Below are 115343 nucleotides of genomic sequence, written 5' to 3' on the forward strand. Positions count from 1 at the left end.
GGCACGATCAATACGATCGAAGAAGTTCTCGCGGCCACCATTGTCGGTGGCACACTAAACGCTGTTACCGTCATCGGCGGCACTATCAACACTGTTCAACAAATCCTTGCCGCTACCATCACCGGTGGCACGCTTAATGCTGTAACCATCATTGGCGGCACCATCAACACGGTCGAAGAAGTTCTCGCCGCCACCATCGTCGGCGGCACGCTCACTGCCGTCACCATCATCGGCGGTACCATCAACACTGTCGAAGAAGTTCTCGCGGCCACCATAGTTGGCGGCACACTTAACGCTGTTACGGTCATCGGCGGCACCGTCAACACTGTCGAAGAAGTTCTTGCCGCCACCATCGTCGGCGGCACGCTCACTGCCGTCACCATCATCGGCGGTACCATCAACATTGTCGAAGAAGTTCTTGCCGCCACCATTGTCGGTGGCACACTAAACGCTGTTACCGTCATCGGCGGCACTATCAACACTGTTCAACAAATCCTTGCCGCTACCATCGCCGGTGGCACGCTTAATGCTGTAACCATCATTGGCGGCACCATCAACACCATCGAGGAAGTTCTCGCCGCTACTATTGTCGGTGGCACCATCAATACAATCGAAGAAGTTCTTGCCGCCACCATCGTCGGCGGTACCATCAACACGGTCGAAGAAGTTCTCGCCGCTACTATTGTCGGCGGCACCATCAATACAATCGAAGAAGTTCTCGCGGCTACCATAGTTGGCGGCACACTAAACGCTGTTACCGTCATCGGTGGTACCATCAACACTGTGCAACAAGTCCTTGCCGCCACCATCGTCGGCGGCACGCTCAATGCCGTCACCATCATCGGTGGGACGATCAACACTGTCGAAGAAGTTCTCGCCGCTACTATTGTCGGTGGCACGATCAATACGATCGAAGAAGTTCTCGCGGCCACCATTGTCGGCGGCACACTAAACGCTGTTACCGTCATCGGCGGCACCATCAACACGGTCGAAGAAGTTCTCGCCGCCACCATCGTCGGCGGCACGCTCACTGCCGTCACCATCATCGGCGGTACCATCAACACTGTCGAAGAAGTTCTCGCGGCCACCATAGTTGGCGGCACACTTAACGCTGTTACGGTCATCGGCGGCACCGTCAACACTGTCGAAGAAGTTCTTGCCGCCACCATCGTCGGCGGTACCATCAACACTGTCGAAGAAGTTCTCGCCGCTACTATTGTCGGTGGCACCATCAATACAATCGAAGAAGTTCTCGCCGCCACCATCGTCGGCGGTACGCTCAATGCCGTCACTATCGTCGGCGGCACCATCAACACTGTGCAACAAGTCCTTGCCGCCACCATCGTCGGCGGTACGCTCAATGCCGTCACTATCGTCGGCGGCACCATCAACACTGTGCAACAACTCCTAGCTGCCACCATCGTTGGCGGCACGCTCAATGCCGTCACCGTCATCGGCGGGACGATCAACACTGTGCAACAACTCCTAGCTGCCACCATCGTTGGCGGCACGCTAAATGCTGTCACCATCATCGGCGGCACCATTAACACTATCTCACAGGTCCTCGCAGCGACGATCGTCGGCGGTACGCTAACCGCCATTTCACAAAACAATTTTATCGAGCAGTCCTTCCTGAATGTGGGAGTAGGGACGGTTCTGACCCTCACTCCGCTTACGGCCATCACCACTTCCGTTCTTGAAACCTACTCTTTCTTCATTTATAACCAGAGTGCCTCCGGCGCCGTGGTTGACGCATTCGTGGAAGTTAGCGCGGACGGTACGAACTGGTTTCGGGATGTTGAGGGGGTAAATATTACAAGCGGTACTGTGAGCGTCCTTGTTCCTCAAAGATTCCTGAAATACACACGAGTTAGCTACCGGTCAGCGACAACACTCGTTGCATCAACGATTAACGTCATATTTAACGCCCAAGGATCATAAATTAGGAACATTTTACGGACACGTTCCATTTCGTATACACCGGAGGAACAAACTATGACCGATGCCTTGTTGAGCATTCAATTGATTGTTCGCAATGAAGAAACGCTTTTGCCCTTCTGCCTTGATAGCGTAAAAACGATTGCCGACGAAATCGTCGTCGTGGATACCGGATCGACGGATCGTTCCGTCGAAATCGCCCGTTCCTACGGCGCCAAAGTTATCGTATCAAAATGGAACGATGACTTTTCATACGCCCGGAACCAGGGATTGGCCCATACGCAAGCGCAGTGGATCTTCTACATCGATGCGGATGAAGTGCTTACGGAAGGAAAAGAATCGTTGCGGGAGCGGCTCACTGCTACAAATGCGGAAGCATTCTGGGTGAATATCGAAAACGTCTTGGGACGACTTCCCGAGGAGCGGCTTCAGCATCGAATGATTCGGCTGTTCCGTAATAATCCCTCCTATCGCTTCCGAGAGCGTATCCACGAACAGATCATTCCTTCCATTCTCGAGCGATGTACGCCTGATCGGCTTGAGCTGTCCAACTTGAAGCTGACTCATCTAGGCTATTTCGCTGAAATCAAAAATCAGTCGGAAAAACGCGAACGGAACGAGCGCATTCTTGCTTCAATGCTGAGCGAATCGAATCAAGACCCATTTGTGCTTTACAATCTCGCCATCGCAAAGGAGCAGCGCGGCGATACGCAGGAAGCGCTTAAGGATCTGCTTTCCGCCAAAGCCAGCGCGCCGGCCGCGGCAGCCTACCGTCCCGTTCTTATCCGGGATATCGCCAAGCTGTACTTAACGATCGAAAGACCAGACGAAGCCGCCCGTATGCTGAATGAAGAATGCGGCAATTATCAGGATTATCCCGATCTCTATTTCCTGCTAGGCCGATCTTATCGGCTTCAAGGATTATATCCGGAAGCTTTGCAGGCTTTCCAAAAGGCGGCCGGCTGCCAACCGTCTTCGGCTCCGTATGCAATCGAAACAGGTACGGCGACTTTCCGGGCCTACACGGAGCTGGGAGAACTGCTGGCCAAGCTCGGTCAATACGAATCGGCCAAAACTTGCTATGAGAAAGCGATGGAATTCCATGCCGGATACATGCCCGCACTCCTTGGTTGGACTGCAGCTCTGGATGCGCTTAACGTCTCGATCGACACCATCACTGCTGGCCTGCAGCAGCTTCTCGCGAAACTTCCTGATCGCGCTAAGAAATATGCGGAAGCTATGATTTATTTAGGCCGATTTGAAGAACTGATCGGCACCCATAACGACGAACGGGATCCCGCAGAACCGGAGCTTGAATATTTTACAGCTTTGGCGCATCTCCACCTCAAACAGTACGACCAGGCTATTTTGATCTTGCAGAATCTATCTGCGACCGTACTGCCCGATCGACGCACAGATATCTCACAAATGCTGGCACTCGCGACATGGAGTCGGGGTTCGGCATTGGGATATGAATTTTATTGGGAGCTGGATGCCGACGTCAGACGCCTGTATCGTTCGCTGGAACGCAGATTGTGGAAGCGCCCGAAGGAAGCGATGGATCCGGCAATGCTCCAGATGGCCAGGGAGATGATCGGGAAGGCCGTTCAAACCGGTCTGTTGGATACGGCATCAGAGTTAGCAGGCTCAGACCCCGCGCTCCTCATGCATGCGGCCAAATGTTTATATCGCAGCGGATACGTACAGCTAGCGGCTGATCTTTTTATCCACCTGCTCGAAGGGGATTCATTGGATGCTGAAGCGACTGTCTGCCTGGCTGAAATTTTATACGATCGTGCGCATTACGGCGAAGCGGCCGCTTTATTCGAGCAAGCGGTTCCCGAAATCGGGGATGCCGCCCGTATCGGAGCGGTGCTCAGCTATTTGCAAACCTCTCGAAGCTTGCTGCAGCAAGCTTTGGAATTTACTCCCGATTCTTCTCTGCTGAAGGGAGAATTGCAGAAGACGGCTACAGGTATCGAACTGCTTAATAAAATCGGTTGGCGCACGGAATGGACGCCAGCCCAAAGGAGGAGTGCGGGTGTCGTCACCCCTGATTTCCTTATGCATGATCGTGAAAGATGAAGCCGATGTCATCGCAAGATGCTTGGAAAGCGCAGCGAAAGCCGTCGATGAAATCATCGTCGTGGATACGGGATCGATCGACAGCACGGCTGAAATTGCCCGGAGCCTGGGAGCGATTGTAATCAATAGCGAATGGCGCAACGATTTTGCCTACGCCCGCAACGCCGGCTTGCAGCATGCCTCCGGAAAATGGATCTTGGTTCTTGACGCGGACGAGGAGCTGGATATGGCCGCCGGCGACAAATTGCGTCAATACGTCGTCCAAGACGGTGCGGACGGTTACTTCGTACATATTTATAATTTCGCCGGCGAACGAAACGATGGACCTGCCGTCATTAATCCGACCATCCGGATGTTTCGCAACCATCCCCGGCACCGCTTCGAAGGACGCATCCATGAACAGATCACGCCGAGCATCCAAGCCAGCAACCCGAACGCCGTTTTCATGTTAACGGATGTCCGGGTGAACCATTACGGCTATCAAAATGAGGTGATTCAGCGTAAAAACAAAACCGAACGCAACCTGCTTCTTCTGCAAGAAACGTTAAAGGAGAAGCCGGACGACCCCTTTCATCTCTATAATATTTCCGTGGAATGGCTGCGTTTGGGCAAAGTAAGAGAAGCATTGGAAGGCTTTCGAAAATCGCGTATGCTGACAAATCCGAAAACAAGTTATGCCCACCTGCTCTACAAATGCGAAGCCAAATGCCACATGGCCTTAGGGCAATCCATATCAGGTTTGGACGTTTGCGCGGAAGGACTGCTGAAATACCCTCAATACTCGGACCTGTATCATTATCAAGGCCTGTTTCATTTAAATATGTCGGATATCGGCAAGGCGAAGGAAGCCTTCTCCAAAGCAGTGGAGACCGGTCCGCCCTCGTCCGGCTACCATACGGAAGAAGGTATGGGCTCTTATATATCCGCTTACCAGCTCGGCTTGCTGCACGAAGCATCCCTGGAGATCGAAGCGGCCGCCGAAAGTTACCTGCGTGCTGTGCAAAGCTTCTCCACTTTTGTGCCTCCGCTTTACCGGTTATTTCATCTCCTTCGCATTTCCGGCCGGGAAGCGGATATTGTTCCCCTCCTCCTAGAGCGTATTTCTATAGACGAGCCGGAACAGGCAGTAAACATCTTGAAGGTCATGGAAGACACCGGATGCAGCCATGCCGCTCTCCGGTTCATCGAGCGCTATCGACATCTGCTTTCTCCAGTGGACGCAACCGTCTATACGGCCGCTCATGCGCTGCTTATCGGAGACCTGATTAAGGCCCGAATATTGGTTCAGCAGCTGCAGGTTTCGAATCCGGAGCATCAGGGCCTGCTTCGTATGAACGTGCTGCTCTGCAGCCTCGGCGACGAGCTTGAGGAGGCGCAGCGTCATTGGAACCGGCTTACAGAACTATACCCGGAACAGCAAAGCAGTGTTCTGGCCTATTTGATCGGCGACCTTGCACCTGCCGGACTTCTCCTTGATCAGGAAGGACTGCATGATATGAGAATGGCCATAAAGTCGGCTTTCTCGAACAGCCGTCCCATTGCAGTGAACCGGATTGCCAGCGCTTGGGGTGAAGCTGTAACCGTCCAGGACAGTCCAAATCGAGCAAATGCTACGGCTGCATTGGTCCGTACGCTGGCTGAATTTGCCGAACGGCACTTGGAACGATTGACGGAAACTCCACGACTAAGGGAATTGTCAAACGCATGCCGGCTTGTCCTCCCCTTCGAGGACGGCTCGCTGCGTTGAAAGAGGCCGTATGAAGAGCGATATCACGTTATCTATGATCGTAAAAGATGAAGAAGAACGATTGGAAGCCTGCTTGGCTTCGGTTGCTGAATATGTTGATGAGATCATTGTCGTCGATACGGGCTCGACAGACAATACTGTGTGGATCGCCCGTCAATTCGGAGCCCGAATCATTCAAGTCCCATGGGAGAACGATTTCGCGAAGGCGCGTAATGTTGGTCTCGAGCAGGCAACGAAACGATGGGTGCTATGCCTGGATGCCGACGAACGGCTCATGCCCGTTCCCTCCGGCTATCTTTCCTATTTAATTACCCAGGAGGATGTTCACGGCTACTATGTTCGTATTAAAAGCTTTATCGGCCAATCGTCAGACGGTGAGTACATGACAGACGAAACCTGCCGATTGTTCAGGAACGACCGCCCATTCGCTTCACACGCCCGATTCACGAGCAGGTTGTCCCCTCCCTGCTTGCAATTCCCGGCGCAGCTCTGCTCCGTTCGAAGCTGACCGTTCTTCATGAAGGCTATTTGGATCCTGTAATTGAAGAAAAGAACAAAAACGGGCGCAACATGGCAATCCTACAAGCCGCGCTGCACCGTCATCCGGACGACCCGGAATACCGCTACGCCTATGGAACGGAATTGTATCAGCAGCAAAAGTATGACGAGGCGCTCGATTTCTTTCTTCCGCTCCTCGATTTGCACGGAGAACGCCTCCGATTAGATCCAGGCCCCGGACAGACAGCCGATCTGACCATAAAAGCTGCTTATGCCCTGAGCCGGACCGGACGAACTGAAACGTCCATTCAACTGCTGAGAAAAGGACTGGAACGGTATCCCGATCATCCCGAGATGCTCGAGCTGCTGGCGGGATTGTACCTGGAGAACCGCCGTCCCGCAGACGCGCTATCACAGCTGGAACCGGCGTTGGGTGCCGGAAGCAGTTCTGCTTTTTATACGACTCTGTCCGGTTCGGGATCATACCGTAGTATGCATCTGGCCGGTTTGGCCCTCGAAGGGCTATGGATGTTCGGGGAGGCTGCTGCCCGTTATTCTGCGGTCTTGTCCATCCGTCCGAATTATGCGCCGTCCTGGTCCCGCCTTCCTCAGCTGGCCATGATAACGGGTCAGGAGGAGCAGCTCGCAAACCTGCTCGCCGATCTTCGTAACCGCGTTCCGCCGGATGTATGGGTAAGCATTCTGCACGAAACGATTTATTTTCGCAAGGACGATTTTGCGGGAAAAGTATGGGAGCTCGCCCCTGACACCATACGTAACCGGTATTACCCGCTGTGGGAAGCAATTATTTTGGCCCGGGAAGATGCCGATGCCGCCTCCCGTCGATTCAAGCGTCTCGGCAGCAGCGTTGAGGCGGAGTGGTATTTATGGGCTATCAGCGTCAAAACGGAATCGGAAAATGAGACGGACTTGCGGCTGCCGCCAAACTTCCATGAACCGATGACGGAAGCGCTGTATCGGCGGTGTCAAGACGTTTTGCTGCAGGTCTGCGCTTGGGAGGGCGTGCTTCGCTGGATGGATCGTTTCCCGGCCAACCTCGCTTGCCCGCAGCTGCCAGTTCATCGGTATTACGCTTATCTGAGCAGCCCGGAGGCTGCGATTGAAGCACTGCTGGATACGGCGAGACAAAGGCGCGAAACCCTCACCGCGAGAGACGGGCTTGCGCTCGGCGGGCTTGCCTTCCATGCCGGCAAGCTTCCGGATTCGCTTGACTGGTTCCGTTATGCCGGACAGTTCGAGCCTGCCCGTATCGAACAGCCCGCAGCGCTCGCTTATGTTAATCTGCTGATGGCCCGAAAGCGGCTTCCCTCCCGATTGTCCGACGTGTTCGCAGCTCCCGACCAGGATCAGTTCAGCAGGGTGATTCGGAGCTTCATGATCCTGTCCGGCTGAAGTGATGACAAGAAAGGATGGTAACGTTATGATAGGTCCGATCCTGTACCTGCCCTGCTTTGATTTTCATCCCCATCGCCAGCGTCCGCAGCATCTGCTCTACCAGCTGAGCCTGCTCGGTTTTGATGTAATCTATTGCAATGTCACTCAAAACAAAGAGCAGCCGTTCGTCCGGTTGAACGACCGCTTTGTCATCTGCCAGGACATAGAAGCGATTCCTCGGCAACGGTATATCATGTGGGTTTCCCACGGTCCATATTTGGATGAGCTTCACCGGTTCGACCGTTCCATGCTCATTACCGATATCGCGGATGCATCGGTAGGACCTTTTTCCGTTTTCGCTCCTTGGCACGAGCGAAAAATCAAAGAAGCGGACCTGGTCCTATGCGCCTCTCAACCGTTGTTCGAAGAAGCGAAATCACTGAGCGAATATGCGATGCTCGTTCGTAACGGCGCAGAGACGGAGTGCTTTACGCCGGCCTCGAACAAGAACGGTCCCCCGCTGCACAAGGAGCAGGAAGCAGCCTTTCTGGCCGGCTCCACAGCTCCCGTCATCGGTTTCTGGGGAGCCGTCGCCGATTGGCTGGATTTCGAACTGATCGGTTATTTAGCCGAGATACGGCCATATTACCTGTTTGTATTCATCGGGACGATCAGCTGTACGATTCCGGATGCGCTGACCCGCCTCCCTAATATACGGTGGCTCGGCGATCAGGAGTACGAAGCGCTGCCCGCCTTCGCCCGACAGTTCGACGCAGCGATCATTCCGTTCATCAAAAATGATTTGACCGAGCACGCCAATCCGATCAAAATGTATGAGTATTTGGCGGCGGGCCTTCCCGTTGTATCCACCGATTTAGCGGAGATCCGGCCCTACAGCGATGTCGTTCGCGTCGTTCCCGCCGGCGACAAAGCCGCATTCGAAAGACAGCTTGACGAAGCCTTGTTGTCGGATCGTTCCGATGCACATATCGCAAGCCGGCAGCAAACCGCATCGTCGGAAAGCTGGAAGCAGCGGGCGCATGTTGTTGCGGAGACGATTCGCAAGCGCAGCTTTATCGAACGATAGAGCATCCAAATGCAATCAGGCATAAGATACAGAAAGGCGCCGCTAATGCGGCGCCTTCTTGGTCAATACAGCTTCCCTCCAAAGATTTATACTACCGTCCCTGAGGTAACAATCAAATACCCCGGGAACAAGCCCCTTTCCTTATCAGACAGCTCCTCATACCAATCTTTGAAGACCGCTTTCAAGGTCTGCTGCTCGGGCAGAAATTCCAAGAAATCGAACGCCGTGTCAATAGCGATATCGAATTCCTTTACATTGCTCAATCCAGCCTGTTCGAACTCCTCCTTCAGCGAATGCAGCGGTATTTCAAAGCCATAACCCCATGCTCCGGTTTTCTCCGCGTACGCTTTTCCAAGCCGGTAGGGCAAACAGCGTGCATTCGGCGCAAATGCGATGACACTGCCTCCCGCGCGGGTGACCCGTGCCATTTCGGTTATGATTTTTAAACGGTCATCGCGCTCATAATGCTCCAATACGCCCGCATTCCAGCATAAATCCACCTGCTTGCCTTCGAGTGAAAGGCTCCGAATATCCTCCTGCAGGAAAGCTGCGTTCCTCGCTTTGCGGCGATATGCCAGCCTGCTTTGCTTCAAAGCGTGCTCCGAGTAGTCTGCTAAAATCGTTTCCGCGCCGTCCATGGCCATACAAAGCGATATTTTGCCCGAGCCCGAACCGGCTTCCAATATACGTTTCCCTTTCAGCTCGCCGGCAAGCCGGCAAATCGTATCATAAATAGACATACTTAACGCATCCCAATGATAGGACGGTTCCGTTGACCAGATCCGGTCCCATACCTGCGTATCCGCTGAAGATTCCAATGGCAGCTTCCCCTTTACCTCATTGTTCGACCCAACTGACCGAAATGCTGAACGTGTTTGCCCCGGCATTATTTTGCAGCGAGACAATAAACCGATTACCCGGCGGGACAATAATCCTTCCTGCTGTTTCGTTGACAGGGGGACCGCCGACTTGTAGAACGGATGTGATTGTCACGCCGCCTGTAACCGGGTTCACTGCCGAAATGCTGAATGACGGAATCATCTGGCTCATATCCGGAAAGCCGAAATTTCCGTTAAATCCGCTTAACGTCACACCACCGTTCAGCGTACCGTTTCGGAGAAAAAACTGCGTCGCATTCGCTTGCCCTCCGGAAAACGCCCGCACGACGAGCGCCACCCGATTCGCTGTTGTCGGATTTGATAATTGAAAGGATAAAAATCCATTGGCAGCCACCGTTCGTGTACTGGTGGTTGAATAATATAAAACTCCGTTTCTAGAGCCATTTTCGGCGATGTCTGCGGTTACCAATGGATGGTTGATATTGCCGAACGCATCAAAGCCGGGCATTCTGCCACCTCGCTTTCCGCGGAAGTTCTTTTGTCATTGTTCGACCCAGCTGACCGAAATGGTGAGCGCGCTCACTCCCACGGCATTCTTTTGCAACAAGATAATAAACCGGCTGCTCGGCGGGATGATAAGCCTTCCTCCCTCCTCGTTCGCGATTGGACCGGTGGTCTGTATAATGGAGGCAAGTGTTACGCCATCTGTAACCGGGTTCACTGTTGAAATGCTGAATGACGGGATCATCTGGCTTCGATCCGGAAAGCCAAAGTTGCCGTTAAACCCGCTTAACGTTACCCCGCCGTTCAGCGTGCCATTCCGGATATAAAACTGCGTCGTGTTCACTTGCCCTCCGGCAAATACCCGGACAATGCGCGCTGCCTGATTCGCCGTTGTAGGATTAAATAGTTGAAAGGCCAGAAATGCGTTGGCGCCTACGGACTGGAGGTTTGTGGTAGAAAAATACAAAATTCCGTTGCGTGACGCATTCTGGCCGACTCCTGCGGTCACCACCGGGTGGTTAATGTTGCCAAATGCATTAAAGTTAGGCATTCAGCCACCTCGCTCTACGGGAAGTAGGTTAGGCTAAACCGTGACGAAGGACTGCTGAAGGAACGTTTCCAGAACCGTTTTCCATCTGGCTTTCCAGACGGATTGATCGAAAGCGAGCGCCGTTTCCCTCGCCCGGTCAGCCAGCCTCAGCCTCAGCTCCGGGAAGTCGATCAAACGGCTGATTGCGTCCGCCAGCTCGTTCTCCGAAGGAGGTATTTTCATACCGTTGTATTCGTTGATAATCAGGTCGTTTAAACCGCCGACATCGCTGGACACCACGGCAACACCGCAGCTTAACGCCTCCAGACACGAGAAAGAGGTCCCTTCAGAAAACGTACTCGGAATGACCGCAATATCCGCATTCCGGTATACCTCTACGACCTCTCCGAAAGAATAACTGCGATGAAGGATTCGGCTGCGGTCCGGATGGCGGTCCAGCCATATCCGGAAAGCGTTGCATAAATCATCGCCGCCGATCACCTCGCCGGCGAATTCGACCGACGCTTGCGGGTAAGCCTCCAGAATCCGGTCGGCAGCGACGATCATCGGTATGATGCCTCGTTCCGGACTGATACGGCGCGGAAACAAAATACGAATGCCTGTTCCTTCCTTCGGGCGGTCTACGGGTGTGAATAGGGTAGTATCCACCGCGTTCGGAATCAATTTCACCTTATCGACATCCCAATATTGGCAGGCGGAACGGCAGTATGTCAGAAAATGCGAGTCGACCGTAACGATCCTCTCCAGTGAATCGAGCGCATGTTGTATCGCACCGCGGATATCGTTCTTCTGTGCCGTATCCAGATGCGGTTGATCCCAATTGATTCCGTGGCAGATCCCCATGCTTCCTTTGCGGTAATGCAGCGGGGTCCAAATATGGCTCGAATAAATGAGTTTCCCCTCCGCCTGTTCACTCATCAGGTTAAACGTGTCCTTGATCCGGCCCATGTCGGTGCAGGGGTAACCGAATACCCGAATGCCTTCCACCTGCCGGTCGAAAGAGCCCTGGAATGACAGCTGATGCACCTCCGGTTCTGCTCCCATTTCCCGAATAACGCCGCATAGATTATAAATATACCGCTCCAGCCCCCCTCCGAAAATACGGTCCAGGCGCCCGTTGTAGGCATCGACGAAGCTGTGCGTCAAAATCCCGATCTTGCTCACGGGCAGTCCTCCTTCCACTCCACCAGGCGCGGATGCGGATCGAGTATCGATTGGTACTGCAATTCATTTCCCCATTGACCCTTGGGATCGTGTTCGCGGTATCGCAAATATTTGCAGCGGCGCTCCTCCTCGTTTCCCGCCCAGCCGTAATGTTTGATGCGGATATCCGACAGATGGCCAGGCAGCGCGTTGTAGGAAAGTGGAACGCGGGGAACATGATGGTTCATGGACGGATAAAAATAATAATATCCCGGAAGGTACCGCACCAAAGCGGTCGTGTGCCGTTTATGCAGCTGCCAGAGATCGTCTTCGCGGTAATGGGTCGTGCTGCCCCAAAAATCGTACATCCGGAAAGCGGCCCAGTCGTATCGGTCCTGATCGACCAAGGATCGGATTTCCTGCTTCATCCGATCCTCGAACAATTCATCGGCATCTACTGCGAGCAGCCAATCCGGCTGGTCTTCGCAGGCTGCCTTCCAGAGCAGCACTTTCAGCTCCGCTTCTCTTCCGAAGTGCGATTCCGTCAACTCTACCAGGCGCTTCACTTTCGGAAACGAGCGGCACAGCTTCACCGTTCCATCCGTGCTCGCGTCGTCGACGATCACGATATCGTCAACGTATTCCGATAAATCCCGAAGCACCGTTTCCAAATAACGGTCCGCTTCGTTGCGCACCTGCATATAGGCGGTAACCCGATTGCCTCCCGATTTGCGAATCGCCTTCACTCCGTTCCCTCCTATCAAGACCAAAAGCAGTCATACCGGCAGCAGCGCAGCTGAGCATTGACTTTCAAGCGTTCGGTCAATCGTTTTTAATTCGAACAGCTCCCCGAACGAGTGGGAATTTGCCGAAGCCCTCCAAAAAAATCGCATCGCCAATCGCCGCTCCCCTTGCATCAGATGAAATAAACCCTGCAGCTTATCGTTCATCATACGGTCAATAATCTGCTGCTTGCCCTTGTCTGCGCTGGTGACGGACAAGGATAGTGCACGTTTCACATCTCCTACTTGGATGGCGATGGACCGTAACAGAGAAGCTGCCCTTTCGTCCTTGATCTTTGCAAGCAAACGTGAAGACGTCCGCATATCACCGATTCGAAATAGCAGTTCGCCCAGTGCAATTAGAATTGCTCCTTGCTCGAACAAATGACACATTCGATCATAATGCGCCCGTTCCTCACCGGTTATGCATGTAATGCCATATGTATGGAGCGCCTGTTCCGTTTCTCCGTTTAATGCGTGGATCGCCGCCAAAAAACGAAAACGGGTGCTCAAAACGTCCTTCACGCCCGTAAGAACGCATGCGGCAAACGAGCGCTGCAGGCATGACGCCGCTTCCACTCCTTCGCCAAGCAGATAATAATAGAATGATTGAAGATACCAAACCAGCTCGTTCATTTCGTCTATCTGCGAAAGCTGCTTATAATGCTGAATCTGCTCATCCCATTGACGCTGTTTGATAAAATCGATGGATCTTCCATTGATAACGAGACCGAGAGCTTCGAAGAAGGTTTGCCGGTCGCGTTCGACCTGATCCGCTGCAAGCGACAGCTGCGGCGAAGCGATCAGCAGTACAGGATCGTATTTAAACAGCAGATCCGTATAGGCGCTTTCGGAGTCGCTTACAATCAATTCGGAAGTAGAGGCAAGCAGCTTCGAATACTTATTCCATAGTTCCGGATTTTCGCCTTGGGGTGTCTCCGGAAGCAGCGCAACAACCGCCCGAAACAGATGGATGTTCATGACCGTCGGAATAAAGATTTGCGAGATAAGCAGAACGCTTTCCTCCGGAGGCAGTTCCGCCGCTTGAGCGACACTGATCACTCTGACATTACCGTCCGCCTCAGCAGGAAGTTCCGAATAGGCGGCGAATACATTTCCGCTTGATTGCAGCAGTTCTGCCAGATGCCGATAAGGAAAGTCGTACCATGGGACATGGGGAAAGAAGATATAATTCATGACAGCCACCAGGCTTTCTATGCATGATCCAAAGCGTGGAACATTTTCTGTTATTAATATATCTTCAGAGGGTAGAAAACATGACTGGGCGGGCTTTTAGCTTAGTGTTAAGTCGATCTTTTTAACTAAAAAAACTGACTCCGGTCATTAACCGAAATCAGCTTTTATTTTACACACATGTAATCACGCCAACTTTTAAAGTTACTTGATTAATTTACTTTAGCCGCTATTTTTTCTAAGGGCTTTGCATTCCCATAGACTGGACGATTGCGATCTACCGGCTGTGCCCAATTCACGGCATTCACAATGACTCGTTGAATGGCTTTGTTATGATACGTTGGATAGGTTTCATGCCCCGGCCGGAAATAAAACACCTTGCCGTTTCCGCGTATAAATGTGCATCCGCTGCGGAACACTTCTCCTCCTTCGAACCAGCTTGTAAAGATAAGCTCGTCCGGTGCAGGGATATCAAAATGCTCGCCATACATTTCTTCTTTTTCCAGTTCGATATATTCCCCAATTCCTTCTGCGATCGGATGGCTTGGCGCCAAGACCCAAAGACGTTCTTTCTCATCAGCTTCACGCCATTTCAAATCGCAGCTTGTACCCATTAAGGTTTTAAAGATTTTTGAGAAATGACCCGAGTGAAGTACAATCAAACCCATTCCGTCAAGCACTCGCTGCTGTACTTTTTGGACAACTTCATCCTTTACTTCTCCGTGCGCAAGATGTCCCCACCAAATTAATACATCCGTATTGTTTAATACGTCGTCTGTTAAACCATGTTCTGGCTCATCCAATGTAGCCGTCCCCGCTTCAAATCCTGCTTCCGTTAAAAAACCTGCAATCGCACCATGGATGCCATCCGGATATATTTCACCTACAAGCGGGTTCTTTTTCTCATGACGATTTTCATTCCATACCGTTACCTTAACCATTTTTCGAACACTCCTTCTTGTTTTCATTACTCTCAGTATAAAAAATCCGAATCGCTAGAGAAATGCTAAATCATGCTGCTTTTATATTCAAAAGTGTTATACTCCAAAAAGGAGGTAACGCTCATGCCCTTATTAGAAACCAATATTGATACGCATTCCGAAGCGCTCAATGAAGAGGTCATCTATCAGAATCCGCTGCTTTTTCTAAAAATATGGGAGATCTCCCTAGAGGCTTACCATTGCAGCATTGTGGAGAAACACCCATGGCACTATCATAAAGAAGTAGAGTTTCTTGCTATCATAGAAGGTCACTTAGGCGTACAAAGCAAGCACGATTACGTAGTCCTCGGGCCTGGTGACGTTATGGTTTTGGGGGCCTCCCAGCCGCACCGTTCCCATAAGCCTCTTACAGATGCACTGCACTATGTGGTGTTTCAGATCGATCTTGGCAAACATTTTGACCAGAGCACCATGCCGTATCTGTACTGCTTCTCGGAACTGACCGAGCCGCTGGATAAACTAAACTATATTTTTGACATAAATGAGTCGGCAAAACGGGAAACGTATGCTTTCATTATGGAAATCTTCAAAGAATCGCAAACACGAATGAGAGGCTACGAAATGGCCATCAGCTCTACAATCAAGAGACTGATGCTGTTACTATTAAGAAGCGATAGCCGCAACGTACTGAACTACACGGAGGAAACCGAGTTAAATAGATTAAGACCGGTTCTTGATTATATAAACGCCCATTTGAACGATAAGCTCTGCGTCGAGGACGCTTGTTCTTTGCTTAATTTGAGCTATCATTATTTTATAAAATATTTCAAGAAAACGATGGGCGTTTCTTTCGTGGAATACGTCAACTATAAACGGATCAAGCTCTCCGAGCTATTATTGCTGACGACTGAGCTTAGTATTATGGATGTGAGCTTCGAGGTCGGCATCACTAACATGGCCCAATTCTATAAGCTTTTCAAGCGGCATAATCAGTGCTCGCCCAGGGAATTCAAACTGCGCATGCGAAGCAGATCTGAAGGGGAGGATTAACATAAGCAGGAGAATTAAAGTTCTCGGCATACTAATCGGCAGCATACTCGTTATTGTAGGGTTATCTTACTTCTATACATTTATCAATTGGACAAAGGTTGATCCCTGGATACATAAAGCAATGGAACTGCATAAGAAAGGAACTAACGCTTACTTTGGTTTTTTCTTCACCAGCATCATTGTATACCTCTTTTATTCCATTTATCAGTTTCGTAAAGATGCTGAAAAATTTAGTGATGACATCTGGCGTATCCGAAAGGTTTTCTATGTTCTTTTTCTAACTTTAACGGGTATTGGTGTTGTTGCAGGCTACGTAGATTTCCGTGATTGGAAAATTCTATTACAATTAACAGCCTTCGTTGTGTTTATTGATTTGGCGGTATTTCAAACTCCAAGTATTACAAAAATATGGAGTGCTGAGTTTCAACACCGCGCTAAAATCGAGAAAACGATTGAAGTAAACGTTGATTTCATTAACTCTACCGCAATAAAGCTCCAGGCGTTCTCGGATGTAATCAAACAAACGGCAGATTACTTTGAACCTAAGACGGATATCCCTCAGAATTGGAACGCTTACCAAAGAGAATTAAAACAATTTCTATCCTTGTATACCAGTCAATTTCGATTTCGGTTAGAAATGTTTCATTTTCGAATTGGTTCAGATGAAACCGAAACAAAGCAACATATCGGACGAGCACTTTCACAGCTTGAAACGCTTTTCCTTTATGAACTTGATGATGCACCAGATAAGGATAATCAACCTGGTTTTCGTACACAAGTCGTAGATAAACTAACAAGTGGAATCGGAACATCTTTGGAAACGGATAAGCTAATCGTGATTCCAATCTTTCAGAATAGAAGTCTATTAATTGGAATACGAACAAGTGAAGGATCGAGAGTAGACGAAGTCGATATTACCAACATTGTTAACTTGAGCCGGATATTTCATTGGTATATGACATAAGGCTATGCTAGAATATGAATAGAATCATATTTTAGGAGGAATTCACATGGCGAAAGTTGCTAATCGGGTGCAAGATAAACGGAAAGCAAGCCGTGGACAAGCTCCTGTATTATTAAAGACAGGGAAAGCTTTAGAGACAAAGGTTTCGATAGCTACAGGCTTTCAGGAGTTAAGAGACATTAACCGTAAAGCACTTATTAGTTTGAAACATTGATCATACTAGCATACTGAACAGGTAGGGACCCTCCCTACCTGTTCTCTTTTGTTTAAATCTCTTATCCAATGGTTAGAATGATTAACAATTGAGATAGGAGTGATAGATAATGGGATCTATTAAAAAAGGAAAGACCGAGAAAAATGCATATGAGATGAAAACACCTAAAATTGGTCGGCGTGAAGTAGAGAACTCTAAAAAAGCACTACAATTATTACGCAATATAAAAAGACCTTGATATTAAAAATATCAAAGTCTTTTTTTGTGTTCATTACATTAAGGACGGTACGTAAACTGGTAGCTGCCCGATCCCAAAACAAGTCGCACGCCGCTCTCCGCGGACTCCATGCTGCGGATGCCCGCGACCTGCTCTGCAGGGAGACCGCTCTCAAGCAATCCATTTATTGCTCCTGGCAGGATCACAATTCCTTCAGCATTCGCTGGAATCGTCACGCGGACTGCCATCCCGCCATCCTCTGATCTCCTCCAATACGAAGCAACTTTACCATACATGGTTTCAAGGTGCGCTTCCGCCCATTCTAGACCCGGACCAGGCTGCGGCTTGATATGAACAATCTTGAACCCTGGCTCTGATTCGTCAGGTCCAATTCCGGCAACATGGCGGTACAGCCATTCGCCAATAGCGCCGTAAGCATAATGATTGAAGGAATTCATGTCGGCGCTCCAGAAGCTGCCGTCTTCCTTAATTCCATCCCAATGCTCCCAGATCGTCGTTGCGCCCTTCGTCACCTGATACAGCCAGGATGGATAATCCTTTTGAAAGAGCAGCTGGTAGGCAAGCTCGTTATTTCCTGTCTCGCTGAGAACAGGATTCAGATACGGCGTGCCGACGAAGCCCGTGGTTAGATGATTGCCCGCCTCAGCTAATAGATCCGTAAGTTTGCGCACCGCCCTCTCTCTTGCTGCTCCCTCTACAAGACCAAAACGCAGCGCCAGGACCTGAGCCGTTTGAGTCGGGACAGATAGCCGCCCCGATGGCGTAACGAATTCATTACGGAATTCATTAACGATTTTCCCATGCAAATCACGGTAATATTCCATATCCTCTGTCCGGTCAAGCGCCGCAGCGGCTTTCAAAGTGAGCGAGACTGAATACGCATAAAAAGCGGTTGCAATATAATCACGATCTGTAGCTCCAATATAACTATCCGGCTTAGAATCGAGTGCAAGCCAATCTCCGAAATGAAAGCCTGTATTCCAGAGGTAAGGGTTGCTTCCTTGCCCATGAATGTAAGAAACCCACTTTTTCATGCTCTCGTATTGCTCTTCAAGAAGCCTTTTATCCCCATACATCTCATAAATCGTCCACGGACAGATCGCTGCGGCATCACCCCAGGCGGCAGAGGAGTGGCTTGTTTCGCCCCAACCCGAAGAGAAGGATTCTTTTAAGTTCGGAATATAGAACGGGATGCCGCCTTCCGTTGTCTGGTCCGCTTTCAAATCCCGGAGCCATTTTGTGAAAAAAGGGGCCGTATTCATTAGATAGGATGCTGTACGGACAAACATCTGCGCGTCGCCTGTCCACCCAAGCCGTTCATCCCGCTGCGGACAATCTGTCGGAACATCGAGGAAGTTCCCTTTTTGCCCCCACAGGATGTTGTGATGCAACTGGTTAACGAGCGGATCGGAGCATTCGAAATTGCCGGTAGGCTCCATATTGGAATGCAGAACAACTCCCGTAAAATCCTCTAGACGGACTGTATCAGGAAATCCTGTAAGCAACACAAACCGGAAACCCTGAAATGTGAAATGCGGCTCGTATGTTTCCGCTTCGCCACCCTTTAACGTGTAACTGATTCTCTGCTTGGCACGGCGTATGTTATCCCGGTAGAAGTTCCCTTCCCGATCCAATACTTCCGCATGCTCCAATTCAACTGTCCACCCCGGCTCACCTTGTACGGTGAATTTCAACCAGCCTACCATATTCTGCCCCATATCAAGCACGCTATCACCCTGCGGCGTTGTCAGAAGGGCAAGCGGCTTCAACTCGTCGACTTTGGTCACTGGAACATTTTCTTGGGCTACGATAATAGCCTTCGTGTGCTCAATCGTTTCCACTTGATACCATCCATCATCCGGCTGATCTGTCCAGTCCCTCTGAAGCCGTGCATCATAGGTTTCTCCCATGTAAATATCAGACATCCGTATGGCGCTTTCCGCTGCCTGCCAGCTCTGATTGGATACAATGCTCACTTCGGAGCCATCTTCATAGCGGATATGAAGCTCCAACAGCAGCGCTGTTCTTGAACCATACATCTCTTTATGATTCTGCCAGCCCAGATAGCCCTTGTACCAGCCGTCTCCGAGCAAAGCACCAAGCGCATTCGTGCCTTCCTCCAGAAGATCTGTGACATCATAGGTTTGATACTGCAGCCTTTTCCCATAGCTGGTCCACCCTGGTGTAAAATAGTGACCGCTCACGCGTCGGCCGTTCAGCTGCAGCTCGTACAATCCAAGCGCTGTCACGTAAACTCTTGCTGCTGAGACTTGACCGGTCACTTCGACAAATGTGCGAAGCTGCGGACATACTTCGGAGTCCTGAGGAAATTGCGCGAGCGGCGCGCTGATCCACTCGGCCTGCCACTCTTTCGCATCCATGAGTCCTGTTTCAAAAAATGCGGACTCCGACCAATCCGAGCCCCTTCCTAATTTGTCCCATGCCTGAACACGATAATAATAGCGCATCCTGGCTTCTGGCCGCAGATTCAATTCAACATGTATAGACTGGGAACTTTCAACCCTTGCAGAATCCCATATTACGTTATCAAATAAGGCATCTTTCGCAATCTGTATTTGATAAGCAGACTGTACGCTATCTCTATCATTTGAGAGCAACTGCCAACTAATCCTAGGAACGATTATATCCATTCCTATTGGATTTTGCTTGTACTCGCAGCGGAGCTTAGTTATACCGAACATTTGAACGACTTCCTCTCTGGATTGGATTAATGCATGTATTTACAATATAATTATAGCTGTGAGAATCGGGATAACACCCGGCAATACGGACAAAATACCCTAAAGATCACGCCATTCATTCCAGAGGGGGAACTTCAATGAACCCTACAACCCAGTTGTTTAAGGGTGAGGTTTTTTTTCAAAACAACCTTCATTTATGGGTCAATCGCTCTTCGGAAGATTTCACTGTCCCCTTTCACGCACACGACTTTATTGAGTATTGTTATGTTGCCGAAGGAAAGGGCTTTCACCATATCGAACGCGAAACGTTTCCTGTCAGCAAAGGACTGCTGTTCGCCATTCCCGTGGGTTTCTCCCATGTGTTCCGTCCTACTTCTCCTGATTCATTAGGTAATCCGCTAATTGTCTATAATTGCCTGTTTGACGCCCACATGGTCAATCAATTAGCTGTTGTCTTGCAAGACCCGCCTATTCTGGAACACCTGACGGAGCTTCAAAACAGCAAGTCGTCCTATTTCTCGGTCTTCGACCGTGACGGTTCAATTGAAAGTCTCATGCAAAAGCTGTACCGTGAAATGTCTGTTCCAAGCATTGGTTCCACAACGATGCTGCACACATTACTGAGCCAATTGGTTGTAACCGTATACAGACAGAAATACACGGAAGCAAACAAGCCGGACATACAGGTTGCCAACGATTTTGATCAAGTGATCCAATATCTAGAGCAACATTTACATGAGGCCGTTACAATGTCTGATTTGGCGCGAATCTCAAAATGGAGCATTAGGCATTTGCAGCGTATGTTTCAACAGCATACCGGACAATCGTTTGGTTCGTTTCTTCAAAATTTACGCATTCAAAAAAGCTGCGAGTTCCTTCGCGGATCCGAGCATAAGATTAGCAGCATCGCCGAGCTAGTCGGCTACCGCAACATCGATTCATTCAATGCCGTATTCAAGAAGATTGTAGGAAAAGCTCCTACGGAGTATCGTAAACTCTACAGATCGTGAGTTAGCTTATATTGATGCAGAAAGGAATAGGATCAATGACGGTAACCATTCAAAATGTAATCGATCGGCTCCGCTTAACAATCCAACCGATTGAGAACACGGTCGACGATTTGGAACCGGGCTGCCCGGATACCGAAGTGCGTGGAATCGCGACGACGTTTATGGCAACGCAGCAGGTCATCGAGCAAGCTTTGTCCTTGGGCGTGAATTTGCTTATCTCCCATGAAGCCGCCTACTACAGCCATCGGATGACGAACGGGCTTCTGACCGGCGATCAGGTCTATCGAAACAAGCAAAACCTTCTTCAGCAATCCGGCATCGCCATCTACCGGCATCATGATTATTGCCATAAGGCGGAGCCCGATCCCATCATGACTGGTTTGCTTCATAGTCTGAAATGGGAATCTCGCGTGGAGGAAATGCTGCCTACGTCGGCAGTGCTTCGTTTACCCGAAATGCGTGCAAGTGAAATTGCAGAATATGTCAAAACACAGCTATCCATCCCTTATGTACGGATCGCTGGTGACCCGTATATGACTTGCAGCCGCATCGGAATTCTAGTGGGCTACAGAGGCGGAGGCGTTAACGCCATTCCTTTCTACCGCGAGAAGAGTCTCGACCTGATTATCGCCGGCGAGGGGCCCGAATGGGAAACGCCAGAATACGCCAGGGATTCTGCCTATCAGGGCGTTCCGAAATCGCTGCTTGTCATGGGACATGCGGAGAGCGAAGAGCCCGGCATGCGCTATTTGGCAAAACGGCTGCAGGAGTCTTATCCCGAGCTGCCCGTTCACTTTATACCGGTTAATCCGGTGTTTAAGGTGGTTTGAGCCGGAATGACAAAAAAATATCCTCATCCCATTGAAGGGATCGAGGATATTTTTTATTAATGTTACTCGCTGATTATTGTTCGGTTACAGTGATACTACAGAAGGGGCAAACTAAGCCGGATCGTTGTGCCGCCCATTAATTCGCTTTCGATCCGGAACCCCGGATTATCCGGAAAATGAAGCTTCAACCGCGAGTACACATTTTTCAGCCCGATGCCGCCTGACCCTTCCTGAGCGTTCAATCCGTCATCCGTTCCGTTCAGAACGGCTTCGACCTCGGCCAATCGCTCCTCGTCCATTCCGATACCGTTATCGCGAATTTCGATATGCAGAAACTGCTCGTCGCTTCTGGCGCGAATAAGAATGCAGGCCCCTTCTTTATATCCGACGAAGGCGTGTTTCATGCTGTTCTCTACTATCGGTTGAAGGGAGAATCTCAGGACGGACGCGTTCATTAAAGGCTCCGGCACTTCAATCATTAAATCGACGATATGGCCGAGCCGCATATTGTGGATGGCGATAAAGTTCTTCACGTGATCGATTTCTTTCTGCAGCGGAACCATAACGGAACCTTTGCCCACGCTGTAGCGAAACATATCCGATAAATGACGGATCATGATGCTCACGTCGTGCATGCCGTAGCGGATGCTTTTCATATTGATAGACTCCAAGGTGTTATAAAGAAAATGCGGATTAATTTGCGACTGCAGCATGTCAAGCTCGGCCTTCACTTTAAGCGTGTTCATCTCTTTTTCCTTCAGCTTCGACTGAGCGTTTTCTTCGAGAATCCGTATGTTCTCGTGAATAAGGTTATTCATTTTTTGAACCATCTCATTATAATTTTCAATCAGCTGGCCGACTTCGCTCTTCGAGCCTCCTTGGACAAGATGATCGAAATGAACCTGTGAAGTATGGTTAATCGAGCCCATCAGCCGCTCGATCGGTCTCGACAGCAGCGTGCTAAGCATGCTTGCGAGCAGGAACGAAAACAAGGATACGCCCAATAAAACAAACAAGAAGCGATAAAAATATTCCCGGTACTGCGCCTCGAATTCCTCTTTCGGATACTGAAAGTTCGCGGTCATCCCCGTATCTGCAATCGGATAAGAATAGGAGAACAGCTTCGATTGGTAATTGCTCGAGTAACGGTGAATATGAAAGAGTTCTTTGTTCTGCCCGTTTGTCACAAAAAATCCGGAGGATCCAAAATCCATATTTTTGAACAGGTCGTCTTTGGGAACGGCCAGCAAATAGTAGGACTGCCCTGTGTCGAGAGCTTTGTTTAAGTGCGGAATTCGTTTCACGATGGCCGCATTGAATTGGCTCGTGATGTCTACATAGTCCGACACCCAATAGGATGAATCGGTATCCTTGAAGAGCGATTTATTGACCGTAAACAAATTGAGATTATTTGAAAATATAGAAGAATAAATCGCCAATCCTTTATTGTCATAAAGAACAATATAAGAAAAGTTGTTGACGCCGGGAAAAGCGGCAATCGAGTCGTAATCGATCTCCCTGTCTTTATAGTAAGGGATATTGAGCCAACTATGCTGTTTCGTCAGAAACTCTTGCAGCTCCTGGCTGATTGTCAGCCGGTTGATCGTATTTTCCAGCCGCTGGACGTTGATGTGGGCGGACGTTTTCGTCAGCCCGCCGATACGGCCCAGAAACTGGTCGGCGGTGTTATTAATGCTTTGCGTCAGCATGAAGGAATACAGCAGTCCGCTTGCAAGTGTCGGAACAAGGACGGATATGATAAGGGTGATCAGGATTTTATTCTTTAACGACATTTCCCGGGCACCGCTTTTGGTCAAATCGGCCGCGACGGAATTCAGGTTCATGTCATCCGACAAGGACTGTCTGCGTACTGCCATGGAAAACTTGCGAAAAGGAAGAAACATTTTCTTGGAACGCACGAAACTGAATCCGAAGGAGAGCACTTGGGCGATTGCGGCAATCGCGATAAAGATGACCGCGACTCTGAGTACAGAGGGATTGAGGTTATTTGCAGCATAAAGATAAGTGACCTGATAAGGAAACAGGTCCAGCTTGTTTCTGACTGCAACGTAGGTTTCGTTTCCCTGCGAGATCCTGCCGCTGCTGACCGTCGCGGTTTGAAACACCAGATCCGGATCGGCTATGCTGCTCCATATCGGCTGGCCGACATCATCGCTCACCACAACGGGTGTGTGAGCGTCGCCGCGGGCTTCTTCTGCGGCATTAAACAAGCCATCCTGCAATACAAAGATGACAAAAATTCCTATATTACCGTTATTGATAACCAGGTTGCCGGAGGTTTGGGATATAAAGTCTTTCATATCATCATTCATTAGCGCCTGATTATTCACCGGTAGCTCATCTTGACCGAATCTAACAATTTTACGCTTATTTTCGAACAGAGCATTTGTCCAGCCCTGCGAATCGAAGCCTTCCTTATTCAAATCCGGCAGCACATGCAGGTCCGGCTCGCCGATCTCCTTCATGAAGGAATACTGGTTTCGGTCGGCGCCGATCAAATAGACGGTTTTATAAAAGGAAGGCGACAGGTTGAGCGCGTTTAACTTCTCGTTAAGCTCCTCCGTCGCCTTTCGAATCGTATCCATATCCCTTAAAGGCAGGAAACTGGCCGAATATTTGCGCAGGTCGTTTTTCTCAAACAGGTCCATCGTGTTGTTGATTTCGGTAATTATCGTTGTCAGGTTTTGCCCATAAAATGACTGAAAACCTTGTTTTTCATTCGCTTGAATGACTTGGCTGTTTTTATTCAAATAGGAAAATCCGGTCCATACCAGAATCAGCTGCGCGATCAGACTTAACAGCAGCGCGAGCACGGTGATGCGTTTAACCGTAGGTTCAAACATATTAGGTCTCAGCAGTTTTCTCATGGTTGCTCGTCTCCGATTAATGTCTTTTGTGCGGCCGCTGGAATTATTATTCCATCGACAGCCTGTATTCCAGAGGCGTCTTCCCAACATACTTCTTGAATGTGGCCGAGAAATAGGCCGGGTCCGAATAGCCGACCATCTCTACGATTTCGTAAATCTTGTTCCTGGGATCTTTAAGCAGCATCTTCGCCTGCTCGATTCGCAGTGCAGTCAAGTACTGGATGAAGTTTTCGCCGGTTTCTTTAAACAAGGCGCTTAAATAATTCGGCGTCACATGGACATTCTCCGCCACTTTTTTCAAGGTGACGTTCTTGGTATAGTTTTGGAGGATATATTTCTTCGCTTCCTCAATGATATAATGAGTTCCTTTGGGTGCCTGCTGATCCTGATCTATCGGCTCCGGCGTAGCGCTGCGGTTGTGAACGTTTACATACGTGCCAAGACAAAGCCGGTTTGCTTCGTCGGATGATGCAAGGGCGAGCTCGGCCGAACGGCATGAAACGTGTATTTGCTCGATATTCGTTACTGCGATGCCGATACTGATTGTGAATGTCGATTGCCACAGCCCCATGCAAGCGCTGAGCTGCTTCTTCACCTGGAGCATTACGTCCTGCGAGTCGATATCCCGTGCGATGAAGTAGCAGCGGGCGGTTTCCGGATCGACATAATGGTAACCGAGACCTTTGGCTTCCCACAGCTCAGACAGCATGTTGTCTAGAGAGAAGGAAATCAATCGCAGCTCTTTCTTGCTGATGCCGGAAACTCCCTTCTGCAGGCGATCCAGAGACAAGATGGATACTTGATAGTCGGATTCCTGCGAGAAGATGAATTCGGCTTCTGCCGCCGATTGTTCAATGTCCTCCGAGCTCACCATCCCGGCTAACATTTCTTTCAAAAAGTTCACCCGGAGCATCCGGGAAAGAAGTCTTTCTTTGCGTTCAAGGGTCGCCTGGCGATATTCGATTTGCTTCTCATTAATCATCCTGCGATGAAGCTCTTTAAAGATAGCGAAAAGATCCTCGATAATCGTCGGCTTGAGCAAATAATCCGCCGCCCCGAACTTAAGCGCCTGCTTGGCATACTCAAAGTCATCATACCCGGAGAGTATAATGACTTTGACAAAGGGATATTTCTCTTTTACGGCTCCGAGGAGCTGTATGCCGTCCATAAACGGCATACGGATATCGGTGAGAATGACATCGACGGGCCTCTCCTCCATGAAAGCCAGAACTTCCAAACCATGCGCGGCGACTCCGGCAATTTCATAGCCGATCGTCTGCCAATTCAGCGACGCAAGACCATCGCGTATTCCCGCTTCATCGTCCACGATTAAAATGGTGAACATAGCTGCACCCGCTTCTTGTTGAAAGTTAATTAGACATTTATCGACATTTATCGACATTTAGTTCTAGTTTAACCTTTAACTGCACCCGCTGCAATACCATCCACCAAATACCTCTGACCGAAGAAGAAGGCGGCAATCGTCGGAATCATGAACAGAATCGCCGCAGCCGAGCTAGGCTGCGCCAGTATGACATTCGGGTTGTCGGGCAGGTGATAGCCGATCGTGGCTAGCGCTGTCGCAAGCGGATAATGCTCGTCCCTCAAAAACATGAAAGGAGTAATGAAGTCTCCCCAGGTCCCCTGGAATAACATAATCACGGTCGTCCAGGTTGCCGGCGTGGCCAAAGGCATGAATATGGTCGCGTACATTCTGAACGTAGAGCAGCCGTCGATTCGCGCCGCTTCTTCAAGCTCCTTCGGGACCGTGGAAAAGAACTGCCGGTACATAAATATAAAGAACGGCGCCCCGCCGATGCCCCACAGGAGCCACGGATAAAACGTATCAATAAAGTTCATTTTATGGAACAAAATATAGGTGGGGATTTGCGTCACGATCCCGGGCAGCATCATCGTTGAAGTAATGATCACGAAGAGCAGCTTCTTCCCCGGGGCGCGCAGCCTTGCGAATGCAAATCCGGCCAGTGCGCTGGACAATGTCGTTAAAGGCACTGAAATCGCGCAAATAATTAGCGAGTTTTTCAGATATTCTGGAAACTCTATCGTAGTTACGGCCATCTTGTAATTTTCCCATTCGAATGCCGTCGGCAGAAGAGTCGACAGAGAATAGAGCGGATTTAGTGAATTAGCCATTGTGATAAATAGCGGATAGACGAAAATAATCGTCAGCACGGTGAGTAGGCCATACACAACCACTCGAAGCAGCGGCTTATTGATTCCTGCATTAACCATCATCACACCTCCTGATCGGTCTCATAATAGACCCAGAAACGGCTCGAGTAAAAGACCAGTACGGTCAACAGCAGAATCGCGATGAATAAAACCCACATGAGCGCCAAGCCGTAACCGAAACGTTGAAACGCAAAGATTTGTTGAAAAGCATGTACCAGATATAAATAGTTTGGCTTGATCGGAGAATCCAGGAGCGTTTTGCCCGACAAGAGGATCGGCTGGATATAGATTTGGAGCGATCCGATGATACCCATAATTAAATTAAAGAACAGGATATGGGTCATTAGCGGTAATGTTACGGTAAAAAACTTACGGACCGGGCTTGCTCCGTCAATCTCGGCCGCTTCATACAAGTCGGCGGGAATCCCCTTCAAGCCCGCGAGATTGATGAGCAAACTGCCGCCCGCTCCCCATAACAGCATGACGATCAACGCGGTTGTCGCATATTCGTAACCGAGCCAGTTGATCGGCTGAAGCTGAAGCTTATCGAACAGCGTATTGAGCAGCCCATCACCGGAAAAAATAAACTTCCACATCAATACGGTTGAAACGACCGGGACAACGGAAGGAATATAGAAAGCGGTCCTCCACCAGGAGAGCCCCTTGATCTTCAGGTTTAACAGGACAGCAAGAAACAGGCCGATTGCAAGGCTGATGGGGACGTTGATCGCCGTAACCAGCAGCGTGCGGCCGAGCGCATACATGGATTCAGAATCCAGGAATACCGTTTTGTAATTGCTAAAGCCTACAAACTTCAATTGGTTCATATTAAATCCTGTAAAATTCGTAAAGCTCAGATAAAGGCCGTACAGCAGCGGGAATAGTCCGAGAAAGATAAATATGATTAGCCAAGGTGATACGAAGGCGTAGAAAGTAGCGTATTGTCTCCATTTTTTTGTTTGCAGCATGATTCGTCACTCCCTAAAATGGAAAGGGAGAATGCCTTCTCCCTTTCCTTCTTTAACTAACAGCTATTACTGAATAGCATTCATATTCTCTTGAATAATCAGGTTTGCGTTTTTCGTCAGCTCTTTCAAGGCTTCATCCAGATCCGCTTTGCCGAAATAAACAGGCGTCACGTATTTGTCCAGAAGGGTTTGGCCGTTAAGTAAGAACGGATTGCTTTCCAAAAAGCCGTTCGAGTACTTCAATTCTTCCTGAAGCTGGTTGTAGACCCTTTTGTCGAAATCGGTTACCTGTGGCATCAGCGGAAGCAGCGATTTAAGCGCCGGTACTCCCCAGCCGCCGGTTGCGCGGTTTTTCGCCGGAGTGCCTGCCATAATATATTCAAACACCTTCCAGGCCTGCTCCGGATGCTCCGTGTTCTTGTTAATGATAAATCCGGTAGCAGCCCCCGTCGGCGACACTCGCTCGCCGTTCTCGGCAATAGGCGCCGCAAGCATGCCGAAATCGTCGAGGTGCGTCTTCATCTTCTCGTCGCCGCGGATCATGCCGGAGAACCAGTAGCCTGCCATGATCATGGCGGCTTTATTGTTCATAAACAAATCTCCGCCCCATGCAGCGGGATCCTGGTTCACGTCGTTTTTACCCAGGTTTTTCTTGACGGCATCCACCCACATGGAAACAGCTTCCTTCACTTCCGGTTTGGTAAAATCGGCTGTTTTCATATCTTCGGAGAAAACATTAACTCCTTTACTTGCCATTTCGAGCATGATGGACGGAAAGTCCGCTTGCGTTTTCCCAAGCAACGCGAGACCGTACTGCTTCACCTTGCCGTCTTCCGTTAGGGTTAACTTTTTGGCCAGTTCCATCAATTCGTTCCACGTAAGCGGCTCTTTCGAATCCGGAACCTTGACGCCAGCAGCGTCAAACAAGGTTTTGTTGTAGAAGATTGTAAAATCCGGCGACCAATCTTTCGGCATGCCGTATATAGGACCCTGACCTTGAACCTTCCCGTCGAAGCGGTACAGATTCACCGGCGATAGGAAATCATCTTCTTTCAGCACCTGGCTCGTCTGCATGAAAGGAGTGAGGTCCATAGCAAGGCCTTTTACGACATACGACGTCAGGTCGACGGCGCCCTGCGCACGAATCAAGTCAGGCGCATCGTTCGTGGCTAATTGGGCAGCCAGCTTCTGCTGATCGATCTCTTCCAGTGTAATTTTAATGCCGGGGTTGTTCGTTTCAAATTCTTTCACTTCGTCATCCGAAACCTCGCCCTTACTTAGCGCTACCCGAATCGTAACCGGCTCATTGGTTTTAGGGGCCGTTGTCGGCTCTTCCGCGGTCTTCCCGCCTTGATTTACATTACCATTGCCGGAAGACGCTCCACATCCGGTTATGAGCACGCATGTTGCAATGATTGCGGCGAGCGATGTCAAAATTCTCTTTTTCATGTTAACCCTCCTGTGTTTGTTGTCTACTTAATCATAACTTGACCGCTCTAAGACGAGTATTCGACAAAACTACAATAAATATGGCTAGATTACAAACTTGGATTACTTGAGGTAAGAAAATCCATCCTTTCATACAATTGGCGTTCTTATCTGGGGAGGCCTGCAAAAAGGAAAAAACCTAAGTCCGGTTCCGTCAAGAGATCAACTTGACAAAACCGAACTTAGGTTATGATGGGTCATTAACTAATTATTTTCGTCATGCCAACTTCAAGTACTAAAGACCCTTTCCGCCAATAGGTCTCAGCCGCATCGGTTCTACGCCTGCAATAAGCGGCCTTGCCTGTTGAATCAACGCTATTGTTTGTTCATCCTTCAGCGAAGCGGCATGGGCATCTGCGTCCCGCCATAGCTCGGTAACCCAGATGGCGTCAGGGTCTTCTTCGGAGACGTTCACTATGTAGAGCTCACAGTTAGGGTTGGACTGTAGGCCTTCTGCCGCTTGGAGCAGCATTTGTGCAAGTTCTTCCCTTTTGCCTGGTTGAGCGATTAATTTTCCGTACATCGTAAATTTGGTCATTGGTTTCATCCTTTCGATTCCGTTGTGTTCTTCAATATAGCTCCATAATGAACTGAGAGACTGCCGCTCACCTCAGCCAATTTCTCGATTAGACTGTTCGGCTCAAGCACGGTCAGCGCTTTGCCGTAAGGGAGCAGGAAATAAGGGACATAGGATAGGAGAGAGGAGGTACCTAGCCGGAATAAAGCCTCCTCCTCCGATCGCTCCACTAAGGAATGGCCGAATAGCCAGTGACGCTGCAGCTCGTTCAGCACTTGTTCATGCGCGCGCACCTTAACCTCCGTTAATTCCTCCGTCCCAAGAGAATCAGGCAGCAGTTGCCCCATCAGGTAATCTTTGGCGGAGAAATCAGCAGGGCGTTCGAAACGGTTCCCGGCCGGAGTAATTCTTGAAATCCGGTCCACCCGGAAGCTGCGCAGGGATTGCCGCAATTGGCAGAAGCCAACCGTGTACCAGTTGCCTTTCCAGTGGATAATGCCATACGGATCGTATTCCCTTGAGACGGCTGGCCCTCTTCCTTTGTCGTAATCCATCATAACGGATTGCCCCCTAGCACAAGCCTCCTCCAGTTCCTGAAGGATTGATACCTTGTGACTTGCCAGTGGTGGAGAGATGACGGAGAGGCCGAGGCTATGGCGATGAAGGTACTCCGATTGCTCTTCGTTCGTATACAGCTTAAGTTTGTCGACGGCTCGGCTGAGTGCCTCTGTGAAGGGATAACCGGCCGCTTCGGCGAAGACGGACGCTTGCATCAATGCCTTCTGCTCCTCCGAATCAAACATGAGCGGGGTATCGGCGAAGCGTCCAATGATCTGAAAACCACCGTTCGGTCCAGACTCTGCCATTATCGGCGCGCCGCTTGCGCATAGAGAATCGATGCAGCGGTATACGGTTCGGATATGAACCTCAAGTTCGTCGGACAACTGCCTCGCCGTCATCTTTCTGCCGGACCGAAGCAGCCATAGGATAGACAACATCGTGTCTGCTTTGGACATATTCTCCTATACCTTCTTTTTTGGATTATGAGTTACGGGCTATCGGGCTATCATAACGATTCTACAAGAGCGGCTCCATTCCCTTTTCGAGCCAGCTTTCGTAGGTGGGACCGTACAGCTCAGGAACCAATAGCCCTGCTTGCCGCATAAGCACGGTCATCTGTCCGCGATGATGCGCTTGATGCATGACTGCAAAGTGCAAGGAAGCACCGTTTCCCCATTCCTCACCCATGATGGTTTGCGTAGCCGAAAGGCTTTTGTCGTCCCACTGCGATTGTACGGCATGCAGCAAGGAATGCGCGATTCCGCTATAGGCTTCTGCGATTTCGGCTGCAGAATCAGGCACCGAAGTACCCTTCGGTTGCGTTTCAAGCTCCAGACCCAGTGTCGACATGAATCCGACAGATGTGACCAGATGCCAAGCCAGCGCTCCCAGCGTCCTGCGGTCGCTTCTAATGGGCTGCGTCAGCGACTCATCCGTCAATGTCTTCAATACATCCTCCGTCATGCGCGTTTCTTGCTCCCATTCCGTTACGAACTGCTCCAGCTTTGCGTACACGTTCATTCCTCCAATGGCATTTTTGTCGTTCCCAAAGCCAAGTATACCTGTCTATTGCTGACAGTTACGGTCAGTGTTTATTCAAGTCATGCTCAAAGTTATTCGTTCAAATAAGTATTAATCCGGTTAGCTAACGATTTTGCTACCGCATCGGCTGATTTATTCCCGTTAAAATACGCAGCCGATTCCTCGGTAATCATGCCTAGAACCTTCAAATCTTGATTGGCGTATTTGCCGACGGTCGGCATCATGGCAATTACTTTATTAATATCTTCTTCATTCACGGTCGGCTTGATTTCTTGTCCGTCCTTTCCCCTCAGCTTAATGCTGCTTGACTTGCCTCCCTGACTGCCACCCCCTTCTATCATTTGCTTCGTGGAAGCCAATCCTTTTTTAAGCGCCGCCTTGTTTACGGGAAAGTTCATCATGGCTCTGGAAGACTGCATCTCTTCGGAAAGCAGGAACTTGACGAATGACCAAGCCGCATTCTTCACTTTCGAATTGGCATTTAAACCAAGCACCAGGCTTGATTTGAACGGCATGCCCTCGTCCTGTCCGGTTCCTGGTGGACGAAGCATAGTCTTTGATTTCCCTTCTATCTGCGGCATCAGAAGGGCGTTCATTGGAGAATCAATGCTCAAAGGGCTGAAGCTGGTATTTTCCGGCCCCATCATCTCCGAGGTTGCCAATCCTCCGTCGTAAAGACTCTTGATCTTCTCCATGTATGCTTGAAAGGCTCGCCCATCGAAGGAGACGGACTTTCCGTCTTTCTTCAGCAGTTGCCCGTAAACCGATTCGGCGACATATTTAAGCAGCAATTCAGGCTTGATCATAGCAATACCGTATTTGCCGTCGGTCTTTGTTTTTCCCAGCAGGTCAACGAATTGATCCCAAGTCCATGTTTTGTCAACTAAGCTGCTCTGACCAAGAAGAGAAACGTCCCCGAACATAACGTCCAGCGAAAAGGAGGCGGGAACCCCATACCAGCCGTTGCCTTTCGACACACCGTCAAAGATGTTCTCGTAATAATCGGATTTGTTGAAGCTGCTGTCTTTGCCGGCCTCTTCGTTCCAATCCGCGAGAAGTCCTTTACCAACATATTTGTCGACAGGAAGATTTTCTACAGAAATAATATCTGATGCATTGCCCGACATGAGCGCGGCATTGACGCTGCTTACGTATTTTTCCACATCTTCCGGTTTCGGGCCCGTATCCGAACCTCGCTTCATAACGATTTTGTCGCCGCCGCTTGTGTCCGCTGGCACAATTTCGTTGATTTGAATGTCGATACCGGGGAACATTTCCTCGAATTTCTGCTCAGCTTCTGCAAGGAAACGGTCCTTTGTCAGAACGGTCATCGTCACGACAGTACCTTCTGCCGTTTCAGGCATACTGCCTGAGGGTACGGACGACCCGTTCGTCCCTTCGTTGCTCTTGCCGCCCGAGCATGCCGTCAATGCGGCGCATAAGAGAATCAGCACACCCATTTTCCAAACCTTTGCCCTTATTCTCATTTTGTTTCCTCCTTGTCTTCCTTCGAGGTTATTAGTAGCGGACGCGGTCCCCATCACTGATTGGTTCACTAGAGTCCGTAATGAATGGTTCGTCCGGCATAAGCCCATCCGTCACTGCCGTATCTCCGTTCTCATCTTTAATTGTTACGTATGTTTTGCTGGCATAATAGGCGGTGCCGAGCGGTCCGTTTTTTTCAGTCAAGGTGAATACGTAATAACCGTTATTGTCTTGCTCAAGCACGGACTTCGGAATTTGCATACCGAAAGAACGGCTTTGATTCGAGATGCTGACGTAAGCCTTTAAGCCCGGCTGCAGCTGAGAATCCGTCACATCGAACGTTATTTTTTTATTGGTTCCACCCGAGCTCCCGTCATTACCGCCCGCCTCCGCGTCCTCGATGTCGGAGATGAATCCCTCTATGCTCCTCCTCGGCTCTTCATCGAGCTGCACGCTGACTTTGTCGCCGATGCGCAGCATAGAAGCATCGTTGCTGTCCGCTACAATGGCAAACTGGTAGCCGGCAGCGTCGTCCGCGATTTCGATAATCGGCTGTCCACGGCTGGAAGTTGCGCCTTCAGACGCGTTAAGGGATATAACGATGCCGTCAACGGGGGCTCTCAGTGTACCGCCTTCGACGATTTGCTTCTGAAGATCAGCGATTTTCCGCTCTTGGACCTGCATATCGAGCTTCTGGTTCTCCAGGTCGCGCTTTTTATCTTCAATACCGGACGTATCTTCGCTCCGCAGCATTATTTTCAACTCATCCATCAGCTTTGCCAATTGCAGCTCTTTCTGCTTATAGCGGGTCTTTTCATCCTGCAGCGTTCTTTTTGTCGAAGTCGTATCGAAAGTAACGAGAGAATCGCCCCGTTTGACCCGGTCATTTTTACGTTTAAGTATCTTATCCACCTTCCAGTCCGCTTCTGCATAAAGCTGCGCAGTGTGAGCCGGCTGAAGGAAGCCGTTGCCCGATACGTTCAGGTCAAGTCCGCCCATTTCGGGCTCCTGAACAGACACTTTAGGAAGTGACATTCCCTGAATGGTATTGGACAGAAATGTAAGGACAAGCAGCATAATGAAAAAAAGTCCGATCATCCAGCTCAGCGTCTTTTTTCGTCGTTGCATATTGCCTGTAAACCTCCTTTCACCGGGTTAACCTTTAATTCCCGACATTTGAATGCCTTCCACCAGATGGTCTTCGCCGTAGAGGAATATAAGCACCATCGGGGTCATGTAAAGAACAGAGGCAGCAAATGCAACCCCTCGGGCCCCTTCTGCGATATCCGCCAAATACACGGACAACGGCTGGCGGATCGGCTCGGTCAGGAACAGAATCGGCTGCTCCACCATGTTCCAGTTGTCAACGAACGATAAGAGAATGAGCGCGGCAATGCCCGGCTTGGCAAGCGGCAGCGCAATATGGATAAATGCCCTTATCTGGCCAGCGCCGTCGATTTTCACCGCTTCCAGATAAGCATCCGGAATGCTCGCCATGAACTGTCGCATCAGGAACACGCCGAACGATGCGAATATACCCGGAAGCACGATCGCTCCGTAACTATTTAAGAAGCCAAGCTTATCCGCCACCAGGTAGTTCGGTACGAGCGTAACCTGAAACGGCATAAGCATCGTTAGCAGGTAAACGAAGAAGAGCTTGTCTCTTCCGGGGAAAGCCAATTTCGCGAACGCAAATCCGGCAAATGTCCCGACAATCGCCTGACCGATGATGATGGGGAGTGACAGCTTGACTGAATTCCAGAAATGCAGGAGAAATTTCGGGCGCTTTAGCAGCACCTCGCCAAATTGTGATAGTGTGACCGTTTCAGGAATAAAGCGGATGATTGCATTTTTGCTTGCGGCGGTCGATTCCCCGCTGTTCAATACATCATAATGGCGGCTGATTTCCTCCTCGGACATGAATGAATTGCTGACCGTCAGCACGACAGGAAACAAAATCGCCAGCACGATTAGAAAGAGAAACGTCACTTTCACGGAGATCAACGTTTTGCGCATTATCACCGTCATTATTGCAGCGCCTCCCTTGACCGTCTTTCAGCCCGGAACAGTGCATAAACCGTAATCCCGATGACGATCGACAGCAGGACGGCCGCTGCCGTCAGCTTCGGGTAGTCCAGCGACTTGAACATGTTGTTCATGAAATGCTGCAGCGTATAAATGGAGTCATGAGGGTAGGCGCCAGCCACCAGATACGTTTCGCGGAATACCTTGAACGACTGCACGATGCTCATAACGATGACAAAGAATGACGTTGGTGAAAGCCCCGGCCACGTGATGTGCAGGAATTGCCTGAACGCGCCGGCGCCGTCCATTGACGCCGATTCGTATTGCTCCGCCGGAATGTTGGATAGGCCAGCAAGAAAGATAATCAAATTGTAGCCGGCGTTTTTCCAAACGAATACGGCCAGCATAACGGCAAAAGCCCATCTTGTGTTCATCCAATCGACAGGATCAAGCCCCCAGTTCAGAAAGAGACCATTCAGCGCTCCGTTCCATTGAAACAGCGTCTGCCACACGAGGATGACGGAAGCGACTGGCACAACGAGCGGGAGCAGGAACATCGTCCGCAACGATTGGCGGAAGGGCAGTTTACCCTTAAGAAGCAGCGATAAGCCAAGCGATATTACAAAGAGCAAGGGTACGCTGACGCCGGCAAACATTAGAGAGTTGACGAACGCTTTGCGGAATGAACCGCTGGCCCACAATGCTTCGTAATTACCGAAGCCGACGATGTTTCCGTTTACGGGATTGTCGATAAACGAGTAATAGACAACCGCTCCGAACGGGATGATGAAAAACAGGAGAAAGCCGGCTAGGCTCGGAGCAAGGAAAAGCAGTACGAACGGAGCGTCCCGCCGGTAATGTTGTCTAACAAGGTTCAGATGATTCCCTCCTCTCTTTGACGCATTCTTTGGCGCATTCTCTGGCGTTTAGTCGTTGTCATGTTTTTCATCATAATCACGCTGTGTGACAGCCGTGTGACAGGCCGCAGCGTGACAAAGCTGTATTGCTGCCTTACAATAAATCTGTTAAATGAACGGCGACAAGAAAGGACTGAAAAGCGTGAAACCAAAAGTGCTCATTGTCGAGGACGAACAGCGCATTCGGGAGTTAATTGCCGATTATTTGGAGGGAAGACGGCTTAGACTGGTGCGAATGCGCACGGGGCGATTTGGCCTTGGACACGTTCCGCGAGCACGCCCCTCAGCTCGTTATTCTCGATATTTTAATGCCGGGGCTGGATGGGTATGACGTATGCGAGGAGATCCGTACCATATCGGATGTGCCGGTCGTGTTCCTAACGGCCAAGTCGGAAGAAGACGATAAATTGCTCGGGTATGACCTGGGCGCCGACGATTACATAACCAAACCGTTCAGCCCGAAAGTGTTAACGGCCAAAATAAAAGCATTGCTCAAACGGGCGGAAACGACGAATAAAGCTGTGCCATCCGAGACCTCTGACGAATGGGTCCAAGTAGAGGATTTAACGTTGGATCTGGCGGCGAGGGAAGCTTCCCTTGACGGTACCCCTCTTGCTCTATCGGCGAAAGAATTCGATTTGCTGCTGCACTTCGTCCGCAACCGCAACCGTGTCCTCAACCGCGACATGCTGCTTGACGCCGTGTGGGGATACGATTACGAAGGATATATCCGGACTGTGGATACACATGTGAAACGTCTGCGCCAAAAGCTCGGGGTTCGGGCGGAATGGATTGTTACATTGAGAGGTACCGGATACAGGATGAAGGTGACGCCGTGACCCATTGGAGACATTCCGTCGCCTTTCGGCTGTTCACCCTTACTTTTGTTGTTATCATGCTTTTTTTAAGTGTGCTGTTGGCAGTGCTCGCGGGAAGCTTCTCCTCGTTCTATGAGCGTCGGCAGATTAAGGACATTACGCAGGAAATGAATCTCATTCGTGACCGGTATGTAAAAGCAGGAGCGTCGTCTCTCCCCGTAGAACGGTTCCCTCCTTATTTTTTCCAGTTCGAAAATGACTATTATGCGATGATTTCTTTGGTGACGCTGGAGAATGGCAAGATTACTATCCTGAGAGGTAAGCAGGACGTCACCGGCGATTCGTTAGAGAATGAATTGCCTCCGTTTTTTAGCCCTGGTCCCGATGAGCAGTCCCGCAAGTTCATGCTGGCGCTTCAGGAATGGCAGCGGGACTGGCATGCGGTTGAGCAGGTTATGAACCAGTCCAAGACGCTTGTGTACCGTTCTCCGGGAACTGGCTCACTTAACTCCGGCAGCGATCAACTGATCGCGGTCGCACCGATTGAAACCGGCGGGAGCACCGAAGGCACTATGCTCTTTGCCATATCCTCGCTTCAGCCGGTTATCGGAGCAGCAAAGGTTATTCGCGACTTCTCTTGGTATGCATTTGGAGTTGCGTTCGTGCTGGTGCCCGTCCTCGCCTTCCTGTATGCTGGCATTCTCACCAAACCGCTCCGCTCCTTGAACGAGCTTGCAGGCAGGCTCGCATCGCTCGATTTTTCCACCCGCATCCGGTGGCGCCGCAAGGACGAAATAGGCGAACTTGCACGGACTTTCGATTTCTTGGCAGATAACCTGCAAGGGGCTCTATTGGAGCTCCACGAAGCCAACGACAAGCTGCGGGAGGATATCGAGAAGGAGAAAGCACTGGAGCGGATGCGCCGCGATTTCGTAGCCGGGGTTTCGCATGAGCTCAAAACGCCGCTTAGCTTGATCGGAGGGTATGCGGAAGGGTTAAAGGACAACATCGGAACCGGAGCCAAACGGGAGAAATACGTGGAGGTCATTATGGACGAGACCAGGCGCATGTCGGCTATTGTCGGCGACATGCTGGACCTATCCCATCTCGAATCCGGTCAATATCGGCTGAGCCGCGTGCCGTTCGATGCCTCGGAGCTGCTCAAGGAATCTGCCGAACGCGCGGATGCGCTCGGAGCGGAGAAAAATGTCCGTATGGAATTGTCCTTGCCGGTTGAAGGCGGCGGAATGGTCGAGGTATCCGCAGACCGGTTCCGGATCGGCCAAGTGCTGACCAATCTGGTGACGAACGCGGTGCGCCACGCTCCGGTTGGAGGAAGGGTCACGCTTACAGCTTCCCGGGACGGCGGCGAATGGCACTTCTCCGTCCATAATGAAGGTGATCCCATACCCGAGGCGGAACTCCCGCGCATATGGAGCCAATTTTACCGGGTGGACAAAGCGCGCGCCCGGGATAGCGGTGGAACAGGAATCGGGCTCGCCATCGTGAAGCAAATTCTCGATCTGCACGGCAGCCGGTACGATGTGCGCAACGAGCAGGGGGGCGTGACTTTCGCCTTCACTCTTCCTGCGAATGGCATAGGAACTTTGAAGAGCGGCAACTAAATAAAAGCCACAATCGTCCGATCGATTGTGGCTCTTACATTAAAGGGTATAGACGTATGAATTTTCTAAAAAAGTTTCCCAATGGGCAATGCGCCTTATTAAAATCAGCCTTTATACCTAATGACCAACGTAACTCTTGCTGCATTGCAAAAGCTTCTCTCAGCTTGTCACTCATGAGGTGCCTTTCGACTTGCAAATAAGTTATGATAAGTCAACAACAACCTTGATTGCCCCTTTGGCTTCGATCGCCACCTTGAAGGCTTCTTGGATATCGTCCTGCTTATAGACCTGTGTGACGATATTCGCAATATTTGATTTATTATTTTTCAGGTGATCAACGACTTTGGAAATATCCTCGTGCGTATACCCGCTTGCGCCCTGAATATGCAGTTCTTTGGACATGATTTGGGCTAGGCTGACCGGCACTTCATTCTTATACACCGCAATAATCGAAATTCTCGCATGAGATTTAACGATTTTCATAACATTTTCGAACAGAACAACCGCACCGGCTACATCAATGAAAGCATCAACATCCGGCACGGGTGTAGGAGGACAATCTAAAAGTTGTGCTATAAAATATAACAAAATTGACTTTACGTCTCACATATTCATAAGGCTAATAGAACGAACCAGTCTCCTTTCATGGCGGCTGGTTCATTTCTTTATCACTTTTTCTTTAATTTTAATTGCTGTACCAGTAAGTTTTATTAATTTTTGCAGAGATATCTCTTTAGTAGGATCGGAACCTACCGCGCTTTCGTCTGAAGGCCAGCTCGGCGCTGTTGTGTCACTAACTGGATACTATCTGAATTATAAATAACCTTCACTTTGTACTGGCTAGGTAAACCCACAGTCTCAACTGAAGAAAATTGTCCATTCCGTTGATGCTTACCATGGGTTATGATCGTGACGACGCCGTTATCAGGTACATAATTATCCGAAAAATTCAGACGTAATTTCCCATTTGGATTTACCGCACCCTTGATTTCGAGCAGATCATTTTTACTGCTAAGGTTGAGCTCAAGTGTACCGCCCGCAGATTGTGTGTAATTTCCGCCGATGATCATCTTTCCAGAAACATTTTCAATTAAGGTTCCTGCGTTGTTCGCAACATCGCCGCTGCCGAACGCCGTCGCCGAATCGCCCACGAGTGTACCAGCGTTGATCTGTGTACCTCCGGAAAAAGTATTTTTGCCCTGCAGCTTTAAAGTACCTGTTCCCTCTTTTGTTAGCTTTCCTGTGCCGGAAATATCGTTCCGCCAGCGATCGAGTGCATAGAAGCCGCCTTTGCCGGCATCCATTGTCACGGTAACGTCGCGGTTGAAGGCGCCATAGCCGTCTGCGGCAGCAAACAGATTCAGACGTCCCCATCCTTCCGGATCATCGAGCAACGGATAACCGGACGGCAGGCCGGTCGTAGCCATTACCTCACGACGCTGCTCGTCGCTCAAGTAAGGCTGGCGAGTCTCCAGCAGCACCTCGGCGCCCTTCGGAACCACTACGGCTTCCGTCGTTGAAGCGATTGGCGTGAATCCATAGGTCAGGCGTTCGGTATACTCCTCTTTATTCTTCTCATAATCGCTGAAGCGATCTTCTGCCGTGCCCGTTTCGTTCAACAGGATCTCATGAGCCTGATCGTACGCGGCTTGCTTAAGCTCTGCATTATCCGGGTCCGCCAGAGCAGCAGCTGCCAGCGCCGTAGCCGTAACTCGTCCGCCCATGACATCAAGCGGCGAGTGCATGCCGGCAACGATCCGGCTATTGCCCATCTCGGAAGCGCGGGTCAGCATCTCCTGGAACCGTTCAGGCACTGCATAAGCCAGCGCCAGCGAGGCGAGATACGAGGCGTTCGTATGACCGCTCGGGAAGCCGCCATCCGTAGCCGGCGTGTCGGTATTTCTCGCAGGAACCAGCGTAGGCACGATGACAGAAGTATCAAGCCAACGCCATGGACGCATATAGTTGTAATAGTTTTTAGCCGGCGTGGTCGAAGCATAGTTGCCGCGCAGCTTGCCGATCAGGTCGACCATTTTGCCGAGCTCAGAGTCCGAATTGCCGCCTTTATTGGCTCCGTTGCCGTCGTTGTACTTGACCGTCGTGGCGTCGCCCGGGATGCTCGTAATGGTGGTGTGCGTTCCTGTTTTCTCGCGGTACACGTCCGCCAGCGAACCAAGACCGTCAACGGCTCCGTATGTTTGGTTGCGCCGGTCGTCGTAATAAGCCGCGATCTCCTCTTCCTCCGTACGGGTTTCGGCAAGATCAGCCACATACTGGATGTTGGCGTCCAACACTTCGCTGTTCAGCTTGGTGCCGTTGTCCCACGAAGATCCTGGCGTCCAGAGATCCAGATACTTGGACAGTAATCCGATCGTCGGGTTGGAATCAACCGTCTTATTAGCTGAGGAGTTGTTCTTGTAACTATCGACAAAGTGACCCCAAGCCGGCGGTGACGGCGGATTTACTGTCGATGGCTCTGAAGACGCGCTCGTATAACTTCCGCTCATTGAACTTACAAGTAATGACAGACCTAAAACTGCAGATAAATGCTTTCTTCTTATTTTCATTTTCAAATCATTTCCTGTACCCATTCTCTTAAATCTTCCTCTCGTGAATAAGAATTTTGGTTCGACATCAATGTAGCATTGGGGTATATACGCTTCAATAAAACAATTTCCGTATTATATAAAAATGGTACTTTGATACAAGGGAAGCGGCATAAATGCGATTTCACACCATTGAAAAAGAAGCCCAGAAACCCCCGTGTTAAGTTTTAGTTAAGCCGCAAATCCAATTATCTATGTGTAGTATAATTTTGCGAGGGGGGAGAAGATGATGCAAAAACGGAATTCAGTGTTTACCAACCTGGCTATATCCTATTTAACGATCGTTATGGTCATTGTCCTTCTTCTTTGCTCTATCTTTTATATGTATTTTCCTAGAGACTACAATGAAGAAATAAGAACTAAAAATCAGATGGTTCTTGAGAATGCAGCAAATTATATCGAATCGGCCGTTTTTCAAAGAGTAAAAAAAATATATCTGGATCTTTCCCTAGGGCAATCAGCCAACATCGATTTATATACAAAGAGTACTCTTCAGGGAAATTACAGCGAGATCATCGATATTCAGGAACTACTAAAGAATGAGGTCGCGAATAACTCGGATCTTGTTTATGCTGTTCATTTGTTTTATCCCAAACAAAAAGTTATGATTTCGTCTGTCTATGGGCTGAGATACTATGATGATGGAAGTAAAGACACATTCATGACTATGGATTGGATAGACAGGATGCGGAGTAATGATAAGAGCTTTTTATGGATGGAATCACGCTTGGTGCCCCAGGATATTTATACCAGTGTGTCTGGCAATAACAGCATGAATCCCTTGATCACATATGCCCATAGCTATCCTTTTAACGCCACCGGTGAAAATTGTGAACTGATGATTGCCATTGATATAAAGGAGGCTGCCATTAGTAAAATCATCCAAAACGTTATGCCTTCCGACTATAACAGCACGTTTATTATTGGTGAAAGCGGAGAAATCATTTCAGCAGCGGATAAAGGATTACTTGGAAGCAGAACCGGTAACAACTCATACATGAATAAAATTTTATCTTCCAATGAGACTGCTGAAAGTTTCAATGCTACTATCGATAATATCCCTTATGTGGTGTCCCATCACAAATTTAAGACGAATGAATGGAAAATCTACAATATAACTGCCTCAGATAACTACTATAAGAAATCCATATTTCTACAGAAGGTAGTACTGCTAATCTGTCTGCTGGCCATCATTGTGGGCATTGTCCTGTCCGGTATATTCACGATAGCAAGTTATAACCCTTTAAAACGTTTGATGGGCAAAATCAAAGGTTTGTTTGACAATCCTGCCGGATCTGAGTTGAATGAATACACTTTAATTGATACTGCGATCAATAAGCTGACAACCAGGGTGAGCAGTCTTGAAGAAACCCTCCAGATCAACCATCCGGTTATCAAGCACAATGTTGTGCTTAACATACTCAGAAATAATTACAGTTCTGAAGAATTGGCAGAACAACTGCAATCTCTGAATATATCAATGGCGTATTCCGATTACTGCTGCATGGTGATTGACCCGGTAAGTACAGGCTGCAAGGAACTTAGCTCCAAGACGATCCAGTATGTAATATACAACCTAATCAATCAATTGGAAGCTGCGGTCATTGATGAAAGTCGTATCATTGCTGAAGAATTGCCGGATAAAAAAATAGTTGCCATCGTGTGTACGAAAAATCCAGGGGAATGGCTAATCGAGCTGCTTAACGGCATGATCCTTACAGAAGTGAATCACCGTTTTGACCTGGAATATAAAGTATCCTTGGGTCATTGGGTTCAACAATTTAAGGATGTTCATCACAGTTATGTTGAAGCTCAGATTCTTATGAAATATGGTTACTTCCTGCCTGAAGTTTCAATGATAAACGATGTAAACCTGCTGAATAGGGAGAAAAGTAATCAAGAAATTCCGCATTCTATTCTCCTGAAGTTTAAAGAAAAGCTTCAGGCCAGGAATTTGAAGAGTGTTGTAGCAGCCCTAGACAATCTCATTGAACCTATGAAGGAAGGCATGTATTCAGCGGATTATTGCCATTTTATATTATTGAATACGGTATCTGTCTACTCGGATTACTTGAAAAGCGTGCGGTATAAACAAGCGGACAGTGTCAGGATGGATATACACAAGCAATATACGTCCATTTATAGCATCAACGGCTTTAGGGAGTGGTTGGTTCAGTCCATTACAGAATTTATAAGTCATATGGAGAAGCGAAGTGATGACCGAAATATGGAAAGCATCGAGGCGGTTAAGGAATATATCAGCAAGCACCTCTCAGAGGAGCTTTCTTTAGACACGGTTGCCGCTAAGGTCTATATAAGCCCCAAATACCTTAGCAAAATATTTAAGGAAGAGATCGGCATAAACTATACCGATTATGTAACCAAGAAGAGAATGGAGAAAGCATTGGAGCTAATGGCAACAAACAATATGACCGTAGAACAGATTGCGAATACTGTCGGATACGGTACATCAGCCTATTTCATCAAAAAATTTAAGGAAATCAACGGCTGTACGCCTAAAACCTATGTGCGGAGCTTAATGAAGCAGGCATAGAAAACAATAATAAATTTCAAATGAAAGGTTCATATGATGAAAACAAATAGACTTTCCCTGGTTGTCGTATTAATAACCCTATTGAGCAGTGCTTGTGGAACTCAGGAGGAAAAAAGTAAAGATAACCAAGGTTCAAATCATCCAGCAGCTTCTGTTGAAGACAAAAGATATAAAATATCGTGGACCATGCATCAGAACGAGCCTGTTCCTGAGAATGCAGAAATGATTAAATATATAGAAGATAAATTCAATGTGGATCTGGAGATATGGAATATCGAAAATAATAATTATGAAGCGCTCCTGGATCTCAGGCTTGCTCAAGGCGAGATCCCTGACCTCTTTCGGATAAGGAAACCGCAAGATTTATTGAAGTACCAGGCACAGGATGTGCTTGCCGAGATTCCAGAGGATGTTTTGAACAAGTATGCACCGAACATTATCAATACGATCAAAACAAACGCTTCCGGGTACCTGGATTATGGGAAAATTGGCGGGGAGTATTATGGAATCCCTGTGGTAAGTCCAACTAACATCTATAGAATACCTGTGGTATACAGACAGGATTGGCTCGATCATCTTGGTCTTAAGGTCCCACAGACTTTATCTGAATTCGAGAATGTCATGTATGCGTTCACCAATAAAGATCCTGATGGAAACGGCAAGAAAGATACTTACGGTCTTTCAAGTGAAGGATTAAATGTTGTTTTTGGAGCGTTTGGACAGATTGTCTTTGCCGAACAGCTTTACTTCGGAGAAAAGGATGATCATCTGGTCATCGGTGCTTTAGAACCTGAGATGAAGGAAGCCCTCCGCTACCTCCAAAAATGGTATAAGGATGGTATTATTGACCCTGAATTCATAACCGGAGAAAATAAAGGAGGCTACAAGCACCTGTCTCATGCCTTTATCAACGGCAGAATAGGTATGACCTCCATGGGCAACTACTACCACTGGATTCAAGCCGGTGATTATAAGATTATAAATGAACACGGCGAAGAAGTCCCTGTAGAAGCTGCTTTCAATTCGTTAGAGCTTTCAATAAAAAACCCAAATGCGAAAATTGTATTTGGACAACCCTTCACCGGACCGGAGGGAAAACGCGGATCTAAAGCCTATGCTAAACTGATGAATTTTACAGCTATCGGTGCCGATGCAGCCAAAGAGCCGGGGAAGATGGAAATAATATTGCAAATTCTTGACTATATAAGCGCAAATCCAAACCAGGATGAATTTATGACATTGAAATACGGAGTATATGGGGAACATTGGAAATCGGTGGGGGAGTCCACTGACGATATCATTATACTCCCTCCATTTGATGAAATGGTTAATTATACGAATCTGATTGGCTCCAATATTGGTATGACCGTTCCCAGCAAGCCTTTAGGCCGCAGAGAGCAATGGGCATCGACACTGAACCTGGATAAAAACGGCATATATAACGTCATGGAGGTTTCAACACCTTCTTTAATAAAGAACAGCTCAGAGCTTATAAAAATCAAAAACAAGGCCTATATTTCCATCATCACAGGGGACATGTCTCTTGATTACTTCGATACTTTCGTGAAGGAGTTTATGGCAGCAGGAGGAGATCAGGTATTAAAAGAGGCTAATGACTGGTTCCATAATAAAATAAAGAATTGAAGTTTCGAGTATTTATCAAAAGTCGACCGTCGTCTCTATTACCACAGAAAATGCCTCCCCGACACACAAGTTTGTGTATCAGGGAGGCATTATGGTTTAGTGCTCTACAAGAACGGTTGTTTTTGCAGTCGTCCTGTTGCCTGCATAGTCAACCGCTTCGTACGAGATCGTATACAAGCGTCCTTCGCCCATACCGGCGCGCTCTGCGCGAAGCTCAAACTCGAAATCGGACGTGCCGTACTCCGCTCCTTGAATGTCGGGTGCGGAATTTCCGTCTCCTGTACCGTTTTCCGCTTCACTGCTTGTGATGGAAACCAGTGTAATGGAGGCGATACCGGTGCCTCCTTCGTCAGAGGCATGCGGAGTAACGCGAATCGCTTCCATCTGATGTCCCATTGGCTTCAAAACCGGTTTATCCACCTCAAGCTCCAAGGTCGGTGCTTGCTTGTCTGCGAGTGCAAACGTCACCAGATAGGTCCGAACGCCGCCATCTTGTGCTGTTACGCGGATCTCGGCCGTGCCGGGAACGGTTTCGGCCTGTTTCACCAAAACCTCGGATGTATTCGTCAGCGCCTCTGCCGTAATGACAGGGATCGCGCTCGGATCCTCTAACTCAACCTCGTAATGTCTCTTGGACGGATCAAAGCCCGGCAGAGGCGTTCCGTTCAACATAATTCTCGAGAGCTCGCGGTTTCCATCAGCCATGGTGACCTCAGTCAACGGATTCCATCCGTCGCTGCCCGCGAGCAGCATAGCCGGCTCATATTGCGCTGCTTCCTCCACGGTCAGCTGCTTCGTCCAGCTGAATCTGCTCTTCGGATTTGCCCCGGGACCATAGCTGGCGAATTCGCCATAGCGTGCTGTTTTTTCATTATTGACATTCCCCCAGTTATTCCAGCCTTCAGGGGTGATATGTTCGCCAAGGTAACTGTTTATATAAATAACATTCGCATCTCCGCGCCAAGGTCTGCCAAGGGAAACGCCGGTAATCCCGGGCTCCGATGTAATCCGGCTGTTGAAGAAAACGTAGCCCGGCTTGCCTGCCCCCGTGGAAGCCGCAGTAACATAACCGCCCCTAAGGCTGTGGATAATGCTGCTCTCGAACACCGCCGTGGCATTGCCGAAGATAAAGTCAACAGTGCCTTCAATGTAGCTATCCAAATAGTAGTGACGGCCGTTGTTGGCATACAACGTGTCCTGATGGCCCCGCAGGCTCACATCGCGGAAGATCAGCCTATCCGCATTGGCATAGAGCGCAACGGCCTGCCCGGCGTTCATTCCGGCATCATTCTGAATGGTCAGATGCTCCGCCGTAAAGTCGCTCGCTTGTACCCTAAAGCTATAGCTATTCGAAGTTCCGAGCGGGTTTCCATTGGCATCCAATGTACTCGCCGCATCTCCGAAGACAAGAACGGTACCTTCCCTGCTCTCCCCGATCATGCGTACTTTGACTTTCGCTGATGGGAGATCCAGCTTCTCACGGTATGTTCCGTTTTGGATTTTGATGATTGTCGGAATGGAGCTGTTGCTTGGTACGGCATTTATGGCATCCTGGACCTTCGTGTATTGGCCGCTGCCATCGGCTGCTACGGTCAGCACCGGTGCAGGTGCCTCATGGACCGTAACGGAAGAAGCTCCCTCCCCGTCTCCATTCGATGCAGTTAAGAGATAATAATAAGGGTCCCCGTTTATAAGTCCAGTATCGGTGAAGAACGTATCGGTCAGCTCACTAGCAACGATCGCGAACGGTCCCGACGGCGATTCGCTGCGTTTAACCGCATAAGATGCGGCGCCTGGCACACTGCTCCAAGATAAGGAGATACTGCCGTTGCCCGGATCGGCAGCCAGATCCGAAGGAGCGGCAGGCGTGCCGTCATCGGCAGACGGACGGACGCCAACCGAAGCGGAATCTAAGCTGTGCGTGCTGCCGTTCACTGCAGTAACTTTATAATAGTACGGTGAGCCATTGTTTAAGCCAAAGTCTTCATAGGTGAGGGCTTCTACCTGCGCCACGACGGTGTACGGACCAACCAGAATATCCGCACGTTTCACCTGATAAGACAGGGCACCGTCAACGGCTTCCCATTGAAGCTTAGCCCCATGGGGTACCGGCTGTACCGCTATATCCGGCGTGGAGAGATGGGCATAAGGACTGACTGCTGCAGTTGCCGAGTCCGTGCCCTCGCCGCCGATGCTGGATGCGGAGACAACGTAATAATAGGTTGTTCCATTGTCCAATCCGCCGTCCCTATAAGACGTCGCGGTTACCTTGGCGGCTATGGTTGTATAGGGCCCTTCCGGATTTCCGCTTCGCTTTACCGTATAATGGATGGCATTCTCTACACTCTGCCAGACTAGATCGGCTTGCGTACTACGGGCGGAAGCGTTCAACACCTCAGGCGCTTCAGGCTTCACGGCAGCCGTCGACGGCGTTGCCGTTGCTTGATTGGATGGGCCGCTCTCTCCTGTTGCTCCCGATGCAGTCACGACATAATAGTAAGCGTTGTCGTTTTCTACCGTCGCATCGATATAAGAAACGTCCGTTATACCCGTAGCAATCGTCGCGTAAGGCCCGCCGTTCGCTGACCCCCGTTTGACGGAATAGGTCGATGCGCCCTCCGCAGCGGCCCAATCCAGCTTAACCATACCGTTGCCGGGGATAGCCGCTAGTCCTTTCGGGCTTTCTACCGGCTCTACGTAGACCTTGAGATTATCATAATAAATCGTTCCTTTTCCTGTACCCGGCATCTTGGCCGAGATCCGTCCGATGCCCGCCGTTCGAAGGTCCGCTTCCAAAGGCACGTCTTCCCCGGTCAATGTTTGGTCGATGTAGATGTCGGCAGTCTGCGCCGCTACGTTTGCCACGATCTTCAGGTTATACCATCGGTTATTTACCGGCGGATCCATCAGCTTGTAGTCGGCGCCGTTTTTCTTGTAGACGAGGGTATAGCTTGCTTCAGCAACCGGCGCAGTCGGCTTGCGGAGCTGGAAGGACAGTGCCGTCTTGCTCCCTGTATCGTCCTGCAGATTCAGCACGGTCGAGGTACCCGGCCATGACGGGGAGGTTACATCGACCTCCAAAACAAATCTGCCTTTTTGCGGGGCGAATTTACGGAACAGCTCTGTGCTAACGGCTGCATTATCGTACACCATTAACGATTTGTCAGAGACATTGCCGACGGTTCCTGCCGGCATTCCCGTAACGACGACTTTATGGTCGGCATCCTGCGGATTAGGCAAGAACGTATATCCTGCCGGTGTCGTTTCATTCGGTTCATTTTCGAAATCGTCATTCACATAGTAAATGGTTTCCGGTTCACCCTCGGCCGTTGCGCTTACCTCGTCCGAGTTGAAGCTGGTACCCTTATCATTTTTCGCTGCAACAACATAAAAGTAGGTTTTTCCGGCTGTTAGACCCGTATCTGTATACGAGGCTGCCGCGATGTCGGAGCCAATCTGCGTGTAGGGTCCTCCAGGAATCTCGCTGCGGAACACATCGTATCCCGCCGCCACCGGAACCTCTGTCCAAGCTAAGCTCACCGATTCAACGCCTGCCGATGCCGTTACCCCCGTTGGGGCCGATGGGAAATCCGCATCCAGAGCATTCACTGCAGCTTGAGAGAACACGGAAGCGTTGTACTTATTGACATCGTCATCTGCTTTTGAAGCATCCGCCGCGAGTCCGAAATAGACAGTTTCTCCCAGCGGGATCGTGGTCTTATCGATAACGGACCAATCGATGCCATCATTCGAAATAAGCGAAGTAATCTGGTCTCCCAAACGAACCAACTTCACCCAATACGGCGTATTGATAAAATCATCGGGCTCTATACTCATTACCGTTCCGCCGCTCGACAAACGCTTCAGCGTGATGCTTTTTTTGCCGTATTTGACATACGGGATAAGCAGCGCCACAAACTTGGAGGACGCGCTTAGACTCTCCCGGATCATCACGCCGGCCTCAGCCCCGTCATCGGTCGCCGTAATGCTCTCCACGCGGGCCACGATCTCTCCATTCCCGGTCATAGATTGATACGCGTAATGGAAGTTATCCGCATTACCGGCAATATCACCCGCCGACTTCACGGTAACATCGGAGGCGGATGCTCCCAGCTGCGTATGACCGGCTATTCCCGGCGATCCGATATCCGCCGACTGCCATGGCAGCGTGCGGCCCGGGGTATTCACGTGAACGGCAACGTTACTGGATTGGGTAGAGGTGCCCGTATCGTCGATTGCTCGAACCGTAAGAAAATGGGTGCCATCCTGCACATTGTCCCATGTCAACGAGTACGGAGCGGTTGTAGCCTCGCCCAGCTTGACATCGCCTAAATAAAATTCCACCTTTGCCACCGTACCGTCTGAATCGGATGCCGAAGCGCTTATTTCGACTTCGGATCCTTTCGTCACGACGGTGTGATCTGCCGGAGAAATAATGGCAGCTTCGGGATTAACCGAACCGTTTCCGGTAATCCCGTTCAAATAGACTTCCAAATTGGTATAACCGGAAATATGAATGCCGTTACGGTCGTCCGGGTTGTTCGGATTTAAGCCGTTGGCCGTTTCCCATTCGCTCGGCATGCCGTCATGGTCATCGTCAGCCAATGTCGATTCCGCCCTAGCAAATTCCAAATACCCGCCGACTTCCTTCTGCGAATTAATGTGCCGGCCTGACCGGCTTCTAACCTCTTGAACGACCCTCGCATCGATTGCATCTCTTCTAGGCAGTATAGCCCCTGCGCCGGCAAGAACACTCTCATAGGCAAGCTCTGCCGATTCCGGAGTCGCCGGGTTCGGCATTTCGACGGGCGAGCTCAGCTTGGATGCCGGATTCGCTACCTCTCCGACGCCCAGCCAATTGTCGGCCGTAACCTCGGCGGAGCCGTCCATCACATTGCCGCCAATGAAGATTCGCGTATTCTCGCTCACTCCGACAAATACCTGATCGCGAACGGAGCGATAGGTGCTTGGACCATACTTATAGTAGTTGTCTCGTAGGTTATACATCCCTTCTTCGCCGCCGTAAGAGGAGAAGAAGCCCCAGTTATAAATGACATTGTTATACATATCCGTAGGGAAGTTCGGAGAGCCGGCAAACCGCGGATTCCGGCTAACGTTATGCGCTATCAGATTGTGATGGAAAGAAGCGTTATTGCCGCCCCATATGCCGCCGTATCCGTGTCTTCCCTTCTGATGTGCCGTCATGAGCATGCTCTCCGAGACGACCGACCACTGCACGGTCGTGTTCTCATTCACATACATGCTTAGAACCTCATCGACTGACCAGCTGAATGAACTGTGATCGATTATAATATTTTTATGATAACGTCCGCCGAAAGCGTCGTCTTCGCTCGGATGCCGATCCCCCAGCCGGAAGCGCATATAGCGCATGATAAGATTATCGGCTTGGAACGCGGTGGTATAGTCGGAAACCGTGATTCCTTCCCCGGGAGCCGTCTGGCCGGCAATGGTTAAGTTTGATCCGGTTATTCTTAGAGGAGATTCCAGATGGATGGTACCGCCCACCCGAAAGACGATTGTCGTATTACTCCTGGCAACGCCTTCCCGAAGCGATCCCGGGCCGGAATCCGCCAGCGTCGTCACTTCATAAACGTCGCCGCCTCTTCCGCCGGTCGTATACATGCCTCCGCCTTCGGCCCCCGGAAAAGCCGGGATTTGTTCGTTTGGTGTACCAGCCGCCGTTTCGGCAAATGCTGTCCCAGACAGAGCGGAGACCAGCATGGAAGAAATTAGCAAACCCAAAAATAATTTTTTCAAAATTTGGTCCTCCCTTTAAATTCTAAAATGATCTTTCAAAAATGTAATGCAAACGCATTCATGACTCTCTGCCTTTATATCGAAAAACCGTCTTAGTAGCTTCACAGCAGGATAAGACGGTTTTCGCGAGTACGGTTATTGTTTATCCTTCAAATAAGCCGCTTTATATTCTTCCATCAATTGATCGCCGCCGGCTTTTTTCCATTTTTCGATTTCAGCTTGCCAACCCGCTTCATCAATTTTACCCATAATAAATTTGGTTTCGGCATCCGTAATCATCTGCTCCAGCTCTTTGCCTCGTTCCGTAAATATGGCCGAATCCAAAACAAGGGCCGGATTTTTTACAACGTAGTTTTCATTCTCTCTGACCATTTTTTTGTTTTTCAAAAACAGGTCGCTTTCTTTCATCGGTTTGTCCATATTATAGTTGTCGCCGCGTTGAATCAACGTATCTCGGTATGGCTTAACTTCTTTGAAATCCTTATCCTTATCGAGCGGAATGGTGAAGTCGCCTTCCACTTTGTAATGCGTGCCTTCGATTCCCTTGTTAAGGAGATATACCATTTCTTTGTCGAGCAGTTTGTTAAGGAATGTGAGCACTTGTCTCAATTCCTCTTCGGTTTTGACCGAGGACTTCGGAACGACTAACATCCCCGCATTGCCGCTTTCGCCAGGCAACCGGATGCCTGCCGGCCCTTCCATAGGAGCTACATCAAGGGAAGCTGTCGGCACTACTTTTATAAGGTTCGTCAACATGGTCTGGGCATTGCCGCCGGAGATTCGCAGCGCCACATGTCCCGATTCATACGCCTTATCATTAGTTGCGGAATCCACGACGGAGAAATCTTGATTAATCAGCTTCTCATCATAAAGCCGTTTGAATAACTTCATAGTGGCAAAAAATTCATCGGTCATAAATTCCGGCGTAAAGTTGCCCTGATCGTCAACCCCCCACTTATTAGGTCCTCCTTGGGAAACGCTAAGACGGGTCAAAGTAGAAGCCGCGTTTTGGTTATAATTTTTGTCGAGCAGCAAACCATAGGTGTCTTTTTCGCCGTTCTTATCCGGATCGCCCTCCGCTACGGCTTTAAGCACGTTGTACCAATCATCCAGCGTTTTAGGCACCGCCAATCCCGCCGCATCAAACCAATCCTTCCGGTATTGGACAACGGCACGCCCCATATCCCGGAAGAGCGGAATTCCGTATATTTTGCCTTCCACTTGAATGTTGTCAAAATAACTTTGCGGTTGCGCGGATAAGTTCTCGTAATCCTTGAGATACGGACCGATCTCCCAGAACAAGCCTTCCTTCATTGCACTGATGGTAGTCGGAATATAGCCGACCTTCATTAGTTTAGGAAGTTCCCCCGAGGCAATCATGACATTGATTTTCTCATCGTAAGCAGCCGTCGGAATCCACTGGAATTCCAAATTCGTGTTCGTGTACTTGGCAAGGGCCTGCTCAATCGGATTTCCTTTCGGGGGGATTTCCCCAACCTGATTGACTACGATCGATAGGTCGAAAGGCTTCGCCTCCGCTTGCGGAGTTTGACTTGCTTCGGGACTGTTGGTAGCAGCGTTCTGATTATTTCCGGAACTGCAGGCTGACAGAACAGTGGTAGCCAATAATACGCTCCCCATTAGTAGTGCTAATTTTTTTCTCATTCTTTTGCCCCTCCATTATCATTTTCTATGGATACTCCATACCCGCCAGAGGACGGCGATAGCCGTTTACGCTTGGTATGGAAGTACATAGCCCTTTGGCCGTGCAGCAGCATTAACCTTTAACCGAGCCGAGCATGACTCCTTTGGCAAAATGCTTTTGCAGAAACGGGTAGACCAACAAAATCGGAATCGTCGCAAAAACGATTACAGCCATTCGGATCGTAAGAGGTTGAATTTCCGTACTGTCGATCGTGGAGTCGCCGATACTGCTTGAGGCCAGTATGACGACCTCCCTGAGAAGCACCTGAATCGGCCACTTGGTGTTGTCGTTAATGTAAAGAATGGCGTTAAAAAACTGATTCCAGTGACCCACGGCATAGAATAATCCGAAGGTCGCCATTGCCGGCAAGGACAGCGGAAGCACGATTCGGAAAAGCACGCCCACTTCATTACAGCCGTCGATCCGCGCTGAATCCTCAAGCCCGTCCGGGATTTGCTGAAAAAAGTTTTTTAATACGATTAAATTGAATGCGCTGATCGCACCCGGAATCATCAATGACCACAAGGTATTGGTCAGATGCAGAGCTTTAACCACGAAATAGGTTGGAATCATTCCGCCGCCGAACAGCATCGTGAACAAAACCGCGAGAAGAATCGTCTGGCGTCCTCTCAGGTGGGTTTTCGCCAATGGATAGGCCATCAGCGAGGTGAAGATCAAATTAATAAGCGTTCCCAATACGGTGATATATATGGATACCAACATGCTTCGCACCAGGGTATTCGTAGAAAAAATATACCGGTAGGAAGCAAGCGACCATTCCTTCGGCCACAGGATCAAGCCCCCCTTGGCCACCTCGGCAGGGCTTGTAAAAGATACGGCCAATACATAAATAAAGGGCATCACGCATAAGAGCGCTATCAACAATAGAAGAGTATAGTTGACCGTATCGAAGATCCGATTGCCTATCGTTTTATCTTGAACCATAATGAAGTCTTCCTCCTATCTCGATGAATTGCCTTAATAAATGCCCTCTTCCCCGAATTTTTTCGCTAACCAGTTAGCCCCAAGCACCAGAATCAATCCGATAACCGACTTGAATATTCCGACAGCCGCGCTGTAACTATATTGGGCTTGAGTCATGCCTATCGTATATACATAAGTATCGAATACATCGCCTACCTCCCGGTTTGTCGGAGTAAGCATGAGATAAATATGTTCGAAGCCTGAGTCCATAAAATTTCCCAATCGCAAAATAAATAGAATAATAATCGTGCTGCGAATAGCCGGGAGCGTTATATGCCACAATTGCCGCCAACGTCCGGCCCCGTCGATTCTTGCCGCTTCATATTGCTGCAGATCGACCCCAGCCAGCGCGGCTAGAAAGATAACCGTTCCCCAACCCACCTCTTTCCAAATCGATTGCGAAATGATCATCGTCCGAAACCATTCCGCCTCCAGCAAGAAAGCTATTTTTTGGCCTGTAATCTGGTACAGAATCTCGTTCAGGATTCCGTTCTCAGTCGTAAAGAGAATATAGAAGATCCCCACGACAACGACCCACGATACGAAATGAGGAATATACACCAGCGTTTGAACAAAGTTTTTGAATTTGGCATGTCTCAGCTCATTCATCATAAGGGAGAGAACAATGGGTAACGGAAAGAAAAAAAGCAAGTTGTACATAGCCAAAATAACCGTGTTTCTAAAGAGCATGCCGAACTGCGGTTCCGAAAAAAATCTTTCAAAATGCTTAAAGCCCACCCATGGACTCTCAAAAAAACCAAGATAGGGCTTATAGTCCTGAAACGCCATCGTTACGCCGTACATGGGAATGTATTTGAAAATAATGAAATAAAAAATCCCCGGCAACAGCATTAGATAAAGCCACTTGTCTCGAACGATATCCTTTATTAGATATCCAATTTTGCTCTTGCCGGCCCGAGCATTTGCAACGGGTGTTCCTGCAGGAGCATACATCTCTTGCTTCATCTTCATGACCTCCTGTACGTATCTCTGCGGTTTCTGACCCTTATTATCGAGTCACTCGGTCACGACCGGCTATAGGGCTCAGAAAACCAAGCAGCGCTTCGGGCCATATTTGGCTTTAAATGCACTTCAATGAACTATTGGATGTGCTTTATAAAACGTATAGAGCAAAAAGAAAGACGCTGCGAGATTCGCAGCGTCCTTTATTTATTCAGCTTGCTGTAAGATTGCTCGTATTCCCGAATCATATCCTCACCGCCGGCTTGCTTCCACTTTTGCAATTCTGCCTTCCAACCTGCCTCGTCAATTTGTCCCATAATAAAGCGGGTCTCTGCATCCGTAATTATCGTTTCCAGTTCTTTGCCCCGGTCCGAGTAAATTACCGAGTCCAGAGTCAGAGCCGGATTCGAAATGAGGTAGTTATTATACGACTTGACGATTTGCTGGTTCTTGCGATATAGATCAGGCTGCAGGCTCGGCTTAAGCAAAGCCTCTTCCTCTCCAAGGTAGGGCAGCATGTCCCGATAAGGCTTAACCTCTTTAAAGTCCAAAGTCCGGTCCAACACTTCCGTAAACTCGCCCTTCTCCGCCCAGTGCCGATTTTCCACTCCTTTGGAGATAACCGTTTGCATGGAAGGCTCAAGAAGCTTATCCAGAAAATCCAGTATTTTTCTAACTTCTTCTATAGTCGAAACGGAATCTTTGGAAATGGCAAGAAAGCCCGCATTCCCCGGCTCCTCCGGTACCCTGAAACCGCCCGGCCCCGTTAGCGGAGCTGCATCCACTACCCCGTCAGGATCGTATTTGGACAACTTATCCTGCCAAGTTTGGGCATTTCCTCCACTAATTTGAATGCCGGCACGACCCGAGTCGTACAATTTCACCGTTTCAATCGTATCGATAATCGGAAAATCCATATTGATCAGATTTTCTTGGTACAGCCGTCTGAAAAGCTTCAACGTTTCGTAAAACGGCTCGGTCATGAACTCGGGGGTGAATTGGCCATTCTCGACCTGCCACTTGTTCGGCCCTCCCTGAGATACCGAAATTCGTGTTAATAAAGAGCTGACATCTTGATTGTAGCGCTTCTCCAGAACCATTCCATAAGTATCGTCTTTCCCGTTTCCATCCGGATCCTCCAAGGTGAGCGCACGGGTCACCTGATACCAATCCTCTAATGTAACCGGCATCTTCAGGTCCAACACCTGGAACCAGTCCTTACGATATTGGATCGTTGCGCGGCCAAGGCTGCGCATAATCGGGATGCCGTATATTTTTCCATTAACGGAAATGTTCTCGTAGTACCGCTTATTAATTGCCGCTAAATGAGGATATTCCTTCAGCAAGGGACCTAATTCCCAAAACTGTCCCGCCTTCAGCGTAGAGATAAAACTCGGCGAATATCCCAACTTGACCAGCTTGGGAAGCTCTCCGGACGCAATCATCAGCCTAAGCTTTTCATCGTACGCAGATAAGGGTATCCATTGAATCTGCAAATTCGTATTCGTGTAGGCTTCGATAGCTTGTTCCACCGCATTATTTTTGGGTGGCAGCTCCCCTACCAAGCTTGCCCCTATTGACAAATTAACAGGCCCATCGGTAGATGCCAGTTTATCGTTATCGCTTAATCGGCCGCATGCAGCAAGAAGGCTGGACAAAAGCAGAATACTGAGTAGAGTCGCGGAATACTTCTTCATTCGGTGCTCCCCTTCATAATCTTTTCCCGGTATTGTCCTGGCGTTATATTGAACATCTTTTTATAACTTCGGATAAACGAGCTGTCATTCTTATACTGCATTTTCGAACCGATTTCCGAAACTTTCAAATTCGTTGTTTCCAACATAATCTTGGCCATCTTAATCCGGTAATCCATTAAATACTCGCTAAACGGAACTCCTATTTCCCGTTTGAAAATGCGGCTTAAATAGACCGGATGATAGTTTAACATTTGGGCGCAGGATTCCAAGCTAATCTCCTGATCGTAATTTTCCTGTATGATCTTGACCAGCCTATCTGCAATTTTGATGTACTGCGTTTCGGATTTCTCGGATAACATCTGGATCAGAGGGGCAAACAATTTGGATTCGAACCAATATAAAATTTCCTCGCGAGTCTGCAGATGAAGCAGCCCTTCTACGGACCACCCTTCTCCCAAAACCTTTTTAAGCGAACCTCCTTGCTCCTGAACGATTTGCAGCACTCTGGAAACAAGCTGTATGAGCATCGTCTGGTGCTCATGCGAATACCTGTCTTTGTACAACAACGCATCCAGATACTGCTGGATGGTATCGGAAGCGCTGTTCGGCTGCATTTCACGTACGGCGTAAATCAGCCTTTCCTCCAGTACTTTTAAATGGGTATACTCATGCTGGTCCGCCACCAGATTATTTACGGTATCCCTGTAATGCACGATAATTTCCGGACCTAAGCTGATCCGGGCTTTTAAGGCGGATAAACTCTCTCCATAGGCTTTAACCGTACCGGTTAGATGATTAAAGGGGTCGCTGATTCCAATACTCACCTTCAGCTTCATTACATCTTCGGCGTTCCGTTTAATGCGTTCGGCGAATTCATAAAGGATGAGCCGGACTTGCTCGGGCTCCTCTTGATCCGTGGCAACGAGAGTGACTTGAGATTTGTTAATGGTTATAGGACTAAAGCGAATCGATGCCGGCAGCACCTCTTGGGCGATATTGCTGATGGCGTATAGCAGCAATTCACGGTCTTCTTCGCCGTAGCGGGTTTCCTGCAGATTATCTATCTGAAGCGTAAGAACGCCAAGACTCTTCCAGCCTGTAGGAAAACCGTTTAAGGGGGATCGGTACATATAATCGTTCTCCGTCAACTGTCCCGTAAATAGCTTTAAAACAAAAAATTGCTTCAAGTGGCTCGCCTGATCGGACATTTGCTGCTCGATACGGTTTCTAGACGTGGCCAGTGATTGCATGCTGTGCTTTATGATTTCCAGTTCATCGCTTTTAAGCGGAACAGTCTGCTCCTGGAAGGAAGAACCGAGTCCCTTTGCAACCTCCAGCAAATGCCCGATTGGGCGGTACATCCGGCGGCTGCCGTATAAGGCTGCCGCAAGGACAATGAATAGGATGGCTGCGCAGACGTATACGGTCAGCTCCGCGATTTTGCGCGTCTCCTTCTTCAGATCCCCGATGGATACGACGGAAACGTAGGTCCAGCTGTTGTAACTGGAAGAACGGTACAGCACGGCTACCTCTTCTCCGTTTAACTTCATATTAAACAGTCCAAATTGCTGATCCGGTCTTGTTTGCAATCGATCGGCCAAGGCAGCGTTAATCTCCTCATAACCCTCTTTATTTGCGCCCGCTCCCAAAATATTTACCCCTGACCGATTTAAAATATAGCTGCTGTTCGACGTAGCCGAGGACAAAGCATCATTAATTTCAGATGCGACAATGCGTATGACGAGAATTCCTTGCGGTTTATCGGTCTGCGGGAGAATCGGGATTTTTTGGACGAGTGTAATCGCTTCCACCGGTTCGGTGAAATCGCCGTTCGTTGCCGTCATACCCGTATACCACTGCATGCTTTTCGCACCTTTAACGTAATCCAGCAGTTCCTGGCGGTTCTCGAACTGGTCCAGCGGTTTTAAAGTATTTAGATTTAGAGCCCAATTGCGCTCGATATTAACCAAATAAGCTTGCGTAATGACAGCATCGCTTGATTGAAGATTGTACATTTCGGCGGTGAGATTCCTGATCGGTTCAAAGTCCGCAGGAGTATACGATACATTCATGGCCGTCTTAACGACGGAAGAATTGGCAAATTGAGTAGCCGAGTTCTCGATAGACTTCAGCATCTGCTCTACCCGCATCTGAGTCTGCGTTAACCATTGCATATTTTCCTCTTTTACTTTTTCCTCGATATCCCCGGAGGCAATGAAATAGGAAAAAATTCCGATTAGTATAGCTGGGATCATTCCTAGTAAAAGACTGTATGACAATAAGCGTAACAGATATCTGCTCAATTTGTATCCTCCTATGCGCCGCATCCGGATAAACCGCTTTCAATTATTCGCTCAGGTTTTTTCCAATAGGCTTTATATAACCTTGATGATGATTATATATGATGCTTATCTATTTTTACACATTTCTGGACGAAGCTACTTGCATCATCTAACGCTTCATGTGTTTCACGCAATATGCAGCAATTAACTTTTTGACTAAAATAACAAAAGAGGCGACTAGAGCAGCGTACCTTCACTCTCTAGTCACCTCTACTGCAGTCTTCTTATAGCCCGACATACTCAAAATAATCAAAATCGGCGTAGTTAGAGCTGCTCCATCCGTTCCCGCTCGCAAAAAGTCCGATATATGCCCCAATAAAGCCGCCTGCTTTATCCGTACTCAATACGGTTCCGTCAGCGTTTTCTGCAATGGTTTCCCACTGCTCAGGTTCTGTGCCCGCAGCGAATCGAAGCGATTGCCCCAGCGCCTCAAGCTTCAAAAAGATTTTTTTCGCATTCATCACCCTGGAACCAAGCTCGGTCTCCCGGCCTCCTTCTCTGCAGACGACCCTGATCACCGTTTGCCCTTTGCCGTTCAGGCCGCATTCGAATCGGTAGTGGAAATCGTGATTTTGCAGCGCAACAAGCCCTGCCGTTTCAGACGGTCCTTGCGGTGAAAATTCCATCGCTGCCCGGACGGCAAAGGAAATATGCTGCTGCCTGCGTCCGACAAAGCTCGGATTACTTCCTTTGTCATGGGCTCCGGCTTTAGCCGCAGGCGAAGGTGGCCGGGACGTTCCGTCAAGCTCCAGAACTCTCCTCGAGGCGTTCGGATAAAATTCCATCTTTCCTCTAAGACAAGGCTATCGAAATGATCGCATGCCGGTAGTGTCGGCCAAGGCATTTCAGGCAAATTCGGCCGCGCTATTTCCCATTCGATAATGCCTTTTCCAGGGTTCACTACAGGCCAGCCGTCCTCCCACTGCAGCGGAACAAGAAACGTTTCCCGCCCCATATTCCGATAATATCCCCCATATGGACGAGAGGCCAGACAAACCATCCACCATTCTCCATTTTGCGTTTCCACGATATCGGCGTGTCCGACGTTCACGATACCGTATTCCTTGCCAAGGTGACGGTGCGTTAGAATCGGATTCATCTTGCAATTCTCGTACGGTCCGGCGATATTCTCGCTGCGGGCGATTGTAACGGAATGCGTAAAGCCGGTGCCCCCCTCTGCTATGATTAAATAATAATACCCGTTGATTTTGTACAGATGCGGACTTTCCTGGGCATGAATTTGCTTTAAAGCGCCGTCCCACAAGCTAATCTTCTGTCCAGTCAGCTGCTTCGTCTCCAAATCCAGCTCCTGCAGCCAGATTTCCATATGCTTTGGATATTGCTGTCCCGCCGGCGGGACACGGTTGCCCGTATAATAGGCTTTGCCATTATCATCGAAGAACAAGGACGGATCAATGCCTGGTGCCTCATTTAACCAATAAGGATCCGACCAAGAGCCGGCAGGATCCGTTGCCGTGACAAAGAAATTTCTCCTTGCTCCCGCAGCGCTTTCCACGAACGTCGTAATCATATAGAAAACGCCTTGATGGTACCGAATCGTAGGCGCATAGATGCCGCGGGATGTCGGAGTGCCGTCCAAATTCAATTGGGAAGGGCGGTCCAACACATGTCCGATTTGCTTCCAATTGACCAAATCTTTACTTTGGAAAATCGGAACGCCGGGGAAGTACTCGAAGGTGGAAGTCACCATATAATAGTCCTCTCCTACCCTGCAAATCGAAGGATCCGGATAAAAGCCGGGCAAGATCGGATTGCGAAACGTATTCATTGGATCAGCTCCTTTGCTGCGTGACTACCTCTAAATTCAAGACCAGCCAAAATGAACGGTGAAACGGCCTTCGGATCATCCTGTACGATAGGCTCCCCAACGTAGTAGGCGAAGGAACCATCGCGATATGGTGAACCCCCGAGTCCGGCTACGGCGTTGCATTGAATCAGGTGCAATTTGCCTTCGTTGTCTTCTCTTACATGATGCTGAAGCAAGCCGTCATACCCTCGGCGAGCGATATCGCCAGCTTGACCTTCTAAGTAGCCTAAATGCTTGCCTTTGGCCAGCGCATAAGCGAACATTGCGGTTCCCGACGATTCCAGGTAATTTCCGTCTCTTCCGGATTGATCGAGCACTTGAGGCCATATCCCCGTCTGAGCATCTTGTACGCGGGCTATTGCACCCGCCATACGCTCCAGCACGAAGGCCAACAGCCCTCGACTCGGGTGGTCTACCGGAAAATGCTCAAGGGAATCCGTTAATGCCATTGCATACCACCCCATAGCTCGGCTCCATACATGCGGTGATCGGCCTGTGCGTTTATCGGCCCAAAGTTGTTCGCCGGATGAATCCCATCCATGATGAAGCAGACCGGTTTCCGGATTATGAGTTTTCTTTTCAACCAAAATGAGCTGGTCCGCCGCCATATCGAGCCAGGCACGTTCCCCTGTTAGTTTTCCGTATTGGACAAGAAATGGGGCTACCATATATAATCCGTCCAGCCACATCTGGTGAGAGTATCCTTTCTTGTGCCAGAATCCGCCTTCCTTCGTACGGGGATGCCCTTTCAGCTGCTTGACGAGAAGTTCGATTGCCTTCCGGTATTTTGACTCCCCGGTTACTTCCAGCAGAAGAAACAGAAGTTTGCCCTGATTAATTTGATCCAAATTGTAATCCTCCAGGCTGTAGGTGCGGATGCTGCCGTCCGCCTGAACGAATAAATCCATCATGCCGCGTATGAACTCGAAATAACGTTGTTCACCCGTTTGCCGATAGCACTCCTCGAGCGATCGCAAAAAACAACCGTTTTCGTAATGCCAGCGCTTCGTCATAAATTTATAGGCTTCTGCTTGCTCATATCTCTCCATGAACTGGTCGGCCCATTTCAAAGGATTATATTTGTTATCTGTTCCCATGCTTCTATAACCTCCAAATTAAGATTGAGACTTTGAAGAATAGCAAAATATGATAAAGCTATATATATGGCATTAAAGATTTATAATTCGACGTGCGATGGAAGCAGTCGGTTCCGCTCAAAGTCAGGACTTGGGACGACGGTTCGAATCTATATGAAAAATCATACAGAAGTGTCCCTGAGACGGAAAAATCGTGACATCTGTATGAAAAATCGCATACAATCTTCTTAATCGGCGTTCATCCCGACTGTTATATATGAAATTTCATACAGATGAATGGGCAGGCAACTAAGGACTGCAACTGCCCGCCCACCGGAATGACCAATGAGTGGTTAGGGTTCTATACAAATGTTTATTGCCGAATATATATACCAATGTTATCTGAAACATATCAGTTTTGCTGTATAAGAGCGGAGGGATTACGTATGAATGATCTTATCGAAAATAAATACACCATTGACGGTTCGTCATTTTCCATTCAACGTATGCGCCGTTACGGCTTCTCTTCGATGCCGCGGCCTCATTCGCATACTTTCTATGAGCTGTACTGCTTGTTGGAAGGCGAGCGTGTATACTTTATTAACGGCAACGTGCATGTCGCGCAACAAGGCGACATTGTCATAATCGTCCCCCATGACCTTCACTCAACGGCAAGTTCGCAGGTGGAACAATTCGAGCGGATACTGATTCATTTCACCCCGGAATTTCTCCATGAAGCGAGCAGAAGTTTGCTTCAGCTGCCTCCCTTTCAGAAATCCGCCTTAATACGGGTACCCCGAAAGGAGCAGCCGGAGATTGAACGACTCTTGTTGCAAATGGTCGGAGAATGCAAGGATCAACACTCGTTATACAACGCTTATGTGCGCCATCTTCTCGCCGAGCTGCTGATTTGGCTTCACCGAATAGACGCCGTCAGTCCGTTATTGCCGCAATCGAGTCATCCCATGCATCAAAAGGTGTCGGAAATTACGTCTTATATTCAAATGAACTTCCGCAGCGCTCTAACGCTGGAGAAGCTGGCTCAGCAATATTTCATCAGTCCGGCCTATCTAAGCCGCATCTTCCTGAAGCTGACCGGCTTCCATATTAGCGAGTACATTCGGGTAGCCCGGATCCGTGAAGCGCAAAAGCTGCTCAGGACAACCCGTCAGAAGGTACATGCCATTGCTGAGCAGGTCGGCTTCGAACATGTTTCCCATTTTAACAAAACGTTTAAAAATGTAACCGGGGTTTCGCCCTTGCACTACAGGCAGGATCATCACTATTAACTCAATTCAACTTGATGTCTGCCAACATCGGATGCCGCCGAAACAACTCGATGCGTCGAAGCTGTTAATGGATCGGAGCATTTGATACTGGCAGAGTGAGCGCCGGATACTTCCAGCATTCTATTTTCATTCTTTCCCCCCGATCCTCCTAAGCGGACGATCTCAACCTCCTGACATTGGTGCAGCTTTACGAGGGGTCCTTCCGACGTAAACAGGCTCACATCTTCCAAAGAAAGCCTTTTTGCGTTATGGCATACGACGCCTTGGCGGGAAACGGCGTTATAATTTTGCACCTTCACTCCTTCAAGCGGCATTTCCGCTAAACCGTTTACGAGAAATGCCTTATCTGCCCCGACACAATCCACGTCTTTGATGAGAATGTTACGGAAAATCGGGGTTTCCACCGAGACCGGAAAACTAATTTCGCTCGCTGTACCCGAACCTTCTAGTCCTTCGTAAAAAAGGTTAAAGGATATCGCTTCACCTGCAATATCCGTCATACGGATTCGCTCGATGATAATATTCTCGACAATTCCTCCTCGACCTCTTGTGCTCTTGAACCGGAGTCCGATATCCGTGCCCATAAACGTACAATCGCTAATCTTTACATGGCGGACACCGCCGGACATTTCGCTGCCGATGACGAATCCCCCGTGCCCGTGGTAAACCGTGCAATTTCTAATCGTAATGTACTCACTCGGAATACCGAGCGAGCGCCCGGCCTCGTCCTTGCCAGACTTCAAACATATGGCGTCATCCCCCACGTCAAACGTACATCCTTCTACGAGCGCATAGCGACAGGAATCGATATCAAGGCCGTCGCCGTTTTGCGCATACCACGGATTTCGTACGTTGACATTCCTAATCGTCACATGCTCCGACGCCCATGGATGCAAATTCCATGCTGCCGAGTTTTGAAAGGTTGGTCCATCCAATAAAATACGGCTGCATCTCCGGAAGCTAAGCAGGTTTGGCCGCAAGTAGTCGCGATAAGGCAATAAATCTGCCGGTGTCCATTTTCCCTTCTGAGTCAGCTCTTCAACGCAGCCTGCTCCTTCCATCGCGGCTTTAGTCGGATACCATACTCCGTCCGTGTCACCAACTACCCCTCCGGAGCGAACCAACCGGTCCCATTGCATCCCCGTCATTTTCCACTGTTTTACAGGTCGCCAAGCGTCTCCCCCGCCGTCAAATACACCCATTCCCGTAATTGCTATGTGTTCTTGTCCTTCAGCATCCAGGGGCGACTGGCATCGTATCCAAGGTTTCCCTTCAAAATTAGACGCAATCAACGGGTAATCCTCGAACCGTCTGCTGAATAACACGGTCGCCCCTGCCTCCGTGTGCAGCTCAAGCCGACTCGTCAATAGAAGAGGACCGGTCAACCATAATCCTGGCGGAATGATTACCCTTCCTCCCCCGGCTTTAACGCATGCTTCTATAGCCTGGCGGAACGCCTTGGAATTGTCTGTTCGGCCATCCCCGACTGCACCGAAGTCAGTTATCTTTACGGTATGATCCGGTATATCCGGTAACTTCACATCCGGCACTTCCCCATTTAAATCGGTTATTGTTTTTTGCGATTCCATGGCATCCCCTCCATTGATTCAAATTCAATTTCCATTACCTAATTATAGAACAACAATATATTATTTTTGAGCTAATGATTTTGTCTTCTTTGAATAAAATTATATATTCTTGTCCGTTTTACAAAAGAGATTCTGTTTCAGTACTACCAAGCTGCCCATTCAAACGTTTGGACTTAAACTTTTTTAAACGCGTGAAGCACATGCCGCTTTGATACAGACAGCTCTTTTGAGCAATGTCGTATTAAGGCGGCTTTTTGCATAAATCCGCCAGATCTTGTGAGTAGATGAGTAGCATGTTCGATGAAGTTTATGAGCAGCGGCTATCAAATCAGATTGCCGAGGAGAAGAACCCCAGAAGGCGGGAACTTCTGCACAAAGGATTAGGCTACGGAACTGTAGCGTATTTGCGCTCGATCTGGTTCCCAACTATCGGAAACCTGGACTATTTGTATCCTGAGTATGAGGTTCGGGACATGAGAAATGGCTGCCGCTACCTTGATCTGGCATATGCCGGAGGGGCCAAGGGCTGTATTGAAATACAAGATTACCGAACCCTGAGCTGGCGGAAACGCTGCGCTTTGCCCGCAGAATGGTGCGTCCTTTCACACCTCGAGAACTTTCAGCGCATCTGCGGCTATCGGAACGCCACACCAGAGAAAATCTTCGTGATTTGGTTAACAAAAAATTGCTCGTCGTCGCTAGCGGGGATCAGCGATATCGTACGTAGAAGCTTGGGTAATAACCGGATCTCGAGCGATTTTTTAACGGCTGCTATGGCCTCTATTTAATCGAAAGTTAAGGCTTTGAAAATCTAACGGAGCTAAATGCTTTTATTTACGCTTAGATGGCTTACTTTCACTGAATTATGGCCAAATAAGAGTGCACATTTCCGTTAGATTATAAAAGGAGCAATTTGAACTGATTAACAGCCGCTGCTTCCGTTAAAAAACACACCTTAGCTATTAGACGACTGTATATGGTCGAGCCCAGAAGGGCTGTCTAATTCCTGATTAACCTTCCGAAGAAGCTTTATCCGACGAAGGAAATCGCTAAGGTTGAATTAGACGCCGTGCTAGCCTGTTCAGGTGCCAATAAGGCACCGATACCAGTCCCTGCGTGCGGGACGAACCCCCTGGGGTCTTCTCACGCTGGCTCTAAATACAAAAACCGACCCTTGTTAGGATCGGTTGTTTGTATGCTATGGAACTCGTATAACTCGCTTATCCGTCTTGGGATGGTCATCAACGCTCTTTTCTCTATCCAGACACATAGCTTCGGCTGATCCTAAGCTCCTTCGTTACTCGTACCAATATCCGGGGATGATCTCCCTTTCCAGTTCCAACAACTCTTTAATAATCAAATCCGCATCATGTATGGAATTCACAAGCGGATCGGTCATCATCGCTCTTCTCAATTTTGTGAAGCTCCGTTCCACAACAGCCTCCGCAGTCAGTTCGTGCGTATCCAGCACAAGCTCCTGCATGCCCCGGATTCCCCGCGGCATTTCACCCACGTGAAGCGGCTTGATGCCATCCATGCTGACTTCGCTTAAAAGCTCAAGGAACGCATCGTCATTCATGTTGGTCACCGCGCCGTTATTGAGCGAATTGATGAAGAAGCGTTTCCCCAAATTGCCGACCATGTTTTCGATAATATCCGTTGCATGATCGGGTCCGAAGGATTTCATATAATCGGAGATCGGTATATTCCCGGTAATGAAGTCGTCCACTTGCCGCCACATCTCTTCATGACGCTTATACCGGTCTTCCGTTTCCCAAATCTTTAAAGGCGGGATGGCGTCCTTCGTCTTGCCAAGCCCTTGCCAGTACCGGACGTATTCTTTGGTATGGGCCGTGCATGTCGGGATATACCCGAAAATATTATAAAGCTCATAGGTGATGGCATCGTTATATAGCGCTTTCGCGCCAGTATCCCCACCATTGTTTTCCGTAGCCGCCGACTTTCTTAATGCCTCGGCGATCGGGGTCATAACATCCATTCCTTCATACTCCGCCTTAAGCAGCCAGGTGAAGTGATTAACGCCGGCAACGCGGAAATCAAATCTCCCGTCGATCTCCTTGGTAAACTCTCTTCTATCCTGAATGATCCCCGCTCGAACCGCATAATCCGCTTTTATGTGCGGCATATGATGACTGTCGCACAGCGCGAACGATTTTAGTTTCGGCGCATATCGGCTTAACGCGATCCCATGGACGGTAGATGGATTGATGTAATTGATTACCCATGCATCAGGACAAAGTTCCTCAATGTCTTTAGCGCATTCCATAATGAACGGCAGCTCTCTCATCGCCCTGAAGATTCCGCCTGGACCGATGGTATCCCCAGAGCACATCCGAATTCCGTATTTTAAAGAAACCTGGCAATCGATGCCGCGGTATTTTACGGTATCCTCAGCAAAACTGAGAACGACGAAATCCGCGCCCTTCAATACCTGTCTCCAATTCGTCGAGCCTTCCACTTTAAGGGATACATTGTTTTCCTTTGCAACCATTTCAGCGAGCCTTACCATCTTGGATAGTTTTTCTTCGTCAGTATCTACTAAAGCAAGTGTTCCGTTATTCAAATATTTAGAGTGAACCATCTGCCAGATTGACTGCCGCCCAAAGAAAAGACTCCCAGCCCCAATGACAACTACCTTCGGTTGTGAAACTTTCGAATCCATCATGATCAAGTCCTCCTAATAAGTTATAACCTCATTATAGGAGAATGGTTTAAAAGTTGAATATGTGATAGTATCACCTTCATGTCAAATAGTACGAATATTTATGATCATTAAATTCAATGATATACTAAAATAACATGAGAAATGTCTTCTGGTAGGAGAATGGCAATGAATATGAAAATGACAAACATGGGAATTCTCAATGAATTGTCGGAATTGATCTCGCTTCGAATGAAATCCTTCTTTGAGCTTGCCCACGACGTGAGATGGATTGAACACAAGGCGCACATCGACTATGATCTTTGGTTCGTTCAATCCGGAAGCGTGACCATTACTATCGATGGTATTGAACATACAGCAAACCCGGGAGATGTGGTCTTTTTTTACCCAGGGGTTCCCTATATGGCAACTGCCACCGATAAGGGGTGCCGGTTTATTTACATTCATTTTGATTTTGAAATCGGCAAGCAAGGGCGGATTCTAAACGATTTTCAGCTCTCGGGAATCATACCGCAAGTGCTGATCCGGGAAGAAGCCATTTTGTTCGGCAAAGCCTTTACGCAATCGAGTCTATTACGAAGCATACCTGGGAACCGTTTATATTTAAAGGCTTGTCTGATGGCCGTTATTGCCAAAATTATCGAACTCTACGGACATGGCCAATATACCGGCACATTTCTGAATGGGAGAAAGTCAAGAAAAGTCGAGAGGAATTTGGACGTGCTGAAGCCGGTATTCGATTACGTTAATAACTATCTGCACAAATCTATTAAAATGAATGAGCTTGCAGTGCTTGTAGGCATATCCGAAAAATATTTTATCACTTATTTCAAAAAAGCCTTGGGCATTACTCCGGGACAATATATTTACCAGATTAAAATGAACCGGGCGAGGGAATATCTGAACGAAAAGAAATATACGATTCAACAAATTGCCAACCTTCTGGGCTATCCCGATCCTTTTACGTTTTCGAAAGCTTTTAAAAAATACTATAACGTTCCTCCCTCAAAGTTCGAGTAAAAAAGCTGAGCCAAACACTACCCTACAAGTCATGTCCAGACCTCATTTGTTGCCATCCATGCAAAAAGCCCGCTCGGATACAGGTCCGGTGCGGGCTGGAAATGCTGCAGTCAGCCGTATTTATAGGTGATGCCGTACCCCCCTTTTGGGTAAACCCAATCGATGTTGTCGTAGGGGCATGCGATCCTGCATGTGCCGCATTCGATGCAGTTTTCATACGCGACGGTCGTCAGCTTCTGCTTTTTGTCCCAATCGTACACATCGGACGGGCAAAAATAATTGCAGTCCTTCTTCACGCATTTCAGACAGTGGTCCCGTTCCTTAATGATTAGATGGGATACGTCGTCGCACTTGTAGCGGATCGTATACAGCTTGTCGGAAATTGAATCGCTCATCCGTTCATCGCCCTCCAGCCTTTGTAGCCCAGCTTTAGTAAATTCATAGTCCCGCCAGCAGCGTCCTTCATTAATTTTATGGCCATTTTTTGTTTTTGTGCCTTGGAAACCCCGTCAACCAGAAACATCTGATAAGCGGCTTCATTGAGCGCCGACGGCAGCTTGTCGAACAGCAGCTCCGGATCTTGTTCCTTCAGCAGCTCATGCATCCCTTTATATTTCCTCAAGTCCTTCTCGATAAACGAGCTTCGGATCTTCTTATCGTACAGCTGCAGCGTCTCCCGGGAAAAATCATTCTTCAGTTTGGCCTCGACGATAGCCTCGCCTGCCAGCCTCCCCGACGTCATGGCGAGGTTCGTGCCCTCCCGGTGAACGAGATTGACCATCTGCGCCGCGTCACCCGCGATCACCCAACCGTCTCCGGATAGAGGAGGCATCGAATGATAGCCGCCCTCGGGGATGAGATGCCCCGAGTATTCCAGCACCTCCCCGCCCTGAATCAATTTACGGATCATCGGATGCTGCTTGGCCGCCTCCAGCACGGCATACGGCTTGATTCGCTTCTCCCGCAGCTGATCGACCATGACGCCGATGCCGAGCGAGAGCGTCTCCTTGTTCGTATATAAAAATCCCATCCCCGCCATCCCTAAAGAGGTCTCGCCGATAAACTCGATCGTGACACCCTCGTCGCCTTCCAGATTGAACCGGTCCTGAATTTTCTCCCTCGGAAGGGCAATCACCTCCTTCACCGCGAGCGATACCTCGTCGGGCCGCCATTCCTTATGCACGCCGAGTGATTTGCCTAGCAAGGAATTGACACCGTCCGCAATGACGACGACGTCGGCGTACAGATCCCCGTCGTCCCGATCCGTCTTCACGCCGACGACGCGGCCGTCTTTTCTAAGCAAATCTACCGCGACCGTTTGATAGACCGGGATAGCCCCGGCCTGGACCGCCTTGTCGGCAAACCACTGGTCGAACTTCACCCTGAGCCCGGTGAAGCAGTTATAAGGCGCCTTGTAGGCTTCGTTCCGGTGGCCGAACGTGGTCACGGATTCCTTGCCCATCATCCATACCCGCTGCTCGACGATGTAGCGCTCCATCGGGAACCCTTTTTCCGTCCAAAATTCGGGGATCATCTCCTCCAGCTGCTTCCGGTACAGCACCCCGCCGAAAATATTTTTCGAGCCTGGAAACTCGCCCCGCTCCAGCAGCACGACGCGCAGCCCTGCCCGGGCCATTGTCAGCGCGGCGGCTGCGCCGGCCGGTCCGGCGCCGACGACGACAGCATCAAACTTTTCGTTCATAACCCTTCACCTCCTCCCGCAAAATCGCTCGTTTCTTCTTCACTTCGGCCGTGATGGCAGGGACGATTTTGAACAAATCCCCGACGATGCGGTAATGTGCGGTATTGAAAATAGGCGCTTCCGGATCTTTATTAATCGCCACGATCACATCCGAATTGGACATTCCGACAATATGCTGAACCGCTCCGGATATGCCGATGGCAAAATAAAGCTTCGGTCTTACGGTGCAGCCGGTTTGCCCGACCTGATGTTCATGCTTGATCCAGCCCGCATCGACGGCTGCCCGGGAAGCGCCGACGATTCCCCCGAGAGCGTCGGCCAGCTCCTTCAGCATGGCGAAAGGCTCCGATCCTCCCAGCCCCCGACCGCCGGCGACGATAATTTCCGCTTCCTCCAGATTGATTTTGTCGCGTTCCTGGATGAAATCCAGCACCCGCGTCGCAATTTGCTCCTCGGTCATCCCGTTCGCGATGCGGATGACCTCGCCTTCGCGGGTGGCATCACGCGGCAGCGCCTGGAACACGCCCGCGCGGGCCGTAGCCATCTGAGGCCGATACTGCTTACACAAGATCGTAGCCATCATTTTCTCCGAAAAGGCGGGGCGGCTAGCGAGCAGCAGCCGCGACGGCGGCGGCTCGACATCCAATTCGGTCGTATCCGCAGTCAGTCCGGTCGGCAGGTGGGTGGCGATCGCGCCGGCCAAATCCCTGCCGGTGCCCGTCGCGCCGAACAGACAAATTTCAGGCTTAGCCTCTCCGATGACCTTCATCGCGATACGGCTATAAGGCCTCGTCCGGTACGCTTTCAGCTCGGGCGCCTCGCACAAAAATACTTTGTCCGCACCGTAATAAATCGCTTCCTGCGCCAAATGCCCCACCTCGTGCCCGATGACTAGCGCCATCAGTTGAACCTCCAGCTTCTCGGCAAGCCTTTTCCCCTCCCCCAGCAGCTGCCAGGAAATCTTCTTGGCTTCCCCGTCCCGCTGCTCCACGACAACGAGCACGCCACGGTAATCGGACCAATCGGACGTTTGTTCCGCATCTCTTGCAGCAGTCATCTGCATCCCCTCCTAAAGGTTACGTCCACCCGAATCTTTCCGGCAGATCGCTCTCCCACAGCTTACCTACCAGCTCCCCGGCCACTTGCTCGGGAGAATCGCCGCTTACGATTTGGCCGTTTATTTTTCTGACTTCGGGCACCCAGGTTTTGCTGACGATCGTCGGCGATCCTTTTAAGCCGATCTTGGCGTTGTCCAGATCGGGGAAATCGGCGGTCGTCCATATGTACGGCTTGTAACCGGCAGCCCGGATCATGCCCGGCAGCGAAGCTCTGCGGACTTTGTTCAGCTCCTTAAGCGCGGTAATAAGCAGCGGCATGGAAGACTCAACGACCTCAAGCCCGTCCTCCAAATACCGGTGAACGGTAACTTTCCGACTGATGGGGTTCACATCGGCGACCTTTCCCACATACGTCAGCTGCTCCAGGTCCAAGCGGCACGCAATGCCGGGGCCGACCTGCCCGGTATCCCCGTCCAGCGTTTGCTTGCCGCAAAACACAATGTCCGCTTTCCCCCACAGCTCCTCTACCTTGCGGATCGTCCGCGCCACAACGTAAGAAGTCGCAAGCGTATCCGCGCCTGCAAACTTCCGGTCGGTGACGAGAACGGCCTCGTCCGCGCCGAGCGAAATGCATTCCTTCAGCGACTTCTCGGCAGGAGGCGGCCCCATGGTGACGACCGTGACTCTGGCGTCATGCTCATCCTTGATGCGCAACGCCTCTTCCAGGCCGTGCAGATCGTAGAAATTGACGATACTCGGCACGCCCTGGCGGATTAACGTATTGTTGACGGGATCGATCCGGATTTCCCGGCTGTCGGGAACCTGCTTGATGCAAACGATAATATGCAGCACTCGTCGCACACCTCCTAAAAGTTTTTACGGCTTCACTGAATCGACTTCCGTCAACGAGCAAAAACTCGCTTCGGAAGCATAAGTCAAATCTTCTCCCAGTCGTCCCAGTACGGATGAACGTACTTCTCGGTCAGCTCATCGTTACGGGAGCTTGTTTTGATCGCTTCCGAAAGTCTCCATGCTTTGTCAAAGGTTGAGGGGACCGTCGTATAGAAGAGCGGAGGAACGAGCCAAAAGACCCTCTCTTTCGCCACCGGGTAAACGATCGTTTTCCAGCCGGCGTCGATTTCATCCTCTTCCCACATCAAGGCGATAAGCCAGTTCGCGAATGCATGGCGCTTCCCGTCATTGCGGATGTAGATCTCGCCCAACTGTTCCTTGTCGCGCTGCCCGATCGGAATATGCGGTCTTTGGAAAAAGCTCTCCAGATTCAGGAACTGGCCCATGCTTACAGCCCCCTCGCCATTTTTATAAGAGCTTAACGATTAAGGCTTTTAAACGCTTTCATATTTACCATGGCGTGGTAAGGTTACGGTTCATTATATGCGGGACCGGGGAAATCTTTCTTTCGTTCTTCCATTACGCAAAAAAGACACCCGTAAAGGTGTCTTCCGGAAAAAACTATGCATGCAATCCCATGCGTTGCGGACGTATTCCGACTAAGCTAAGATGGAAGAAAGGAAACGGAGGTTCCGCCCATGAATTTTCCTCCCATACACATGGACCATATGGACGTGAAGATCCCTTTCGGCGATCTTATGCTGAACATCCTTTACGTTCGATTCGGCTATTTTTACAGCTCATTTCGGGAACACGCACACAGCAACAAAAGCTACGAGCTGCATTTCATTCCGCAAGGGCAAGGCACCTTGGTCGCAAACGGCCAACGTTATCCGATATCGGCTAACACCCTTTTTATGACCGGTCCTGATGTGACTCACGAACAGATTACGAATCCTGAAGACCCCATGGCCGAATATTGCATTTGCTTTGAAGTGATCGGGGACATCGAAGGCTTGGCTAACAAGACTACGAAGGAGCAGGACCTCGCGCACATGGCAGATATCGTAGTCCGTACGCCGTTCTGGATCGGACAGGACACACAGCAGATGCTGCCATTGTTCCAACAGCTAGCACATGAAACCACGCAACAACATATAGGATATTACTCGATGGTAATCGGGATCATTGAGCAGTTAATTATCAGGCTGGTCCGAAATTATACAAGCAATCAGCCTTCGCTTCGTCCCGTACAGCTAAAAACGCTCGACGATAACCGGCTCGTCATCATCGAGAACAGCTTTCTAGGCGAATATGCAACGATTACGCTTCAATCCCTGGCCGACAGGCTCGGACTTAGCGTGAGGCAGACGGAAAGAACGCTAAAAAGCCGCTACGGCGTATCCTTCACGCAGAAGCGGCAGCAGGCGAGAATGAGCGCGGCAGCCTATTTTCTTGCGACAACGCCAATGTCTGTAAGCCGTATCGCCGAACAAACCGGTTTCGCGACGCTTGAACACTTTAGTCAAACCTTTAAAAAGCTTTATGGAATAACGCCAAGCGCTTATAGGGAGCATCATAAGCTCTCATAAACAATCGGTACTCTGTGTCGGGCGTTGGATGCGTTCCCTATACTCCCCGGGCGTTTGGCCAACATATTTACGGAATACTTTATAGAACGTGCGGCGGTTTTCGAAACCTACGCAGGCTGCGATCTTCTCGAGAGCAACTTGGTTCCTGCCGGCAAGCAATTCTTTTGCTTTGTCTATTCGGCATTGATTAATGTAGTGTACGAACGAATCGCCTGTCTCTTTCTTAAATAATTGGCCGGTATACGCCGGATGAAGATTCAAGTAAGCCGCCGCGTCGGACAGCGAGATATCCTTCATAAAATTATTGTGTATATAGTCCTTCAGCATTTTGACATGCTCGCTAAACGAGTCTTGCGCGGCATCCTGTTCCTGCTCGCTAACGGTTGAAGCATGGGGATGCTGCCGTCCGATAATGTCAAGGGACATGAGCTTCAATAGCTCGATAAGCTGCCTCTCGTCAATCGGCTTCAGCAAATATTCCGCAACCTGCAGGCGTATCGCATCCTGCGCGTATTGAAAGACGTCGTATCCCGAAAGAATGATGAATCGCGTGACATTCCTTGTCTTTGCCTGGCGAATGAAGGAGAGGCCGTCCATTTCCGGCATCTGAATATCGGTAATGATGACGTCCGGCCGGAAGTAGGCCATCATGTCCAGCGCTTCCGTCCCATCGCAAGCTGTCGCGATCCTCGTAAATGCCGTATTCGCTTGCTCGACCATGTCCCTGATCCCCGACAGAATAATAGGCTCGTCATCCACAATCATCAGCTTGAGCATGGCTATCCTCCTCCAGCATAAGTTTAAGTGAGCATCTCGTCCATTCGCCGGTCTTGCTTTCGATGGACATTGCCGATTCTTGGCCGAAATAAGCTTTGACTCTTTCCGCCACGTTGTTAAGCCCTATCCCCGTACCTTGATGGATGAATGCGGCAGCCGGTTCTCCGTTTATCTTTTTTCTCAATCTCTCGATCTTGTCCTGCCCGATGCCCTTCCCGTTGTCGCATACCTCGATGAGCGCGAAGCCTTGGTCTTGCGTCAGCCGAACGGCGATTTGCTTGCCTCCCTTTTTCCCGGACAATCCATGGAGCAAAGCGTTTTCAACAAGCGGCTGCAAAATAAATCGCGGGCAACGGAGCGATAAGAGGCGTTCGTCCAACTCGAATTCAACCTTCAAATCCCGCATCCGGATTTGGTGGATTGCGATATACGAACGGACATGCTCAACCTCTTCCTTCAGCGTCGTATCGGCCGTTTTGGATAAGCTGTATCTCAGGAGATTGCCTAATGAAAATGCCATCTCAGCTACCTTATGATCATGGTTGGATCTGGCCAGCATTCGCATCGTCTCCAGCGTATTGTACAGAAAATGAGGCTGAATTTGCGCTTGCAGCATTTTGAAATCCGCCTCCTTCTTCAGCAATTCCACCTTTTGGACGCGGTTGACCAGTTCATCGATGCGCCCGATCATTGCGTTATAGTTCGAAATAAGAAAGCCGATCTCATCCTTGCCGGGCTTGCCGGTATAGGGATTGCCTAGAAAATCCTGACTGACCTTCCTCATGTGCCGGGACAGCAATAAGATCCGTTTCGTCAACGACGATATTAGCACGTAATAGAAAACCGACAGAATAATAAGCAGCGCAGCTCCCGCACCCGCCCACCACAGCTTGGTCCACATCGTTTGGAAAAGGGTGTCCTGCCGGTTTACCTCGACGAGGGTTAAGCCAAGCCGCGCCGCCCGCACCGTATTCACTAGGAGCTTACCGCGGTCTGCCAGAAACGACTTGTCTTCCCCGCGCCGGATGGCCGCTTGAATATTCGCGAGCTGCACGGGGCTAAGCTGCGTATCCCTGACCGCGTAGACAATCTCCCCATCCGAGCCGGTCAGCAGGATCGCGTTATTCGGATGCATGGCGCTTAGCGCTTGAATAAATTCCCCGATTAGCGCAGGTTTCACCAGTATTCGGAGAATTCCGAGCTCGCTGGTATACGTGTCGTTATAGAGCTTATGGTAATAGGTCAGGACGGGACCGGAGGCCGATTCAAAAGATTTCTTCCACAAACCTTTGGCAGGACGAAGACTTGCCATATCCTCCGCGCTTAGCATGTCGCCAAGCTCCGAATAGTCCCCGAATTCAGGAACGGAGAGCAGCAGCTTCCCGGTTTTCGGATACGCAATGATCTGCTTGACCATCGGCTCCCCGAGGGAAGCGAAAGAGAAGGCGGGACTGATTTCCTTCAGAAATGAATAAATAAGCTCCCGGTCATCTGTATAATCGCCCCGCAAAAAATCAATTAATGCGGTATTGTTCTGGTATATGGAATACAACGACTCGATTTTGGCCATGTCAGCGTCGAGGTTAGCGGCCTGCTGCTCAATATTCTGCTGATTGGTCATTTGATACTGTGTCATTAATCGCTCATGCAATTGATTATAAATAAAGATCGCAAAGACAAGGAACGGGAGCACAACGAGAAAAAGATAGCCTATAATCATCTTGGTGCTGATGCGCATCATCGACTCTCCCCTGGACAAGTTGGTAAAAATCGAAGGAGCTCATAGGAAAAGCAGCCCTCTAGTGAGCCTGCTTTTCCTATGAGCTTTAATGGTTTGCGTTACTTCGTCAACGCATCATACTTTTCCTTTAATGGACCGTATTGCTCGGTCGCCCATGTCTCCAGCTTCGCCATGCCTATTTTCTCCGCTTTCTCCAGCATGTCCTCATACGCCCGCAAAGCTTCTTCCTCCGTCGGCGCCAAATACACCTTCGTAACCTCCGTCCTCACCATATTGTCGATATTGGTCCGGATGATCTGCTCGGGCGAATCGGTTTCCGGATTAATCATCCCTATGGCCGGGTTAAACGTCGTAATTTTGGAGTAGGCCTCCCCTTGACGTGTCGTCTCCGATCCGCTTTTATAGGAGCTCAGAGCCATACCGACGCCGGTTTCCGTCGGTACTCCCCACCAATACACGCCCTTTTGCTTCAGAACCTCCAAATCCTGAACATTGTAGTTGAACTCCGGATAACCCGCTTCATTCCATGTCCAGTCTTTCCCTTCAATTCCCCATTCAGCCAACCGCCAGCCTTCCTCCGAATACAAATACTCCAGGAATCTTACCGTCGCCTCCACGTCCCTGTTATCCTTCGTCACATATACGCCGAGTCCGCCGGTTCCGGTGCTGATGACGGATGCCTTGTCGCCAAGCGGCTCGGCAAGCTGTACGAATTCTAAACCGCTTTCCTTACCGCTAGCGTTAAGACGGTCCGCGCCGGAATAAGTCCACGTATAAGCAAAACCCTTGCCGGCCAACATCATTTGCTCGGTTTCAGACTCATTTTTGTAGGCGAAATTCTCAGAAGTAACAAACCCGTTGCGGTACAAGCTATTTATATAGAGCATCGAATCGCGAGTCGCATTCTGCCTGAGGGAATATTCGATCTTGCCGTCTTTGTCGACAAAGCCTCCCGCAGCGCCGAATTGGGTATCGAAATAAGGCCGCTGCCAGTTCGGGTTCAAGATAAGCGGCACCATCTCGGGATGCTTCTCCTTGACTGCGGCGAACACCTTATCCAGATCGTCAATCGTCTTGATGGACGGATTGCCGAGCTCCTCCAAAATGTCCTTGCGCATCGTCAATCCAGGTACCATCATATGGGCGTAGGGATTGGCCTTCCACTCTGCTTCGGAAGAGAAATCGTTGCGGATCGCGTAATAATTGCCGTCGCTTACCGTGTTTACAAGCTCTTTGACCGGGTCGAACTTCACGTTTGGCGCGTGTTTCGGAAAGATTTCATTGTAGGGCAAACTTAAATTTCCGTCTGACATAAGCTTGAAGTTAAAGGATACGACGATGTCGGGCAAATCGCCCGAAGCAACCATCAAGGCGAGCTGCTTGTCGTCGGTTGCCACCGTCACCTTTGGCTTGACGCCGGTTGCCTTCGTAATAGCCTCCGGTATTTCGCCCGTCCAATCCTGGAACGGGTACCAGGTGGCATCCACGAACATCGTCAGCTCGACCGGAGGCTTGGAGCTATGGCCGGTCCCATTCCCGGTCGCACTTTCCTCTCCGTTATTGGCCTTGCCGCTGTTTGCAGGCGCATTGCCGGCGTTGCCGCTGCATGCCGACAAAACCAATGACATTGCTGCGACCAGAACGATAAGTAATCTAAAGCTTTTGTTCATTTTTATACCCCCATGCTCTTAATTATTTTAAGGATGCCCGGCTTCCTTCAGCAAGACAACCGAAAAACCATATTCGAAATTAGCCTTTGACCGAGCCAAGCATCATGCCGGATACAAAATATTTTTGCAGGAATGGATAGACGCCGAGAATCGGGACAATGGAAACGACCATTGCCGTCGCTTGAATCGAGAACGGTGTAACGCTAGACCTTGACATTGCTGCCGACTGGGCTTCGCCCGATGGAACCATCGTCTGATTAATCACTTGCATCATGCGGTAGGTTAGCGTTCGCAATCCCTCATCCTGTACGAAATAAGCCGAATCAAGCCATGCGTTCCATTGCCCGGAGCCGATGAACAAGCTCATCGTCGCCAGAAGCGGCATGGAGACAGGCAAAATGATTTTAGTGAAAATGCGAACCTCCGAGGCGCCGTCGATCCTTGCCGATTCACCAAGCTCCTCGGGTATTTCGGTGAAGAACGTGATCGCGATCAGCAGGAAAAACAGGTTCAGCATGCCCGGAATGACGTAGACGCCGAACGTATTAATTAAGCCCAGGCTTTTCAGCACGATGTAGAAGGCAATTAATCCCCCGGAGAAATTCATCGCCACAACGACGATCAGGAAGTAGCTTTTGCGGAAGATCAAGTCGCGCTTGGCTAGTCCGTAGGCGACAATGCCGGTGAACAGGACCCCAAGTGCGGTTCCTACGATCGTACGCAGCATCGAAATTCCGAATGAGCTGATCCACTTCGGATCCTCGAGAAAGTATAGATAGTTGCCGAGCGTAAATTGCCGCGGCCAAAAATACATGCCGCCGACCGCGGTGTCCGTGCCCGAATTAAGCGTAATCAATAGGATGTAGTAGAAAGGATAGAGCGTCACGAAGACGACGATAAAAAGAATAACGGAAATGATCGTGTCCAGCACCCGGTCTTCGGTCGTTTTTTTTCGGCGCATGATGGTTTACCACTCTCCTGTTTCTTATGTTGCTAGAACAACCCGGTACCCGAGACGCGCTTCGCAATGGCATTGCTTGTGAAGATTAAGAAGACAGAAATAACGGATTGCATAAGATCGATCGCAGTCGCAAACGAGAACCTCCCCTGCGCTAAACCGATCGTGAACGCGTAAGTCTGAATGATCTGCGAAGTCTCGCTGTTAAGGGTATTACCAAGCAGCATGGATTGCTCGAAGTTCGAACCGACCAGCCCGCCGCCCAGCATGTTTCCGATCGTCAATATCAACACAACGATGCTTGCGCCCTTTAACCCCGGCAGCGTGATGTGATAGATTCTTCTGAGCCGGCTCGCGCCGTCCATCTCCGCCGCCTCGTAAAGTGACGGGTCGATGCCGGCAAGCGCCGCGAGGAAAATAATCGTCCACCACCCCGCTTCCTTCCAAATTGCCGTCGAAACCGCGAGCGCCCAGAACGAGTCCGGATCCGTCAAAATATTGAGCGGCTCCTTGATCAGATGCAGGGATAGCAGCAGATCGTTGAAGATGCCGAACCCCGACGAGAAGAAGGCATATGAGATGCCGGTTACGACGACCCAAGAGATAAAATGAGGCAAATAACTGACGGTCTGCACGAACCGCTTTAGAAACACATGCCTTACTTCGCTAAGCAGGATAGCGAACAGAATCGGTATCGGGTACGAAAAAACGATTTTCAATACGCTCAAAACGAGCGTATTGCGCACCAGCATCGGGAAGTTATAGTCGTTGATCAATTCCTTAAAGTGCGTCAGCCCTGCCCAAGAACTGGTGAATATACCGTCGATGCCGGTCGAGATTTTATAATTTTTAAATGCGATGATAATGCCGAACATCGGAATATAGCTGAACACCAGCAGAAAAGCAAGTCCGATCCATACAAACAGCTGGAAGGGAAGCTGCTTCTGAAACCGCTTTATAAACAGGTCGTTTTGAATGATTTCCGCCTCTCCTTTCGATTTTCTTTGTGTGGGCTAACCGTCTGCCGCCTTCCTAACTCAAATTATAAAAGCGCATACATTTTGTGAAAACGGTTCATTTCGCAGGTTTTGGTGTCCTTTTTCAAGATGGCGCATCCCTTTTTATTTTCCAATTCAAAGAGCCCTTGCTTCCGGTTCTTCCAGTGCCAGGGCTCTTTAACGAATAGCTTTACTTAGCAAGATTAAGCCAAATTAAATACAACTGTAACATCAATCCCTGCATTCAGCGTTAAATGGACGTATTTTCCAAGCCCTTCCTGAATTACCTTTATGGCACTGCCGTTAACTACTGCATCAGTCCAAGGTATGCCCGCTTGTAATTTAATCGCATTATCATTTTCGCTTGAATGGAGCGTAACGCGCACCGTTTTGGATAATAGATCCCAGGTTAACTCCTTAACCTCAACCCGGGTTCTTGCCATGAGTCCATTAATGGATCCCACTTTCCAGTCGGAAGGCAATGCCGGCAGAACCTCGATTTCGCCCGTATTCGAGAATAGTAACGCTTCATTTACTGCCGCGACGACGCCAAATGCCGTATCCGTGCAATACGTGTTGTTTCTTCTGTTTGTATCATGGTCTGTCATAAGGGAGGCGTAATATCCGGTCTCGGTCATCATTGGCAATAGCGATGAAAGCACTCCGTCACCATTTTTTAACCTCGCATTGACAAGTGCCTTATGCACCCAGCCATGCCCCGCAGTCGCATCCTGCGTATTGTATTTGTCTCTGTTCTCGAGCGCGATCTTTGCAGCTTGAGCCAATGCCCTATCATTTTGCGTTTCATAAGCCGGCCAAGCCGGATACAGATGGCTCAGATGCCGATGATTGTTATTCTCCGTATATTCGCTCATCGCCCATTCACGTAAAGCGCCATCAACATCATATTTGTAATCAGGCAGCAGCTCTAGCAAGGCTTCCCATTTGGCGATTGCGGCTTCATATCCGTCCCGTTTTACGACCTTTTCCAACATGATGACCATTTGAAGTCCGTCTCTCGCTGCCGAAATATCCATGGCGGCATTGGCAGTAATCGTGCTGTTATAGCCGATCGGGTTATTCTCCGGCGAGTAGGCTGGGATAATCATATATTTTTCGCCTGGATTTAATGCCGTTTTGCCGTTCTGATGGCAGGCATTGCCGTTCCTATCCGTGTAGTATTCCGGTGTGCAAATCTGTTCCCAGAAATTAGCCTGCTTTGTAAGCAGAGGGAGCAAAATATCCTTTTCCAGATCCAAGTACCCTCGGTTTAGGATCTGCGCGAATTCTTCATCGGTCAGGCCCCCGTCCCTGACGCCGAGAAGCAGCTGCAGATCATGTATCCTCATGTTAGCATGGATCGGAATGTGCCGGTTGCCGTAACACTGCCAGTATTCATAGATGGGCAGCAAACACCAGCTTGCCCCGGCATTCCAGTATTGAAACGGATAGTCGTTGTCATATTCCACATGCATCCCGCGGTCACCGTCGGAGTTGACCGACACCTGCAGCGCATCGTTCATCCCGTACGCCATCCGCGCATTGTATTCAAAGTCCGGTGCGTTCCTCAAGAAAAACGTGATATAACCAAGCTGCGCTTCGGTTAGATGGCCCGTATTCATCGACGCGACCTGCAAATTGACGTTGGCATCAAGGGTGTAGATGCCTCGCCAGCCGGGATTCCATTCACCGGTCCACATCCCGTACAAGCGAGGTGCGCTGGTGCCGCTGCTGCATATCATGGCATATCTTCCCTGGTTGTACGCCTGCTCCATAAACGCAAGATTGACTTTGGTCGCCGTCCCTTTTTGCGCGTTGATCAATGCCAGGTTGTCCGTTAGCTTGTCGTCCCCGTGAATGAACAAGTTCACGGCGTTGAATTCAGATGCGTGGTTTTGGGCATGGGGCGCGAGAGCGGCGGCGTAATCGAAATGACCGGATGCGTCCTTATATTTGCCGGCAACAGCATTCGTATTCCGATATAGTTGATCGACGATTTCGTACCGCGACATCCCGGCAAAATCTTCGGTTTTGCCCATTCCGTGGGTCCGGTCGGTTTGCGTGATTAAATAGACGGCATCCGCGTTAATAATTTGAACGGCCGGATTCTTCTCGGAACCGACGTTCATCGGTTCGTTCGTGTCAGGGAGCATCACTCTCTTCCTTGTACCGTTTACAACGACGACCTGCGTCAATCCGGCGTATCCTCCGTCGATCAGCTCGCTCCCGGGATAGGAAGGATAATGCACGACCTGCGCGATATACGCTGCATCGGGATCAACCAGTTTTTTATATTGGAGTGCCGTAACTTCGGAGCTTTCATTATGCGCCCTGCACATATTCGAAATGTCATCGATTGAGATCAACATATTAATCTTTGCGCCGGTGGAAGATTGCGTAATCTTCGTGATCGACACGTTGTCCGCCCTGGACGTAAACGATGTTCGAATCCACGTGCCATGCTCGTCGTCGTAGCGTACCCCCGTCTCCGCCGTTTCATAATTCGTCCACCGTTCATAATCCGACACGTTCCCTTTATTCGCCATGCTAAGCCTGAGCTGGTGACCGGGGTGGTAGCTGTAAAAAAAGGTTCTTCTTCTGGTCGTACCGTCCGGAAACGTAATTTTCCACTGGTCATTTTGGTTAAAAACGTTCCGCCGGGCTTCGGCAAGCTGCCCCGTCAACTCCTCCGGAATCGCTCTGGGATGGTTGGAAGGATAGTTGAACCACATATTTTGAAATATAAAGCTGTCCGTATAAGGTGAACCTGAAGTAATATAACCGTTCTCGCCATTGCCGCTAACCATGCCATCACGCCATTCGAAGCCCGGAGCGGAAGCCGGAACCTCCGTGTAGGTGCTGGCGAAGTTTCCTTTTGCATACATGCGTGTATTTGATAAACCGTTCGTCATCTTGTTCTCCTCCTAATCTATTAGGCCCAGCCTATAGAAATAATCATATAAATACATACGGCGGTACGTTATGCATCTAGACGACGAATGTAGCGTAGAAGATGTCGCATTTTCACAGAGGAAGTCCTTTGAATACGAATAGCTCCTAGTTCCTCATGCATAATCCTTGCAGGTCATAATTTAAATAGAAGAAAAAAACACACCTTACTGACCAGTTGATCAGTAGGATGTGTTTTTGTAAGATTCAATAATTAACTAACATGACCCAGCTGGCGTGTCCATTTGCTATTCTTCTTCAAACAACCTTTCCCCTTTATGCAGCCTCCAGGCAATTTTAGCCGTATGCGGGAGCTCGCGCGCGGTTGGCGCGTGTGCCGCCAAGTATCGGGTGCAGGCTAGCAGCATCGTTTCTTTGGCCTTCTCCGCAAAAGAGCCTGCCGCCGCTTGCCAGCGGTCGTATTCGGTCACTGCAGCCTCATACATTTGGAAAGAATGGAATTCCGCATCCTCCCGCAACAGCGCATGGCCAAGCGTATTAAGCAGCGCTCCTGGATCACCGCCGCCATGAATGTAGTCCATCACCCATTGCGCGGCCGGTCCGACCTGCTGGCGCAGATCGAGCAAATCGAGCAGCTCCTGATGATTGGCCGGCGCGGCGGAGCTGGACGGCTTCGGACGCGCCGCTGTCGGCACGTTTAAGAAACGGTCAAGATATACGCTGACGGCTCCGTGAAAAATCCCCCGCTGCAGCAGCGGCTCATCCGATTGCAGCAGCCTTTCGTGTACGGCGTGAGCATAAGTGAACGTATGGAGCACTGCAATCCAATCGCCGAAATCGTTCTGCGTATGGAAACGAACGATCCGTTCCGCGGCGGCTAGAGCAACGATCTGCGCCAATTGAGCTGGTGCCGTTCCCGCGATGAGCAGATCGCGCAGCAGAGAGATCGTCTGCTCCGGCGTATCGCTCAGCAGCTGCTGCAGTAATTGCTCTTCCATACCAGCAGACAGCCGCGCATCTGTTGACCCACCGGCGAGCTTCGCCTGCGCCGCATTCTGCTCCAGTTCTTTGACCGCTTGTTTGATCGGCTCTACGAGGTTCAGCGGCGCCTGCCACTGGTGTAGCTCCTCGCTCCGCGTCGGACGAGCCATCATCGGCACGAGTGAAGTTAAAATCTGCTCCTTTTGGGATACCTCCGCCCACTCCAGCGCCTCAAAAGCTTTGTTGTGGAAATCGAACACATGCCCACCGTCTAAGTAAAAGTGATCTGTTGCGGCGATAAGCATCATTTCCGACAGCCGCTTTGTGTCAATGCCGTTCAAAATGGCGGTGATCAGCACTTTCTCAGCGCCCTGCGTATCCCGCACCTCTATGCAATTGCGATACCACTCGGTCAACCGTTCGAACGGCAAGTCGGCCGTAGGCAGCGCCGACAGCAAGTGGCGGGTTCCTCTGCCCGAGCTGCCTCGAGCGACATGGACAAGTCCTTGGTACAAGGCGAGTATCTTACCGTTCTTGTCCAGCTTGTCGACGCTTTGCGCCATCGCGGTAAGAATCGTAAGTCCGGCGTTCCAGCCCGTTCCATATGTCGTGCCGAATTCGATGCCAATTCGGGCGATGTCCTGCTCCGGCACTCCCGCTTCGATCAGTCCGACGACCGCTTTCGCGATGACGATGCCGATATTTTGCTCGAGTCCTTCTTTTAGTTTATGCTTATATTTTGCCGCGCCTTTTGCACTTCTGGAAACCGGATTTACCCACACTTCGCCGCCGTCGACCCGCACTTCATAAGACGGAACATCGTCCGCCCAGGGATCAAGCGTACCGCCGCTGCAGACGTCAAACCGGGCATGATGCCAATGGCACGTCAAAATCCCGTCGCACAGGCTCCCCATATGGAGCGGAAAGCCTAAATGCGGGCAACGGTTGTCAACCGCGTATACTTGGTCTTCATGATAAAAAACAGCGACACCGCCTCGTATAACCTTTGCGCCTTCTTCTTTAAGCGCTTCCAGATTGCCTGCTGAAATCCAGTTTAAACTACTCATCAATACAGCCTCCTTCATTTTTTTCAAGCTGCACTCCAAGCTACAACAATGGTATCCATTCAGAACCCTCTTCGTTCATTTGCATAGTTCTATAATACCTTATTGTCCCGGTCATGGCTTCAGCAAAGAGTCGGAGATCGGCACGACAAAGACGTACAACTTTCGGCTGAGTTCATGTACAACTAAAATATGAGGTTGCTTTATCCGGCTCGTTATTCTTATTAAAGTAAGCCAGTGCCAGATTACGATGGGCGACGGTGTATGAAGCATCCAGCTTTGCGGATGTTTCCCACTGAGCTATCGCCGTCATCGGAGCGCTTCTTGTCATAATATAAATTCCCAAGGAAGTAACGAGCTCTTGCGGCATCAGGCTCCTGTTTTACGATATATTCCAAAACCGTGAGGTCAAATAGCGTATTGGGAAAGCAATAATCAGGAGTTGCTTTTTCTCCTGCCAAGAGATGCCTCGCCGCTAACTCAGCACTACCCGAACGGGAGTAACAATAGCTTAAAGCATAATGTACATCGGATATCGTCGCTTTCATCGTTCGGCGCAATGATCCGAAGTGATATCAAACTTTTTGTCGTTTCGGACACAACACGATGTAAAAACTTTTCACGCAATAAACTTATTCAATGAGTTGCGCCCACTCTGGAAATAAAGTTGTGTCCGCGGCACCGCCGTTTTTTTGTCAGCGATGAATCGGTTGAAATGCTCCTTTTACTCAGATTCGCGGATATATGGTCGGCTCATAGTTAACGCATTGATTCATGCGTCTGATCTCCATAAGCATTTGTTTCATTACCTTGCCTGTCTTTAATCATGTTATAATTTACTCCCACTGGCGCTCTGTATCATGGCTGTCCCCCACACCTGAACAATGACTTGTTTCGCCAATCAAAGCCATTCAGGAAATACAAGGGGATGTCGCCTTCTGCCTTCAAACGCCTGCAAGGAAAAGCTTCGTTCCCGAAGTAACCGTAGTTAATGACGGACTTAAATAGAATCTCGGAGGAGGAAGAATCATGTACAAGGTACTGATTGTGGATGACGAGTTTTTTGTGCGCAAAGGCTTGATCGGTTTGATGGCTTGGTCGAAGCTGCAATTTGAAATCTGCGGCGAAGCGGAAAACGGGAAGCAAGCGCTCGACCTTATCGAACGATTGACCCCGGATCTTGTCATCGTGGATATACGAATGCCCGTGCTTGACGGTCTAGAGCTCATCCAAAAGGTGAAAGCGGAAGGCGAGCATCAACCGTTATTTATTATCTTAAGCGGGTACCCCGATTTCTCGTATGCACAGCAAGCCTTCCGTTACGATGTGTCGGATTATATCCTGAAGCCGGTAGATGAACAGGAGCTTACAGCTACCTTAAAAAAAATAGCGAATATGTTGAATCAAAAACAACTCTTATCGATAACGAGAGAAAAGCCTCTTGTCGAAACCGTCATCGAAAGCTTACTGCAGACCGAACCGAGTGAGCAGGTGATGGCGCGGATTGCCCATGCGTTGGAGCTTCCACTCTCCTCTTCCTATACGTATATCATTGCAGAAATTCAGGATGGGCTGCCTCAAGGGGAAATCGACTATTTTCCCGCGCTGCAAGCCTCTCTCCAGCGATATTTTCATCGCGAGGGACAACCTCTGCTTGTACATGTACGCGCGTACAATCAATATGGCTTTATTGTGCCTCAGTTGCTGGACGAGCAAAGCGAGACCGAGCGGACGAACTACGCCAAGCTGCTTGATATGCTGGAGAGAGAGCTTGCAACGACGATAGCTTTGTTTATTGGCCATAAGGCAAGCCATTTAAAGCAGATCGCTCATTCCGGCTCCAGTGCCGAGGAATGCTTGAATTATCGTTTTGCCGCCGGCTTAAACGGCATCTTTATGGCATCGGAGCTGCTAGAGCTGCCCTTATACTATTTTGATGTGGATGAAGAGCTGCACAGCAAGCTCATCTATGAGATTGAAGCGAATCGAAAGGATGGCTATAACTCCGCTATTGATGCAATTTTTATTGTCTTTCAGGAGCGGCATTTCGCTCAAGGTGCCGTTACCAATACCATAAGGCGAAGTATGATTGCCATTATTAATATCATCCGGCAGCTGGAAGGAGACGAGAAAGATCTGCGATGGCTGGACGAGTTGCTCCATTGGCAGATGAAATACCGCAATCTGAAGCAGCTAAAGCATGTTTTCTTGCATTTTATAGGGGAAGCGGCTGAATACATCACGGAAAAGCGAGGCGAAAAGAGCGAAGGCAGTATCGAAAAAGTGAAAAAATATATCGACAGCCACTACAAAGAAAACATCTATCTGAAAGGGATTGCCGCCGAATTTCATATGAACCCGGTCTACCTCGGACAACTGTTTCGCAAAAATTACGGTGTTTATTTCAATGAGTACATGCTGTCGCTTCGCATTGAGGAGGCAAAACGGCTGCTGCGGCAAACGAAAAAACGCATGTACGAGATCGCAGAGCTTGTAGGCTTTCAAAATGCCGATTATTTTGCCACCCAGTTTGAAAAGCTGGAGGACATGACGCCAACGGATTATCGCAATAAGATGACCGGTAAAAAATAAGGAGGCTTCCCGTCGTGCTTAACTTTCGTTTTCATCATTTGAAGCTTCGAAACAAGCTGATCTTCATCTATATCGTATGCGTGTTCGTACCGATCGTACTGACTAACGTGATGTTCTATCATGTAACAACCATTAACATAAAAAATCAGAAAACGGCAGATGCGGATCAAGCGATATCCCTATTGAAAGCCGAATTAGGGGCTGTCATTGACGATGCGGCAGGCATTTCCTATCTGTATTCCATTGACAAGCAGCTCAACAATCATTTAAATATCGATCATGCGTCTCATGACCGCTATGTGGAGTCGCTGAATGCCATTTCGAATCTATTTAATCGAGCCGACAAGGAATACAAAATCATCAGCTCCATTGTCATTATGAGCGACAATCCGACGATACTTGCCTCGGACCATATCATCAAACTCGAGGATGAGATGCGGAACACGGATTGGTATCATCAAATCAATAATATTAATAACAAATATCCGTATCTGTATGTGACGCCCGACAGTATCAGCGTCATTCAAAAGCTGTCCGATCTCAAGTTCGAGGCCTACGAGCATGTGATCAAGATCGACCTGAATATGAATTACATTACGCAATTGCTCGATTTATCCAGCTTTGAGGGAGATTTTTACTTTCTGGATCCGACCGGTCAAGCGCGTTACGGCCGTCTGGCCAGCGGGCAACCGAGCGATCAGATCACAGCAGGACAGACACTGAGCCTCGACGAGATACGAAGACCGAATAAGGCGATCGTCATCGGTAAGCAATATCAGAACAATCGCTCTCTGGGCGGCTGGACGTTATACGGAGTCTTGGATGAAGAGAAGATCTTGTATGATGTAATGCAATCAGGACGGTTAATCCTTTGGTTTGCAGGGATTAATTTCATTGTGCCTACGATCGTGATCATGATTGTTTCCCGCTCGATCCATACGCGCACTCAAAACATCCTGAAGCACATGAAATCCGTAAAGGGCAAAAACTTCGCGAGGATTCCTTATAATCGGGAACGGGACGAGGTGGGAGAGCTTGCAGTGGAATTCAACCGGATGAGCGAGCGAATCGAGAACCTGATCAATGATGTGTATGTAGCGGAGATACAGAAGAAAGAGCTGGAGCTGCGCCAAAGACAGGCCCAACTGCACGCGCTTCACAGTCAGATCAACCCGCATTTTTTATTCAATGCGCTGGAGACAATTCGGATGCGGAGTCTGATGAAGGGCGAGACGCAGACGGCCAAGACGATTCAGAATATGGCGAAAATCTTTCGCAAATCGATTCTTTGGAAGCGAAGCTTCGTTACGATTCGCGAGGAGCTAGAGCTGATGGAAAGCTTCCTGGAAATTCAGAAATACCGTTTCGACAGCAAGCTGGAGTTTCATATCGAGGTCGATCAATCCATTTTGGATGTTGAAATTCCGAAGATGGCATTCTTGCCGTTCGTCGAGAATGCAAGCATCCACGGGATCGAGAACATACCCGGCATCGGATATATTACGATTCAGATCGCGCAAGAGCAGGAACAGATCGTCTTCGCCATATCGGATAACGGGGTCGGCATCGCACAAGAGAAAATCGACGAGCTTCAACGCTACTTCCACGAGGATGATGCCATGGGCGATTCCATCGGCATGAAGAATGTCATGACGCGTCTAAAAATATGCTACGGAGAATCGTTCCATTTCGCGATTGTCAGCGTACCGAATAACGGAACGCGGATCACGCTGCGATTGCCGATTACCCAAAAAGAGATGCCGTAAAACAAGTTCTTTACTATTCAAAGACAGATCTAAGGTTTGCTATATAACAATTATTTTCTTTTTCTTCTACACTGAAAGTGCTTACAACATTGCGAAAAAGAAAGGGGAACTGAAATGCGCAACAAAAGATGGCTGCAAATCAGCCTAGCCGTGCTAACGGCCGCAGCACTCCTCCTTGCAGGCTGCTCGTCGAATAATGGCGAAGGAGGGGAAACAAACAACAAGAACAATACGAACACCAGCACCGCGACCAACGACAAGACCGGAGAGGTCAGTAAAGACCCGGTCACCTTCAGTTACTTCGCATTCGGATCGAATAACGACGTACTGGCAAGCGAAACAACGATCGGCAAGATCCTCCAAGAACAAACAGGCGTCGATTGGAAAATGGAGTTTGTTGTCGGCGATCCGAGCACTAAGGCCGGCGTTATGATTGCTGGAGGCGAATATCCCGATGTTATCTCTCCGGTGGGCGAGCTTGCCAAGCTCCTGGATGCAGAAGCGTTAATCCCGCTTAATGATCTGATCGAGCAGCATGGTCCTAACATCAAACGCGTGTATGGCCCTTATATGGACAAGATCACGCATGAAGACGGGAACATCTATATCCTGCCTTTCACGGCCAATGTCGGTGGTTACTTGACGGAACCAGATGCGGGCAGCAACATCTGGATTCAACGCAGAGTACTGAAAGAATTCGGCTATCCGAAAGTAAAGACACTCGATCAATACTTCGATCTAATCGAGAAATATCAGGCTAAGTATCCTACCGTAGATGGAAAAGATACGATCGGCTACGCTACATTCGCAGGCGAACCTGGTCAATTCTACACGATCACGAATGCCCCTATGCATCTGGCCGGATATCCGAACGACGGCAACGTCATGGTTGACCTGGAGACGCACGAAGCCAAGCTGTACCAGGGAACCGATTACGAGAAGCAATGGCTGCAATCGCTGAATGAAATGTACGTGAAAGGCTTGGTCGATCCGGAGAGCTTCACAGCTAACGGAGACCAATTCATGGCTAAGCTGACTTCCGGCCGCGTGCTCGGATTCAGCGGCTACATCTGGCAGATCGGAAATGCGATCAACAACCTGAAGACAGCCGGCAATGATGATCTGCGTTATGTATCGCTTCCAATCGTATTTGACGAGAGCATTACAGATGCCTACATGGATCCGCCTTCCTTCGTCAACAACCGCGGCCTCGGCATCAGCGTAAGCGCCAAGGATCCGGTTCGCATCATTCAATATTGGGATAATCTGCTGACGGACGAGAACCAGAAGCTAATCCAATGGGGTGAAGAAGGCGTCACCTACTCTGTGAACGAAGAAGGCCGTTTCGTCATGAGTGAAGAGCAATTGGCTAATCGCAACGATAACGACTTCAAACGCAAGTACGGCTGGGCTTACTTCGATTATGAATGGCCGCGTTACGGCAACAACTCCGTGTACGAGGACGGCAATGCGCATGTGCCGTTCAGCCAACCTGAGGTAGCGGACGTCAATTATACAGATGGCGACCGGACGCTACTTGAAGCTTACGGCATCGATACATTCTCCGGTTTCTTCGCGAAGCCTGTGGAAAGACCGTGGTATCCGGCTTGGAGTATCGAGAAGCCGCAAGGTTCCCCTGAAGATATCTTTAATCAGAAGGCCGGAGATCTTCAGCGGAAGTATTATCCGAAGCTGGTACTCGCTTCCGAAGGTCAGTTCGAATCCGTCTGGGCTGAATATCTCGAAGACTTCGGCAAACTGGATGCCGCCGGCTTCGAAGCATTCATGACCGCCAAGGTGAAGGATCGCGTCGCAGGAAAATGGTAAGACACAGCTTCTGAATAGTCATGTAAACAACCCGTGAAAAGTGAAGCCATTCACTTTTCACATCTAATTATGAGAGAGACAAAAAAGATTTTGCCGGAAGGGAGACGGATCGGGTGGAGAAACATACCGTGCAGCTGACAGGATCGACTTCTGACGATTCGCGCCTAAGAGCCTATTTCAAAGCATTATCCAAGCAGAAAATGTTGATGCTGATGTCGCTGCCTTTTCTTGCGTGGGTGATCGTATTCAAATATGTTCCGCTCTGGGGCTGGACGATTGCCTTTCAAAAATACAGGCTTGGCAGAGATATATTCGACCAGGCTTGGACGGGATTGGATAACTTCAAGTTTTTGTTTCAGGAAGAACAGTTTTACCTAGTCTTGCGCAATACACTCGTGATGAGCTCTATTAATCTTGTGCTGGGATTCGTTACAGCAATTGTTTTAGCTCTTCTCCTGAATGAGCTACGTAGAATCTACTTCAAGCGGACGGTGCAGACGATCAGTTATTTGCCGCATTTCATCTCGTGGGTCGTTGCCGCTAATATCGTCCAGACAGCGCTTGCCCCGGAAGGGATTTTCAACGTATTGCTCCTCCAATTCAATATCATCGATAAGCCCATCTTGTGGCTCGGAGTGGGCGAATATTTCTGGGGAATTCTTGGCGTGACGGAAGTGTGGAAGAACGTCGGATGGAATACGATTATCTACTTGGCCGCCATTACGACGATTGATCCTACGCAGTATGAAGCAGCCGAGATCGACGGCGCGTCGCGCTTGCAACGAATGTGGCATATTACTCTTCCAGGCATGAAGCCTGTCATTGTCATCTTGCTCATTATGAATCTGGGCCATATCCTGGAGTCCGGGTTCGAGCCGCAGTACTTGCTTGGTAATGGCATGAATGTTGAATATTCGGAAAACCTTGATATTTTCGTGTTGAAATACGGGATACAAATGAATAACTATGGATTGGCGACGGCAGCCGGCATGTTCAAAACCGTGGTCAGCTTCATCTTCCTTATCGTTGCCAACAACCTTGCCAAACGGCTTGGCGAAAACAGATTGTACTAGATGAAAGGCGGCGGTACGATGTTAAAAACTAAATCAGCTCAATATTCTTCGGTCGGCGATAGAATCTTCGATGTTTGCAATTACTGCTTCATGATTTTTTTGGTCATCATCACGTTGTATCCCTTCATCAATATGTTTGCCTTGTCGTTTAACGATGCGAACGACTCCATTCGAGGTGACATCTATTTTTGGCCGCGCGAATGGACACTTCGAAATTATGAGTATGTGTTCAATGAATCCAACGTGTTCTTTGCGACCTTCATTTCCGCAGCAAGGACGATCGTCGGGACAATCATTTCCGTATTTTGTACAGCGATGCTGGCCTATGCGATTAGTCGTCCCGAATATAAATTGAAGAAATTTGTATCCATTACTTTCATTTTTACGATGTACTTCAGCGGCGGCTTGATTCCTGGCTATCTGCTCATTAAAGAGCTCGGTATGCTGAACAGCTTCTGGGTATACATTATTCCGGGCATTATCGGCGTATTCAATATGATTGTCATTCGTTCCTTCATTGAAGGCTTGCCGGAGGGGATTATGGAATCGGCTAAAATCGATGGAGCCGGAGACTTTACCACATTTGCGCGCATCGTGCTTCCGCTGACCGTACCGGCTCTTGCTACGGTGTCTCTGTTCGTAGCGGTATTCCAGTGGAACTCCTGGTTTGACGTATTCCTGTACAACTCTTCACGGCTTGATCTAAGTACCTTGCAGTATGAACTGATGAAGGTGTTGTCCACATCAAGCACGAGTACAGACGGCTCGGCGGCCGATGCCTATGCCAATGCGCAGGGCAATGTGACGATGGTAACGCCGACATCGGTTCGCGCAACGATGACGATCGTTGCCAGTGTACCAATTATTATGGTCTATCCGTTGCTGCAGAAGTATTTTGTCAAAGGGATGGTCATTGGCGGTGTGAAAGGTTAAGGGGAATGGATGCGTTCGTGCATGTGAGCACCAGCGGTTAGATCCCCTAAATTCGGAGACTTGCCAAAGTATGCTTAGATCTCGTAGTATTGCTTCGAAAATGGCTAGTTTTCGTCCATCCGTTTTACTCGTGTTTCAAGATTCTGTCGTACAATTCAGCAGGTCGGCAACGCGTGGCGAACTACTGTAAAATATGCCTCACTCAGTCCGGCGGAATGGTCGACTTCGATTACCTTCGTTATATCCGGCCATGATAAATTATGATGAACCACAAACAGACCCAATCTTTCGAATTGGGTCTGTTACCACGATTGCCCGCTTAACTCGCTTCCTTCCGGCTTTTAATCAGATTAAGGTAGCATCTCCCTAGATTAGACTTCGAGTTCGCTCTTCGCCCCTCCTTTCCCAAATGACAGACGGGCAAAATGGTACGCGCCGTTGTTCCAAACGTTGAAATCATGAACGCCGTCTTTAATAGGTGGCCCTATGCGTACGGTTGTATTCGACGGCTTCCGGAGACGTCTCTCTTATATTTGCATACGTCTTGAATGCGGATTCAATGAACGGGATCAAGTCGTATCTCAGCTCATAATCGAAATAGTAGAACCCCAGCATGTTGGTCCCTTCGGTATTGAAAGTACGATCCGTCCAGTCATGTGAGCTTCTTCCATTCGGCATAACGACAATGACCGGTTTAATATCACCGTTCGCTACAAGATTGTCCAATATATTGAACAAGATAGGATTGCCGCCCTCACTCCCGCTGCCTCGTAACCATTCGTATTCGTCTCCGCCTACTCCGTGAAGCAAGTACAACACATTGTAACGGGTATCCGGATCACGCTCGTCGTAACCCGCCGGGAGATAGACGCTGCAGGATTTCATGATCGCCTCTCCACTAACCGTGGCTCTTCCCGCTTCCCGGACATCGATAGGGCGATCCGTCACGAGTTGCCGAGACAGGTCGATATAATTTTTCACCGGATAAGCAACCTCTCGAACCGAGCCTTGCTTTCCGGTTGTAGCCGCACTCATGTACGCGGCGGGAATTTCCGTTCCCACTAAGTCCGTCATCGTTCACCCTCACTTCCAATATAATAGTGCCCGCCTTATATGCCGCCGTCATATCGTACGGATTCCGCCTTGAGATACTCCTTTGTTATGGTAGCCTAGATCGTCGTCCAATACGATTCAACGTTCGTGCGGTCCCAGCACTTCCCACGACCCGGATCGTGTCGCAAGCCATCGATGTCGAAACGCTGTAGTTTCGGCAATTCATTCGTGCGATGTTCCGTCATCTGCCCCTCCACTTCTTCGTTTCAAGAATGTTCGCCGGACGGACTCCGGCAGTTCCTTCCCACAGTGTAGCGCTTCCATTTGCAGTCAACAACCTGTCGATCGGTGGATGATTGATCTTCATCCTTCTTAGACAACTATCTTTTGACGGGTTTCAAGTACGCACGATTCGTAATAAGATAAGCAGATTATGCTAAACACGGCCTGCTACGCCTATCGGTCTTATGTGGACTTTAAACAAGATTTGGCAGAAATGGGGGCGATCACGTTCGCCTGGTCAAAGCTGGAGTGGGCGGCACGCTCTCGGAGCTGGGAATGATCCGTTACGAGCGGGATGTGCTTCGAGACGGATAGATTCAGCCGGACATCGTTATTGTGGAGTTTGCCGTCAATGACGCCGATGACGAGACGAACGGCGTCGCTACCAGCGCCGGCAAAACCATGTTTTTAAAAGCTGGCTTATCCTGTATATACAAAAATAAATGATTCCCCTTGCAAGTAGTGCCACAAATATGGTCTAACGGCTCGAGCGGCCTGAGTTCTATAGATGGCTTCGCCGTTCTTCTTCACGAAAGCTCTATAGTGCTGACCTGCCACGGTCTTTAGATGATTTTGCCTTGTAATGAGAAGGTTTTTTACCTAAGTTTTTTTTGAACTTCATATGGAAATAGTTAACGTTAGAGATTCCTACACGGGCGGCAACCTCGTGAACCTTGAGACCACACTCAAGCAAGACCTTGGCTTTGCGGATTCGGACTTTATCCAAATAAGTACGGAATGGGTCGCCTGTGACGCTTCTAAACAATTGGCCCAAATAAGCACTGTTATAATGAAACTTCTCTCCAAGTGTTTTCAACTTCAAATTCTCAGAGTAATGACATTCCACAAAGTCCAAAACTTGCGCAATAACCATATCATCCCTGCATTGCGATCCTGACCGATCAAGAATAAGCATCAGTCTATCTTCGATCATTCTCTGCAACGTCTGAAAATTGGGCTGCTTGAAAATGTCAGAAGTCAAGGACTCAGTGTCTTGTATATCGAAATATGCTATATTATTCCTTTTCAACAGTCTGGTGAGCAAGAGCGAAAGCCACTGTGAAGTGGCGGCTTTAATTGCTGGCTCAGTTCCATAGTATTGTGCGATCGAAAGCAGACCTTCCTCAAGCACGCGACGAAGTAAGGATCGACTTCCGAAATCGATAGCGTAATACAATTTTTCAGATAAAATGCCGATATCTGGCGCCTCCTGCGGCAGAATATTAGCGCTGCGGTCGATAATTCTCGTTTCCCCTCGGTACAGAAACTCATTCTTTAATAAATTTACAGCCTCGTAGTAAGATTTACCGATATCGACGATCGATTCGACAGCTTCTCCCACGACCGCAATAAATTGTCCATTTTCCAATGCGAGCGTTTTCAAAAGTTCATAATACAAGCCTGTAGCATCGAGATTATTTAACCTCGTTTCACGTAAAACTACTCCTACTGTCGAGTCATGGATGAATACAACACCCTCTTCACGATCTTCAAAATGTCTCATTAGTTTCAGCTTAATGGCTTCGAGTAGAACACGACTATTACAGTCTGGCGAATACAGCTTTAGAAGCAGCACCCGATACAACTGCCAATTAAGTGATTGAAGGGTGACAGGCAGATTAGCTTGTTCATTAACCAAAAGCAACGATATCATTCGCCCCCACTTTGATTCTCCTGCCGATGGCTCAGATTTCTTTTGCATTAGCTTCCCGATTCGCATCAATTCCTTCTCGATTTCGTTTACATCTACGGGTTTCAATATATAGGCGTTGACCCCCCATGAAATCGCAGTCTTGGCGTATGAGAAATCTGCATGACCGCTTACGATGATAAATTGACAATCCGAATCAAGCTTTCGAATTTCTTCAATCAACTGAAAGCCATTTATATCAGGCAAACAAATATCAATGACTATAAGATCAGGCCGTAAATCTGTATACAACAATAAAGCCTCTCTTCCATTGCTTGCTTCACCAATTACTTCAAAGCCGTGACTTTTCCAATCGACCATCACTAGCAATTCCTGACGTATTAGCTTTTCATCATCAACGAGAATGACCTTACCCATAGGAATCCCCCTTAATCGGAATAAAAAAGCAAACTTCCGTCCTCACCTTGAATTAGTAGTAATATTTTATACGTTACGGCATGGATGACTCCCTTACAATATTTTGCTACTATTGCAGATTATATAGCACTGTTTAATATTACACCTTGATTTTCAAGTCATGTGAATAGCATGATATAGACATCCGCCCTCATGATAGACGAATTTAACGACAAGCTTCCGGGTATTAGACAGAGTCAGGAGAAGGAAACGCCAAGTAATCTCATTCATTACGACTGCGATCTCCTAAATTGAAGACCATTATCTAGAGCGCGCATGCACTTTGTTGAAGCAGACCCTACTCACCATTATGGAGATTTTCATGAATGCGGGTTAATCGATTCGGAGCGAAAGTTTGAGGAAGATTGCGGTTAAAAATTGCATACCGATGTGAGTATTGCGCGGATCGATTCTGGCGGGGCAGTGCCTATGATCCTTCCTTTCCCGTTATTGTTGCTGAGAACGATGTTAACCGGTTAAGAACATTTTTTCTTGGCACTATGAACAAAATCCATATAAAATAATGATCAGCGAAAGACCAAACAAGGAAGTCCTGCCCCAGCGCACGGGCGCAAAGCAGGACTCCTTTTTTACCAAAACGATTTCAGTTCTACGATCTGTGCCAGTGATGTTCGTGCCGTTCTTCGTAATCGTGTACTCGATGATGGCGCCGCTCCAGAAGTGGAACTTCAGAATCACCGTTCCGTCATTCACTTTATTGAAAAAGCTCTGTGTAAGCGTGATTTCATTTGTTGCATAAGATGGTTTGAATGTTAAGCCGAACGCCTTGAACGAAGTCCAGTTATCCGGGCCGGCGTTGCCCCCTTCAGCATACACGGCCTCCATCGTAGCAAGTCTGTCGCCATTGAAGGCGGTCGGGATCGCAAAATTTGCGGTGGTGCCTTCCGCGTTTTGAAGCACCGGGGTGTCATTGTACAAGACATGGAAGGTCCAATCGGCGCCTTTATTAAATTGGACTTTCAATTCGGCTACCTCGCCGAGTGCGGCCGATTCAGTCAGCTTGGCGGTAAAACTTGCTTTGAGGGTTAGGTCTTCGCCGTTCAACGCATAGTCCGTGCCTTCCATCAATTCGTAGTCTCCAAGTTTAATGCTGGTCAGAACATTGCCGTTCAAGTGCAAGGGCACTAAAGTGTCCTGAGCCGGAGCGTTTTTTCTGATAAAGATCAGATCGGATTCGCCAGTGGAAGAGCGGCCTTTCAAGCTGGCCATGATCTGATCATAAAGCTCCGGATCGTTCCACTGAAGCGTTCGACGGTCAAAAGTCCCGCCGTTGTCCCACAGCATAAGGGCAAGTTTGTTCTCTACGGCTTTAGAGGTGAAATACTCGATATACTTCAACATCTCGCCATGCTCGGCAAACCTTCGCTGACATCCCAGCCTAGCAGTCCGTATTCGCCTACGATAACGGGAATTCCTTTCGATACGAACGCATTAGATACATTATCAATCAATGTATCGACAACCTTAATCGTGTCAGCCTCAAACCTTGAGTAGCCCCCAATGTTTATGCTGAAATTCCAGAGGCCGTAAAAATGAACGGTCGGGATCAAATTCGGATCGTTCAGCTTGGCAATCGTGCTTGCAAGCGGATCCACACGCACTTTCTCGTCATTGCAATATATCGTCGGCAGCACAAGCGGACGATCGGCATTAGCGCCTCCAGACTCTCTTACAATCACGAAGGTTGTGTTGATTTCATCAAGTAATTCGAGTTGCGTCGTGATATCAACGTTTAAAAATTCCGGTTCGTTGATGCTTTCGAACATCAGTTAGTCGGAATGATTCTTGAAGCGGTCGGCGATCTGCGTCCATAACGCGGTATATCAGGCCAATACTTCGTCATGATTCGTTGGCATCGTTCTGAGCCACATCCAAGCGTCGTGGTGAACGTTGATCATGACATACAGACCCTCTTCGAGCGACCAATCGACGACTTGTTGAACCCGGTCCATCCAGGCCGGATCGACCGTATAGTCCGGTGCGCCGCCCATCCGCCCGTCCCATGTAATCGGAATACGGATAATACATTCTAAATTGTGCTGAATATATGGAATTTAAGACGTGGACTGCATAAAAAAATCTCCTAAACTGAGAAGTACAGGTAGTCCCTGTCCAAATCCTTCATTTAGGAGATACACGCATGTATAATCAAAACCACAAAATCTGATTCGAGGTGCTTAATGATGTCTAGGAACGTCCAAAATTAATCTCTCGGCTCATAGTCGAACCAATCAAACAGGGCCGGCGAACCCTGCCTCGTTTCACAAACGGCATACATCGCAATGAGTATTCCCGTAAAGCCGCCCGCTACCTCCGTTGAGAGAAGATGAGTTTCTCCCGAGCCCAATTCAAGAACATCGGATCCCTCTTGCTGAATGGCAAAAGCAAATGATTCCGGACGAACATCAATCTTGAGTACGACATTACCCTCTGCGCAGTCCAGCGTTCGCTCCGTTCTCATTGACCCCACCGTGCGCCGGAGTACAATTACCTTACGTTCTTCTTTACGCTTTACGGCCAGATCATAATGATACCTTTCGTTCATAAATACGGTAAGTCCGGCTTCCTCACCGTCGTTTACCGGCTCGAAATTTAATAGGGCGGCAATGTTGCATGACATATGACTCAGGCGGCGCCCCACAAAGGCGGGTGCGCTGGCATCGTCGAGCGACGTCTTGTTTCCACGAAGAGCAAGATGCCCCGGAAATTCGCGAAGTGACCAGCTGTCCGGCGCCGGATTGCGCAGGAAGACCCAGTCGAAGCCTAGCATTGTATCGTCAAAATCATCTCTGATTGCCTTAGGCGGCCACCGGACTTCAGTTAACTGCGGTGCCTCCATAACGGACTCGATCCTGCCGCCATCACCGATAATCGGCCAGCCGTCAGATGTCCATGACACGGGCGCCAGAAACGTCTCCCGACCCAGATGATGCCTGTAGGGATAGGAGACAGGCCTGATGCCCAGGAACACCGCCCACCAGCTTCCGTCATGCGCCTGTACCAGATCCGCATGCCCGGTTGCGTGTATGCTGCTGTTCAAGCTTCTGTGAGACAAGATCGGATTCACGGGACATGGTTCAAAAGGACCGTAGGGATCGCCGCTTCTCGCAATCGTCACCATATGTCCGTATTCCGTGCCTCCTTCGGCAATCATTAAATAATAAAGTCCGTTGATCTTGTAAAGATGAGGAGCCTCCGGGTGCGCTCCGCCCGTTCCCTTCCAGAGCAGACGGGTCTCAGTCAGCATGCTTCCGGTCGATATGTCGATCTCGCATTGATAAATGCCATAGCCTTCATTGCCTTTACAATTGGATTGAAAGTATACGCGGCCGTCCTCATCGAAGAACAGAGAAGGATCAATACCGCCCTGCGCGACAGGTACTGGATCGGACCATGGACCGGTCGGCTGCTTACTGCGGACATAGAAGTTGCCGATCCCGCCCACATTCGTCGTCACCATATAGAACCAGCCGTCGCTATAGCGTATCGTCGGGGCGTAGATCCCTCCCGAGATCCAAGTGTTTGCCAGCGGCAACTGCCGCTCGGTTGTGAGACAATGTCCGATCTGTCGCCAATTGACAAGATCCTTGCTGTGAAAAATAGGGACGCCGGGAAAATAGGCGAAAGTGCTTGTCACCAGATAATAATCATCATCGACCCGGCAGATACTCGGGTCGGGATATAATCCAGGAATTACGGGATTGGTATACGTCACAAGGGTGCACTCCTAATCGTTCAAAAGTTTTCATTCGGTTCAAAAAGAGAATCACTTTTGGTGATCTCTCTTCATTTTCGATTGTATATCACCGATTAATATCACACCTTGATTATTAGGTCAGTGAATAGCATGATATAGACATCTGTCCGATTATGGATGTTTCATTCCACAAAAATACCCCCAAACCATTGCGGTTGGAGGTATATAAAGCATGAGTGCATGCTGAGTATGAACGAATCAGCGAATCGCCAGCGGACTATTTTGAACGACCGACAACCATTCGCGGGCTATAAGTTCATGACCGGCTGCCGTCGGATGAACGCCGTCCCATAACCAATAAGCAGCTTCCGTGCCTGACGCTGCCTTGTCGAACGCCGCCTGCAGAGGCACGAACACTGCATTAAATTCCTCGGATAAGCGGCGCGATATGCCGCTATATTCATCAAGCTGTTTTTGCCACAGCTCCCATTTCTCCACCGTACAGCCCGTTTTTAAAGCAAACGGCTCGCATATGACCAGCCCGGAATGCGGCAGCACCTCTTTGGTCTCCTCAAGCAAATGCCGATACGCTCTTTCGAATCGGTCGGTAGCGCCGCTTGGCAGCCCTTCAACAATTCGCCAGACATCGTTCACGCCGATCAGCATGCTGATCAGGTCCGGTTTCAGGCTGATTGCGTCCTCGTTCCAACGCGCGTACAAATCAGATACCCGATTACCACTGATGCCTCTGTTGATAAAATGCGGCCGCTCTCCAGCCAGTTCATATCCAAGCTTCCCTGCTAGGATAAAGACGTAGCTGTGACCCAATATATGATTGGGATCTTCGTTGCGGCCCCGACTACCGTCGGTAATAGAATCGCCTTGAAATAAAATCGTTCTGGATTGCCGATTCATTGAGAATTCCTCCTATTTTTTGCGAAAAATGTCGTCTTCAACAAGCTTGACGATTTCCACCGCATACGGGTCCAAGTCGAGAGCAGGACCAACCGACTCCTCTCGCAGAAGACTCAAATACACGCCCCCCAACTCGACTGTCTGTTTCTTCCGCGTGAGATTCAACACGAATAAATAACTCGCCGTTCCCTTCCGGCGTATCGAAATCTGAACCCCCTCCGGCAAACCGGCAAAACGGGTTACTCCGGACTCATCGGCAGCATTCCCGAATAAATCCAGGTAGAAGCTTTCCTCGGCAACGGTGCCTATATAGTAGACTTTGCCCTCACCCCATGCATGAACCGTTACAGCCGGTTTCCCCGCGAAGAAATCGTCCTCATACCAAGCAATCGTCTCGGCGCCAGCAGGTTCCAGAATATCGCACCACTGACTGCAGGTATGCGTTTTCCCATCCGTCATACGGATAGTATGAACGTCATTGCCGACCGGATCGTATTCGGCTACGGTTACCCCTGCGGCCTCGGCCAACTGACCAGGGAGCGGATGAATCCAACATACGTTGTTCGGGTTTTTCACGCCGGTACGATTCGTCAAGATTAAGGTGGCTCCGTTCTTCACGCAATTCTTCAGCTTATCCGCCAGGTTTTCATCCAACAAATAGAGCGACGGCGCAATAATAAGGCGATACCTCTCCAGATTGTCCGTTGTATTCACAACATCCGTCAGAATGCCCGATTTGGTCAGAGCCCGATGATAAAGCTTCAGATTGTCGAAATAATCCATTCCTTCTGCCTGAGGCTGAATCGCGAACGCATTGTACAAGTCGTGCGAATGGAGAACGGCAGCCTCGCCAAGCACCTCCGAACCCGCCAAGACAGGAGAAAGCCGGTTCACTTCATCGCATAACATCCGATATTCCTCGAATCGTCTGCCGGGTACATTGCTGTGGTCGATTAATCCGTGCCAAAATTGTTCGGCGCCGAACGGAGCGCTTCGCCACCGGAAATGAACGAGCGTGTCGGCGCCGCGGGCAATGCATTGCCAAGCGAAGGCCCGAATAAAGCCGGGCTGCGGAGTCCGCCACATCGGAAACCAGCATCCAGGAGGACCGCTGATCGTTTCCATGATCCAGAAATTGCGTCTCTTGATGCCCCGGGTTAAATCGAGTGTCAACGCACCGTTGTACCCGCCCGAAACCGATTTCTCGGGGCTCGTGCCGGGGTAATAATCGAGAGAAGCAAAGTCCAATTCCTCGCAAAGCTTGTAATAATCGAGAGACATCGGATAGCTCCAAATATTATGAGTGACGAAATGGTTCGGACAACATTTACGCAGGATGCTCAATTGCAATTGTTGAAATTCCACTACGGAATCGGTTTCGAACCGCTTCCAGTCGAGCAGATAAGACGGATTCCTGAAGCTTGTACCGCCAAACGGGGTAGAGATTTGCGTCCAGGTGCTATATTCACCGCTCCATACAACCGTACCCCAAGCCTGGTTCAAGGCTTCCAAAGTACCGTACTTCTTCAAGAGCCATTCGCGAAAGCGCTCGTTGCAAATCTCGCAATGACACTCGTTCAGGCTGAACTCATTATCGATCTGCCAACCGATCACTGCGGGGTGTTTGGCATAGTGAGAAGCCAGCTTCTCCACAATTCTCTCCGTAAAGACACGAATGGAAGGGCTGTTATAACAACGATGCCCTCTTATCCCGGGATATTTCGGATGCAGCATCGCGTCCCGGGGAAGGACATCCGGAAAGCGTTCCACAAGCCAATTCGGAGGCGTACAGGACGGCGTGCCGATGACGACTTGGATTCCGTGCTTAAAGAAAACATTGATTGCATCATCGAGCCAGCCGAACTCATACCGCCCCTGCTCCGGTTCCAAGCGTGACCAGGCGAATTCGGCCACACGGATCAGGCTTATTCCCGTCTCCCGCATCAGCATTGCATCCTGTTCCCACATGGAGCAATCCCAGTGCTCCGGATAATAATCCACTCCTATTTTCATCAAAACCAACCCCCATACTCTCTCTTAAAAGAAATATCCCTTTCCGGCACTGACCGGTATATTCGGCTGCCGGACAACTCTCAGTAAATGTACCATTATAATATATCGTTTACCCTGGTTTAAAAATATCGAATAATTGCATATAAAATTACGGAAATACCACAGCAGACTGTTTGAACCGCGCGCTATTGTAACAGACGCCCTCATGATCCATAACCCTTGACAACATTACCATGTAATAATAATCTTATAACAAGCAAAAAATATAAAAAAACGGAAGTGTAATGATGCCTATGTTTGAGACAAAAGTCCGCTTGCTGATGATGCCTCCGGAACAATTCGTCCCCTTTTACATTGAAAGTATCGGTTACAATCCGTTTCAGGAGACGGTCATAAGACGCGACGGTTATCCATTTCATCATTGGCTGCAAACGGTTTCAGGCGAAGGGAAGATTATCATTGAGGGATCTGCTTTCTCCCTTCCTCCCAATCACGGGATCATGCTGCCGCCGAATGTTCCCCATCAGTATTATTGTCTGGGAGATTCGTGGTCCACTTATTATTTAATGATAGACGGTCCGCAAATCTCTCCGTTTATGTCTATTTTGGACATCCAATTTTCTACGGTCTACAGCTGGCCGGAAGGGACGGAACCCGAGAATCTCATCGGGCAGATGCTGGAATCATCTCTTCTCTCCCAAGACGTGACCGGTCTGGACAATTCGATTGACGTTTATCGTTTTCTTGTTCAATTGAAGAAGCACGGAACAACGGTTAACACGTCAACCACCCAAAGCCTCGCAGTCCGGTTGCAGCCGCTTGTCAAATATCTGGACATAGAATATCGCAATCCGGACCTGGGCATGACAGAGATGTCGGACCGGCTGAATATCAGTCCGAGACATCTCAATTCGTTATTTAAAGAAACTTTCGGGTACACGCCTTATCAATATCTTATCAATCTGCGGATTCAAAAATCAAAGGAAATGCTCACAAGCGAACGAAAGACGCCCATCCAGCATATTGCCGCATCGTCCGGCTTTCGCGATGCCAGTCACTTTATCGCCACTTTCCGCAAGCTTGAGCACATGACACCCGATCAATACCGGCAAACCTTCGTAAAATAACACATCAAGCGTAAACGGCGCAAAACGAAATTCCGGAACCTGTTTTTTCAGCCGCTTCGGAAAACGTTTTTCCAAGGAGTGAACGGAAGTGAACACCTTTCTATCCTATCCTTTCCAAAACATAAAATTCACTTTAGAAGAACGCGTCAGCGACCTCGTTTCCAGACTTACGCTTGAAGAGAAGCTCTCGCTTATCCCATTCAGACAGGGATCTGTAAAACGGCTCGGAATCCCTGGGTATTGGATTGGCGGAAACGCCGTTCAAGGTTTATTTGCATACGAGGGTGCCACAACAGTCTTCCCGCAGAACTTGGGCTTGTCCTGTACATGGAATACCGAATTGATCAAGGAAATCGGCGAGATGATCGGCGATGAAGCAAGAGCCTACGACAAGCTCCGAAATGGTCTGAGAGGTCTTATGCTCCGTGCGCCGGTGGTCGATTTAGCCCGCGATCCGAGATGGGGAAGAACGGATGAAACCTTCGGCGAAGATCCTTTCTTAACGGGGTGTATGTACTCAGCCTATGCGAAGGGAATGCAGGGCGATCATCCATTTTATATCAAAACAGCACCGATTTTAAATTATTTTTATGCAGGCAACAACGAGAGGGACCGGCTGAAAAGCTCGTCATGCATCAGTCCCCGCAATAAAAGGGAATATTATCTAAAAGCATTTGAGACTCCTGTCCGCGAAGGTTCCGTACTTTCCGTCATGACCGCTTATAACGCTATAAACGGGACCCCCGCAATTTGCCATCCGGATATAAAAGCGGTTCTGAAGGATGAGTGGAGGCTGGACGGATTTGTCGTTTCCGCATTCTCAGATATGCAACAGACCGTCGATGAACATCAGTATTACAATACTTATGCCGAAGCGGCTGCGGCAGCGATAAAAGCGGGAATCGATTGCATTATGGATGACAGCGAGCTTGTAAAGAAATCGATTCGAGAAGCCTTGGATCAAGGCCTGCTTTCGGAAACGGACATTGACCGGGCGATTCGCAACGTATTCCGCGTTCGCATGCGGCTCGGCCAGTTCGATCCCGAAGCAATCAATCCATATGCGCAAATTACGGAAAGCGTCCTTTACAAGCAAGAACACCGCGAGCTTGCGCTTAGGGCTGCGCGTGAATCGGTCGTCCTCTTGAAAAATGAGAATAATATGCTTCCGCTCGACAAGGAAAGGTTGCAGAGCGCAGCTGTTATCGGTCCATTGGGAGATGTTGTTTGCCGAGGATTTTATACAGGCAGTCCGCCATATCAGGTTACGCCGCTGCAAGGCATCATAAGCAAGCTCGACCCGAATAACGTTCAGTTCAAGGACGGCTGCGACCGGATTATACTGCAATCCGCCGCAACCCGCAGATTTGTCGGACAAAGGCATATCTACGATGCAACTCTGGCAGCGAATAAAGAGGATGCAGGCAGCGGAGAGCATTTCAAGCTGACCGATTGGGGCTTGGGGAGCCACACGCTGCTCTCTACAGCCAACCGCAGCTACGTGACGTGCGGAGCAAGCGGAATAAGCGCGTCGGCCAAGGAGGTTGGGGGATGGTTCAATAAAGAACTGTTCAACTTCATTCCTCAGGAGGACGGGACTTTTGCGATCAAGGCATGGAACGGCCAAATCGCAACGGTCGTTGACGAAACAATCCGGCTGAAGGACGATGCACAGATTGGCATTTCCGACAAATTTATTATACATCCGGTTATCGATGGTATTGCCGAAGCTGTCGCCGCTGCGCGAGCCAGCGATGTTGCCATTGTCGTGGTCGGCAATCATCCGCTCATCAACGGCAGGGAAGAAGTCGACCGGCAGGACCTGTCCCTTCCGCCGCAACAAGAGAAGCTGATTCAAGAAGTGCATAAGGCGAATCCGAATACGGTTGTCGTCATTATAGGCAGCTATCCATTTGCGCTCAACTGGGCGCAAGAGAACATTCCGGCAATCGTCTATACGGCTCACGGCTGCCAAGAGCTCGGTAATGCCGTTGCCGATGTGCTCTTTGGAGATTACAACCCTGCCGGCCGCTTGAGCATGACCTGGTACCGTTCCGTCCTGGATCTGCCCGATATGTTGGATTACGATATTATAAAAGGAAAACGAACGTATTTGTATTTTGACGGCGATCCGCTGTATCCTTTCGGACATGGCTTGTCCTACACCGGCTTCCAATTCAGCGATCTGAAGCTCAGCAAACTTAAAATGACGGCAGATGATCAGGTGAAGGTCAAAGTGACGGTTAAAAATACGGGACTGCGCCCGGGCGACGAGGTCGTACAGCTTTATATAAGGGCGAACAAATCGAGAGTGAAACGGCCGCTTAAAGAGCTGCGCGGATTTACACGGATTTACTTGCAGCCCGGGGAGAAGAGAACGGTGGAATTCGATCTGGCCGGGACAGACTTTGCCTGTTGGGACGTTACCCGCGACGGGTATGCGGTAGAGACCGGCCCCTATACGATCATGGTGGGAAATTCATCAGGCAATATTATCCTGGAAGCCGCCGTGCAAGTTCACGGTGAAACGATTCCGCCGAGATACCCGTATCTCATGATCCGTGCCGAAAATTATGACGATTACGCGTCTGTCTTTCTGGATGAGTGCCGTGACGGTGAAGCTCGTCAGTATGGCTTCGAGGTAACCGGCTCTTGTGTGAGCGTTATCGGCCGGGACGGCTGGATCAGCTTTCACGACGTCGAATTCGAATCGGGCGCAGCTGGCTTCGAAGCGCGGGCCGCTTGCGCGACCGAGAACGGATCCATTGAAATGCGGCTGGATAATCCGGATGGCATGCTTACCGGCATTTGTCATATCGGTCATTCGGAGGGCAGGCATAGCTGGGGAACCTATTCTTGCCGTCTCACAGGGGCGGAAGGCAGGCACGATGTTTACCTCCGTTTGAAAGGAAGCGTTCATTTGAGCTCTTTCCGTTTTGTAAAATGAAAAAAAATCGGCCGGCACCTTCAACGTGCCGGCCCAGTCGATTTGCGCACGACCAAATTTACCGATTCCCTGTCGTAATCCCAGGTGAGAACTTTTCACTGTCCAGTATCCTTTAATAGGTTTCAATTATGTTTTTCAGAAAACGTTTTCCAACCAAAAAAGCAATAAGGCACACGCGCTCACAAGCTTACCTGATTCAGTCTGTAGGCCTTTGGGGAGAGATCGTAATTTTTGGTAAACATACGAGTGAAATAATTGCTGTCGTTAAACCCGCAATCGTGAGAAATCTCCATAATGGTGAGATTGGTATGCTTCAGCAAAGTGCATGCGCGCTCCAAACGAAGCCGTTGAAGATAGGAAATAGGGGTCGTTTGATAATAGGATTGGAAGCTCCGGTTCAAATGCCTGACCGAAATATCAGATTTGACCGCGATTTCCTCCAGCGTTAGCGGCTCGAGATAATGATCTTCAATATAAGAGATCGCATTCGCCAAATGAATCAGATTACCAGGTATATCCTTTTCCTGATTGTCATACTGTCTTGACAAATAGACGACTAGCTCCAAAAACCGTGAAATCAGCATCGTCTGATATCCCTGAAGCTTGTTGTTATATTCGTCGATCATGACAGAGATGAGATTAGAGACATAATCCAGGCTGGGAATCGACAAACTGAGCTTGCTTTGATACGAATGAATATTGCGGTAAAAGGGCTCCAAAACGAAAAGCGCCTGAAAACCGTTGGAAGTCCTTAGATGCGAACAGGCCGCCCGCAGCATTTCAGGCCGATACATAATATTGCAAATTTTAAAATCATAAGGATCTTTGTAAGCATGGAGGGTTTCGCCATTGATGACAAATACATTTCCTTTCTTAATAAAAGAGGTTTCGTTATGGACAATATGCGTTGCGTTCCCATTCAACACAATCACGAGCTCGGAGAAGTCGAAATGCTTATGCAAGTCAAGGTCCTCGTCATGTCCGCCATATTGAATGAAGAACGGAAACTGCTTATCCTTCGCGAACCATTCCAAATAGACGTTATTCAATATGCCCCCCCTTTTTTCAGGTATTAGCCGCTCGAAATGTTTCTCGACCCGCTTTTGATCTAATATTAGTCATATTCACAATCGCTTGTACATCAAATAAAAACGAATTCTAATATCAATATTCTGCATCATATTGAAATAATGAAGTGTTATTGGAATATCAATTGTTCTTATCCAAATCTTGCAGATGTTTCTGAAACATCACTTCAGGAAACTGAACAAGTCAACATGAATTTCGAATACTGCAAAATAAACTTGTGAAAAAACCGGCACAGATCGATGACTCAACCTCGTGCCGGTTCGCTAACGGTACTTTTCATACTCTTACTTATTTGTTACGTCAAGCGCCTTTTGAACAGCAACATGACCATCAAACCGAGCGATTTCAAACCGGGTCCTGGATATTCTGGAAGGGCGGGAACAACTGGCAGCGAATCTTCGACTTTGGCAACTGCGGATCGGGCCATTGGCTCCGATAACGGTTCCGTTAAACGCGCCAAAGGAATTGTTCGCGTTGCCTTCAAACGAATAGAGCGACAGAGGAACGCGCACTAGCAGCTTTTCCGCCTGGTCGAGCTGCATACACCTTAGTGATAAAACCATTCTCACCGTTTCCGCTAATCATGCCTTCACGCCACGCCCATCCGGGATTTATCCTCATACTGGCACTCTCCTCATCTCTGGCTAGTAAAACGCTTCGTGGAACCCGGATCCTTCCGATCCGGGTTCCACGAAGCGTTTTCATGTTCCCACCTATCATGTTTGCCGGGAGATCCGAATCAAGCAGCAATTCCTTTGCGGTCTCAAACCTTGCAATCAAAGAAACCAGCGGCAGTCCGGAAATTGCGTTCATATCCCGGACTGCCGTTGGTTCATTTCCAGTCACTGCAATCGTGATTGACTTGTCGCATTAATGCGTATTCTACTCGTTCATCACAGCCGTTACTTCCGCAGCGGATAAAGAACGATTATAGATGCGGAAGTCATCCACCCGTCCGTCGAGATAAGGATCGGCGGAAAATTGGGAGCGGCCGATCCAATTTTGTGTGGTGGCGCCGAGTTGTGATGGTCTAATGTTTACGGCATTGCTGCCTACCTGCTGTCCATCGACGTACAGCGTTCCCGTAGAGCCGTCCAGGGTAACGGCCACATGATGCCATCCGCCTGTCGCGAGCGCAACGTTTCCGTCAACGGTTTTCACTGCTGAACCGTTCTTGATCTCAAAGCGGATATTGCCGTTGACCCCGTTTTGAGGCGACAAGAACATATATTTGGACGTTCCGGAACCGAAGTCGAAGATCCGCGTCCAGTTGCTCACGGTATCCAGATTAACCCAGGCCGCTACGGTGATCGTGTCAGCGCCGGAAACGACACCTGAGGGCAATGCAACATATTGATTCGTTCCGCTCAGGTCCACTGCGTTGCCTTTTTTGCCCGCCACCCAGCTGGCTCCGCCCGCCAATGTGCCGGTCCAGCCGTTGCCGGACAAATCGGTTGCCGTCGTTCCGCTTGTTCCATCAAACGGAAGTTCAGCGGTCGGCAACGCGGTATGCCCATTGATGACATGCGTTACTTCCGAAGCTGACAAAGCGCGATTATAGATACGGAAGTCATCCACCCGTCCGTCGAGATAAGGATCGGCGGCGTATTGGGAGCGCCCGATCCAGTTCTGCGTCGTAGAGCCCAGATTGGATGGTTTCAGGGTCATCGCTGTATTGCTTCCTACTTGAACGCCGTCCACGTAGAGGGCACCGGTTGCCCCGTTTAGGGTGACGGCTACATGATGCCAGCCTCCCGTCGGCAGCGCCGATTGCCCGTCAATATCGTGGAAAGTAGTACCGTTCTTAATTGAAAAACGAATTTTTCCATTATACGAGTTTTTTGGTGTAAGAAACATGTATGTTGACGTTCCGGAACCGAAATCGAAGATCCGCGTCCAGTTGCTTGCAGAATCCAGATTCACCCAAGCCGCTACGGTGATCGCATCATAGTTGGAAACGACGCCAGACGGAAGAGCGACATATTGATTCGTCCCGCTCAGGTCTACGGCATTGCCGGTTTGGCCAGCCACCTGGCTCGCGCCGCCAACCAATGTGCCGTGCCAGCCGTTGCCGGTCGCATCGATTGCCGTCGTTCCGCTTGTCTCGTCAAACGGCAGCTGCGCCATAGTCACTTTATCGCCTGTGTCTCCGAATACCTTGAAATCGTAGAAGCTGGCAGCAGCACCGCTTGGTACTCCGACAACGCTAATTCTGACATACTGGGCAGTTGCAACAAAGTAATCGGATTGGACTTGGGCAGTATCTCCATACCAGCCCTTGTCAACTCTCATAGTCCAGTTGACATTATCCATCGATGTTTCAATCTTATATCTATAATAGGAGTCAAGCTTCTCCCACATCACTTGAGTACCGTTAATCCACTTGCTTGATCCAAGATCTGCCGTCCACCAGTGGTCAGTGAGTCCATTACTCGCGCTCCAGCGGGTCGAAGTGCTGATGTCGTTCCCGTTGGCAGCCGGGTTGGCCGGATCAGCGCTATCCGTGCTAGCGGGCTTGCCAAGCGCCAGATTGATAGGGTCACCAAATACTTTGAAATCGTAGAAGCTGGCAATAGCACCGCTTGGCACGCCTGTCACGGTAATTCTGACATACCGGGCGGAATCGGTGAAATAATCGGTTTGAACCTTTTCCGTACTGGTATTATTGGTCTTGTCGGCTTTTGAGGTCCAATTGGTATTGTCCTTTGATGTTTCGATCTTATACTGGTAAGCGACACCGCTTTTTTCAAAGCCTACTTGGGTCCCGTAGGTAATATTCTTGATTAAGCCAAGATCTACAGTCACCCAATGACCAGCAGCTTGATCAGCGGCAGACCAACGGGTTATCGCGTTGCCGTCGATTCCGCTGCTAACTGGAAATCCTGTAAGTGTACTATCCGTACTGGAGGCCTTCCACTCCGCCAGATTAACGGCTTCTCCAAGCACCTTAAAATCGTAGAAGCTGGCCCAAGCGCCAGATGCTAGTCCGGTCACGGTAATCCGGACATACCGGGCAGTATCGTAAAAGACATCGTTCTGGATTTGGTCCGTATTGGTATTATTGGTCTTGTCAGCCTGTAAGGTCCAATTGACATTGTCATTGGAGGTTTCAATCTTGTATTTATAGGCTTTGCCGCTCTGTTCCCACATTACCTGGATTCCACGGGTAATATTCTTGCTCGAGCCCAGGTCCACCATCCACCAATGACCAGTATTTCCATCATTCGCACTCCAACGGGTCGAGGTGCTGCCGTCGTTTCCGCCCGAAGCCGGATTACCTGCTTGCGAGCTGGACGCACTGGCGGTTCGGTTCAACGCCAGATTGATTGGCGTAGGGGATGGAAATTGCGGCGCCGCAACAGGCACCGGAGCTCCGGAAGCAATGAAGTTAATGTTGCCGGTATAGCCGTTAGTGGTAATATTCCCTTGTGCGGCATTCGTAATGACCGTTCCGTTCATTGTTAAATTTTCAAATGTTATGTTTTGAATCTTACTGGTGGAATCGTAGCCTTCAATCGGACTACTGCCGTTACCATTGCCGGTATAGGAGACATTCTTGAAATGAACATTGTTAATTCCACGCCCAGGGCCATAATCCCATTTCCCACGGACATTCATAACTAACCATCGGCCTTCTGTGTTATCATCGATCCGAATGTCATTGAAGTTCATATTCTGGATCAGATTACCATCCGCGGAAATGAACTGTACCCGCTGTCCACCATTGTAGACCCAAAGGTCCAGATTGGAGAAAGTAACATTTTCTATCGTTTGCCCGCCGCCAGGCGCCCATGTAAAGCCATGAGTCCCGATATTGATGGGACGGGCAAAATCGGGCTGAAGAATAGAGTTCGATACCGCAATGTCTTGGGAATCGCCATACCAGATTCTTCCGCCATTAGCGCGCGCATTATAAACCGCTACCGAATCATCATGACTGCGAATATATACGTCATTGATGGTAACATATTTAGAGGCAAAGATATCTATGCCATCCCCCCATTTATTAGAGCCATAGGCTTTAAAGTTATTGATTACAACATTGGATGAATTTCCGGCATTTATCGCGCAACCGCCGCCATCCGCACTGCCGTAATTATTGACAATGATCCCATCAACCGTGATTTGGTTCGAATAGTCAATAGATATAGCTCTTCCGCTAGGACGGTCGAGTACACCGCGGCCTATAACTTTGGCATTGGTGGCATTATCCAAAATAATGCCGCCTTTGACGACCGCTCCGCCTGCAATATAAAGCGTCTTGCCGCTAGGCACAGTATAGTCCTGTGTATAGATACCAGGACCCAGATAAATGACATTCGGGTCACTAGGGCTTGGAGGATTGACTTCCAATGGATTAGCAAAGATCATTAAATTGCGATTGATATCCCCGTTCACTTCTACAGAGAGCTTCATTGGACCCGACATGGAAAATGTCATCGTATTCCCGTTGATAGTAGGGGTGATCGTCGTGTTCAAACCACGAATTCGAGACGACGTAAGCGTTCCGGCGTTATAGGTCACTGACATCTCGACCTGATTGTCCGTATCGAAATAAACAAAGGAAGCATTGGTTTTCGTAGGATACCCGACAGTCGTTCTATACTCATCCAGATTCTGCCAGACGCCGCCCGGTTCCCGTACTTGCACGGTATAGTCGGTGTTAAGGGGGATACCCGCTGGGGCAGGATATATCGTTAATGTCGTAGCCGCCTCAACTTTTGACGGAAAGTTTACCGCCATCGGGATGAAAGCGATTACAAATGCAAGTAAAAAAGTTAATACTTTAGACCCTTTTTTCCTTCTGTTAAACCATGAACTATTATTAGTCATGCTTTCAACTCCTTCTTCAAATAATATTACTTCAATACAAAAGCCAATTCAAAGCCAACTTTATGCAATCACCCCTTTCCAGCGATCTGGATAAGCTTTATAACGAAGGAAGCTTCGTGAACATCTTGATCATTCAGAAGCTTCCTCGCGTCATTGCATGAAATTTAAACCTTAAATGTTACTCAATGCCTCTTTTGACCGCCTCTTCATTGACTTCCTTGATCACGTCTTGAACGCCCTTGGCGTCGTAGCCCTTGACGATTTTTTGCCACTGGGCAACTGGTTCCTCTTTGCTCAAAATCACCTTAACGAGGTCATCCATGATACTTGAATTCAGCCCGCCCAGTTTATTTTTGGCCGGTGTTGACATCAGGAAGATCTCAAAGTTGACGGGCACAGGCATATACTCTTCTGCGCTTTTTTTGTTCATGTCGATTTGAAGCTTTTGGAGTGCCGCTGTAACCGGATCGATTGACGGAATTACTTGACCGCGATAAAAGCCGTTATTCCATGTCCCAAGCCAAGCGAGAGCTGAAGTCGCCGGGTATTTGTCGCCAAGATTTTCGCCTTCTTTGAGCAGAGAAACGAATTGCCCATTTTCCACCCCGTTTATTGTTGGGCGAATCATCCTTATAGGTGCTGGTGTGATTTCCGACCTTTATTTTATATCCCCGCCATATTCGGCAAGCAATCTCTCATATTCGGAAGCTGTAACCGGCAATACAGACCCATGGCGCGGTATGGTCGGCAGCGCTAACTCCGCGGGCATCGTCCATTCGCCCGAATCCAGATCCGTCGTCACCAGAGGGATATAACCCCTCAACCCATATTCATCAATAAATAAGTACCATTTGTTTTCCACATTAGATTCAAACACAATCGGTCCTTCGCCCCGTTTCATCCATTCCTGACCGATATTCTCACGGATTGTCGTAAAGCTTGAGGCATGGATCGAATCCCCGGACTCCTGAAACACTGCGGAGTTATGCTCCCCTTTTGAAAACCTGTAAATCTTTCCATTCGCCCGAATCATCGTCGTATCAATAACGGAGTGATCGTAATCGATATAGACCTCCGGCTCCGAAAAATGCACAAAATCCTTCGTTCCCGCCGCCAGTATTCGGTGATAACGGCCTTTGCCGCCTTCTGTTTCCTTATCTCCAAGCATCGAGGCCCAATAGACGAAATATTGCTCCGAATCGGCATCGTAGAATGCTTCCGGCGCCCATGCGCAGCCAGCATCCGGTGGCGCGATTTCAACCCTCCTCTGATCGGACCAATGGATCAAGTCAGACGATTCCCACACCAGGATGGAGCGGCTGCCTTCGTTGACGGCGCGACTCCAGTCTCCATCTCCGTGCGCCTTGAGATCCGTCCCTAGCAGGAAGAACTTGTCCCCTTGAGGCGACCGGATGATAAACGGATCGCGTACGCCTTTTTCCCCCAATTTAGAAGTAAGAACGGGCTTACCGCTATTCAGCTCCCGCCAATGCAGAGGGTCGTTCCCCTGGCTTAAAGAAAAATAGATTTCTTCGCCGCCGCCTTGGCCTTCATCATCGGTAAAGTGGACGAACAAATAACCGGCATACTGTTCATGATTAGACATTTCCGCAGCTACCTCCTGGTTACTCTTTTAAAGACCCGAGCATAACGCCTTTAGTGAAATAGCGCTGCGCGAATGGATACAAGATGATCATCGGTATGGATGTGATGACCATTGCAGCAAGTTCAATTGTCTTCGCTGTAACCAGTCCTTCACCCTTGGCTTTGTTCAGCAACTCGGCCACTGCCAAGTTCGAGTTAGCGGCTGCGTTTTGCAGCTGCTCAGACGCATTGCTCGTCTGCAGCAATTTCAAAATCAAATACTGCAGCGTTTGCAAATCAGTCGATTGCGTGAAGTAAAGCGTGGTTCCAAAGTCGTTCCATACCCCTACGGCCGTGAAAACAGACAATGCGGCCAAAACCGGCTTTGACAGAGGCAGGACAATTCGGAAAAAGATCACAAATTCACTGGCCCCATCCAGCTTGGCCGATTCGAACAAAGAGTCGGAGATAGCCTTGTAATTTGCATTGAGAATGATGACATTCCAGAATCCGCCAAACAACGAAGGGATAATATACACCCAATAGCTGTCATACAGCCCGAGCCAATTGATCAGTATAAATGAAGGGATCAATCCACCGCTAAAATACATGCTGATAAAGCCGATCATCATATATATCTTCTTGCCTTTTAAGTATGGCCGTGAGAAGGCGTACGCGAACATCGCCGTGTACAGGATGGACACCACGGTAACGATAACCGTTCGCGATACGGTGATCCATGCTGTCTGAAGCAGTCCGGGATCCGCTAGAACGGCCCGCCAGCTGGCCCACGTAAACTCCCGGGGCCAAAGAAATAAAGGCCCTCGCATCAAATCCGCCCCCCCATTCAAGGAGCCGATTACCGAATACCAAAACGGATATATGGTCGCACACATCAGCAAAATCATGATCACAGCATTCGATATATTAAAAACACGCTCTCCTGGAGACTTGCCTCCAACCATTATGTCCGCCTCCTTTAGAAAAGCCCTGATTGAGTCAATTTTTTAGATGCATAGTTGCCTCCGAGCAGCAGAAGCAACGCTAATACCGACTTCAACAAGCCGATTGCCGTCGCCGTAGCAAATTGGAATTGCAGAAGCCCCGTCTGATACAAATACGTATCAATGACTTGGCTGGCCGGCATGTTAAGCGTGTTTTGAAGAACGTAAATCTGGGTAAAGTT

85 protein-coding genes and 3 pseudogenes (1 of these 88 only partly in view) are annotated in these 115343 nt (G+C 49.2%); 28 read left to right on the plus strand and 60 right to left on the minus strand.

Annotation, left to right across the window (positions count from 1 at the left end; all coding sequences use genetic code 11):
* The 6 genes from DFP97_RS31390 to DFP97_RS07855 all read left to right on the plus strand — a co-directional run.
* Positions 1-1941, plus strand: a 1941-nt coding sequence (locus DFP97_RS31390) for a DUF6385 domain-containing protein (RefSeq protein ID WP_245975981.1), incomplete at its 5' end; no start/stop codon positions are given.
* Positions 1942-1995: 54 nt separating this feature from the next.
* Positions 1996-4023 carry a tetratricopeptide repeat-containing glycosyltransferase family 2 protein gene (locus DFP97_RS07835; protein ID WP_114379440.1) on the plus strand — a complete coding sequence of 676 codons (2028 nt, stop codon included), beginning with the start codon at positions 1996-1998 and terminating at the stop codon, positions 4021-4023.
* Complete coding sequence (locus tag DFP97_RS07840; protein ID WP_147275028.1) at positions 3980-5770, plus strand: tetratricopeptide repeat-containing glycosyltransferase family 2 protein; 1791 nt, start codon at positions 3980-3982, stop codon at positions 5768-5770. Before DFP97_RS07835 ends, DFP97_RS07840 begins: the two co-directional genes overlap by 44 nt.
* Positions 5771-5780: 10 nt before the next feature.
* Positions 5781-6278 carry a glycosyltransferase family 2 protein gene (locus DFP97_RS07845; RefSeq protein ID WP_114379442.1) on the plus strand — a complete coding sequence of 166 codons (498 nt, stop codon included), beginning with the start codon at positions 5781-5783 and terminating at the stop codon, positions 6276-6278.
* A 62-nt stretch (positions 6279-6340) separates the two neighbouring features.
* Positions 6341-7681, plus strand: a complete 1341-nt coding sequence (locus tag DFP97_RS07850; protein ID WP_147275029.1) for a tetratricopeptide repeat protein — start codon at positions 6341-6343, stop codon at positions 7679-7681.
* Between the two features lie 28 nt (positions 7682-7709).
* Positions 7710-8750 carry a glycosyltransferase gene (locus DFP97_RS07855; protein WP_181873399.1) on the plus strand — a complete coding sequence of 347 codons (1041 nt, stop codon included), beginning with the start codon at positions 7710-7712 and terminating at the stop codon, positions 8748-8750.
* A gap of 86 nt (positions 8751-8836) precedes the next feature.
* Here DFP97_RS07855 and DFP97_RS07860 read toward each other — a convergent pair whose 3' ends face one another.
* The 7 genes from DFP97_RS07860 to DFP97_RS07890 all read right to left on the minus strand — a co-directional run bounded on the left by DFP97_RS07860 (position 8837) and on the right by DFP97_RS07890 (position 14703).
* On the minus strand, positions 8837-9568 hold the full coding sequence (locus DFP97_RS07860; RefSeq protein ID WP_245975982.1) for a class I SAM-dependent methyltransferase: 732 nt from the start codon (positions 9566-9568) through the stop codon (positions 8837-8839).
* Positions 9569-9587: 19 nt separating this feature from the next.
* Positions 9588-10097 (minus strand): hypothetical protein, encoded by a 510-nt coding sequence (locus DFP97_RS07865; RefSeq protein WP_114379446.1) that lies wholly within the window; start codon positions 10095-10097, stop codon positions 9588-9590.
* 33 nt (positions 10098-10130) lie between these two features.
* The gene (locus DFP97_RS07870) at positions 10131-10643 is read right to left on the minus strand and encodes a hypothetical protein (protein ID WP_114379447.1); all 513 of its coding nucleotides are present in this window, start codon (positions 10641-10643) and stop codon (positions 10131-10133) included.
* Positions 10644-10676: 33 nt separating this feature from the next.
* Positions 10677-11807: a glycosyltransferase family 4 protein gene (locus DFP97_RS07875; protein WP_114379448.1), complete on the minus strand. Its 1131-nt coding sequence runs from the start codon at positions 11805-11807 to the stop codon at positions 10677-10679.
* A complete protein-coding gene (locus DFP97_RS07880; protein ID WP_245975984.1) occupies positions 11804-12532 on the minus strand; it encodes a glycosyltransferase in 729 nt (242 codons plus the stop codon). Before DFP97_RS07880 ends, DFP97_RS07875 begins: the two co-directional genes overlap by 4 nt.
* Positions 12533-12562: 30 nt before the next feature.
* Entirely contained in the window at positions 12563-13765 is a 1203-nt protein-coding gene (locus DFP97_RS07885; protein WP_114379449.1) for a hypothetical protein, read from the minus strand.
* Positions 13766-13974: 209 nt separating this feature from the next.
* Complete coding sequence (locus DFP97_RS07890) at positions 13975-14703, minus strand: ThuA domain-containing protein (RefSeq protein WP_114379450.1); 729 nt, start codon at positions 14701-14703, stop codon at positions 13975-13977.
* 123 nt (positions 14704-14826) lie between these two features.
* Here DFP97_RS07890 and DFP97_RS07895 point away from each other — a divergent pair, with 123 nt between their 5' ends.
* From DFP97_RS07895 to DFP97_RS31875, 4 genes are all read left to right on the plus strand, one after another.
* Entirely contained in the window at positions 14827-15753 is a 927-nt protein-coding gene (locus tag DFP97_RS07895) for an AraC family transcriptional regulator (RefSeq protein WP_114379451.1), read from the plus strand.
* 121 nt (positions 15754-15874) lie between these two features.
* A complete protein-coding gene (locus DFP97_RS07900; RefSeq protein WP_114379452.1) occupies positions 15875-16717 on the plus strand; it encodes a type II toxin-antitoxin system SpoIISA family toxin in 843 nt (280 codons plus the stop codon).
* Positions 16718-16763: 46 nt separating this feature from the next.
* On the plus strand, positions 16764-16931 hold the full coding sequence (locus DFP97_RS30655; RefSeq protein WP_181873400.1) for a hypothetical protein: 168 nt from the start codon (positions 16764-16766) through the stop codon (positions 16929-16931).
* 109 nt (positions 16932-17040) lie between these two features.
* Complete coding sequence (locus DFP97_RS31875) at positions 17041-17169, plus strand: hypothetical protein (RefSeq protein WP_281270949.1); 129 nt, start codon at positions 17041-17043, stop codon at positions 17167-17169.
* A 38-nt stretch (positions 17170-17207) separates the two neighbouring features.
* On the opposite strand, the gene DFP97_RS07905 is transcribed toward DFP97_RS31875, so the two are convergent.
* Positions 17208-19871 (minus strand): alpha-L-rhamnosidase, encoded by a 2664-nt coding sequence (locus DFP97_RS07905; protein WP_114379453.1) that lies wholly within the window; start codon positions 19869-19871, stop codon positions 17208-17210.
* A 137-nt stretch (positions 19872-20008) separates the two neighbouring features.
* Between DFP97_RS07905 and DFP97_RS07910 the strand changes: the two genes are divergently transcribed.
* Entirely contained in the window at positions 20009-20881 is an 873-nt protein-coding gene (locus DFP97_RS07910; RefSeq protein ID WP_114379454.1) for an AraC family transcriptional regulator, read from the plus strand.
* A 35-nt stretch (positions 20882-20916) separates the two neighbouring features.
* Entirely contained in the window at positions 20917-21711 is a 795-nt protein-coding gene (locus DFP97_RS07915; RefSeq protein ID WP_114379455.1) for a Nif3-like dinuclear metal center hexameric protein, read from the plus strand.
* Between the two features lie 95 nt (positions 21712-21806).
* Here DFP97_RS07915 and DFP97_RS07920 read toward each other — a convergent pair whose 3' ends face one another.
* The 12 genes from DFP97_RS07920 to DFP97_RS07975 all read right to left on the minus strand — a co-directional run bounded on the left by DFP97_RS07920 (position 21807) and on the right by DFP97_RS07975 (position 35578).
* Positions 21807-24599 (minus strand): sensor histidine kinase, encoded by a 2793-nt coding sequence (locus tag DFP97_RS07920; RefSeq protein WP_181873401.1) that lies wholly within the window; start codon positions 24597-24599, stop codon positions 21807-21809.
* A gap of 46 nt (positions 24600-24645) precedes the next feature.
* Entirely contained in the window at positions 24646-25944 is a 1299-nt protein-coding gene (locus DFP97_RS07925) for a response regulator transcription factor (protein WP_181873402.1), read from the minus strand.
* Positions 25945-26012: 68 nt separating this feature from the next.
* The gene (locus DFP97_RS07930) at positions 26013-26855 is read right to left on the minus strand and encodes a carbohydrate ABC transporter permease (protein ID WP_114379458.1); all 843 of its coding nucleotides are present in this window, start codon (positions 26853-26855) and stop codon (positions 26013-26015) included.
* On the minus strand, positions 26855-27760 hold the full coding sequence (locus tag DFP97_RS07935) for a carbohydrate ABC transporter permease (protein WP_114379459.1): 906 nt from the start codon (positions 27758-27760) through the stop codon (positions 26855-26857). Before DFP97_RS07935 ends, DFP97_RS07930 begins: the two co-directional genes overlap by 1 nt.
* 66 nt (positions 27761-27826) lie before the next feature.
* Positions 27827-29209 carry an ABC transporter substrate-binding protein gene (locus DFP97_RS07940; RefSeq protein WP_114379460.1) on the minus strand — a complete coding sequence of 461 codons (1383 nt, stop codon included), beginning with the start codon at positions 29207-29209 and terminating at the stop codon, positions 27827-27829.
* A gap of 274 nt (positions 29210-29483) precedes the next feature.
* Complete coding sequence (locus tag DFP97_RS07945; RefSeq protein WP_114379461.1) at positions 29484-29786, minus strand: putative quinol monooxygenase; 303 nt, start codon at positions 29784-29786, stop codon at positions 29484-29486.
* Between the two features lie 5 nt (positions 29787-29791).
* Positions 29792-30781 carry a helix-turn-helix transcriptional regulator gene (locus tag DFP97_RS07950; RefSeq protein ID WP_114379462.1) on the minus strand — a complete coding sequence of 330 codons (990 nt, stop codon included), beginning with the start codon at positions 30779-30781 and terminating at the stop codon, positions 29792-29794.
* Positions 30782-30842: 61 nt separating this feature from the next.
* Complete coding sequence (locus DFP97_RS07955) at positions 30843-31340, minus strand: DinB family protein (protein WP_245975986.1); 498 nt, start codon at positions 31338-31340, stop codon at positions 30843-30845.
* A 98-nt stretch (positions 31341-31438) separates the two neighbouring features.
* On the minus strand, positions 31439-32854 hold the full coding sequence (locus DFP97_RS07960) for an ABC transporter substrate-binding protein (RefSeq protein WP_181873403.1): 1416 nt from the start codon (positions 32852-32854) through the stop codon (positions 31439-31441).
* Positions 32855-32885: 31 nt separating this feature from the next.
* Positions 32886-33980: an efflux RND transporter periplasmic adaptor subunit gene (locus tag DFP97_RS07965; RefSeq protein WP_114379465.1), complete on the minus strand. Its 1095-nt coding sequence runs from the start codon at positions 33978-33980 to the stop codon at positions 32886-32888.
* A gap of 27 nt (positions 33981-34007) precedes the next feature.
* Positions 34008-34880: a carbohydrate ABC transporter permease gene (locus DFP97_RS07970; RefSeq protein WP_425453503.1), complete on the minus strand. Its 873-nt coding sequence runs from the start codon at positions 34878-34880 to the stop codon at positions 34008-34010.
* Positions 34880-35578, minus strand: a complete 699-nt coding sequence (locus DFP97_RS07975) for a carbohydrate ABC transporter permease (protein WP_245975989.1) — start codon at positions 35576-35578, stop codon at positions 34880-34882. Before DFP97_RS07975 ends, DFP97_RS07970 begins: the two co-directional genes overlap by 1 nt.
* A gap of 410 nt (positions 35579-35988) precedes the next feature.
* Here DFP97_RS07975 and DFP97_RS07980 point away from each other — a divergent pair, with 410 nt between their 5' ends.
* Positions 35989-36633, plus strand: a complete 645-nt coding sequence (locus DFP97_RS07980) for a response regulator transcription factor (protein ID WP_220271133.1) — start codon at positions 35989-35991, stop codon at positions 36631-36633.
* Positions 36582-38237: a sensor histidine kinase gene (locus DFP97_RS07985; protein ID WP_114379467.1), complete on the plus strand. Its 1656-nt coding sequence runs from the start codon at positions 36582-36584 to the stop codon at positions 38235-38237. Before DFP97_RS07980 ends, DFP97_RS07985 begins: the two co-directional genes overlap by 52 nt.
* 201 nt (positions 38238-38438) lie before the next feature.
* Here the strand turns inward: DFP97_RS07985 and DFP97_RS07990 are convergent, their stop codons facing one another.
* Positions 38439-38780, minus strand: coding sequence for a zinc-binding dehydrogenase (locus DFP97_RS07990; RefSeq protein ID WP_245975990.1), 342 nt, complete (start codon positions 38778-38780; stop codon positions 38439-38441).
* A gap of 206 nt (positions 38781-38986) precedes the next feature.
* Positions 38987-40804 carry a phosphatase PAP2 family protein gene (locus tag DFP97_RS07995; RefSeq protein WP_114379579.1) on the minus strand — a complete coding sequence of 606 codons (1818 nt, stop codon included), beginning with the start codon at positions 40802-40804 and terminating at the stop codon, positions 38987-38989.
* A 325-nt stretch (positions 40805-41129) separates the two neighbouring features.
* Here DFP97_RS07995 and DFP97_RS08000 point away from each other — a divergent pair, with 325 nt between their 5' ends.
* Together DFP97_RS08000 and DFP97_RS08005 are read left to right on the plus strand one after the other, a co-directional pair.
* On the plus strand, positions 41130-43397 hold the full coding sequence (locus DFP97_RS08000) for a helix-turn-helix domain-containing protein (protein WP_245975992.1): 2268 nt from the start codon (positions 41130-41132) through the stop codon (positions 43395-43397).
* Positions 43398-43430: 33 nt separating this feature from the next.
* Positions 43431-45041, plus strand: coding sequence for an extracellular solute-binding protein (locus DFP97_RS08005; RefSeq protein ID WP_114379470.1), 1611 nt, complete (start codon positions 43431-43433; stop codon positions 45039-45041).
* Between the two features lie 96 nt (positions 45042-45137).
* On the opposite strand, the gene DFP97_RS08010 is transcribed toward DFP97_RS08005, so the two are convergent.
* From DFP97_RS08010 to DFP97_RS08045, 8 genes and pseudogenes are all read right to left on the minus strand, one after another.
* A complete protein-coding gene (locus DFP97_RS08010; RefSeq protein ID WP_245975995.1) occupies positions 45138-50819 on the minus strand; it encodes a pectinesterase family protein in 5682 nt (1893 codons plus the stop codon).
* 135 nt (positions 50820-50954) lie between these two features.
* Positions 50955-52484 carry an extracellular solute-binding protein gene (locus tag DFP97_RS08015; protein ID WP_114379471.1) on the minus strand — a complete coding sequence of 510 codons (1530 nt, stop codon included), beginning with the start codon at positions 52482-52484 and terminating at the stop codon, positions 50955-50957.
* A gap of 112 nt (positions 52485-52596) precedes the next feature.
* Complete coding sequence (locus DFP97_RS08020; RefSeq protein ID WP_114379472.1) at positions 52597-53469, minus strand: carbohydrate ABC transporter permease; 873 nt, start codon at positions 53467-53469, stop codon at positions 52597-52599.
* Between the two features lie 33 nt (positions 53470-53502).
* Positions 53503-54474: an ABC transporter permease gene (locus DFP97_RS08025; RefSeq protein WP_114379473.1), complete on the minus strand. Its 972-nt coding sequence runs from the start codon at positions 54472-54474 to the stop codon at positions 53503-53505.
* Positions 54475-54674: 200 nt separating this feature from the next.
* Entirely contained in the window at positions 54675-56168 is a 1494-nt protein-coding gene (locus DFP97_RS08030; protein ID WP_114379474.1) for an extracellular solute-binding protein, read from the minus strand.
* Positions 56165-58471 carry a helix-turn-helix domain-containing protein gene (locus tag DFP97_RS08035; RefSeq protein ID WP_114379475.1) on the minus strand — a complete coding sequence of 769 codons (2307 nt, stop codon included), beginning with the start codon at positions 58469-58471 and terminating at the stop codon, positions 56165-56167. The genes DFP97_RS08030 and DFP97_RS08035 overlap by 4 nt, the downstream gene beginning before the upstream one ends.
* 263 nt (positions 58472-58734) lie before the next feature.
* Positions 58735-60299: pseudogene (locus tag DFP97_RS08040) on the minus strand (glycoside hydrolase family 43 protein).
* Positions 60296-61435: a glycoside hydrolase family 88/105 protein gene (locus DFP97_RS08045; RefSeq protein ID WP_114379476.1), complete on the minus strand. Its 1140-nt coding sequence runs from the start codon at positions 61433-61435 to the stop codon at positions 60296-60298. The pseudogene DFP97_RS08040 and the gene DFP97_RS08045 overlap by 4 nt, the downstream one beginning before the upstream one ends.
* Before the next feature lie 425 nt (positions 61436-61860).
* Here DFP97_RS08045 and DFP97_RS08050 point away from each other — a divergent pair, with 425 nt between their 5' ends.
* Positions 61861-62703, plus strand: a complete 843-nt coding sequence (locus DFP97_RS08050; protein ID WP_114379477.1) for a helix-turn-helix transcriptional regulator — start codon at positions 61861-61863, stop codon at positions 62701-62703.
* Here DFP97_RS08050 and DFP97_RS08055 read toward each other — a convergent pair.
* On the minus strand, positions 62700-64292 hold the full coding sequence (locus tag DFP97_RS08055; protein WP_114379478.1) for a glycoside hydrolase family 28 protein: 1593 nt from the start codon (positions 64290-64292) through the stop codon (positions 62700-62702). The two genes, DFP97_RS08050 and DFP97_RS08055, sit on opposite strands and share 4 nt — an antisense overlap.
* A 284-nt stretch (positions 64293-64576) precedes the next feature.
* On the opposite strand from DFP97_RS08055, the gene DFP97_RS08060 reads away from it, so the two are divergent.
* A complete protein-coding gene (locus DFP97_RS08060; RefSeq protein WP_425453504.1) occupies positions 64577-65080 on the plus strand; it encodes a hypothetical protein in 504 nt (167 codons plus the stop codon).
* A 509-nt stretch (positions 65081-65589) separates the two neighbouring features.
* Here DFP97_RS08060 and DFP97_RS08065 read toward each other — a convergent pair.
* Positions 65590-66978 (minus strand): family 4 glycosyl hydrolase, encoded by a 1389-nt coding sequence (locus DFP97_RS08065; RefSeq protein WP_114379479.1) that lies wholly within the window; start codon positions 66976-66978, stop codon positions 65590-65592.
* A 165-nt stretch (positions 66979-67143) separates the two neighbouring features.
* Here DFP97_RS08065 and DFP97_RS08070 point away from each other — a divergent pair, with 165 nt between their 5' ends.
* Positions 67144-67995, plus strand: coding sequence for a helix-turn-helix transcriptional regulator (locus DFP97_RS08070; protein ID WP_114379480.1), 852 nt, complete (start codon positions 67144-67146; stop codon positions 67993-67995).
* Between the two features lie 110 nt (positions 67996-68105).
* On the opposite strand, the gene DFP97_RS08075 is transcribed toward DFP97_RS08070, so the two are convergent.
* From DFP97_RS08075 to DFP97_RS08095, 5 genes are all read right to left on the minus strand, one after another.
* Complete coding sequence (locus tag DFP97_RS08075) at positions 68106-68390, minus strand: ferredoxin family protein (RefSeq protein ID WP_114379481.1); 285 nt, start codon at positions 68388-68390, stop codon at positions 68106-68108.
* On the minus strand, positions 68387-69697 hold the full coding sequence (locus DFP97_RS08080; RefSeq protein WP_114379482.1) for an FAD-dependent oxidoreductase: 1311 nt from the start codon (positions 69695-69697) through the stop codon (positions 68387-68389). Before DFP97_RS08080 ends, DFP97_RS08075 begins: the two co-directional genes overlap by 4 nt.
* Positions 69681-70754 (minus strand): electron transfer flavoprotein subunit alpha/FixB family protein, encoded by a 1074-nt coding sequence (locus tag DFP97_RS08085; RefSeq protein WP_245975998.1) that lies wholly within the window; start codon positions 70752-70754, stop codon positions 69681-69683. Before DFP97_RS08085 ends, DFP97_RS08080 begins: the two co-directional genes overlap by 17 nt.
* A gap of 19 nt (positions 70755-70773) precedes the next feature.
* Complete coding sequence (locus DFP97_RS08090; RefSeq protein ID WP_181873404.1) at positions 70774-71607, minus strand: electron transfer flavoprotein subunit beta/FixA family protein; 834 nt, start codon at positions 71605-71607, stop codon at positions 70774-70776.
* An 83-nt stretch (positions 71608-71690) separates the two neighbouring features.
* Entirely contained in the window at positions 71691-72053 is a 363-nt protein-coding gene (locus DFP97_RS08095) for a hypothetical protein (protein ID WP_114379484.1), read from the minus strand.
* Between the two features lie 252 nt (positions 72054-72305).
* Between DFP97_RS08095 and DFP97_RS08100 the strand changes: the two genes are divergently transcribed.
* Positions 72306-73199: an AraC family transcriptional regulator gene (locus DFP97_RS08100; protein WP_114379485.1), complete on the plus strand. Its 894-nt coding sequence runs from the start codon at positions 72306-72308 to the stop codon at positions 73197-73199.
* Here the strand turns inward: DFP97_RS08100 and DFP97_RS08105 are convergent.
* The 8 genes from DFP97_RS08105 to DFP97_RS30400 all read right to left on the minus strand — a co-directional run bounded on the left by DFP97_RS08105 (position 73194) and on the right by DFP97_RS30400 (position 84759).
* Positions 73194-73976 carry a response regulator transcription factor gene (locus tag DFP97_RS08105; protein ID WP_114379486.1) on the minus strand — a complete coding sequence of 261 codons (783 nt, stop codon included), beginning with the start codon at positions 73974-73976 and terminating at the stop codon, positions 73194-73196. The genes DFP97_RS08100 and DFP97_RS08105 overlap by 6 nt on opposite strands.
* Positions 73951-75717 carry a sensor histidine kinase gene (locus DFP97_RS08110; RefSeq protein WP_114379487.1) on the minus strand — a complete coding sequence of 589 codons (1767 nt, stop codon included), beginning with the start codon at positions 75715-75717 and terminating at the stop codon, positions 73951-73953. The genes DFP97_RS08105 and DFP97_RS08110 overlap by 26 nt, the downstream gene beginning before the upstream one ends.
* 98 nt (positions 75718-75815) lie before the next feature.
* Positions 75816-77387 carry an extracellular solute-binding protein gene (locus DFP97_RS08115; RefSeq protein WP_114379488.1) on the minus strand — a complete coding sequence of 524 codons (1572 nt, stop codon included), beginning with the start codon at positions 77385-77387 and terminating at the stop codon, positions 75816-75818.
* Positions 77388-77466: 79 nt separating this feature from the next.
* Positions 77467-78348, minus strand: a complete 882-nt coding sequence (locus tag DFP97_RS08120; protein WP_114379489.1) for a carbohydrate ABC transporter permease — start codon at positions 78346-78348, stop codon at positions 77467-77469.
* A 32-nt stretch (positions 78349-78380) separates the two neighbouring features.
* Positions 78381-79220, minus strand: a complete 840-nt coding sequence (locus DFP97_RS08125; protein ID WP_114379490.1) for an ABC transporter permease subunit — start codon at positions 79218-79220, stop codon at positions 78381-78383.
* 326 nt (positions 79221-79546) lie between these two features.
* Complete coding sequence (locus tag DFP97_RS08130; protein WP_114379491.1) at positions 79547-82255, minus strand: glycosyl hydrolase family 95 catalytic domain-containing protein; 2709 nt, start codon at positions 82253-82255, stop codon at positions 79547-79549.
* Between the two features lie 285 nt (positions 82256-82540).
* The gene (locus DFP97_RS08135; RefSeq protein ID WP_114379492.1) at positions 82541-84301 is read right to left on the minus strand and encodes a Rieske (2Fe-2S) protein; all 1761 of its coding nucleotides are present in this window, start codon (positions 84299-84301) and stop codon (positions 82541-82543) included.
* 242 nt (positions 84302-84543) lie between these two features.
* Positions 84544-84759 (minus strand): tetratricopeptide repeat protein, encoded by a 216-nt coding sequence (locus tag DFP97_RS30400; protein WP_147275031.1) that lies wholly within the window; start codon positions 84757-84759, stop codon positions 84544-84546.
* 568 nt (positions 84760-85327) lie between these two features.
* Here DFP97_RS30400 and DFP97_RS08145 point away from each other — a divergent pair.
* The 5 genes from DFP97_RS08145 to DFP97_RS08165 all read left to right on the plus strand — a co-directional run bounded on the left by DFP97_RS08145 (position 85328) and on the right by DFP97_RS08165 (position 92489).
* On the plus strand, positions 85328-86890 hold the full coding sequence (locus tag DFP97_RS08145) for a response regulator (RefSeq protein WP_114379494.1): 1563 nt from the start codon (positions 85328-85330) through the stop codon (positions 86888-86890).
* A 14-nt stretch (positions 86891-86904) separates the two neighbouring features.
* Entirely contained in the window at positions 86905-88656 is a 1752-nt protein-coding gene (locus tag DFP97_RS08150; RefSeq protein ID WP_114379495.1) for a sensor histidine kinase, read from the plus strand.
* A gap of 114 nt (positions 88657-88770) precedes the next feature.
* A complete protein-coding gene (locus DFP97_RS08155; RefSeq protein WP_114379496.1) occupies positions 88771-90483 on the plus strand; it encodes an ABC transporter substrate-binding protein in 1713 nt (570 codons plus the stop codon).
* A 113-nt stretch (positions 90484-90596) separates the two neighbouring features.
* A complete protein-coding gene (locus tag DFP97_RS08160; RefSeq protein WP_425453505.1) occupies positions 90597-91556 on the plus strand; it encodes an ABC transporter permease in 960 nt (319 codons plus the stop codon).
* Between the two features lie 18 nt (positions 91557-91574).
* On the plus strand, positions 91575-92489 hold the full coding sequence (locus DFP97_RS08165) for a carbohydrate ABC transporter permease (RefSeq protein ID WP_114379583.1): 915 nt from the start codon (positions 91575-91577) through the stop codon (positions 92487-92489).
* Positions 92490-92960: 471 nt separating this feature from the next.
* On the opposite strand, the gene DFP97_RS08170 is transcribed toward DFP97_RS08165, so the two are convergent.
* A complete protein-coding gene (locus DFP97_RS08170) occupies positions 92961-93563 on the minus strand; it encodes an alpha/beta hydrolase (RefSeq protein ID WP_114379497.1) in 603 nt (200 codons plus the stop codon).
* Positions 93564-93658: 95 nt separating this feature from the next.
* Positions 93659-93787 carry a hypothetical protein gene (locus tag DFP97_RS31880; RefSeq protein ID WP_281270950.1) on the minus strand — a complete coding sequence of 43 codons (129 nt, stop codon included), beginning with the start codon at positions 93785-93787 and terminating at the stop codon, positions 93659-93661.
* A gap of 191 nt (positions 93788-93978) precedes the next feature.
* Between DFP97_RS31880 and DFP97_RS32235 the strand changes: the two are divergent.
* A pseudogene (locus DFP97_RS32235) lies at positions 93979-94202 on the plus strand (SGNH/GDSL hydrolase family protein); the annotation flags it as partial.
* A gap of 160 nt (positions 94203-94362) precedes the next feature.
* Here the strand turns inward: DFP97_RS32235 and DFP97_RS08180 are convergent.
* The 6 genes and pseudogenes from DFP97_RS08180 to DFP97_RS08210 all read right to left on the minus strand — a co-directional run bounded on the left by DFP97_RS08180 (position 94363) and on the right by DFP97_RS08210 (position 102577).
* Entirely contained in the window at positions 94363-95892 is a 1530-nt protein-coding gene (locus DFP97_RS08180) for a response regulator transcription factor (RefSeq protein ID WP_114379498.1), read from the minus strand.
* Positions 95893-96429: 537 nt separating this feature from the next.
* Positions 96430-97293, minus strand: coding sequence for a X2-like carbohydrate binding domain-containing protein (locus tag DFP97_RS08185; protein ID WP_114379499.1), 864 nt, complete (start codon positions 97291-97293; stop codon positions 96430-96432).
* Positions 97287-98006 (minus strand): annotated as a pseudogene (locus DFP97_RS08190) (glycoside hydrolase family 5 protein). Before DFP97_RS08190 ends, DFP97_RS08185 begins: the two are co-directional and overlap by 7 nt.
* Positions 98007-98155: 149 nt before the next feature.
* The gene (locus tag DFP97_RS08200; protein WP_114379502.1) at positions 98156-99667 is read right to left on the minus strand and encodes a glycoside hydrolase family 43 protein; all 1512 of its coding nucleotides are present in this window, start codon (positions 99665-99667) and stop codon (positions 98156-98158) included.
* A gap of 240 nt (positions 99668-99907) precedes the next feature.
* On the minus strand, positions 99908-100564 hold the full coding sequence (locus DFP97_RS08205) for an SGNH/GDSL hydrolase family protein (RefSeq protein ID WP_114379503.1): 657 nt from the start codon (positions 100562-100564) through the stop codon (positions 99908-99910).
* Positions 100565-100576: 12 nt separating this feature from the next.
* On the minus strand, positions 100577-102577 hold the full coding sequence (locus DFP97_RS08210; RefSeq protein WP_114379504.1) for a beta-galactosidase: 2001 nt from the start codon (positions 102575-102577) through the stop codon (positions 100577-100579).
* Positions 102578-102870: 293 nt separating this feature from the next.
* Between DFP97_RS08210 and DFP97_RS08215 the strand changes: the two genes are divergently transcribed.
* Together DFP97_RS08215 and DFP97_RS08220 are read left to right on the plus strand one after the other, a co-directional pair.
* Positions 102871-103704: an AraC family transcriptional regulator gene (locus DFP97_RS08215; protein WP_181873405.1), complete on the plus strand. Its 834-nt coding sequence runs from the start codon at positions 102871-102873 to the stop codon at positions 103702-103704.
* 88 nt (positions 103705-103792) lie between these two features.
* Positions 103793-106651, plus strand: coding sequence for a glycoside hydrolase family 3 protein (locus DFP97_RS08220; RefSeq protein WP_114379506.1), 2859 nt, complete (start codon positions 103793-103795; stop codon positions 106649-106651).
* 179 nt (positions 106652-106830) lie between these two features.
* On the opposite strand, the gene DFP97_RS08225 is transcribed toward DFP97_RS08220, so the two are convergent.
* The 7 genes from DFP97_RS08225 to DFP97_RS08255 form a co-directional block, all read right to left on the minus strand.
* Positions 106831-107700, minus strand: a complete 870-nt coding sequence (locus DFP97_RS08225; protein WP_114379507.1) for a helix-turn-helix domain-containing protein — start codon at positions 107698-107700, stop codon at positions 106831-106833.
* A gap of 520 nt (positions 107701-108220) precedes the next feature.
* Complete coding sequence (locus tag DFP97_RS08230; protein WP_114379508.1) at positions 108221-108553, minus strand: hypothetical protein; 333 nt, start codon at positions 108551-108553, stop codon at positions 108221-108223.
* A gap of 69 nt (positions 108554-108622) precedes the next feature.
* Positions 108623-112573, minus strand: a complete 3951-nt coding sequence (locus DFP97_RS08235) for a LamG-like jellyroll fold domain-containing protein (RefSeq protein ID WP_114379509.1) — start codon at positions 112571-112573, stop codon at positions 108623-108625.
* Between the two features lie 178 nt (positions 112574-112751).
* Positions 112752-113201 (minus strand): hypothetical protein, encoded by a 450-nt coding sequence (locus tag DFP97_RS08240; protein WP_147275032.1) that lies wholly within the window; start codon positions 113199-113201, stop codon positions 112752-112754.
* A gap of 30 nt (positions 113202-113231) precedes the next feature.
* On the minus strand, positions 113232-114179 hold the full coding sequence (locus DFP97_RS08245) for a glycoside hydrolase family 43 protein (protein ID WP_114379511.1): 948 nt from the start codon (positions 114177-114179) through the stop codon (positions 113232-113234).
* Positions 114180-114198: 19 nt separating this feature from the next.
* A complete protein-coding gene (locus tag DFP97_RS08250; RefSeq protein ID WP_114379512.1) occupies positions 114199-115122 on the minus strand; it encodes a carbohydrate ABC transporter permease in 924 nt (307 codons plus the stop codon).
* A 14-nt stretch (positions 115123-115136) separates the two neighbouring features.
* A protein-coding gene (locus tag DFP97_RS08255) for an ABC transporter permease (protein ID WP_114379513.1) crosses the window boundary here: on the minus strand, positions 115137-115343 show its 3' end. 765 nt of this gene lie beyond the right edge of the window; 207 of the gene's 972 nt are visible here — the last part of the coding sequence; its start codon lies beyond the right edge, outside the window; it ends in the stop codon at positions 115137-115139.

Origin of the sequence: Paenibacillus prosopidis (assembly GCF_003337375.1) — a bacterium.
GTDB lineage: Bacteria > Bacillota > Bacilli > Paenibacillales > Paenibacillaceae > Pristimantibacillus > Pristimantibacillus prosopidis.

Bases quoted from the DNA above. Each gene is read 5' to 3' on its own strand.
- DFP97_RS08070 (WP_114379480.1), top strand. From the start codon at position 67,144: ATGAATATGAAAATGACAAACATGGGAATTCTCAATGAATTGTCGGAA.
- DFP97_RS07870 (WP_114379447.1), bottom strand. From the start codon at position 10,643: ATGCCTAACTTTAATGCATTTGGCAACATTAACCACCCGGTGGTGACC.
- DFP97_RS08235 (WP_114379509.1), bottom strand. From the start codon at position 112,573: ATGACTAATAATAGTTCATGGTTTAACAGAAGGAAAAAAGGGTCTAAA.
- DFP97_RS31880 (WP_281270950.1), bottom strand. From the start codon at position 93,787: ATGACGGAACATCGCACGAATGAATTGCCGAAACTACAGCGTTTCGAC.
- DFP97_RS07935 (WP_114379459.1), bottom strand. From the start codon at position 27,760: ATGCTGCAAACAAAAAAATGGAGACAATACGCTACTTTCTACGCCTTC.
- DFP97_RS08105 (WP_114379486.1), bottom strand. From the start codon at position 73,976: ATGCTCAAGCTGATGATTGTGGATGACGAGCCTATTATTCTGTCGGGG.
- DFP97_RS07910 (WP_114379454.1), top strand. From the start codon at position 20,009: ATGAACCCTACAACCCAGTTGTTTAAGGGTGAGGTTTTTTTTCAAAAC.
- DFP97_RS08025 (WP_114379473.1), bottom strand. From the start codon at position 54,474: ATGAAGCAAGAGATGTATGCTCCTGCAGGAACACCCGTTGCAAATGCT.
- DFP97_RS08210 (WP_114379504.1), bottom strand. From the start codon at position 102,577: ATGAAAATAGGAGTGGATTATTATCCGGAGCACTGGGATTGCTCCATG.
- DFP97_RS07895 (WP_114379451.1), top strand. From the start codon at position 14,827: ATGCCCTTATTAGAAACCAATATTGATACGCATTCCGAAGCGCTCAAT.
- DFP97_RS07920 (WP_181873401.1), bottom strand. From the start codon at position 24,599: ATGAGAAAACTGCTGAGACCTAATATGTTTGAACCTACGGTTAAACGC.
- DFP97_RS07835 (WP_114379440.1), top strand. From the start codon at position 1,996: ATGACCGATGCCTTGTTGAGCATTCAATTGATTGTTCGCAATGAAGAA.
- DFP97_RS07985 (WP_114379467.1), top strand. From the start codon at position 36,582: ATGGATTGTTACATTGAGAGGTACCGGATACAGGATGAAGGTGACGCC.
- DFP97_RS08075 (WP_114379481.1), bottom strand. From the start codon at position 68,390: ATGAGCGATTCAATTTCCGACAAGCTGTATACGATCCGCTACAAGTGC.
- DFP97_RS08015 (WP_114379471.1), bottom strand. From the start codon at position 52,484: ATGAGAAAAAAATTAGCACTACTAATGGGGAGCGTATTATTGGCTACC.
- DFP97_RS08250 (WP_114379512.1), bottom strand. From the start codon at position 115,122: ATGGTTGGAGGCAAGTCTCCAGGAGAGCGTGTTTTTAATATATCGAAT.
- DFP97_RS07850 (WP_147275029.1), top strand. From the start codon at position 6,341: ATGGCAATCCTACAAGCCGCGCTGCACCGTCATCCGGACGACCCGGAA.
- DFP97_RS08115 (WP_114379488.1), bottom strand. From the start codon at position 77,387: ATGAACAAAAGCTTTAGATTACTTATCGTTCTGGTCGCAGCAATGTCA.
- DFP97_RS07970 (WP_425453503.1), bottom strand. From the start codon at position 34,880: ATGACGGTGATAATGCGCAAAACGTTGATCTCCGTGAAAGTGACGTTT.
- DFP97_RS08185 (WP_114379499.1), bottom strand. From the start codon at position 97,293: ATGTTGAAGTATATCGAGTATTTCACCTCTAAAGCCGTAGAGAACAAA.
- DFP97_RS08065 (WP_114379479.1), bottom strand. From the start codon at position 66,978: ATGATGGATTCGAAAGTTTCACAACCGAAGGTAGTTGTCATTGGGGCT.
- DFP97_RS08080 (WP_114379482.1), bottom strand. From the start codon at position 69,697: ATGAACGAAAAGTTTGATGCTGTCGTCGTCGGCGCCGGACCGGCCGGC.
- DFP97_RS07925 (WP_181873402.1), bottom strand. From the start codon at position 25,944: ATGTTCACCATTTTAATCGTGGACGATGAAGCGGGAATACGCGATGGT.
- DFP97_RS08045 (WP_114379476.1), bottom strand. From the start codon at position 61,435: ATGGGAACAGATAACAAATATAATCCTTTGAAATGGGCCGACCAGTTC.
- DFP97_RS08005 (WP_114379470.1), top strand. From the start codon at position 43,431: ATGATGAAAACAAATAGACTTTCCCTGGTTGTCGTATTAATAACCCTA.
- DFP97_RS08050 (WP_114379477.1), top strand. From the start codon at position 61,861: ATGAATGATCTTATCGAAAATAAATACACCATTGACGGTTCGTCATTT.
- DFP97_RS08180 (WP_114379498.1), bottom strand. From the start codon at position 95,892: ATGGGTAAGGTCATTCTCGTTGATGATGAAAAGCTAATACGTCAGGAA.
- DFP97_RS08095 (WP_114379484.1), bottom strand. From the start codon at position 72,053: ATGGGCCAGTTCCTGAATCTGGAGAGCTTTTTCCAAAGACCGCATATT.
- DFP97_RS08100 (WP_114379485.1), top strand. From the start codon at position 72,306: ATGAATTTTCCTCCCATACACATGGACCATATGGACGTGAAGATCCCT.
- DFP97_RS08170 (WP_114379497.1), bottom strand. From the start codon at position 93,563: ATGACGGACTTAGTGGGAACGGAAATTCCCGCCGCGTACATGAGTGCG.
- DFP97_RS07995 (WP_114379579.1), bottom strand. From the start codon at position 40,804: ATGAAAATAAGAAGAAAGCATTTATCTGCAGTTTTAGGTCTGTCATTA.
- DFP97_RS08215 (WP_181873405.1), top strand. From the start codon at position 102,871: ATGTTTGAGACAAAAGTCCGCTTGCTGATGATGCCTCCGGAACAATTC.
- DFP97_RS07915 (WP_114379455.1), top strand. From the start codon at position 20,917: ATGACGGTAACCATTCAAAATGTAATCGATCGGCTCCGCTTAACAATC.
- DFP97_RS07885 (WP_114379449.1), bottom strand. From the start codon at position 13,765: ATGAATTATATCTTCTTTCCCCATGTCCCATGGTACGACTTTCCTTAT.
- DFP97_RS07940 (WP_114379460.1), bottom strand. From the start codon at position 29,209: ATGAAAAAGAGAATTTTGACATCGCTCGCCGCAATCATTGCAACATGC.
- DFP97_RS07930 (WP_114379458.1), bottom strand. From the start codon at position 26,855: ATGATGGTTAATGCAGGAATCAATAAGCCGCTGCTTCGAGTGGTTGTG.
- DFP97_RS08000 (WP_245975992.1), top strand. From the start codon at position 41,130: ATGGTCATTGTCCTTCTTCTTTGCTCTATCTTTTATATGTATTTTCCT.
- DFP97_RS08110 (WP_114379487.1), bottom strand. From the start codon at position 75,717: ATGATGCGCATCAGCACCAAGATGATTATAGGCTATCTTTTTCTCGTT.
- DFP97_RS07865 (WP_114379446.1), bottom strand. From the start codon at position 10,097: ATGCCCGGCTTTGATGCGTTCGGCAATATCAACCATCCATTGGTAACC.
- DFP97_RS08130 (WP_114379491.1), bottom strand. From the start codon at position 82,255: ATGACGAACGGTTTATCAAATACACGCATGTATGCAAAAGGAAACTTC.
- DFP97_RS07965 (WP_114379465.1), bottom strand. From the start codon at position 33,980: ATGCAACGACGAAAAAAGACGCTGAGCTGGATGATCGGACTTTTTTTC.
- DFP97_RS07900 (WP_114379452.1), top strand. From the start codon at position 15,875: ATGGAACTGCATAAGAAAGGAACTAACGCTTACTTTGGTTTTTTCTTC.
- DFP97_RS07960 (WP_181873403.1), bottom strand. From the start codon at position 32,854: ATGAGAATAAGGGCAAAGGTTTGGAAAATGGGTGTGCTGATTCTCTTA.
- DFP97_RS08165 (WP_114379583.1), top strand. From the start codon at position 91,575: ATGTTAAAAACTAAATCAGCTCAATATTCTTCGGTCGGCGATAGAATC.
- DFP97_RS07945 (WP_114379461.1), bottom strand. From the start codon at position 29,786: ATGACCAAATTTACGATGTACGGAAAATTAATCGCTCAACCAGGCAAA.
- DFP97_RS08020 (WP_114379472.1), bottom strand. From the start codon at position 53,469: ATGGTTCAAGATAAAACGATAGGCAATCGGATCTTCGATACGGTCAAC.
- DFP97_RS08060 (WP_425453504.1), top strand. From the start codon at position 64,577: ATGAGTAGCATGTTCGATGAAGTTTATGAGCAGCGGCTATCAAATCAG.
- DFP97_RS08155 (WP_114379496.1), top strand. From the start codon at position 88,771: ATGCGCAACAAAAGATGGCTGCAAATCAGCCTAGCCGTGCTAACGGCC.
- DFP97_RS08085 (WP_245975998.1), bottom strand. From the start codon at position 70,754: ATGACTGCTGCAAGAGATGCGGAACAAACGTCCGATTGGTCCGATTAC.
- DFP97_RS08240 (WP_147275032.1), bottom strand. From the start codon at position 113,201: ATGATTCGCCCAACAATAAACGGGGTGGAAAATGGGCAATTCGTTTCT.
- DFP97_RS08030 (WP_114379474.1), bottom strand. From the start codon at position 56,168: ATGAAGAAGTATTCCGCGACTCTACTCAGTATTCTGCTTTTGTCCAGC.
- DFP97_RS30655 (WP_181873400.1), top strand. From the start codon at position 16,764: ATGGCGAAAGTTGCTAATCGGGTGCAAGATAAACGGAAAGCAAGCCGT.
- DFP97_RS07855 (WP_181873399.1), top strand. From the start codon at position 7,710: ATGATAGGTCCGATCCTGTACCTGCCCTGCTTTGATTTTCATCCCCAT.
- DFP97_RS07845 (WP_114379442.1), top strand. From the start codon at position 5,781: ATGAAGAGCGATATCACGTTATCTATGATCGTAAAAGATGAAGAAGAA.
- DFP97_RS07905 (WP_114379453.1), bottom strand. From the start codon at position 19,871: ATGTTCGGTATAACTAAGCTCCGCTGCGAGTACAAGCAAAATCCAATA.
- DFP97_RS31875 (WP_281270949.1), top strand. From the start codon at position 17,041: ATGGGATCTATTAAAAAAGGAAAGACCGAGAAAAATGCATATGAGATG.
- DFP97_RS08125 (WP_114379490.1), bottom strand. From the start codon at position 79,220: ATGTTCGGCATTATCATCGCATTTAAAAATTATAAAATCTCGACCGGC.
- DFP97_RS08135 (WP_114379492.1), bottom strand. From the start codon at position 84,301: ATGAGTAGTTTAAACTGGATTTCAGCAGGCAATCTGGAAGCGCTTAAA.
- DFP97_RS08120 (WP_114379489.1), bottom strand. From the start codon at position 78,348: ATGCGCCGAAAAAAAACGACCGAAGACCGGGTGCTGGACACGATCATT.
- DFP97_RS08205 (WP_114379503.1), bottom strand. From the start codon at position 100,564: ATGAATCGGCAATCCAGAACGATTTTATTTCAAGGCGATTCTATTACC.
- DFP97_RS08230 (WP_114379508.1), bottom strand. From the start codon at position 108,553: ATGAACGCAATTTCCGGACTGCCGCTGGTTTCTTTGATTGCAAGGTTT.
- DFP97_RS08245 (WP_114379511.1), bottom strand. From the start codon at position 114,179: ATGTCTAATCATGAACAGTATGCCGGTTATTTGTTCGTCCACTTTACC.
- DFP97_RS07890 (WP_114379450.1), bottom strand. From the start codon at position 14,703: ATGGTTAAGGTAACGGTATGGAATGAAAATCGTCATGAGAAAAAGAAC.
- DFP97_RS08055 (WP_114379478.1), bottom strand. From the start codon at position 64,292: ATGGAATCGCAAAAAACAATAACCGATTTAAATGGGGAAGTGCCGGAT.
- DFP97_RS07950 (WP_114379462.1), bottom strand. From the start codon at position 30,781: ATGTCCAAAGCAGACACGATGTTGTCTATCCTATGGCTGCTTCGGTCC.
- DFP97_RS08145 (WP_114379494.1), top strand. From the start codon at position 85,328: ATGTACAAGGTACTGATTGTGGATGACGAGTTTTTTGTGCGCAAAGGC.